Annotated in this window: 100 protein-coding genes and 1 riboswitch (2 of these 101 cut by a window edge); of the genes, 38 read left to right on the top strand and 62 right to left on the bottom strand. The window is 65.2% G+C overall.

Annotated elements, in window-relative coordinates; translation table 11 throughout:
• Positions 1-604 carry the 3' portion of a helix-turn-helix domain-containing protein gene (locus C8C98_RS08775; protein ID WP_121453954.1) on the top strand. It extends 293 nt beyond the left edge of the window, so only the last 604 of its 897 coding nucleotides appear in the window; the start codon falls outside the window, past its left edge; it ends in the stop codon at positions 602-604.
• On the opposite strand, the gene ccoG is transcribed toward C8C98_RS08775, so the two are convergent.
• From ccoG to C8C98_RS08760, 3 genes are all read right to left on the bottom strand, one after another.
• Positions 592-2,055, bottom strand: a complete 1,464-nt coding sequence (gene ccoG, locus C8C98_RS08770; RefSeq protein WP_121453953.1) for a cytochrome c oxidase accessory protein CcoG — start codon at positions 2,053-2,055, stop codon at positions 592-594. The two genes, C8C98_RS08775 and ccoG, sit on opposite strands and share 13 nt — an antisense overlap.
• Positions 2,056-2,211: 156 nt before the next feature.
• Entirely contained in the window at positions 2,212-3,636 is a 1,425-nt protein-coding gene (locus C8C98_RS08765; protein ID WP_121453952.1) for a PLP-dependent aminotransferase family protein, read from the bottom strand.
• A gap of 101 nt (positions 3,637-3,737) precedes the next feature.
• A complete protein-coding gene (locus C8C98_RS08760; protein ID WP_147436352.1) occupies positions 3,738-4,490 on the bottom strand; it encodes a hypothetical protein in 753 nt (250 codons plus the stop codon).
• A 217-nt stretch (positions 4,491-4,707) separates the two neighbouring features.
• On the opposite strand from C8C98_RS08760, the gene C8C98_RS08755 reads away from it, so the two are divergent.
• Together C8C98_RS08755 and C8C98_RS08750 are read left to right on the top strand one after the other, a co-directional pair.
• On the top strand, positions 4,708-5,085 hold the full coding sequence (locus C8C98_RS08755) for a VOC family protein (protein ID WP_121453950.1): 378 nt from the start codon (positions 4,708-4,710) through the stop codon (positions 5,083-5,085).
• Between the two features lie 19 nt (positions 5,086-5,104).
• Entirely contained in the window at positions 5,105-5,533 is a 429-nt protein-coding gene (locus C8C98_RS08750; protein WP_121453949.1) for a VOC family protein, read from the top strand.
• Positions 5,534-5,602: 69 nt separating this feature from the next.
• Here C8C98_RS08750 and C8C98_RS08745 read toward each other — a convergent pair whose 3' ends face one another.
• From C8C98_RS08745 to C8C98_RS08730, 4 genes are all read right to left on the bottom strand, one after another.
• Complete coding sequence (locus tag C8C98_RS08745) at positions 5,603-6,340, bottom strand: ABC transporter ATP-binding protein (protein ID WP_121453948.1); 738 nt, start codon at positions 6,338-6,340, stop codon at positions 5,603-5,605.
• A complete protein-coding gene (locus C8C98_RS08740) occupies positions 6,337-7,143 on the bottom strand; it encodes an ABC transporter ATP-binding protein (RefSeq protein ID WP_121453947.1) in 807 nt (268 codons plus the stop codon). Before C8C98_RS08740 ends, C8C98_RS08745 begins: the two co-directional genes overlap by 4 nt.
• Positions 7,106-9,085, bottom strand: coding sequence for an ABC transporter permease (locus tag C8C98_RS08735; RefSeq protein WP_121453946.1), 1,980 nt, complete (start codon positions 9,083-9,085; stop codon positions 7,106-7,108). Before C8C98_RS08735 ends, C8C98_RS08740 begins: the two co-directional genes overlap by 38 nt.
• A gap of 79 nt (positions 9,086-9,164) precedes the next feature.
• Positions 9,165-10,373 carry an ABC transporter substrate-binding protein gene (locus C8C98_RS08730; protein WP_121453945.1) on the bottom strand — a complete coding sequence of 403 codons (1,209 nt, stop codon included), beginning with the start codon at positions 10,371-10,373 and terminating at the stop codon, positions 9,165-9,167.
• A gap of 209 nt (positions 10,374-10,582) precedes the next feature.
• On the opposite strand from C8C98_RS08730, the gene C8C98_RS08725 reads away from it, so the two are divergent.
• Positions 10,583-11,356: a ferredoxin--NADP reductase gene (locus tag C8C98_RS08725; protein WP_121453944.1), complete on the top strand. Its 774-nt coding sequence runs from the start codon at positions 10,583-10,585 to the stop codon at positions 11,354-11,356.
• A gap of 351 nt (positions 11,357-11,707) precedes the next feature.
• Here the strand turns inward: C8C98_RS08725 and C8C98_RS08720 are convergent, their stop codons facing one another.
• Together C8C98_RS08720 and C8C98_RS08715 are read right to left on the bottom strand one after the other, a co-directional pair.
• Positions 11,708-12,553, bottom strand: coding sequence for a glycine zipper 2TM domain-containing protein (locus tag C8C98_RS08720; RefSeq protein ID WP_233574498.1), 846 nt, complete (start codon positions 12,551-12,553; stop codon positions 11,708-11,710).
• Positions 12,554-12,697: 144 nt separating this feature from the next.
• A complete protein-coding gene (locus tag C8C98_RS08715) occupies positions 12,698-13,570 on the bottom strand; it encodes a YihY/virulence factor BrkB family protein (protein ID WP_121453943.1) in 873 nt (290 codons plus the stop codon).
• Positions 13,571-13,778: 208 nt separating this feature from the next.
• Here C8C98_RS08715 and C8C98_RS08710 point away from each other — a divergent pair, with 208 nt between their 5' ends.
• Positions 13,779-14,375 (top strand): shikimate kinase, encoded by a 597-nt coding sequence (locus tag C8C98_RS08710; RefSeq protein WP_121453942.1) that lies wholly within the window; start codon positions 13,779-13,781, stop codon positions 14,373-14,375.
• A gap of 93 nt (positions 14,376-14,468) precedes the next feature.
• Here the strand turns inward: C8C98_RS08710 and C8C98_RS08705 are convergent, their stop codons facing one another.
• Together C8C98_RS08705 and C8C98_RS08700 are read right to left on the bottom strand one after the other, a co-directional pair.
• Entirely contained in the window at positions 14,469-14,918 is a 450-nt protein-coding gene (locus C8C98_RS08705; RefSeq protein WP_121453941.1) for a hypothetical protein, read from the bottom strand.
• Between the two features lie 28 nt (positions 14,919-14,946).
• A complete protein-coding gene (locus C8C98_RS08700) occupies positions 14,947-15,645 on the bottom strand; it encodes a DUF6683 family protein (RefSeq protein WP_121453940.1) in 699 nt (232 codons plus the stop codon).
• Between the two features lie 275 nt (positions 15,646-15,920).
• Here C8C98_RS08700 and C8C98_RS08695 point away from each other — a divergent pair, with 275 nt between their 5' ends.
• Entirely contained in the window at positions 15,921-17,063 is a 1,143-nt protein-coding gene (locus C8C98_RS08695; RefSeq protein ID WP_121453939.1) for a serine hydrolase, read from the top strand.
• Positions 17,064-17,285: 222 nt separating this feature from the next.
• Positions 17,286-17,639, top strand: a complete 354-nt coding sequence (locus C8C98_RS08690) for a cupin domain-containing protein (protein ID WP_121453938.1) — start codon at positions 17,286-17,288, stop codon at positions 17,637-17,639.
• A gap of 123 nt (positions 17,640-17,762) precedes the next feature.
• Here the strand turns inward: C8C98_RS08690 and C8C98_RS08685 are convergent, their stop codons facing one another.
• The 3 genes from C8C98_RS08685 to C8C98_RS08675 all read right to left on the bottom strand — a co-directional run bounded on the left by C8C98_RS08685 (position 17,763) and on the right by C8C98_RS08675 (position 19,737).
• The gene (locus C8C98_RS08685; protein WP_147436351.1) at positions 17,763-18,194 is read right to left on the bottom strand and encodes a hypothetical protein; all 432 of its coding nucleotides are present in this window, start codon (positions 18,192-18,194) and stop codon (positions 17,763-17,765) included.
• A complete protein-coding gene (locus tag C8C98_RS08680; protein WP_147436350.1) occupies positions 18,191-18,649 on the bottom strand; it encodes a hypothetical protein in 459 nt (152 codons plus the stop codon). Before C8C98_RS08680 ends, C8C98_RS08685 begins: the two co-directional genes overlap by 4 nt.
• A gap of 131 nt (positions 18,650-18,780) precedes the next feature.
• Positions 18,781-19,737: a LysR family transcriptional regulator gene (locus tag C8C98_RS08675; protein WP_121453935.1), complete on the bottom strand. Its 957-nt coding sequence runs from the start codon at positions 19,735-19,737 to the stop codon at positions 18,781-18,783.
• A gap of 153 nt (positions 19,738-19,890) precedes the next feature.
• Between C8C98_RS08675 and C8C98_RS08670 the strand changes: the two genes are divergently transcribed.
• On the top strand, positions 19,891-20,286 hold the full coding sequence (locus tag C8C98_RS08670; RefSeq protein ID WP_121453934.1) for a RidA family protein: 396 nt from the start codon (positions 19,891-19,893) through the stop codon (positions 20,284-20,286).
• A gap of 118 nt (positions 20,287-20,404) precedes the next feature.
• Here the strand turns inward: C8C98_RS08670 and metH are convergent, their stop codons facing one another.
• The 8 genes from metH to urtA form a co-directional block, all read right to left on the bottom strand.
• Positions 20,405-23,119, bottom strand: a complete 2,715-nt coding sequence (gene metH / locus C8C98_RS08665) for a methionine synthase (protein WP_233574497.1) — start codon at positions 23,117-23,119, stop codon at positions 20,405-20,407.
• Positions 23,120-23,171: 52 nt separating this feature from the next.
• Positions 23,172-23,286, bottom strand: a riboswitch (S-adenosyl-L-homocysteine riboswitch).
• 111 nt (positions 23,287-23,397) lie between these two features.
• Positions 23,398-23,742: a zinc ribbon domain-containing protein gene (locus C8C98_RS08660; RefSeq protein ID WP_121456152.1), complete on the bottom strand. Its 345-nt coding sequence runs from the start codon at positions 23,740-23,742 to the stop codon at positions 23,398-23,400.
• Positions 23,743-23,788: 46 nt separating this feature from the next.
• Positions 23,789-25,015 carry a formamidase gene (gene fmdA, locus C8C98_RS08655; protein ID WP_121453932.1) on the bottom strand — a complete coding sequence of 409 codons (1,227 nt, stop codon included), beginning with the start codon at positions 25,013-25,015 and terminating at the stop codon, positions 23,789-23,791.
• A gap of 213 nt (positions 25,016-25,228) precedes the next feature.
• Positions 25,229-25,918: an urea ABC transporter ATP-binding subunit UrtE gene (gene urtE, locus C8C98_RS08650; protein WP_121453931.1), complete on the bottom strand. Its 690-nt coding sequence runs from the start codon at positions 25,916-25,918 to the stop codon at positions 25,229-25,231.
• Between the two features lie 35 nt (positions 25,919-25,953).
• Positions 25,954-26,697 (bottom strand): urea ABC transporter ATP-binding protein UrtD, encoded by a 744-nt coding sequence (urtD, locus tag C8C98_RS08645; RefSeq protein WP_099742696.1) that lies wholly within the window; start codon positions 26,695-26,697, stop codon positions 25,954-25,956.
• A gap of 25 nt (positions 26,698-26,722) precedes the next feature.
• Positions 26,723-27,940 carry an urea ABC transporter permease subunit UrtC gene (gene urtC / locus C8C98_RS08640; protein ID WP_121453930.1) on the bottom strand — a complete coding sequence of 406 codons (1,218 nt, stop codon included), beginning with the start codon at positions 27,938-27,940 and terminating at the stop codon, positions 26,723-26,725.
• Between the two features lie 46 nt (positions 27,941-27,986).
• Positions 27,987-28,901 carry an urea ABC transporter permease subunit UrtB gene (gene urtB, locus C8C98_RS08635; RefSeq protein ID WP_121453929.1) on the bottom strand — a complete coding sequence of 305 codons (915 nt, stop codon included), beginning with the start codon at positions 28,899-28,901 and terminating at the stop codon, positions 27,987-27,989.
• A gap of 169 nt (positions 28,902-29,070) precedes the next feature.
• Positions 29,071-30,336 carry an urea ABC transporter substrate-binding protein gene (gene urtA, locus C8C98_RS08630; protein WP_121453928.1) on the bottom strand — a complete coding sequence of 422 codons (1,266 nt, stop codon included), beginning with the start codon at positions 30,334-30,336 and terminating at the stop codon, positions 29,071-29,073.
• A 240-nt stretch (positions 30,337-30,576) separates the two neighbouring features.
• Between urtA and C8C98_RS08625 the strand changes: the two genes are divergently transcribed.
• Together C8C98_RS08625 and C8C98_RS08620 are read left to right on the top strand one after the other, a co-directional pair.
• Positions 30,577-34,017, top strand: coding sequence for an ATP-binding protein (locus C8C98_RS08625; protein ID WP_121453927.1), 3,441 nt, complete (start codon positions 30,577-30,579; stop codon positions 34,015-34,017).
• Positions 34,018-34,026: 9 nt separating this feature from the next.
• On the top strand, positions 34,027-34,971 hold the full coding sequence (locus C8C98_RS08620; RefSeq protein ID WP_233574496.1) for a response regulator: 945 nt from the start codon (positions 34,027-34,029) through the stop codon (positions 34,969-34,971).
• A gap of 100 nt (positions 34,972-35,071) precedes the next feature.
• Here C8C98_RS08620 and C8C98_RS08615 read toward each other — a convergent pair whose 3' ends face one another.
• A complete protein-coding gene (locus C8C98_RS08615) occupies positions 35,072-35,545 on the bottom strand; it encodes a PACE efflux transporter (protein WP_233574495.1) in 474 nt (157 codons plus the stop codon).
• A gap of 73 nt (positions 35,546-35,618) precedes the next feature.
• On the opposite strand from C8C98_RS08615, the gene C8C98_RS08610 reads away from it, so the two are divergent.
• The 3 genes from C8C98_RS08610 (at position 35,619) to C8C98_RS08600 (ending at position 39,915) form a co-directional block, all read left to right on the top strand.
• Positions 35,619-36,557 (top strand): LysR family transcriptional regulator, encoded by a 939-nt coding sequence (locus C8C98_RS08610; RefSeq protein WP_121453926.1) that lies wholly within the window; start codon positions 35,619-35,621, stop codon positions 36,555-36,557.
• Positions 36,558-36,723: 166 nt separating this feature from the next.
• On the top strand, positions 36,724-38,886 hold the full coding sequence (locus tag C8C98_RS08605) for a TonB-dependent siderophore receptor (protein WP_121453925.1): 2,163 nt from the start codon (positions 36,724-36,726) through the stop codon (positions 38,884-38,886).
• Between the two features lie 162 nt (positions 38,887-39,048).
• Positions 39,049-39,915: a PPK2 family polyphosphate kinase gene (locus tag C8C98_RS08600; protein WP_121456149.1), complete on the top strand. Its 867-nt coding sequence runs from the start codon at positions 39,049-39,051 to the stop codon at positions 39,913-39,915.
• 78 nt (positions 39,916-39,993) lie between these two features.
• Here the strand turns inward: C8C98_RS08600 and C8C98_RS08595 are convergent, their stop codons facing one another.
• Positions 39,994-41,274, bottom strand: coding sequence for a zinc ribbon domain-containing protein (locus tag C8C98_RS08595; RefSeq protein WP_121453924.1), 1,281 nt, complete (start codon positions 41,272-41,274; stop codon positions 39,994-39,996).
• A gap of 106 nt (positions 41,275-41,380) precedes the next feature.
• Positions 41,381-42,871, bottom strand: coding sequence for a zinc ribbon domain-containing protein (locus C8C98_RS08590; protein ID WP_158600154.1), 1,491 nt, complete (start codon positions 42,869-42,871; stop codon positions 41,381-41,383).
• 394 nt (positions 42,872-43,265) lie between these two features.
• Between C8C98_RS08590 and C8C98_RS08585 the strand changes: the two genes are divergently transcribed.
• Positions 43,266-44,573 carry a Glu/Leu/Phe/Val dehydrogenase gene (locus C8C98_RS08585; RefSeq protein WP_121453922.1) on the top strand — a complete coding sequence of 436 codons (1,308 nt, stop codon included), beginning with the start codon at positions 43,266-43,268 and terminating at the stop codon, positions 44,571-44,573.
• Positions 44,574-44,714: 141 nt separating this feature from the next.
• On the opposite strand, the gene C8C98_RS08580 is transcribed toward C8C98_RS08585, so the two are convergent.
• Positions 44,715-45,815 carry a hypothetical protein gene (locus C8C98_RS08580; protein WP_121453921.1) on the bottom strand — a complete coding sequence of 367 codons (1,101 nt, stop codon included), beginning with the start codon at positions 45,813-45,815 and terminating at the stop codon, positions 44,715-44,717.
• Between the two features lie 204 nt (positions 45,816-46,019).
• Between C8C98_RS08580 and C8C98_RS08575 the strand changes: the two genes are divergently transcribed.
• The 3 genes from C8C98_RS08575 (at position 46,020) to C8C98_RS08565 (ending at position 48,018) form a co-directional block, all read left to right on the top strand.
• Positions 46,020-46,664, top strand: a complete 645-nt coding sequence (locus C8C98_RS08575; protein ID WP_121453920.1) for a hypothetical protein — start codon at positions 46,020-46,022, stop codon at positions 46,662-46,664.
• A gap of 51 nt (positions 46,665-46,715) precedes the next feature.
• Positions 46,716-47,372 carry an FG-GAP repeat protein gene (locus C8C98_RS08570; RefSeq protein ID WP_121453919.1) on the top strand — a complete coding sequence of 219 codons (657 nt, stop codon included), beginning with the start codon at positions 46,716-46,718 and terminating at the stop codon, positions 47,370-47,372.
• A gap of 217 nt (positions 47,373-47,589) precedes the next feature.
• Positions 47,590-48,018, top strand: a complete 429-nt coding sequence (locus C8C98_RS08565) for a DUF2262 domain-containing protein (protein ID WP_158600153.1) — start codon at positions 47,590-47,592, stop codon at positions 48,016-48,018.
• A gap of 123 nt (positions 48,019-48,141) precedes the next feature.
• Here C8C98_RS08565 and C8C98_RS08560 read toward each other — a convergent pair whose 3' ends face one another.
• From C8C98_RS08560 to C8C98_RS08480, 17 genes are all read right to left on the bottom strand, one after another.
• Positions 48,142-49,527 (bottom strand): SH3 domain-containing protein, encoded by a 1,386-nt coding sequence (locus C8C98_RS08560; RefSeq protein ID WP_233574494.1) that lies wholly within the window; start codon positions 49,525-49,527, stop codon positions 48,142-48,144.
• A gap of 28 nt (positions 49,528-49,555) precedes the next feature.
• Positions 49,556-51,004 carry a tRNA 5-hydroxyuridine modification protein YegQ gene (gene yegQ / locus C8C98_RS08555; protein WP_121453916.1) on the bottom strand — a complete coding sequence of 483 codons (1,449 nt, stop codon included), beginning with the start codon at positions 51,002-51,004 and terminating at the stop codon, positions 49,556-49,558.
• Positions 51,005-51,039: 35 nt separating this feature from the next.
• On the bottom strand, positions 51,040-52,005 hold the full coding sequence (gene ttcA, locus C8C98_RS08550) for a tRNA 2-thiocytidine(32) synthetase TtcA (RefSeq protein WP_121453915.1): 966 nt from the start codon (positions 52,003-52,005) through the stop codon (positions 51,040-51,042).
• Positions 52,006-52,333: 328 nt separating this feature from the next.
• Positions 52,334-53,398 (bottom strand): homocysteine S-methyltransferase family protein, encoded by a 1,065-nt coding sequence (locus C8C98_RS08545; RefSeq protein WP_121453914.1) that lies wholly within the window; start codon positions 53,396-53,398, stop codon positions 52,334-52,336.
• 174 nt (positions 53,399-53,572) lie between these two features.
• Positions 53,573-53,965, bottom strand: coding sequence for a RidA family protein (locus C8C98_RS08540; RefSeq protein WP_121453913.1), 393 nt, complete (start codon positions 53,963-53,965; stop codon positions 53,573-53,575).
• Positions 53,966-53,973: 8 nt separating this feature from the next.
• Positions 53,974-54,378: a thioesterase family protein gene (locus C8C98_RS08535; RefSeq protein ID WP_121456148.1), complete on the bottom strand. Its 405-nt coding sequence runs from the start codon at positions 54,376-54,378 to the stop codon at positions 53,974-53,976.
• Between the two features lie 13 nt (positions 54,379-54,391).
• The gene (locus C8C98_RS08530) at positions 54,392-55,102 is read right to left on the bottom strand and encodes an ABC transporter ATP-binding protein (protein ID WP_121453912.1); all 711 of its coding nucleotides are present in this window, start codon (positions 55,100-55,102) and stop codon (positions 54,392-54,394) included.
• Positions 55,099-55,857 (bottom strand): ABC transporter ATP-binding protein, encoded by a 759-nt coding sequence (locus tag C8C98_RS08525; protein WP_121453911.1) that lies wholly within the window; start codon positions 55,855-55,857, stop codon positions 55,099-55,101. Before C8C98_RS08525 ends, C8C98_RS08530 begins: the two co-directional genes overlap by 4 nt.
• Positions 55,854-56,831 carry a branched-chain amino acid ABC transporter permease gene (locus C8C98_RS08520; RefSeq protein WP_121453910.1) on the bottom strand — a complete coding sequence of 326 codons (978 nt, stop codon included), beginning with the start codon at positions 56,829-56,831 and terminating at the stop codon, positions 55,854-55,856. Before C8C98_RS08520 ends, C8C98_RS08525 begins: the two co-directional genes overlap by 4 nt.
• Entirely contained in the window at positions 56,824-57,744 is a 921-nt protein-coding gene (locus C8C98_RS08515; protein ID WP_121453909.1) for a branched-chain amino acid ABC transporter permease, read from the bottom strand. The genes C8C98_RS08520 and C8C98_RS08515 overlap by 8 nt, the downstream gene beginning before the upstream one ends.
• A gap of 69 nt (positions 57,745-57,813) precedes the next feature.
• Positions 57,814-58,986 (bottom strand): ABC transporter substrate-binding protein, encoded by a 1,173-nt coding sequence (locus C8C98_RS08510; RefSeq protein ID WP_121453908.1) that lies wholly within the window; start codon positions 58,984-58,986, stop codon positions 57,814-57,816.
• 53 nt (positions 58,987-59,039) lie between these two features.
• Positions 59,040-60,650, bottom strand: a complete 1,611-nt coding sequence (locus tag C8C98_RS08505; protein WP_121453907.1) for a benzoate-CoA ligase family protein — start codon at positions 60,648-60,650, stop codon at positions 59,040-59,042.
• Positions 60,651-60,666: 16 nt separating this feature from the next.
• On the bottom strand, positions 60,667-61,812 hold the full coding sequence (locus C8C98_RS08500) for an acyl-CoA dehydrogenase family protein (protein ID WP_121453906.1): 1,146 nt from the start codon (positions 61,810-61,812) through the stop codon (positions 60,667-60,669).
• 1 nt (position 61,813) lies between these two features.
• Positions 61,814-62,659, bottom strand: a complete 846-nt coding sequence (locus C8C98_RS08495) for an enoyl-CoA hydratase family protein (RefSeq protein WP_121453905.1) — start codon at positions 62,657-62,659, stop codon at positions 61,814-61,816.
• Positions 62,656-63,225 carry a MarR family winged helix-turn-helix transcriptional regulator gene (locus tag C8C98_RS08490; RefSeq protein WP_121453904.1) on the bottom strand — a complete coding sequence of 190 codons (570 nt, stop codon included), beginning with the start codon at positions 63,223-63,225 and terminating at the stop codon, positions 62,656-62,658. Before C8C98_RS08490 ends, C8C98_RS08495 begins: the two co-directional genes overlap by 4 nt.
• Entirely contained in the window at positions 63,225-63,959 is a 735-nt protein-coding gene (locus C8C98_RS08485; protein ID WP_121453903.1) for an SDR family NAD(P)-dependent oxidoreductase, read from the bottom strand. Before C8C98_RS08485 ends, C8C98_RS08490 begins: the two co-directional genes overlap by 1 nt.
• A complete protein-coding gene (locus C8C98_RS08480) occupies positions 63,956-66,277 on the bottom strand; it encodes a bifunctional salicylyl-CoA 5-hydroxylase/oxidoreductase (RefSeq protein WP_121453902.1) in 2,322 nt (773 codons plus the stop codon). The genes C8C98_RS08485 and C8C98_RS08480 overlap by 4 nt, the downstream gene beginning before the upstream one ends.
• A gap of 367 nt (positions 66,278-66,644) precedes the next feature.
• On the opposite strand from C8C98_RS08480, the gene recQ reads away from it, so the two are divergent.
• Both recQ and C8C98_RS08470 read left to right on the top strand, forming a co-directional pair.
• The gene (recQ, locus tag C8C98_RS08475) at positions 66,645-68,504 is read left to right on the top strand and encodes a DNA helicase RecQ (protein ID WP_121453901.1); all 1,860 of its coding nucleotides are present in this window, start codon (positions 66,645-66,647) and stop codon (positions 68,502-68,504) included.
• Between the two features lie 152 nt (positions 68,505-68,656).
• Positions 68,657-69,523 carry a hypothetical protein gene (locus C8C98_RS08470; RefSeq protein WP_121453900.1) on the top strand — a complete coding sequence of 289 codons (867 nt, stop codon included), beginning with the start codon at positions 68,657-68,659 and terminating at the stop codon, positions 69,521-69,523.
• A gap of 143 nt (positions 69,524-69,666) precedes the next feature.
• Here the strand turns inward: C8C98_RS08470 and C8C98_RS08465 are convergent, their stop codons facing one another.
• The 5 genes from C8C98_RS08465 to C8C98_RS08445 all read right to left on the bottom strand — a co-directional run bounded on the left by C8C98_RS08465 (position 69,667) and on the right by C8C98_RS08445 (position 75,901).
• Positions 69,667-71,904: an NADP-dependent isocitrate dehydrogenase gene (locus C8C98_RS08465; RefSeq protein ID WP_121453899.1), complete on the bottom strand. Its 2,238-nt coding sequence runs from the start codon at positions 71,902-71,904 to the stop codon at positions 69,667-69,669.
• 257 nt (positions 71,905-72,161) lie between these two features.
• On the bottom strand, positions 72,162-72,920 hold the full coding sequence (locus tag C8C98_RS08460) for an anaerobic ribonucleoside-triphosphate reductase activating protein (protein WP_121453898.1): 759 nt from the start codon (positions 72,918-72,920) through the stop codon (positions 72,162-72,164).
• Entirely contained in the window at positions 72,880-73,086 is a 207-nt protein-coding gene (nrdD, locus tag C8C98_RS08455; protein ID WP_121453897.1) for an anaerobic ribonucleoside-triphosphate reductase, read from the bottom strand. Before nrdD ends, C8C98_RS08460 begins: the two co-directional genes overlap by 41 nt.
• A 207-nt stretch (positions 73,087-73,293) precedes the next feature.
• Positions 73,294-75,312 carry a ribonucleoside triphosphate reductase gene (locus C8C98_RS08450; RefSeq protein ID WP_121453896.1) on the bottom strand — a complete coding sequence of 673 codons (2,019 nt, stop codon included), beginning with the start codon at positions 75,310-75,312 and terminating at the stop codon, positions 73,294-73,296.
• Positions 75,313-75,475: 163 nt separating this feature from the next.
• Positions 75,476-75,901, bottom strand: coding sequence for a hemerythrin domain-containing protein (locus tag C8C98_RS08445; RefSeq protein ID WP_121453895.1), 426 nt, complete (start codon positions 75,899-75,901; stop codon positions 75,476-75,478).
• Between the two features lie 203 nt (positions 75,902-76,104).
• On the opposite strand from C8C98_RS08445, the gene norR reads away from it, so the two are divergent.
• The 6 genes from norR to C8C98_RS08420 all read left to right on the top strand — a co-directional run bounded on the left by norR (position 76,105) and on the right by C8C98_RS08420 (position 83,210).
• Positions 76,105-77,685: a nitric oxide reductase transcriptional regulator NorR gene (norR, locus tag C8C98_RS08440; RefSeq protein WP_121453894.1), complete on the top strand. Its 1,581-nt coding sequence runs from the start codon at positions 76,105-76,107 to the stop codon at positions 77,683-77,685.
• Positions 77,686-77,747: 62 nt separating this feature from the next.
• Positions 77,748-78,422, top strand: coding sequence for a glycine zipper family protein (locus tag C8C98_RS08435; RefSeq protein WP_199726573.1), 675 nt, complete (start codon positions 77,748-77,750; stop codon positions 78,420-78,422).
• 268 nt (positions 78,423-78,690) lie between these two features.
• Positions 78,691-79,890, top strand: a complete 1,200-nt coding sequence (locus C8C98_RS08430) for a threonine ammonia-lyase (RefSeq protein WP_121456146.1) — start codon at positions 78,691-78,693, stop codon at positions 79,888-79,890.
• A gap of 103 nt (positions 79,891-79,993) precedes the next feature.
• Positions 79,994-80,140, top strand: a complete 147-nt coding sequence (locus C8C98_RS21890; RefSeq protein ID WP_199726572.1) for a hypothetical protein — start codon at positions 79,994-79,996, stop codon at positions 80,138-80,140.
• 122 nt (positions 80,141-80,262) lie between these two features.
• Positions 80,263-80,970, top strand: coding sequence for a 7-cyano-7-deazaguanine synthase QueC (queC, locus tag C8C98_RS08425; protein WP_121453893.1), 708 nt, complete (start codon positions 80,263-80,265; stop codon positions 80,968-80,970).
• Positions 80,971-81,341: 371 nt separating this feature from the next.
• A complete protein-coding gene (locus C8C98_RS08420) occupies positions 81,342-83,210 on the top strand; it encodes a phosphoenolpyruvate carboxykinase (GTP) (RefSeq protein ID WP_121453892.1) in 1,869 nt (622 codons plus the stop codon).
• 256 nt (positions 83,211-83,466) lie between these two features.
• Here C8C98_RS08420 and C8C98_RS08415 read toward each other — a convergent pair whose 3' ends face one another.
• Entirely contained in the window at positions 83,467-83,907 is a 441-nt protein-coding gene (locus C8C98_RS08415) for a hypothetical protein (RefSeq protein ID WP_121453891.1), read from the bottom strand.
• Positions 83,908-84,034: 127 nt separating this feature from the next.
• On the opposite strand from C8C98_RS08415, the gene C8C98_RS08410 reads away from it, so the two are divergent.
• From C8C98_RS08410 to C8C98_RS08390, 5 genes are all read left to right on the top strand, one after another.
• Complete coding sequence (locus tag C8C98_RS08410) at positions 84,035-85,018, top strand: LysR family transcriptional regulator (protein ID WP_099657401.1); 984 nt, start codon at positions 84,035-84,037, stop codon at positions 85,016-85,018.
• 43 nt (positions 85,019-85,061) lie between these two features.
• Positions 85,062-85,910 (top strand): metallophosphoesterase, encoded by an 849-nt coding sequence (locus C8C98_RS08405; RefSeq protein ID WP_121453890.1) that lies wholly within the window; start codon positions 85,062-85,064, stop codon positions 85,908-85,910.
• Between the two features lie 125 nt (positions 85,911-86,035).
• Complete coding sequence (locus C8C98_RS08400) at positions 86,036-86,458, top strand: universal stress protein (protein ID WP_099657400.1); 423 nt, start codon at positions 86,036-86,038, stop codon at positions 86,456-86,458.
• 188 nt (positions 86,459-86,646) lie between these two features.
• Positions 86,647-87,102 (top strand): fasciclin domain-containing protein, encoded by a 456-nt coding sequence (locus tag C8C98_RS08395; RefSeq protein WP_121453889.1) that lies wholly within the window; start codon positions 86,647-86,649, stop codon positions 87,100-87,102.
• Between the two features lie 48 nt (positions 87,103-87,150).
• Positions 87,151-88,089 (top strand): fasciclin domain-containing protein, encoded by a 939-nt coding sequence (locus C8C98_RS08390; protein ID WP_121453888.1) that lies wholly within the window; start codon positions 87,151-87,153, stop codon positions 88,087-88,089.
• 104 nt (positions 88,090-88,193) lie between these two features.
• Here C8C98_RS08390 and C8C98_RS08385 read toward each other — a convergent pair whose 3' ends face one another.
• Entirely contained in the window at positions 88,194-88,808 is a 615-nt protein-coding gene (locus tag C8C98_RS08385) for a TetR/AcrR family transcriptional regulator (protein ID WP_233574493.1), read from the bottom strand.
• A 104-nt stretch (positions 88,809-88,912) separates the two neighbouring features.
• Positions 88,913-89,824 carry a LysR family transcriptional regulator ArgP gene (locus C8C98_RS08380; RefSeq protein ID WP_121453886.1) on the bottom strand — a complete coding sequence of 304 codons (912 nt, stop codon included), beginning with the start codon at positions 89,822-89,824 and terminating at the stop codon, positions 88,913-88,915.
• A gap of 226 nt (positions 89,825-90,050) precedes the next feature.
• Here C8C98_RS08380 and C8C98_RS08375 point away from each other — a divergent pair, with 226 nt between their 5' ends.
• A complete protein-coding gene (locus C8C98_RS08375) occupies positions 90,051-91,388 on the top strand; it encodes a D-amino acid dehydrogenase (protein WP_121453885.1) in 1,338 nt (445 codons plus the stop codon).
• Positions 91,389-91,593: 205 nt separating this feature from the next.
• Complete coding sequence (locus tag C8C98_RS08370) at positions 91,594-92,166, top strand: NAD(P)H-dependent oxidoreductase (protein WP_121453884.1); 573 nt, start codon at positions 91,594-91,596, stop codon at positions 92,164-92,166.
• A 61-nt stretch (positions 92,167-92,227) separates the two neighbouring features.
• On the opposite strand, the gene C8C98_RS08365 is transcribed toward C8C98_RS08370, so the two are convergent.
• Together C8C98_RS08365 and C8C98_RS08360 are read right to left on the bottom strand one after the other, a co-directional pair.
• On the bottom strand, positions 92,228-93,202 hold the full coding sequence (locus tag C8C98_RS08365) for a M14 family zinc carboxypeptidase (protein ID WP_233574492.1): 975 nt from the start codon (positions 93,200-93,202) through the stop codon (positions 92,228-92,230).
• Positions 93,203-93,483: 281 nt separating this feature from the next.
• On the bottom strand, positions 93,484-94,275 hold the full coding sequence (locus C8C98_RS08360; RefSeq protein WP_121453883.1) for an alpha/beta fold hydrolase: 792 nt from the start codon (positions 94,273-94,275) through the stop codon (positions 93,484-93,486).
• Positions 94,276-94,462: 187 nt separating this feature from the next.
• On the opposite strand from C8C98_RS08360, the gene C8C98_RS08355 reads away from it, so the two are divergent.
• A complete protein-coding gene (locus C8C98_RS08355) occupies positions 94,463-94,984 on the top strand; it encodes a flavin reductase family protein (RefSeq protein ID WP_121453882.1) in 522 nt (173 codons plus the stop codon).
• A 69-nt stretch (positions 94,985-95,053) separates the two neighbouring features.
• Here C8C98_RS08355 and C8C98_RS21535 read toward each other — a convergent pair whose 3' ends face one another.
• The 6 genes from C8C98_RS21535 to minC all read right to left on the bottom strand — a co-directional run bounded on the left by C8C98_RS21535 (position 95,054) and on the right by minC (position 102,215).
• Positions 95,054-95,659: a hypothetical protein gene (locus C8C98_RS21535; RefSeq protein WP_147436349.1), complete on the bottom strand. Its 606-nt coding sequence runs from the start codon at positions 95,657-95,659 to the stop codon at positions 95,054-95,056.
• Positions 95,660-95,690: 31 nt separating this feature from the next.
• The gene (locus C8C98_RS08350) at positions 95,691-97,190 is read right to left on the bottom strand and encodes a DUF4832 domain-containing protein (RefSeq protein WP_121453881.1); all 1,500 of its coding nucleotides are present in this window, start codon (positions 97,188-97,190) and stop codon (positions 95,691-95,693) included.
• A gap of 781 nt (positions 97,191-97,971) precedes the next feature.
• Positions 97,972-100,179 carry a YccS family putative transporter gene (gene yccS, locus C8C98_RS08345; protein ID WP_121456144.1) on the bottom strand — a complete coding sequence of 736 codons (2,208 nt, stop codon included), beginning with the start codon at positions 100,177-100,179 and terminating at the stop codon, positions 97,972-97,974.
• 148 nt (positions 100,180-100,327) lie between these two features.
• Positions 100,328-100,594 carry a cell division topological specificity factor MinE gene (gene minE / locus C8C98_RS08340; protein WP_121453880.1) on the bottom strand — a complete coding sequence of 89 codons (267 nt, stop codon included), beginning with the start codon at positions 100,592-100,594 and terminating at the stop codon, positions 100,328-100,330.
• Positions 100,595-100,596: 2 nt separating this feature from the next.
• Positions 100,597-101,415, bottom strand: a complete 819-nt coding sequence (minD, locus tag C8C98_RS08335) for a septum site-determining protein MinD (RefSeq protein ID WP_121456143.1) — start codon at positions 101,413-101,415, stop codon at positions 100,597-100,599.
• 44 nt (positions 101,416-101,459) lie between these two features.
• Entirely contained in the window at positions 101,460-102,215 is a 756-nt protein-coding gene (gene minC, locus C8C98_RS08330) for a septum site-determining protein MinC (protein WP_121453879.1), read from the bottom strand.
• Between the two features lie 228 nt (positions 102,216-102,443).
• On the opposite strand from minC, the gene C8C98_RS08325 reads away from it, so the two are divergent.
• Positions 102,444-103,430 carry a DMT family transporter gene (locus C8C98_RS08325; RefSeq protein ID WP_121453878.1) on the top strand — a complete coding sequence of 329 codons (987 nt, stop codon included), beginning with the start codon at positions 102,444-102,446 and terminating at the stop codon, positions 103,428-103,430.
• Between the two features lie 93 nt (positions 103,431-103,523).
• On the opposite strand, the gene pssA is transcribed toward C8C98_RS08325, so the two are convergent.
• On the bottom strand, positions 103,524-104,150 hold the full coding sequence (gene pssA, locus C8C98_RS08320; RefSeq protein WP_121453877.1) for a CDP-diacylglycerol--serine O-phosphatidyltransferase: 627 nt from the start codon (positions 104,148-104,150) through the stop codon (positions 103,524-103,526).
• A 183-nt stretch (positions 104,151-104,333) separates the two neighbouring features.
• Here pssA and C8C98_RS08315 point away from each other — a divergent pair, with 183 nt between their 5' ends.
• Positions 104,334-106,358: an acyl-CoA synthetase gene (locus C8C98_RS08315; RefSeq protein WP_233574491.1), complete on the top strand. Its 2,025-nt coding sequence runs from the start codon at positions 104,334-104,336 to the stop codon at positions 106,356-106,358.
• Between the two features lie 74 nt (positions 106,359-106,432).
• Complete coding sequence (locus C8C98_RS08310) at positions 106,433-107,431, top strand: tripartite tricarboxylate transporter substrate binding protein (RefSeq protein ID WP_121453876.1); 999 nt, start codon at positions 106,433-106,435, stop codon at positions 107,429-107,431.
• A 260-nt stretch (positions 107,432-107,691) separates the two neighbouring features.
• Here the strand turns inward: C8C98_RS08310 and C8C98_RS08305 are convergent, their stop codons facing one another.
• Positions 107,692-109,923 (bottom strand): acetoacetate--CoA ligase, encoded by a 2,232-nt coding sequence (locus C8C98_RS08305; protein ID WP_121453875.1) that lies wholly within the window; start codon positions 109,921-109,923, stop codon positions 107,692-107,694.
• A gap of 260 nt (positions 109,924-110,183) precedes the next feature.
• On the opposite strand from C8C98_RS08305, the gene C8C98_RS21525 reads away from it, so the two are divergent.
• Positions 110,184-112,322 (top strand): right-handed parallel beta-helix repeat-containing protein, encoded by a 2,139-nt coding sequence (locus tag C8C98_RS21525; protein WP_158600152.1) that lies wholly within the window; start codon positions 110,184-110,186, stop codon positions 112,320-112,322.
• A gap of 121 nt (positions 112,323-112,443) precedes the next feature.
• Here the strand turns inward: C8C98_RS21525 and C8C98_RS08295 are convergent, their stop codons facing one another.
• On the bottom strand, positions 112,444-113,274 hold the full coding sequence (locus tag C8C98_RS08295) for a M48 family metallopeptidase (protein WP_121453874.1): 831 nt from the start codon (positions 113,272-113,274) through the stop codon (positions 112,444-112,446).
• 434 nt (positions 113,275-113,708) lie between these two features.
• On the opposite strand from C8C98_RS08295, the gene ubiM reads away from it, so the two are divergent.
• Positions 113,709-114,117, top strand: partial view of a 5-demethoxyubiquinol-8 5-hydroxylase UbiM gene (gene ubiM, locus C8C98_RS08290; RefSeq protein WP_147436347.1) — the start only. It continues 941 nt past the right edge of the window; only the first 409 of its 1,350 coding nucleotides appear in the window; the start codon lies at positions 113,709-113,711; the stop codon falls past the right edge of the window.

Raw genomic sequence — 114,117 nt, 5'->3', positions numbered from 1 at the left:
CACGCTGGCCGATGAGCTGATGGACGAGATTTTTGTGCGCGTGGGCGATGTGCGGCGCGACCTAGCGCAGCCCGCCGTGCTGCCCGCCAATGCCTATGTGAGCCAGACAGTGGCGCAGATATGGCAAGAGTTCTCAGGCCGCGCCAAGGCCCGCGCCCTGGTGCTGCGGGGGCTGAGCGCCACGCTGCTGGGCTGGGTGGCGCGGGCCATGGAAGAGCACCACCCGAGCGAACCGCACCCCGCCGAATCCAGCCTAGTGCAGCGGCTGGAGGCGCTGATTGAGGCGCACTTTTTGGAGCACTGGCAGGTGGCCGACTACGCCCGTGCGCTGGCGGTGTCGCCCACCCACCTGAGCCGCGTGGCACGTGCAGCCACGGGCGTATCAGCCCAGCGGCTGGTGGAGGCCCGCCTGATGCGCGAGGCGCGGCGCAACCTGGCCTACACGCACCTGGGCGTTGCCACCATTGCCTACACACTGGGCTATGCCGACCCGGCGTATTTCACCCGAGCCTTTACCCGCGATGCGGGGGTGTCGCCGCGCGCGTTTCGGGCGCAGGTGTCGGGGGCAGGGGTCAGGCGCTTCGCGCCTCGTCAGCGGGGCTGAATGAAGCTGCTGGAGCGGGTGCGCTGCTGCTGCGCGTCTACCAGCGACTGCACCTGCAAGGCCATGGGTGTGATGGTGGACACGCCCCGGCCAGGGTCTGCGCCGCCGGTGGAGCGGTACGGCTGCACCACCGCCACGGCCACCGTGCGCTCTTCGCCTGATGCGATGACCACGGGCTCTTGCGGCGGCATGCGCAGTGGCGTTTCGCCCGCCAGGGCAATGCGGTAGGCGTGGGCCTGTGTGTCGTAGTTTTGGATGTGCACGCGGTAGATGTTCTCTACATCGCCGTTGCGCAGCTGGCGCGCCATCACGCCCCGGTCGCGCACCACCTCGACCTGCAGGGGCACGCGCCAAGCCACCGTAGCCACCACGGCCAGAGCCGTCAGCCCCAGCAGCGCAAAGTACACCCGCACCCGGCGCTGGCGCAGGGTGTGGCGCCAGTCGGCCCACTGCTGCGAGGCAAAGCGGATGAGCCCTTGGGGCTGGCGCGCCTTGTTCATTACGCGGTCGCACGCATCAATGCACAGGCCGCAGCTGATGCATTCGTACTGCAGGCCATTGCGGATGTCGATGCCTGCGGGGCACACCTCAACGCACAGGTTGCAGTCCAGGCAATCGCCCCGGCGGAATGGTTGCGCGGCACTGGCTGCGGGCACCGCTGCACGCGCCGCTGTCGGTGCCGCAACGTTCGCTACCGTGTGGGCCGTGCTGCGGCGCGGCTCGCCACGGGGCACGTCATACACCACCGACTGCGTTTGCGGCGTGGCCATCACGCCCTGAAAGCGTGCATAGGGGCACATGTGCTGGCAGACCTTTTCGCGCAGAAAACCCGCCTGGGCAAAGGCAAATGCGGCGTAGCCCAGCATCAACGTGGACTCGGCCCCGCCCAGCTGGCCCTGCCAGGTGCGCTGCCACAGTGCTGGCGCGCTGGAGAAGTACGCCGTAAGCGTCCAGCCCAATGCCAGTGACACCGCCGCCCACAGCGCCCAGGTGAGCAACCGCCGCGCCCACACCGCACCCTGCGCGCCACTGGCCTGCCTGCGTTGGCGTTGGCCGGGGGTGCCCTGCACCCGCTGCTCGATCCAGATGAACAGCGCCGTGTACACCGATTGCGGGCACACAAAGCCGCAGAAGATGCGGCCACCCACGGCAGAGGTCACGCACAAACCCAGCGCCCCACCGATTAGCAGCAGCGTAAGCAGCAACAAATCCTGCGGACCGAACAACGCACCGAACAAATGCACCTGCTGGCGCACCAGGTCAAAGCTGACCAGCGGCCGCCCCTGCCACTGCGCCCAGCACAGGCCAAAGAACAGCATCTGCGTGATGCCGATGGACCACCATCGGGCGCGGTTGAAGCGCCCCGCAATGGCACGGATGCCAAACTGCAGCGTGGATTGGGGAGGGTAAAAATGGATGGGCTGGGCGCGTGGCGCGGCGGCGGATGACATGGCTGGCTCCTGCGGCCAGCGGGGTGCCAATGCACCCCCACACAGGCCGCCTTGTGTGCCAACTAGTAGGCCTGTGTTGGGCTACGAAAAACAGCGGCAGAGGCCGCGGTTGGGGGGCATAGCAGCAGCGAGATCAGCCGCTTGGGTGCTACCGCATCACCCCTGCCCAGCCCCCATTCCCCGCACCAACCCGCCCAGCACATGCGTGGCCCGCGTGATTTCGTGTGCCGGGGCTGCGGCAAAGTTCAGACGGATGCAATGCGCAAAGCGCTGATCCGCAGAAAACAGCTGGCCGGGCATGAGGCTCACGCCCGCTTGCAGCGCCTGGCGCATGAGGGCCAGGGCGTCGATGTGGGGGGCCAGCTCTAGCCACAGAAAGTAGCCGCCCTGCGGGCGCGTGACGCGGGTGCCTAAGGGGAAGGATTCGGCGATGGCGTCGATCATCACGTCGCGTTGCAGGGCCAGGGTTTGGCGCAGTCGGCGCAGGTGCAGGTCGTAGCCGCCTTGGGCCAAGTAATCGGACAGCGCGGCCTGCGGCGGCACGGATGCCGAGAGGCTGCTCATGACCTTGAGGCGCTCGATGGCGCGCGTCCAGCGCCCAGCGGCCACCCAACCCACGCGGTAGCCGGGGGCCAAGGTTTTGGAAAACGATGCGCAGTGAATGACCCAGCCTTCAGGGTCAAACGCCTTGATGGGGCGCGGCTTGTGGGTGCCTGCGTACAGGTCGCCGTACACATCGTCTTCGATGAGAGGTACTTGATAGCGCGCCAGCAGGGCAGCCAGGGCTTGCTTGCGGCCTTCGGGCATCAGCGCGCCCAGCGGGTTTTGAAAATTGGGCATGAACCAGCAGGCTTTGGCGTCGCCGCTGGCCAGGGCGGATTCGAGCGCGGCCAGGTCCACCCCTTCGCTGGCGCTGGTGGGCAGCTGCAGGGCGCGCAGCTTCAAGCGCTCAATGGCCTGCAACGGTGCGTAGAAAGTGGGGGCCTCCAGCAGCACGAGGTCGCCCGGTGAGGTGACAGCCTGCAGGCTGAGGTTGAGCGCGTCCATGGCGCCGTTGGTGATGACGATTTCGTCGACCTCGGCACGCACGCCGTCTACCGCGTAGCGCTGGGCAATTTGCTGGCGCAGGCGCAGGTGGCCAGTGGTGAGGTCTTCGATGAGTTTGTGCGGTGGCAGGCGGCGCAGGGCCGTGCCCATGCAGCGGGTCAAGCGATCGAGCGGGAACAGGGCCGGGTCGGGGAAGGCCGAGCCCAGCGGCACCACGTCTTTGCGGCGCGAGAGGTTCAGGATCTCCACCACCAGGTCGTTGATGGCCACGGTGTGGGAGGTGAGCGAGGGGCGCGAGGTGCCCGGGCCTTGCAGTGGCTCTTGCAGGCGCGGCAGCACGTAGTAGCCCGAGCGGGGGCGCGCCTGGATCACGCCGCGCGATTCGAGCAGGTAGTAGGCCTGGAAAACGGTGGACTGGCTGATCTTGCGCCGCTCGCTACACAGCCGCACGGAGGGCAGCTTGTCGCCCACGCGCAGCGAGCCCGAGCGGATCAGGGCGTGGATTTCGTCAGCGAGTTGCTCGTATTGCGTCATGGGGAAGAAGCGTACGCCCAGCGCCCACGGGGTGTGGCGCGGCCTGCTGGTGGCATTTTAGGAGCCCACTGCGCAGCGGCGCGCCCCAGCGCGGCGCACGCTCACAGCAGCGTTTCAGGCGCGGCAATGAGCGACTGGTACAGCACGCCCAGCGCCAGCCGCACAGGCTCGGTCTGTTGCAGCAGGGGGCTGTCACCCAGCCATTCATCAGCGCGAAAAAAGGCTTGATCGACCCGCACGCGGGCCGGGCAGGTGTTGTGCAGGTGGGGTAGCAAGGTGCCGGGCTCCAGGTGCACGCCGTCTTCCTCGCTTTGCAGCACCGCCCAGCCAGCGAAACCTGGCGTGGGTATGGGCGTGGGTATGGGCGTGGGTATGGGCGTGGGTATGGGCGTGGATGCGGGCATGTGCACGGGCACGATGAGCGAGACACCGTCGGCCTGCGCGTTGGCCACGGACTGCACCCAGCCACTGAGGCGCAGGCCGCGACCGCCCTCCTGCGCAGTGAGCGCGGGGGCGTCCAGTGACAGGGGCGCGGTGGCGGCGCGCTGAAAGCTCAGCAGGTCGGGCAGCAGGTGCTCGCACAGCGCCACATTGAACGTCTGCACCAAAAACTCGATGGCAGTGCGCTGGCACCAAAACAGCACCCCAGCCGAAAGCGACTGTGCGCACAGCGAGCGCATGAGCGGCACCAGGTCTTCAGGCCCACCCCCCAAGCCGCCCATGTGGGTGGGAACGGCGCAGCGCAGGTAGTCGACGGGGATGGCCGCACGCAGCGCCTGGGGACTGGAAGCATGGGAGGCAAGCGAGGCACCCCGCACAGGTGGCGGCAGGGAGTGGGATGGGCAAGAAGGCATGCATCCATGGTGCGTCCAACACACTGGGTCGGGCCATGGCAGTGGTGCACAAAACAGACCGTATCAGCGCGGGCTGGGTAGCCCGCTGCGGCATGCAAGCTTGCTGGGCTGTCCCAATGCAGAAGGTCCACTGCCATGCACAAAGCGTGCTGACATACCGCTGTCAGCAGCAGGTGCGCACCATGCGGACTTCCAATTTTTTCCCAAGGAGCCTTTCATGAACAACGCCATCACCTGGTTTGAAATTCCCACACCGCACATCGACCGCGCCCAGGCCTTTTACGAAGTCGTGCTGGGCCAGAGCATGCGGCGCGAGGTGATGGGGCCGCAGTGCGAGCTGGCGGTGTTTGCGTACGACAAAGCCACAGGCGTAGGCGGCGCGCTGATGACGGGCACGGCCGCTGCGCAGCCCAACGGGCAAGGCACGGTGGTGTACCTGGATGCATCACCCTCGCTGGACGCTGCACTGGAGCGTGTGATTGCGCAGGGTGGCAAGATCGCATTGCCGCGCCAGGCGCTACCCCCGGGCATGGGCTTTTTTGCGCACATCCATGACCTGGATGGCAACCGCGTGGGGCTGCACGCGTCAAACTGACCTTTGAAAGGACAACGCCATGGAAACCCAGGAACTGCATCGCGGCCGGCTGATCGATCACGTCCAGCTGGTGGTGCGCAATCTCGCGGCCAGCCAGGCCTTTTACGCGGCGGCCTTCAAGGCCCTGAACGTGCCCATGGGCGGTGCCACCGCAGAGTATTTCTGGGCAGACGAGCTGTTTGTCTCGACCGCCGACAGCGTGGCTGCGCAGGGCCACCTCACGGGCCGAGTGCATCTGGCCTTCCAGGCGCAGGACCGGAACATGGTGCATGCGTTTTACGAGGCCGCCTTGGCCCACGGCGGGCAGGACAACGGGGCACCGGGGGAGAGGCCGTACCACCCCGGCTACTACGCGGCGTTTGTGCTGGACCCGGACGGCAACAACATCGAGGCCGTGTTCCATGGCGAGGCCAAGCGCAGCGCGCCGTCTGTGGAAATCACCTTCTAAAACGATAAAAAGAGACTGGCCCAAGCTGCGGCCAATGCGGCCAATGCGACCAATGCGGCTGAAGCGCGCTCACACCCCCAGGGTGGTTTTTCGGATTTCGGCATTGCCCACCACATCGGCCATGCGGCCCTGGTGGGCGATCTGGCCTTGCTCGATGAGGTAGGCGCGGTCGGCAACGGCCTCAGCAAAAGGCAGGTTCTGCTCGCTCAGCAGCACGCTCACGCCCTGCGCCTTGAGGGATCGGATGGTGCGGGCCATTTGCTGCACGATGAGGGGGGCGACCCCCTCGGAGGGCTCGTCCAGCAGCACCAGCAATGGCTGGCCCATGAGCGTGCGGGCCACGGTGAGCATTTGCTGCTCGCCCCCGCTCATGCGCCCGCCGGGGCGCTGGGGCATTTCGCCCAGGTTGGGGAAGAGTGCAAACAGCTTCTCGGGCGTCCACTCGGGGGCGGGTGCGCCATCAGGCCAGCGGCGGGGGCGCTGGCGGCCCACTTCCAGGTTGTCCATCACAGACAGGTCGGTGAAGATGCGGCGCTCTTCCGGCACATAGCCCAGGCCCAGGCGGGCAATGTCGTGCGGCTCGCGCCGCGCAATGTCTTGCCCCAAAAACTGCACGCCACCGCGTCGCGCCACCATGCCCATGAGGGCCTTGAGCGTGGTGGACTTGCCCGCGCCGTTGCGGCCCATCAGGGCCACGACCTCGCCACGCCCCACCTGCAGCGACGCATCAAACAGGATTTGCGCAGCGCCGTACCAGGCGTTGAGGCCTTGCACCTGCAGCAGTGGCGCCATTGCGTTTTCTGTCATGCGGCCGTCCCCACATCAAAGCCCGCGCCCAGGTAGGCCTGCTGCACGCGCGCATCGGCCTGGATCTGCTCGGGCGTGCCCTCGGCCAGCAAGCGGCCCCGCACCAGCACCAGCACGCGGTCGGCCTGGCCAAACACCACATCCATACTGTGCTCGGTGAACAGAACGCCCATGCGGCGCTCGCGGGCGATTTGTCGGGTCAGGGCCATCAGGGCCTGGCGCTCGGCCGGGGCCATGCCTGCGGTGGGCTCGTCCATCAACAGCAGGCGCGGGCTGTGGGCCAGTGCCATGGCCAGCTCCACGCGCTTCACATCACCATAGGCCAACGCGCTGCAGGGGCGGTCGGCCTGGGCGTGCATGCCCACCTGCGCCAGCAGGGCCAGGGCATCGGCAGGGCGGTGCATGCCCGCGGGGCGCCAAAAGCGGTAAATGCGGCGGTCGGCTGAGAGCAAGGCCATCTGCACGTTCTCCAGCACGGTCAGCGATGCAAAGGTCTCGGCAATCTGAAAGGTGCGGCCCACGCCTTTGCGCCAGATGGTGCGGGGCGGCAGGCCGGTGATGTCGGCATCACCCAGTTGCACCCGCCCCGCATCAGGCCGCAGTTGGCCGCCCACCATGTTGAAAGTGGTGGACTTACCCGCGCCATTGGGACCGATGAGGGCGAGCATTTCGCCCGCAGCCAGGTCAAAGCTGACCTGATCGACCGCCTGCACGCCGCCAAAGGCGCGGCACAGGCCGGTGACCTGGAGCAGGGGCGGCGCTGTCTTATCCACGCGAGCCCCCTTGGCCACCAGAACCTGCATTGGCACCTGCATTGGCACCTGCATTGGCACCTGCATTGGCACCTGCATTGGCACCTGCATTGCGGGCCTGCCAGCGCTGCGCCAATTGCTGACCAAACCCTGCGATGCCCTGCGGGAACAGTAGCACCAGCGCCAGCATGGTGCCGCCCAGCACGGCGCGCCAGTAGTCAGTGTTGCGGGCCACGGTGTCGTGCAGCCAGGTGAACACGGCGGCACCCACCAGCGGGCCCGAAAGCGTTTGCACACCGCCCAGCAGCACCATCACCAGCCCATCGACCGATTTGCCCACCGACAGCCCTTCGGGCGAGATGCTGCCTTTGGAGAACACATACAGCGCCCCAGCGAGCCCCGCCATCACCCCGGCCACCACAAACGCCGCCCACTGCAGGCGGCGCACGTCTACCCCCAGCGCATCAGCGCGCAGGGCCGAGTCGCGCGCGGCGCGCAGCGCCAGGCCAAACGGGGCCAGCAGCATGCGGCGCAGCAGCAGCACGGCAGCGGTCACCACGACCAGCGTGAGGGCGTAGTACACCAGCGGATGCGCCAGCCACGCAGCGGGCCACACGCCCGTGAGGCCGTTGCTGCCACCTGTGACGGCGTCCCACTGGTAGCACAGCGCCCAGGTGATCTGCGCAAAGGCCAGCGTGAGCATGGTGAGGTACACGCCCGACAGACGCACGCACAGCCAGCCGTACAGCAGCGCACCCAAGCCTGCGGCCAGCGGGGCCAGCAGCAGCACCAGCTCCATCGGCACTCCAGCACTGCGCACCAGCAGGGCCGCAGCGTAGGCTCCCAGCCCAAAGTAGGCCGCATGGCCAAACGAGTGCAGGCCCGCAGGGCCCATGATGAAGTGCAGGCTGCTGGCAAACAGGGCGGCCACCAGCACATCGACCAGCAACACGGGCAGGTAGGGCCACACACCTGCTGCCAGGGGCACCAGTGCCAGCAGCGCGATCACGGCCCAGCCCAGGCGGCGCAGGCCCGCGCTGGCCGGGCGCAGAGGGGCCTCGGCATGGGCCAGCGCGCGCACGGTGGCTTGCGGGCGGCCCAGCAGGCCCCAGGGGCGCCACACCAGCACCACGGCCATCACCACAAATTCGACCACCAAGGTCATCTTGGACAGCGACAGGCTCACGCCCGCCACCTCGACCAGCCCGATCCAGATGCACAGGGCTTTGAGTTCGGTAATCACCACCGCCGCCACCATCGCACCGGTGATGGAGCCCATGCCGCCCACCACCACCACGACAAACGCCGCGCCAATGGTGAGCAGGTCCATCTCCAGGTGGGCAGGCTCGCGCGGCAACTGCAGGGCGCCGGCCAAGCCAGCCAGCAGTGCCCCCAGTGCAAACACCGAGGTGAACAGCCAGGCTTGGTTGACGCCCAGGGCGCTGACCATTTCGCGGTCTTGCGTGGCGGCGCGCACCAGCGTGCCCCAGCGGGTGCGGTGCAGCAGCAGCCACAACAGGCCCAGCACCACAGGGCCAACGGCCATTAGGAACAGGTCGTACACCGGGAACTGGCGACCCAGGATGGGCACGGCGCCTTCCAGCCCCGGCGCGCGGGGGCCAAACAGCTCTTCAGGCCCCCAGGCCCACAACACCGCATCCTTGATGACCAGCACCAGCGCAAACGTGGCCAGCAGCTGGAACAGCTCGGGCGCACGGTAAATGCGCCGCAGCAGCGCCACCTCGACCACCGCCCCCAGCAGGCCGGTGGCTACGGGCGCCAGCAGCAGCGCGGGCCAAAAGCCCAGCGTGGGGGCAAGCCTCTCGACCAGCGTGTAGGCCAAGTAGATGCCGAGCATGAAGAACGAGCCATGCGCAAAATTGACGATGCGCATGACCCCGAAGATGAGCGACAGCCCCGCCGCCACCAGAAACAGCGACGAGGCTGAGGCCAGCCCGTTGAGCAGTTGAACGACCAGGCCGGAGAAGCTCACAAAGATAGGGTCCGTGGCAAGGCGAGTCGATGGGAGGGATCAGGTCGGTGAGAAGTCGCTCAGACAGCGTCCAGTGGCATCAATCCGCCGGGCGCAGCTTCTTGACTTCATCGGCGCTGGGCTGAAAGCGTGCACCGTCGGCGTAGCGAAAGTCCACCATCACGCCCTTGCCACCGTCGTTGCGGGTTTTGCCCACATAGGCGCCCATGGTGGACTGGTTGTCCTCCGGACGGTAGCGGATGCGGCCAAAGGGTGAGGTCACTTCCAACCCCTTGAAGGCAGCGATGAGCTTTTCGGTATCGGCCCCGCCTGCCTTGCGCATGCCAGCGGCCAGCGACTGCACGGCCGAATAGCCCACCACCGAGCCCAGGCGCGGATGGTCTTTGAACTTGGCCTGGTAGGCCTTCAAAAAGGCCTGGTGCTCCGGCGTGGTGATGCCGTACCAGGGGTAGCCGGTCACGGTCCAGCCGTTGGGGGCTTCGTTCTTCAGCGGGTCCAGGTACTCGGGCTCGCCCGTGAGCAGGCTGACCACTTCGCGCCCCTGGAACAGACCACGCGTGTTGCCCTCCCGCACAAAGCGGGCCAAATCGGCACCGAAAAGCACGTTGAACACGGCGTCGGGCTTGGCGTCGCCCAGAGCCTGCACCACGCTGCCCGCATCCACCTTGCCCAGCGGCGGGGCCTGTTCAGCCACAAACTCCACGTCGGGCTGGGCCTGCTTGAGCAGCCGCTTGAACGTGGCAGCCGCAGACTGGCCGTATTCGTAGTTGGGGTAGACGATGGCCCAGCGTTTCTTTTTGAGCGCAGCCGCCTCCGGCACCAGCATGGCCACCTGCATGTAGGTGGAGGCACGCAGGCGGTAGGTGTAGCGGTTGCCGTTTTCCCACACGATCTTGTCGGTGAGCGGCTCAGCGGCCAGGAAGAACACCTTTTTCTGGCGCGCAAAGTCCGTCAGCGCCAGGCCGATGTGCGACAGAAAGCTGCCCATGAGCACGTCCACCTTCTCGCGGGTGAGCAGCTCGTCGGCAGCGCGCACTGCGTCGCCGGGGTTGGCGTTGTCATCGCGCACGATCAACTCGATCTTGCGGCCCTGGATGCCGCCTGCGGCGTTGACCTCTTCCACGGCCAGCTCCATGCCCTTCTTGTAGGGCTCCAGAAACGCAGGTTGGGCCTTGTAGCTGTTGATTTCGCCGATTTTGATGGGGCCCTGCGCCAGCGCAGAGCCTGCCAACAGGCCCAACCCGACCAGGGGTGCCCAGGTTCGGAGCAAAGCGGTGCATAAGGGCATGACTTTTCTTTCGTTTGAATCAAAGGCTTGAGGGCCGACAATGTACCCGCGCGCCCAATTGCCTGACAATAGGCGGGTTTGCCTGCTAGCCAAAGGCGCTTCGGCCCTCAGAACCTGTTCTTGTTGTGTACGCGCCAGCCAAGCTCTGTTGTTCCGCCAATGCTCGGTGTCTGGCGGCCGCTCCCTGATTCTCATCTCTGCAAGAAACCATGAGTGCTTTTCTCGAAGAACGCGTTCTGACGGTCCACCACTGGACCGACCGCCTGTTCAGCTTCACCACCACCCGCGACCCCGCCCTGCGGTTCTCTAACGGCCATTTCACCATGATTGGCCTGAAGGTGGATGGTAAAAACCTGCTGCGCGCCTACTCTATCGCTAGCCCCAACTGGGAAGAGCATCTGGAGTTTCTATCGATCAAGGTGCCAGACGGCCCGCTGACCTCCAAGCTGCAAAACATCCAGGTGGGCGACACCATCATTGTGGGCAAGAAGCCCACCGGCACGCTGCTGATCGACTACCTGCTGCCCGGCAAGAACCTGTACCTGATCGGCACCGGCACGGGCCTGGCTCCCTGGCTGTCCATCGTGCGCGACCCCGAGACCTACGAACGCTTCGAGAAAGTGATCGTGGTGCACGGCGTGCGTGAAGTGAACGAGCTGGCCTACCAAGACCTGTTCGAAAAAGAGTTGCCCAACCACGAACTGCTGGGCGACATCGTGCGGGACAAGCTGATCTACTACCCCACCGTGACGCGCGAGCCCTTCCGCAACCAGGGTCGTATCACGGACCTGATCGATAACGGCACCTTCCCCGCCAACATCGGCCTGCCGCCGCTGGACCCGATCAACGACCGCGTGATGCTGTGCGGCAGCCCCGCCATGCTGAACGACCTGAAGGCCATGCTGGAAAAGCGTGACTTTGAAGAAGGCAACACCAGCACCCCTGGCGACTTTGTGGTGGAACGGGCCTTCGTCGAGAAGTAAGAACCTGTTCAAGGTCTTCTCGGGGTCGCACAAGCGCCTTGCCGGGATGGGATGCAAGGCGCGGTGCGCCGCCAATAGCCCGGCTATTGGCAAGCGCCGCAACGCCGCAGACCGCCCGGCAAGCTACTTGCCCGCAAGGGTTGGAGTGAAATCGGGCGATTGGATGCCCCGCCTGCTTGCATGGGCACGAGCCCATGCGGCGCATCCGAGGCACCCACTCATCCCGATTGCACTCCAATGCGATCCCCGAAAAGACCTTGAACAGGTTCTAAGCCAAGCGCTGCAGCCGAAACAAAGGGAGCCCGAGGGCTCCCTTTTTTCATGCCAACCCACGCGGGTGACGCCACACGCTCACTGCTGCATGGCCACGTAGCCGGGCTGCGACACCGTCTGGTACTGCGGCTGGGGTTGCTGCGCTTGCGGCATGGCGCGTTCATCGGCCACCCGGAAGCCCTTGCCCTGCAGCACCACGGGGGTGCCCACCGCAGGGGGTTGTGCGCGGGTGAAAACGCGGCTGGAGCCGTCTTCCATGCGCACACGCACCTGGTAGGTGGTTTGGGTGCGGGTGCGCTTTTCAATCTGGTGCCCGGCGTAACCGCCGCCCACGGCACCCAGCACAGTGGCGGCGGTACGGCCGTTGCCCTTGCCGATCTGGTTGCCTACCACTGCGCCCAAAACGCCTCCAGCCACCGCACCCACGCCCGTGGCGGGGGCGGCCTGTTCAATGGCCTGTACCGATTCGACCTGGCCGCATGTCTTGCAGATGCTGGCCGAACGCTGGGCCACAGGAATGCCCGCATTGCCCTGAGGGACGTTCGCAGAAGGCTCGGGCCAAGCGCCACCCTGTGGCGCCGCCACCGGGCGTGGCTGGCCGCCCATCGGTGCAGCAGCGGCGGGAGCGGCAAACCCGGACGCCTGAAGGCCCTGCCCGCCCTGCCCAGCGGGCAGTGGCTGCAGCGATGAGCCCAGCGCTGGCGCAGTCAACCCCCCAGGTGCTGCGGCCAAGGCGGCAGGCTGTGCGCTGGAAGCGGCCGCCTCTGCACCGGGGGTGCCGGTGTGCTGCACCACCAGCACCGTTGCCAGCGCCACTACGCAAGCGCCCAGGCCGCCAATGGCCACCCACATCCACTTGAGAGCGCCAGGGGCCCTATTGGCACCTGCCACACCGGGCAGAGTCATGGGGGTAGCGGGTTGCACGGAGAGTGTGTTTGCTTTGTGCATCGTTTTCCTTTTCTTTTGATGGCCCGGGCCAGATGTGCCCTGCCGTACTTGCATGTGCCTAAGGTACACAGCCTGGGCGCTGAATGCAGGCACTGGCCGGTAAGCGTTGTAAGAAGCTGTTCAAAGCAGTGGATGCGACTCGCCGCCTTCCAACTCCTGCCAGGCCCGTGCGCAAGCCGCAGACAGCAGCAGCACCGCGGACGAGAAGTAAATCCACATCAACACCACCACCAACGAACCAGCGGCCCCGTAGGCTGACACGACGGCGGCCTGCGACAGGTACAGCGCCAGCCCGTGGCGCCCTACCGTGAACAGCACGGCCCCGCACAGCGCGCCGCGCACTAGGTAACGCAGCTGGGGTTTGGGCCCCGTGCTCATGCGCAGCAGCCCGGCAAACAGGGCCGCGCAAATGGCAAAACCTGCCGTTTCATTGAGCAGCTGCAAGGCAGGCGCCACCAAGCGCCACGTCTGCGCCCAAGCCGCCAGCACATTGAGCAGCGCCGACACAGCCAGCGACACCAGCAGCAAGAAGCCAAAGGCCATCACATAGGCCACGCCACGCAAGCGCAGCGACACCCCTTGCCACCAGGGCGCCTCAGCGCCCGACCCCGGCCGCTCCAAAGCCCACAGCCGGTGCAGCGCCGCCTGCAGCTCGCCAAACACCCCGGTGGCGCCAAACAACAGCACCCCCAGGGCCAGCGCCGACGCCATCACACCCTGCGCAGGTTGCTGCGCGCTGGCCAGCGCCTGCTGCACCACGGCCGCGCCCTGCGCACCCAGCACTGTGCCGATTTGCGCGACCAAGCTGTGCTCCAGCTGGTCACGGTCTAACCACCAGCCCAGCAGCGCTACCAAAAACACCAGCAAAGGGGCCAAGCTCAGCACGCCGTAGAACGACATTGCCGCACTCATGCGTGCGCCGTCGGCCCCCGACCACAATCCCACCACCCTGCGCGCCCAACCCAGCCAAGAGCGGACATGCGTGGAAGACATTGCCCCGGCGGTGTGGAGGCTGCCCTGACCGGGCTCATGAGGAGTCATCGGGCAAGGGTATGCCAGCGCACTCAGCGCAGCTATCAGCACAACGCGAGGCCACGCGTCAGCCAAAGCTGACAAGCACGTCGCGTCGCAGCGTCGCCCCCCGCCCTTGCCGGGGCCGTAAACTCACCCCCCAGTTCAGTTGGGGGAAGACAGGAGATTTATGCAAGTTCGCTGTGCACTGGTCGGCATGCCCGGCTCGGGCAAATCCACCGTAGGCAAGCAGCTCGCCCAGCGGCTCGGTGTTCCCTTCATTGACCTGGACCACCAACTCGAATTGGTGCTGAAAACCAGCATCCGCAATTTTTTTGAGACCGAGGGGGAGGACCGCTTTCGGGACCTGGAGGCCCAGGTGCTGGCCGACACCACCGCCCAGCCCGGCGGCATGGTGCTGTCTACCGGCGGCGGCGCCGTCCTGCGCCCCGAGAACCGCGAGGTGCTGCGCCAGTTTGGCAACGTGCTGTACCTGCGCGCCTCCCCAGAAGAAATCTTCAAACGCGTCAAGCACGACCGCACCCGCCCCCTGCTGCAGGTGGGCAACCCCCTGCACCGCCTGCGCGAGCTGTACGCCCAGCGCGACACCCTGTACCGCGACACCGCCACCTATGTCATCGAGACTGGCCGACCCACCGTGCACACCCTGGTCAACATGATCATGATGCAGCTGGAGATGGCCCAAGGGGCCCAGGAGCCACAAGTGCCGCATGGCACGCCAGATGCCCCAACCCTGCCGGGCATGCCGCACGCAGACGGGACCTGAATCGGTTACTACAAAAACAATAGCTGCCAGCGCTTTATTGGTAAGCGCTAGCAGCTATTTTCTTATGAAATATTCGCGGCAAATGGCCTGCCCCTACCGCGCTTGCAACTGCCCCTCAAACACACAGGCCGCGCCCCGGTAGGCGCCACAACCCGTCTCTGACACCCAAGCCTGTCGCCCATTGGCATCCACGCGCACACGCACCTCGCAGGCGGCAGCGTCGGGTTCAGGCCGGTAGGGCTTGAGCACCAAGGTGCCTTGCTGCCACTGCCCCAGACTGTCCAGGCCCCCGCTGCACTGCGGTGAGCCCACCGTGAGCGCAGCAGCCACGGTGCCGCGCTCCGCATCCAACACAATGAGCCGCAACCGCAGTTGCCCCACCAGGGCCGGGCCATCCCACTGTGCCGCCAGCCGGCTGGCTGGTAAGGCCGCGCTGGCGGCCGGAGCGGGCACCGGGGCCTGGGCCCAGCAGGCGGGTAAGGCGGACAGCACCGAGGCGAACAGCACGCAAACGCTGCGCAATGGCTTTTCAAGCCCTGCCATGGCATTGCCCTCGTAGGGACCGGACGCCTTAAACAATCCGCATCCCCGAAGACGTGATGCGCAGGCGGCTCGCATCCACCTTCAAAAACCCCTCAATCATCTGCTTGCCCAACTGGCGCATCTGGGCCTCCAGGGCCGGATCAGGCTGCTTTTGCAACTGCACCTGGGTGGTAGCCATCAGCATGCCCAACATCACCATCACGTCGTACATGCGTTGTTTGTCGGCATTGCTCACCCTGGCGAAGTCGCGCTGGCTCGCCAGCCCGTTCCTGAACTGGTGGGCCAGTGGCTTCACATAACCGTTGCTCAGAGTTTGGTTGTTGTAGGCCATGTAGGCACCCGCCAGAAACGATGCCATCCCTGAGGCCACATCGTTGGTGGGTACGCCCAACTGCCGCGCCACCTGGGGGTAACTGTTGTGCAGCGCCAGGAAACCCTGTCGCATCTGCGCACGCTGCCCGGGCGGGAAATAGCCCACCAGCATGTCCAGCCCCGCTACGCTGGTAGAGCGTGTGAAACGGGCATTCGCTTGCGCAGGCTTGGACACCTCGGTGCCTATACCACCACGGCCTGCCCGTGCGGCGCGCTGCACTTCCTCGTTGAGCAAGTAGTGACCCGCACCGATGGACAAATTCATCGCCCCATCAGCACTCATCCAAGCGTTGGCAGGGGACATGGAGGTCAACACCATCGCGGCAGCGATGCACAGGTGCTGGAGGACTTTCATGGGCGGAGCAGATTGAAGACAAGCGAATCGACCGAATGGTGAGCGGGGCCATTGCGTGAATACACGCCAGCACCGGTGCGCAGATTGGGGTGCATCGTATCGACCGCCGCGATGAAAAGCTGCCACAAGCACGGCCCGTTTCCTTTGTTGCAACTCGTGATGATTGCGCGCCGTAGAACGCTTGCGGGCAGTCCCTGGGTCAGGCGACCGGCTGCAACTGGATGCAGTCCCGTGCAGAATCAAGGCCCACCCCACACACCACCCCAGGGAGCCCCATGAACCCCACCGCACTGGCGCGCCTGCGCACCGTTCTGGAACGCGATGTCGCCCAAGGCCTGCTGCCCGGTGCGGTGGCGCTGGTGCAGCACCGGGGCCACACGGTGCTGCACGAAGCCGTGGGGCGGCAGCGCCCTGGCGCCGACAGCCCCGCCATGGCGCTGGACACCGTGTTCCGCATTTATTCCATGACCAAACCCATCGCCTCGCTGGCGGCGCTGATGCTGATGGAGGAAGGCCGCTTGCTGCTGGCGCACCCGGTATCGCACTACCTGCCCGCGTTCAAGGGGCAGCAGGTGTACCAGCCCGCGACCGGCGCCATGGCCCCGGCCACGCGCGAGGCCACGGTGCACGACCTGCTGCGCCACACCGCAGGCCTGGGCTATGCGTGGGATACGGGGCCGATTGCAGAGCAGTACCGCAATGCCCGCGTGGGCTCGCGCAGGCACAGCAACCAAGAGCTGGCAGCGGCCCTCGGCCCGCTGCCGCTGCTGCACCCACCGGGCAGTTGCTGGGAATACAGCCGCGCCACCGATGTGCTGGGCGCGGTGATCGAGCAGATCGAAAGCGCCCCGCTGGGCCAGGTGCTGATGCGGCGCATTCTGGAGCCCCTGGGCATGCACGACACCGGATTTTCGGTACCCGCCGCAAGCCGCCATCGCCTGGCCGAGCCCTTTGCCCACGACCCGCAGACCGGTGCAGGCGTCACCCTGATCGATGTGGACACACCACCCCGCTTTGAATCGGCCGGGGGCGGCCTGGTCTCCACCGCTGGCGACTACGCCCGCTTCTTGCAGTTGATGCTGGGCCGGGGCACGCAGCACACCAGCGCAGGCCCCGTGCGCCTGACCAGCCGCGCCACGGTGGACTTCATGACCGCCGACCACATCGGCGCCCTGCCCCGCGCAGGCGGCATCCTGCCCGAGGGCTACGGCTTTGGCCTGGGCGTGGCGGTGCGCACCGCCACCGGCAACGCCACCCGCCCCGGCAGCGCCGGGCACTACAGCTGGAGCGGCATGGGCGGCACTTTCTTCTTTGTGGACCCGGCCGAGGACCTGTTCGCCATCCTGCTCACGCAGGCACCGGGGCAACTGCAGTACCTGTGCGAGTTGTTCCCCACGCTGGTGTACGCCGCGCTGTAGCCCGCAAGGCACGGCCAACCCCCGCAGCACTTTGCGCTGCCAGGGCCCCTGCATCGCACATTTGCCACCACGGCGGGCCACCACTTTGGCACCCGCCCCAGGGCGGTCTGGCCTAGCATTCATACCATCCGGTGCCCCTGCGCACCCAGGGGGTTGCCACACGCAGGCCCGGGGGGCAGGGGTGTCAACCCACACCACACTGCACACCCTGCAAGGCCTGCCATGACCCGCAAACTCGTCACCTTCCACTTCGACCAACTGGGCGAGCCCCGCGAATCCAGCCCGCCTGCCGATCGCGTCATTGAGGGCGACATCGTCTGCCGCAACTGGGACATCGACAGCGCCAAGGACGGCAAGGTGCGCGCGGGTGTTTTTGAATCCACGCCCGGCACCAACCGCTCCATCAAAGGGGAGACCTGGGAGTTTTGCTACATCCTCAGCGGCGTGGCCGAGATCACCGAAGACGGCCACGCCCCCATCACCTACCGCGCGGGCGACTGCTTCATCATGAAGCCCGGCTACCTGGGCACCTGGCGCACGCTGGAGACGGTGCGCAAGGTGTGGGTGGCGGCTTGACGCCGTGCACGCATTGCGCCTGCGTGATCTTCAATTAAATTGGCCTCTAGCGCATATTTAATAAGCGCTGACAGCTCTTATTTTCATAGCAATTACACCCACATCACACAACGCGCCAAGGACTCAGGGCGCTTTGCAGGCAGAGGCCCCGGCCAACGTGGGCTCCATCGCCAGCCCGGTGCGCTTGGACGCATCTTCCTTGAAGATCATGAGGTAGCAACGCTCGGTGTGGGGTTCAAAGTCCACCAGGTACTTCTGGCCCGCCGCCGGCACAATGCTGACGCGTGCGTCGCAACGGAACACGACGTTGTTGCGCTGCTCGTTGTAATACACACTGATTTTCACCCGGCGCCCCGCAGGGATGGGGGCATATCCATCACCATCGTTCGCGGGCTTGTACAGCGCACCATCCACGCACAAAAGCTTGTCGCCAACGCCCTGCATGTTCAGGCGGGCAGCGGGCGCGCCGGGTGCGGGCCGGTACTCGGGCAGCGAGGCACAGCCCGCCAGCCACACCGCTGCCAACACCATCGCCACATGACAACTGCGCCTCATGGGGTCACCCCTTTCTTCACTTCAGGCCCCAGTCGGGCCAGCACCTCTTTGGTGTTTATCAGGCCTTGCGCGGGCGCGTTAAAGAACAAGATGTACGCATAGGCGCGGGCGGGCGAAGTGAACGTAACCGGCAGGTTGCTACTGGTGCGCTTGTCCAACGCTGCCGCCAGCAGCGTGGGGTACAGGGCGAAATAGGCCTTGTTTTCGCGCTGGGCGATTTCGGCGCACCGGTACACGAGGTAACGGCCCACAGCCTCGTTCTCGGTCAATAAATTGCCATGAAAACTGACCTTGATGAGCTCTCCCGGCCCTTTGACCTCCCGGTAGCCAAAGGTGCCCGTTCCAATCAACGCATTGGACGAACCCTGATAACCCGTGGCACAACCTGCCAGCAGCGTTACCGCCACTGCCGCCGCAGCCGTTCCAGCCAGTGGCCTGGCATATCGCTTGAACACAATAGTTCCCTCCGTAGATTGATGGCCCACTTCCGCATCTGACGTGCCTACACGGCGACTTTCCTGCAATCGCCGGTTCGGGGCCGCGCGTAGTGGACCACGGAGGACCGATGGAATCGGGGTTCTAACGGTTACGGTTGTTTGGGTTTGTAAATGGCCGGTGCCGCATCCACCGCCCGCTGCATCGGCGCATGCTGCGCCATCAGCCCAACGATCCAGTCAATGAAGACGCGCAGCTTGGCGCTGACATGGCGGTGCGGCGGATAGGCCACGGACATCGGCATCGCCTCCATTTGCCAATCGGTAAACAAAGGCTTCAAGGCGCCAGTCTCCGCATGCGCCCGTGCCATGTAGTCGGGCAGCCACAGCACCCCCAGGCCCGCCAGGCCTGCAGCCAGGTAGGCATTGCCGTCATCCACCGCACACACATAGCGCCCCTGGGCCTGCACTTGTTCCTGACCTCGGCGCATGGCAAACGGCAGGGGCTTGCCGGTGCGGGCCCACACAAAGCCCACCGTGAGGTGGTGCGGCCCCTGCAGCTCGGAAGGGTGCTGTGGCGCACCGCAGCGCTGCAGGTAGCTGGGGGCGGCATAGACGCTCAAGACCAGATCGCCCACATGGCGCGCGATGAGCGAGGGGTTGGTGATGGTGCCGCCACGCACCACGCAATCGACCTTGTCACTCACCAGATCCACCACACGGTCGCTGACGCCCAGGTCCAGCTGGATATCAGGGTATTGGGCATGGAAGGCGGGCAGTGCGGGGATGAGAACGAGGCTGGCCAGCGGGCTGGGCACATCCACCCGCAGCCGCCCCCGGGGTGCGGCCACGGCGCTGGAGAGGCTGGCGTCCGCCTCCTCCAGGTCGGCCAGCAGGCGCACCACCCGCTGGTAGTAAGCGGCGCCATCGGCGGTGAGCTGCACGCTGCGCGTGGTGCGGTGCAGCAGCTTCACGCGCAGGCGGGCTTCGAGTTGCTGCACCAGCTGGGTCACGGTGGTGCGGCCCATGCCCAAGGTGTGGGCGGCTTTGGTGAAGCTGCCCGATTCCACAACGCGGGCAAAGGCCTGCAGGGCGTCAAAACGGTCCATGGCGGCGGGGGCAAGACGCACACGGCGCCGCCCATTGTTGATTGTTTGGAAATGAAGAACAGTGCTGCGCAGATTAGCCTGTTTATCAGAACAGCGCTCGCTTCTACAGTGCCTGCATCACCACCCATCCCCGCATGAATGAAAGGACTCTCCATGCCCACCCGTGATGTCGTGTTTCCCGCAGGCCGCCAGGCGCTGTACGAGCGCAACCGCTATTCGCCCGCCGTGCGTGCCAATGGCTTTCTGTTTGTCTCTGGCCAGGTGGGCAGCCGCGGAGACGGCTCGCCCGAGCCCGATGTGGCCGCCCAGGTGCGCCTGGCGTTCAGCAACCTCAACGCCGTGCTGCAGGCGGCAGGCTGCACGTTTGACGACGTGGTCGACGTGACGATGTTCGTGGTGAACCCCGAGGCGAACTTCGACACCGTCTGGAGCATCGTGCCCGAGTTCTGGGGCGAGGCGCCCTACCCCACGCTCACCGGCATCGGGGTGACGTGGCTGTATGGGTTTCAGTTCGAGATCAAGGTGATTGCCAAGCTGCCGCAAGCCTGAACGCCGGATGGAGTGATCCCACACGGCAGAAAAAAGGCTCCTGCGCAGGAGCCTTTTAAGGTCATAACAACGTCTAGCGTTTACCCAATAAGCGCTGATAGCTATTTATTTCATAGCATCACATGTTCGGGGCCAACAACCGCTCCAGCACCTTCTCGTCCATGCCCCGGCGCTGCGCCATGTCGTGCAGCTGGTCTTCGCCGATCTTGCCGACGTTGAAGTACACCGCATCGGGGTGGCCGATGTAGAAGCCGCTCACGCTGGCGGCGGGCATCATGGCCAGGCTTTCGGTGAGCGACATGCCGATCTCGCCAGCCTGCAGCACGCGGAACAGGTCGGTCTTGGCGCTGTGGTCAGGACAGGCGGGGTAGCCGGGCGCGGGGCGGATGCCGTGGTACTTCTCGGCAATCATGTCGTCGTTGCTCAGCTGCTCGCCCGCTGCGTAGCCCCACAGGTCGGTGCGCACGCGGTGGTGCAGGGCTTCGGCGAACGCCTCTGCCAAGCGATCGGCCAGGCTCTTGAACATGATGGCGGAGTAGTCGTCCAGCTGGTCGATGAAGGCCTTTTCCTTCTTCTCGATCCCTAGGCCTGCCGTCACCGCGAACATGCCAGCGTAGTCAGCAATGCCGCTCTCCTTGGGCGCCACAAAGTCGGCCAGGCAGCGGCTGGGGCGCGTCACTCCGTCGATGGTGTGCTTTTCGGCCTGCTGGCGCAGGCCGTACCAAGTCATGGCCACCTCGGTGCGGGTGTCGTCGGTGTAGAACTCGATGTCGTCATCGTTCACGCTGTTGGCGGGCAGCAAGGCCATCACGCCGCTGGCCGTGAGCCACCGGCCTTCGATGATCTTCTTGAGCATGGCCTGCCCATCGGCAAACACACGCGTGGCTTCCACGCCCACGATCTCGTCCGTGAGGATGGCGGGGTACGGCCCGGCCAAGTCCCAAGTCTGGAAGAACGGGCCCCAGTCGATGTACTTGGCCAGCTCGGCCAGATCGAAGTTCTTGAACACGCGGCGGCCCAGCGCGCGTGGCACGGCGCTCTGGTAGGCAGACCAGTCCACCGGCGTCTTGTTGGCGCGGATCTTGGCCAGGGGCCACAGGGGCGTGGCCTTCTTGTTGGCGTGCTGGGTGCGGACTTTTTCGTAGTCGGCGTTCAGTTCCTGAACGTAGTTCTGCACGCCATCGCCCAGCAGGCTTTGCGCCACGCTCACGCTCCGCGAGGCGTCGGGCACATAGACCACGGGGCCTTCGTAGTGCGGCGCGATCTTGACGGCGGTGTGCACGCGGCTGGTGGTGGCGCCGCCGATGAGCAGCGGGATTTTCTTGATGCGGAAGTGGTCGTCCTTCTGCATTTCACCAGCCACGTACTGCATCTCTTCGAGGCTGGGGGTGATGAGGCCCGACAGGCCCACGATGTCTGCCCCCTCGACCTTGGCGCGCGCCAAAATTTCGTGGCAAGGCACCATCACGCCCATGTTCACCACTTCAAAGTTGTTGCACTGGAGCACGACGGTGACGATGTTCTTGCCGATGTCGTGCACGTCGCCCTTGACGGTGGCGATGATGATCTTGCCCTTGCTGCGCACATCGCGCCCGGCCAGTTCGTCCTGGCGCTTTTCTTCTTCGATGTAGGGGATCAGGTGGGCCACGGCGGACTTCATCACCCGCGCGCTTTTCACCACCTGGGGCAAGAACATCTTGCCCGCGCCAAACAGGTCGCCCACCACGTTCATACCGTCCATGAGCGGGCCTTCGATCACGTGCAGCGGGCGCCCACCCTTGGCCAGGATGGCACGGTAGGCCTCTTCCGTGTCTTCGGTGATGAAGTCGGTGATGCCGTGCACCAGCGCGTGCGACAGGCGCTCGCCCACGGTCTTGGGCTGCTCGGGCGTGCCGCGCCATTCGAGCTTTTTGCTTTCGTCCTTGGCGCCGCTTTTGGCGGTTTCGGCAATCTCGACCAAGCGCTCACCCGCGTCGGGGCGGCGGTTGAGCACCACGTCTTCCACGCGCTCGCGCAGCGTGGGCTCCAAGTCGTCGTACACACCCACCATGCCTGCATTGACGATGCCCATGTCCATGCCCGCCTGGATGGCGTGGTACAGGAAAACGGTGTGGATGGCCTCGCGCACCGGGTCGTTGCCGCGGAAGCTGAACGACACGTTCGACACGCCGCCCGACACCTTGGCGCCCGGCAGGTTCTGCTTGATCCAGCGCGTGGCTTCGATGAAATCGACGGCGTAGTTGTTGTGCTCTTCAATGCCGGTGGCTACGGCAAAGATGTTGGGGTCGAAGATGATGTCTTCGGGCGGGAAGCCGACTTCATCGACCAGGATGCGGTAGGCGCGCTCGCAGATTTCGATCTTGCGCTCGTAGGTGTCGGCCTGGCCCACTTCGTCAAACGCCATGACCACGGCGGCGGCACCATAGCGGCGCACCAAGCGCGCCTCGTGCTTGAACTTGTCCACGCCCTCCTTCATGGAGATGGAGTTGACGATGCCCTTGCCCTGCACGCAGCGCAGGCCGGCCTCGATCACCTCCCACTTGGAGCTGTCCACCATGATGGGCACGCGCGCGATGTCGGGCTCGGACGCGATGAGCTGCAGAAAGCGCACCATGGCGGCCTTGCTGTCGAGCATGGCCTCGTCCATGTTGATGTCGATGACCTGGGCGCCGTTTTCCACCTGCTGGCGCGCCACGGCCAGGGCCTCTTCGTACTGGCCATTCAGGATCATGCGCGCGAACGCCTTGGAGCCGGTGACGTTGGTGCGCTCACCCACGTTGACGAACAACGTGCCCTCGCCAATGGAGACGGGCTCCAGGCCAGAGAGTTTCATGGGGGGGACGGAAATAGCGGACATAGGGCTCACCTGTGCAGAAACACGGAAAAACAGGTGAGCGTCGTTACAGTGGGGCTGCGCCATAGCGCACAGGGCCCAAGCCTGACGGCAACCGGCCACCTGTGGGTGGGGCCTGGCCTGCCGCTGCAACGCTCCTTGGGCGAAGCGGAGATTTTAAGGGGAAGCGCACGTTGCTGCGCCACCTGATGGCGTTGTGCTGCCAGATAGTCTTGCTACTTGGAACATCGCCGTCCAACAAGGACGGCCCAGCCCTTTCAATGAGAAATCATCCAGGGCCGCTTGCTCGGAAACGCTTTGGCGCCATTGGGCGCCGTCACCGTGGCCTTGCGGCTGGCCGACGACGAGCAGCAGCCGCAACCCGCCGGGTGCTTGAGGCGCGCGTAGTCGCCCGAGCGCTGCGGCTCGTGCCGCGCACGTTCATTCGTGGCGATGGCGCTGCGGGCGGACGCACTCATCAGAGCCAGGCGCGGCGCCGTGGCAAACACGCGCGGCGATGCCGCCCCGCAGTCGGGGCAGGCTGCGGGCTCATTGCGGTCGGCCAGCGTGCGAAAGGCATCGAAGCCGCCGCACTGGGCACAGGCATAGTCGTAGGTGGGCATGGGCGGCTCCTTGCACAGCAGTGGCAATGGCAATGACGTTCAGCGGTCAGACCAGGTCGGGCGACAACGGCATGGCGATGGAGCCATCCAGGTGCTTGATCGGCCCCGCAGCACTCGGGTTGATGTCGAAGTCAAAAATCTGCGTGGGCAGCCACAGCGTGGCGCAGGCGTTGGGCACGTCCACCACGCCGCTGATGTGGCCCTGCACGGGCGCGGTGCCCAGGATGGAGTAAGCCTGTGCGCCGGAGTAGCCAAACTTCTTCAGATACTCGATGGCGTTCAGGCAGGCCTGGCGGTAGGCCACATTCACGTCCAGGTAGTACTGCTTGCCCGCCTCGTCCACGCTGATGCCTTCAAAGATCAGGTAGTCGTTGTAGGTGGGCGTGATGGGGCTGGGCTTGAAGATGGGGTTCTTGATGCCGTACTTGGCCATGCCGCCCTTGATGAGGGTGACCTTCATGTGCACCCAGCCTGCCATCTCGATGGCACCGCAGAAGGTGATTTCGCCATCTCCCTGGCTGAAGTGCAGGTCGCCCACGCTTAGGCCTGCGCCGTCCACATACACCGGGAAGAACACCTTGGAGCCCCGCGACAAGTCCTTGATGTCGCAGTTGCCGCCGTGCTCGCGCGGGGGCACGGTGCGTGCGCCCTCGGCTGCCGCCTTGGCCTTGGCCTCACCCGTCAGGCGACCCATGTGGGCGGTGCCAGCCGATGGCGGGTTGGCCAGCCCCGCCGTGGGCGCGGTGTCGATCAGCGCTTGCTCGCGGGCGTTCCACTGCTCCAGCATCTTGCGGTCGGGCAGGCAGCCAATCAGGCCTGGGTGGATGAGCCCGGCGTACTTCACACCGGGCACATGGCGCGAGCTGGTGAACATGCCGTGAAAGTCCCAGATCGACTTTTGCGCCTGCGGGAAATGCTCGGTCAAAAAACCGCCGCCATTGTTCTTGCTGAAAAAGCCGTTGAAGCCCCACAGGCTGTCTTGCTTGGCGCCAATGTCCAGCAGGTCCACCACCAGCAGGTCGCCCGGCTCAGCACCTTTCACGCCCACGGGGCCGCTGAGGTAGTGCACCGTGGTCAGGTCAATGTCGCGCACGTCGTCAGCGCTGTCGTTGTTTTTGATGAAGCCGCCCGTCCAGTCAAACGTCTCCAGCACAAACTCATCGCCCGGGTTGACCCAGCAGGCCATGGGAATGTCGGGGTGCCAGCGGTTGTGGATGTTTTCGTTCTCGGTGGGCGACTTGCTCAGATCGACCTTGATCAGGGTTTCAGCCATGGCGTGCTCCTTGGAAGGGGTGGGTGGAAAAATGAAAACTTGAGATAAAAGCTCCAGGGCCTGCAAGGCAAGCTGCCTGTGAAACGGTCACGGCCAACGCCAGTGCCCCCGCGCAAGGGCCGCCCCGCCGCGCTGGGGGCGTCCCCCTCCCGCAGCGCGCAGCGATGCGAGAGAGGGGGAAGGCGCCGAAGGCGACTCAGGGGGTGTTTCATGTCATACCGACAGATAGGCTTTGATGCGCTGCTGGTCGGTGTCGGCCCGGGCCGTCTCATGCACCAGGCGGCCGCCCTCGATGACAAACAACCGATCGGCCACATCCATGGCAAACGAGAGCACCTGCTCGCTCACCACGATGGTGATCTGGCGCAGCTTGCGGATCTCGTTGAGCGCCTTGGCGATGTCTTTGATGATGGAAGGCTGGATACCCTCCGTAGGCTCGTCGAGCAGCAGCACCTTGGGGTCAGTGACCAGGGCGCGGGCAATGGCCAGTTGCTGCTGCTGCCCGCCCGACAGGTTGCCGCCCTTGCGCCGGCGCATGTCCCACAGCACGGGGAACAGCGCATAGATGTCTTCTGGAATCTGCCGTGTCTTAGAGTTCTCCAGGCCCGTCTCAATGTTTTCCTCGACCGTGAGGGTCGGAAAAATCATCCGGCCCTGCGGCACGTAGGCGATGCCCTTGGCCACACGGCGAAAGCTCTCGTCCTTCGTCACGTCCTGGCCTGCCACGGTGATCTGGCCGCTCTTGGCGGGCATCACGCCCATGAGGCTTTTGAACAGCGTGGTTTTGCCCATGCCATTGCGGCCCATGATGGCCACGGTTTCGTTGGCCCGGCCTTCAAACGAGATGCCGTGCAGCGCCTCGCTCTGGCCGTAGGCCACAAACAGATCTTTGACTTCCAGCATGCGGTGCTCCTGTGGGGTTCAATGGGGTATGGAAGTCAATGGCCTAGGTACACGTCGATGACCTTGGGGTCGGCCTGCACCTTCTCCATAGGGCCTTCGGCCAGGATCTTTCCCTGGTGCATCACGGTGACCTTGTGGGCAATGCGCTTGACGAACTCCATGTCGTGCTCGATGACGATCACCGCGCGGTTCTTGCAGATGCGCTGCAGAAGTTCGGCTGTGAGTTCGCGCTCGCGGGCGCTCATGCCAGCGATGGGTTCGTCGAGCATCAGCAGCTCGGGCTCCTGCATCAGCAGCATGCCAATCTCCAGCCACTGCTTTTGCCCATGGCTGAGCAGGCCCGCCTCGGTGTCGAGCTTGTCGCCCAGGCCGATGTCTTCGGCCACCACCTGCACACGGGCCTTGACTTCGTCGGTGCACTTGAAAGCCAACGCCCCCAGCACCGAGCGGCCTGCGGGGTACGACACCTCCAGGTTCTGGAAGACCGAGAGGTTCTCGTAAATGGAGGGCGTCTGGAACTTGCGGCCAATGCCCAGCCGCACGCGCTGGTGCTCGGCCATGCGGGTCAGTTCTTCGTTCTTGAACTTGATGCTGCCGCCGGTGGCGCGCGTCTTGCCGCAGATCAGGTCGAGCAGCGTGGTCTTGCCCGCGCCGTTGGGGCCGATGATCACGCGCAGCTCGTTCTTGTCGATGTACAGCGTCAGGGCGTCGATGGCCTTGAAGCCGTCGAACGACACCGTGAGGTCTTCCACAGCGAGGGCGAAGTCGGTATTGCTCATGGGGCGTGCTCCGTGGGGTGGCGTGTCAGGCACCCTGGCGGCTCACGCCGTCGGGCAGGGCAGCAGGTGCGGGCGCTACGCTGGCAGCTGCTGCAGAAGTGGCGGTAGCGGCTGGCGTTGCGTCAGCCACCGGCCGGGGCTGCACCGAGGCCTGGCGCAGCGCCTCGCGGCGGCCCTTCCACCAGGGCACGACATGGCTCTCCCACAAGCCAGCCAACCCCATGGGGAAAGCCATAGTCACGCCGATGAACAGGCCCGCCATCAAGAACAACCAGGCCTCGGGAAAGCTCTCCGAGAAAAACGTCTTGCCCGCATTCACCAGCAGCGTGCCGTACACCGCACCCACCAGGCTCATGCGCCCACCCACGGCGGCGTAGATCACCATCTCGATGGAGGGCACGATGCCTACGAAGCTGGGTGACATGAACCCCACCTGCAGCGAGAACAGTGCCCCGCCAATGCCCGACAGCGCAGCGGCCAGGCAGAAGGTGAAGATCTTGAAATTGGCCACGTCGTAGCCCGAAAACCGCACGCGGTCTTCCTTGTCGCGCATGGCCAGCAGCAGCGTGCCCACCTTGCCGGTCTGGATCCAGCGGCACAGCACGATGGAGCCGATGAGCAGCACCACGCACACGTAGTACAGGATGTACTTGGCGCTGTCGGTGCGCGTGTCCCAGCCCCACAGGGTCTTCAGATCGGTCATGCCGTTGACGCCGCCGGTGTAGCCCTGCTGGCCAATGATGAGCACCGTGAGGATCAGCGCCACCGCCTGCGTGATGATGGCGAAGTACACACCGCCTACGCGGCGCTTGAACATGGCAAAGCTGACGACCCAAGCCAGCAACGTGGGCACCACAATGACGGCGGCCAGCGAGAACGGCAGGCTCTTGAACGGGACCCAGAAGCTGGGCAGCTCGGTGATTTGGTTCCAGTCCATGAAGTCCGGAATGCCGGGCGTGGACTGGATCTTGGTGCTGATGGGGTCAGACGCTTCCAGCTTCAAAAACATGGCCATGGCGTAACCGCCCAGGCCAAAGAAAACCCCCTGCCCCAGGCTGAGCACGCCGCCATAGCCCCACACCATCACCAGGCCAATGGCCACAAAGGCATAGGTGAGGTACTTGCCCACCAGGTTGAGGCGAAAGATGTCGAGCGCGAGTGGAAGCACCACGGCCAGCAGCACGGTGAGCAGCACCAGGCTGGCGAGCTGGTAGCGCAATATCCAGGCTTTGAGGGCATTCATGCAGAGACTCCGGTGGGCTCGAAAGGAATGGACAGTTGAGCGAATTTCATCGGCGAACTTTGGAGGCGAACAGGCCCTGTGGACGCACCATCAGGATCAGCACGATCAGCGACAGCGTGATCACCTTGGCCATGGAGCCCGCCAGGAAAAACTCGGTGATGGACTGCGTCTGCGCAATGCCAAAGGCTGAAACCACAGTGCCCAGCAAGCTCGCCGCGCCACCAAAGGTGACGACCAGGAACGCGTCGACGATGTAGAGCGAGCCACTGGTGGGCCCGGTGGAGCCAATAGTGGTGAAGGCAGCACCCGCCACGCCCGCAATGCCGCAGCCAATGGCGAAGGTGAGGCGGTCGGTCTTTTTGGTGTCGATGCCCGTCGCGTTGGCCATGACGCGGTTGCTCACCGTGGCCCGCACACGCAGGCCCCAGCGGCTTTTGTGCAGGGCCAGCAGCACGCCCCCGGTCACTACAGCGGTGAGGCCCAACACAAACAAGCCATTGATGGGAATGTCCAGCCCCGGCGCAGGCGCCCAAGAGCCCATCAGCCACTCGGGCAGCGTGGGGCTGACTTCCTTGGGGCCGATGAAGGTGCGAAAGCACTGCTGCAGCGCCAGACTGATGCCCCAGGTGGCCAGCAGCGTATCGAGCGGGCGTTTGTACAGGTGGCGGATCAGTCCCCACTCCACCAGCCAGCCCGCCGCAAAGGCAAAGCCAAAGGCCGCGATGATGGCCAGAGGAAAGTAGTACGGCGCCATCTGCGGCGCATGGTTGGCCGCCAGCGTAGAGCCCAGGTAGATGGTGTAGGCGCCAATCGTCATGAACTCGCCATGCGCCATGTTGATCACGCCCATCTGCCCAAAGATGATCGCCAGCCCCAGGCCCATGAGCAGCAGCACGGCAAACAGGCTCAGGCCCGCAAAGCCCTGCATCAGGCCAATGTTGAGCATTTCGGAAAAAGTCATGTTGCAGCTCCTGCGTGGGCAGCGTTGGAAAACGAACAGCGGTGCCATAGGGCGGCCTCTTGCGAGGGACACCGAGGAAGGGCCGCCCCGCACCGAGGGTGTCGTCCCCCTCCCGCGCAGCGAGAGAGGGGGAAGGCGCGAAGCGCCTCAGGGGGTGACTTCTCACTGCTTACTGGTATCCCTTGGGGAACGGATCCGGCTTGATGAGCTGCGGCGACTCGGACACCACCTTGAACGAAGCGTCCGGCATGCCCATGGCGATGCGCGACTTGCTCCACAGGTGGTGGTTGGCATCCACCTTCACGTAGCCTTCGGGCGCCGTGGTCAGCTCAATGCCGGGCGACGCAGCCACCACCTTGTCCACGTCAAAGCTTTTGGCCTTTTCCACGGCGGCCTTCCACAGCCAGGGGCCCAGGTAACCCGCCTGCGTTACGTCGCCAATCACGGCGTCCTTGCCATACTTGGCTTTGAAGGCGGCCACAAACTTCTTGTTGTTCTCGTTGTCGAGCGACTGGAAGTACTTCATCGACGAATAGAACCCCGCGAAGTTTTCACCACCCACGCCGGTCATTTCGTCCTCGGTGACGGACAGCGTGACCAGCAATTGCTTGTCGCCCGTGATGCCTGCGGCCTTGAGCGCCTTGTAAAACGCCACGTTTGAGCCACCCACCACCGCCACAAAAATGCAGTCGGGCTTTTGCACCTTGATCTTGTTCATCAGCGAGCCGAAGTTGGTGCTGCCCAGCGGGTAGTACTCCTCGCCCACCACTTTGCCCTTCTGGAAGTTCTCGATGTGCTTGCGCGCAATCTTCATCGAGGTGCGGGGCCAGATGTAGTCCGAGCCGATGAGGAAGAAGGTCTTGGCCTTCTTCTCGGTCTTGGCCCACTCCAGGCTGTACAAAATTTGCTGCGTGGCCTCCTGGCCGGTGTAGATCACGTTCTTGGACTGCTCCAGGCCTTCATAGAAGGTGGGGTAGTAGAGCAGGCCGTTTTCTTTCTCGAACACGGGCAGTACGGCCTTGCGTGAGGCGCTGGTCCAGCAGCCGAACACGGCGGCGCAGTGGTCGTTGATGAGCAGCTTCTTGGATTTTTCGGCAAACGTGGGCCAGTCAGAGGCTCCGTCTTCCTTGATCACCTTGATCTTGCGGCCCAGCACGCCGCCCATGGCGTTGATCTGGTCAATGGCCAGTTGCTCGGCCTGGATGGAGCCCGTTTCAGAAATGGCCATGGTGCCGGTGGCCGAGTGCAGTTGGCCCACGGTGACTTCGGTATCGGTCACCGCCAGCTTGGTCGTGTTGACCTGAGCAGTGGGCTGCGCAAACGACCAGGCCGGCAGGCCCGCCACAGATGCTGCGCCCAGCGCCTGCAACATGCGGCGGCGGCCAGTTTCGACAGCTACAGGGCCGCCGTAGCGGGGATCGGTGGGGTGGCTCATGGTGACGCTCCTTGCGGGATCAGGGTGAATGAAGGGACAGGAACCAGGCGCGGTGTTGCGCTGTGGAATGAAGGTTAGGGACAACCCGCAGTGCCGCCCATACGTCAATTAACGTAGCCCCGCCTACGCACTGCGCGGCTACGCTGCCCACGCCACCCAGCCGGCCACTCACGGCACCACATCCGCCCCCCCCACACCCCTCACCCTGCGCCTAGAACGCTTCTTGCTTGAAGCCCAGCCATGGCACCACAGCCCTCCGCCGCCACCCCCAGCGCTCCGCAAACCATCTTCCGGTTCCGGCGCGAATACAACGCATGGGTGGCCGACGAGACCATGGAGGACTACGCGCTGCGCTACACGCCCAAGGCGTTTCGGCGCTGGAGCGAGTTCCGCGTGGCCAACACGGCATTTGGCTCGCTGTCGTTCCTGGCGCTCGAAGCCATAGGCGGCGCCATTGCGCTGAACTACGGCTTCAGCAATGCGATGTGGGCCATCCTCACGGTGGGGCTGCTGATTTTTTTGACGGGGCTGCCCATTGCCTACTACGCCGCACGCTATGGGCTGGACATGGACCTGCTCACCCGCGGTGCGGGTTTTGGCTACCTGGGCTCCACCATCACGTCGCTGATCTATGCGGTGTTCACCTTCATCTTCTTTGCGCTGGAGGCGGCCATCATGGCGCTGGCGCTGCAGATGGTGGTGGACTGGCCGCTGGAGTGGTGCTACATCGCGTCTTCGCTGGTCATCCTGCCTTTGGCCATGCGCGGCATCACATTGATCTCGCGCCTGCAGGCCTGGACGCAGCCGCTGTGGCTGTTCTTGCTGCTGCTGCCCTTTGTGTGGATTGCCCTGGCCCAGCCGCAGCTGTACCGCGACTTTGCGGGGCTGTCGGGCCTCAAGAGCGGCAGCAGCCAGTTCGACCCGCTCATGTTTGGTGCAGCGGCGGCGGTGATTTTTTCGCTGGTGGTGCAGATTGGCGAGCAGGTGGACTTTTTGCGCTTTCTGCCCGAGCGCACTGCCGCCAACCGCCTGCGCTGGTGGGGTGCCGTGCTGGTGGCCGGCCCCGGGTGGATCGTCATGGGCATGCTCAAAATGGCGGGCGGGGCCTTTCTGGCGTTTGCCGCGCTGCAGTTCGAGGTGGGCACACAACGGGCTGCCGAGCCCACACAAATGTTTCTGGCGGGCTTTCAGCAGGTGATGCAGGCCCTGGGCTTGCCGGGGCTGGCAGTGGCGGTCACGGTGGTGTTTGTGGTGGTGTCGCAGATCAAGATCAACATCACCAATGCGTATGCGGGCTCGCTGGCCTGGTCCAATTTTTTTGCCCGCATCACCCGCAGCCACCCTGGCCGCGTGGTGTGGCTGGTGTTCAACGTGCTGATTGCCACGCTGCTCATGACGCTGGGCGTGTTTGGCGCACTCGAAAAAGTGCTGGCGGTGTACAGCAACGTGGCCATTGCCTGGGTGGGTGCGCTGGTGGCCGACTTGGTCATCAACAAGCCGCTGGGCCTCTCACCGAAGGGCATCGAGTTTCGGCGCGCGCACCTGTACGACTTCAACCCCGTGGGCCTGGGCGCCATGGTGCTGGCGGCCACGGTGGCTTGCTGCGCCTATGCGGGGCTGCTGGGCGAAGAGGCGGCCGCGTTTTCGCCCTTCATTGCGCTGGTGCTGTCGATTGCGCTGGCGCCCCTGTTGGCCTGGCTGACCCAGGGCCGCTACTACCTGGCGCGCACACCGGGCAACGAGTGGAAGCCCGGCGAGATCGTGCGCTGCGCGGTGTGCGAAAACCAATTTGAGTCGGAAGACATGGCGCGCTGCCCCGCCTACGCCGCGCCCATCTGCTCGCTGTGCTGCTCGCTTGAATCGCGCTGCCACGACCGTTGCAAGACGGGCTCGCGCGCGGCAGACCAGTTGCGCAGCGTGGTGGAAGCCTTGCTGCCCCGGCGCTGGGCCATCAAGGTGAACTTTCGCGTGGGGCAGTACGCCATGGTGCTGGTGTCGCTGTGCGCGGCCATGGCGTTTTTGGTGGGCGTGGTGTATGTGCAAGAGGGCCTGCAAAGCCCCGCGCATGCCACCCTGCTGCAGATGCCCTTCCTCAAGGTATTTGCCCTGCTGGCCTTGCTGGCGGCCGTGTGCGCGTGGTGGGTGGTGCTGAGCACTGACAGCCGCCGCATGGCGCAAGATGAGTCCGAGCGGCAGACTCAGCTGCTGCTGCAAGAAATCGAAGCTCACAAGCGCACCGACGCCGAGCTGCAGGCAGCCAAGGACCAAGCCGAATCAGCCAGCCAGGCCAAGACACGCTATGTGGCGGGCATGACGCACGAGCTGCGCTCACCGCTCAACAGCATCCTGGGTTACACGCAAATCTTGCTCAAACACCCGCAGGCCGAAGGCTGGCTGCGCGAAACGCTATCGACCATGCAGCACAGTGGCCTGCACATGCATGCGCTGATCGATGGATCGCTGGAGCTGGCCCGCATCGAGGCGGGGCGCCTGCGGCTGGACCTGGCGCCCCTGCCCCTGCCCGACCTGATCGAAAACATCGAGGCCATGCTGCGCCCGCAGGCGCAAGCCAAGGGCCTGCGCTTTGTGGTGGAAACGCTGGGCACCATGCCGGCCTGGATTCGCGCCGACGCCAAGCGGCTGCGGCAGATTTTGATCAACCTGCTGTCCAATGCGGTGCGCTTTACCGAACGCGGCGAGGTGCGCCTGCGCATGGACTTTCGCCAGCATGTCTCGCGCATCGAAATTGTCGACACCGGCATTGGCATTGAGCCGCAGGACCTGGAGCGCATCTTTGTGCCGTTTGAGCGCGGCAGCGCCGGTCGCCGCGCCAGCGAGGCGGGTACCGGCCTGGGCTTGACCATCACGCATTTGCTGACCGAGCTGATGGGCGGGCAGCTCACACTCACCAGCACGCCGGGGCGGGGCAGCACCTTCACCGTGCGGCTGTACCTGCCCGGCATGGCCGCCGACCCGCACTGGACCACGCCCAGCCGCGCGGCGCTGCGCTCGGTGATTGGCTACCTGGCGCCGCAACGCACGCTGCTAGTGGTGGACGACCAGCCCCTGCAGCGCCAGTTGCTCGCCGGGCTGCTGGTGCCGCTGGGCTTTGTGGTGCGCGAGGCGGCCAGCGGCCGCGAGTGCCTGGAGATCGTGCGCCAAACGCCGCCCGACCTGGTGCTGCTGGACATCACCATGGACGACCTCGATGGCTGGCAAACCGCTGCCCTGCTGCGCGAGCTGAGGCCGGCCCATGACCTGCCCATCGTGTTCGTTTCAGCCAACCTGTTCGAGCACGAAGCCTCACGCTTGGCGGCCCAGCAGTGCCAGGGCTTTGTGGGCAAGCCCGTGATCGAATCCGAACTGCTGCAGGCACTGGAGCAGGCGCTGCAGCTGGAATGGGTGCGCGACAACACGCCCCTGGCCCACGCCCCACGCAATGCCGCCGAGCCGGTGGACCCGCACGACACCCTGGCCACGCTGCCGGGCGACCTGCGCGAAAACCTCGCGCGCCTGGCGCGGTCAGGCCAGGCGGCTGCGCTGCGTGAGCAATTGCGGCGCGCACGGGCCGAGCTGCCAGGCCACCCCGCCACCCTGGCGCTGCTGCAAGCCTGCGCCGACCGTTTCGACTTTGAAGCCCTGGCCGAACACCTGCGTGCGGTGCAAGCGGTCGATGCATGAAAGAACACCATGTCCGACGCCGAGACTGAAACCCAAGCCCTGGCCGAGGCTGGCCCCCAGCCCGCCCCCCCGGCGCCGCAGCGCGTGATCCTGGTGGTGGACGACGCGCTGGACACCCTGCGCATGCTGTGCGACGCCCTGGCCGCCGATGGCTACGCCGTGCTGGCCGCGCGCGATGCAGAGGAGGCCCTGCAGCGCTTTGACATCACCGTGCCCGACGGTGTGCTGCTCGATGCCGTCATGCCCGGCATGGACGGCTTTGCACTGTGCCGACAGCTCAAGGCCACACCGCCGTGGTCGCATGTGCCCGTGGTGTTCATGACGGGGCTGTCAGACACCGAACAAATCCTGCAAGGCTTTGCCAGCGGTGGCGTGGACTATGTGGTCAAGCCGCTGCGCATTCCCGAGGTGCTGGCACGGCTGGCCACCCATGTGCGCAACGCGCAGGCCACGCGGCTGGCGCGTGAGGCGGTGGATGTGGCCGGGCTGGGCGTGGTGGTGCTCGATGGCCAGGGCCGCGTGGCCTGGCGATCCCCCCAGGCCCTGCGCTGGCTCGAAGCCGCCTTTGCCGCAGAGCCTGCACCGCACGATGCGGCGGCGGCCTGGCTCAACCGCGCACAGCGCACGGGCGGGCAGACCCTGGCACTGGCTGATGGCCGCCAGTTGCTGGCGCGCCACCTGGGGGCCAGCGGCCTGGCCGAGTCGATGCTGCTGCTCAGCCATGCCGCCCCCGAGGCCGCTGCGCCGCGCCACCTGCAGCAGGTGGCATTGACCCCGCGCGAGACCGAGGTGCTGTCCTGGCTCAGCAAGGGCAAGACCAACCGCGACATTGCCGACATCCTGGGCATGAGCCCGCGCACGGTGAACAAGCACCTGGAGCACATCTTCGAAAAGCTGGGGGTCGAAACACGCACCGCTGCGGCGGCGATCGCAGGGCAGCTCTTGCAGGCTTGATCTCGAAGGCTTGGGCCAGAAATTTAGATCAAATAGGCCTCTAGCGCTACCCCTAAAGCGCTAGCAGCTATCTAAAACATAGCAAATACACCCTTCCTCGTCAGGCCGCCGCATGCCCCATGGCCGATGCGGGCAGGCCAAACACCCGGTCAAACACCCAATTGAAGACAAAGGTGTAGCAAAGGAAGAAGACGATGAGCGCCAGGTCCATCACAAAGGCCTGCCACAGGCTCACGTTGAACCACCAGGCAAACAGCGGCACCAGCGTGAAGACAAGCCCCCCTTCAAACCCGATGGCATGGGCTATGCGGCGGCCGATGCCACGCCCAAGCACCGCCTGGCGGGCCTCCCAGCGCTCAAAGGCCCAGTTGAAGACCACGTTCCACACCACGGCCACTGCCGACGCAGCCACCGCCACCACGCCCGAGTGCCCGGCGCCCTGCCCCGTCAGCACCGCCAGCCCCAGCGTCGCGGCGGCAATGGCGATGAGTTCGTACAGGGTGACGTACAGCACGCGGCGCTTGGGGCCTTGCAGGCTGCGCCACAGGGGTTGAATCAGGGAGTTGGAAGTCATGGCTGTGTACTTTATGTGCACCTTGCTGATATATAAAGTCAGCTTCTTTCAGATTAATTGACAGATCAACCCCATGGCCTTTTCTTCCGACAGCGTGCAGGTGTTCTTGGCAGCGCTGGACCACGGCTCGTTCTCGGCCGCGGCGCGGGCGCTGTCGCGGGTGCCTTCAGCGGTGAGCATGACCATCGCCCACCTGGAGGCCGAGCTGGCCGTGCAGCTGTTTGACCGCAGCGGGCGTGAGCCCCGGCCCACCGCTGCCGCAAGGGCGCTGGAGCCCCAGGCGCGGCTGCTGGCCGGGCAGCTGCAGCAGCTCAACGCCCAGGCGCTGGCACTGACGCAGGGGCTGGAGGAGCGCCTGACCCTGGCGATTGCGCCCGAGCTGCTGGCCTCGCGCTGGACGGCGCCGCTGGCCGCGCTGGCGCACGAGTACCCGCTGCTGCAGGTGGAAGTGCTGACGGCCCCGCAGGTGGATGCGCTGGCGCTGCTGCACAGTGGCCGCGCGCAGCTGGCGCTGGTGTTTGAGCGGCCCAGCATCGACGGGCGCGAGGGGTTTCAGGAAGTGGGCACCGAAACCCTGGTGGCCGTGATGGCGCCAGACCACCCGGTATTGCAGGGCGCACGCGCGTCGGCACTGGCCCGGGGCGAGCCGCCCGAGCGCGCCATGCTGCGCGAGGAGCACCTGACCACCACGCGCCAGATCGTGGTGGCCAGCCGCGACCTGGCGCAGACCGACCCGCGCTTTGTGTTTGCCCGCCACCACTGGCGCACCGACAACCACCTGGCCGCGCTGGGCCTGATCGAGGCCGGGCTGGGCTGGGGCTGGCAACCCCGCGCACTGGTGCAGCCGCGCATCGAATCAGGCCGGCTGGTGGAGATGCCGTTTGAGAACCTGAGCAACGGCGCCGCCCTGTGGGTGGACGTGGTGTGGTCCAAAGAGCGGCCCCTGGGCCTGGGGGCGCGGCGCTTTGTGGCGCTGATGGAAGGGGCCACCGCCCCTGGGGCGCAGGCCTGACGCCAAGGGCCAGCCCAGGCCAGTGCCATTCCTGTAAGCGTCAAAAGACAACAAAAGCAAATACGAATTAGTTGCATTTGCATGGATAATGGCGACCCCTTGCCTTTTTGGGCCCGCCTCGGTGCGCAGTTTGCTGCCCGGCGGGCCTGTTCACCGCCCCTTCACCATGCACTCCCTGATCCATCGGCCTGCGCGCCATCCCCGCCTTTCGGCCATTGCCCACGCCAGCCTGGTGCTGTGCGCCTTCACCGCCACAGCGGCCCTGGCCCAGCAGGCAGCGACCCCTGCGGCCTCTGCCGAGGCCAGCCCCGCCTTGACTGAAGTGCAGGTGCGCGAAACCTCGGGCAGCAGCGGCTACCAGGGCGCGCAGCGCAACACCGCCGCCACGCGCACCGACACGCCGCTCATCGAAACGCCGCAGTCCGTGCGCGTGGTGCCCCAGCAGCTCATGCAAGACCTGGGCGCCCGCCGCCTGGCCGACACGGTGGACTTTGTCAGCGGCATCACCCGCCTCAACGACTTTGGTGGCACGTGGGACAACTACGCCATTCGTGGCTTCAGCAACACCGATGGCGGGCAACTGCTCAACGGCTTTGCCTCTAACCGGGGCTATGGCCCGCAGCGCGACGTGGCCAGCGTAGAGCGCGTGGAGTTCCTCAAGGGCCCCGCCGCCGCCTTGTACGGCAGCAGCGAGCCCGGTGGCACGCTCAATGTGGTCACCAAAAAGCCCCAGTTCACCGCCGCCAACAAGGCGGGCGTGCAGGTGGGCACCCTGGGCTATCGGCGTACCACGCTCGACAGCACCGGCCCGCTGGGCACGGACGTGGCCTACCGCCTGAACGTGGCGGCTGAAGACGGCGCCAGCCGCTCGAACCTGGTGGACAACCGCAAGATGGTGGTGGCCCCGGCCATCACCTGGAACCTGAGCTCCAACACGGTGCTGAACTACGAGGCCGAATTCATCCGCATCCGCACCCCGCTGGACCGGGGCCTGGTGCAGGTCAACGGCAATGTGGGGGCCCTGCCACGCGACCGCTTCCTGAGCGAGCCCGACCGGGGCAACCTGCATGTCAATGGCGACACGCACCAGATCACGCTGGACCATGACCTGGGCAGCGGCTGGCGCACTCGCTTGGGCGCGTCGTACCGCGAAACCGAGCTGTACGGCAACGCCGTGGACTTTGGCACGGGCCAGCTGGGCGTGCTGGGCAGCGATGGCCGCACCCTGGCGCGCAGCGACAGCTGGCGCACCCTGCCCTCGCGGGACACTTCGGTGCAAGCCGAGGTGGAAGGCAAGGTCACCACCGGTGCGCTGCGCCACACGGTGCTGGCAGGCGTAGATTCGTGGCGACTGACCTCGGGCCAGGACATCCGTTATTCCACGCAAAAGTACCCCATCGACATCTACAATCCCACGTATGGCACCGTCACCGGCAGCACCTTGGCGCAGGGCTACCTGCTCAATGACCGCCTGCGCGCCACCGGCCTGTTTGCGCAAGACCAGATCGACCTGAGCGCCCAGTGGAAGCTGTTGGCGGGCGTGCGTTTTGACAGCTACCACCAGGACAACCAAGACCTGATGGCGGGCACGCGCCAGGTGAACTCGTACTCGGCCACCACGCCACGCATCGGCCTGACTTACCTAATCGACGCCAACACCTCGGTCTACGCGTCTGTGGGCCGCTCGTTCCGCCCCAATGCGGGCACCGACGAAAAAGGCAATGCGTTTGATCCGCAAAAGGGCAAGGCCTTCGAGCTGGGCGCCAAGTGGCAGTCACCCGACCAGCGCCTGAACGCCAACGTGGCGGTGTTCGACATTCGCAAGACCAACGTGCTCACCCGCAGCCCCACCAATGCCAACTTCAGCATTGCCGCTGGCGAAGTGCGCAGCCGGGGGCTGGAGCTGGATGTGGCCGGGCAAATCGACACGCACTGGCGCATGACGGCCAACCTGGCCTACACCGACACCGAAGTCACCCGCGACAACAACGCCGCGCTGCTGGGAAAGCGCCTGCTGAACGTGCCCCGCGTCAGCGCCGGGCTGTTCGCCATCCGCGAAGACCAAGCCCCCTGGGGCGGTCGCTACGGCATTGGCGGTGGGCTGGTGCATGTGGGCGAGCGCACAGGCACTGCCACCGACGCCTACCGCCTGCCCGCCTACACCACGGCGCGCATCACCAGCTACTGGCAAATCGACAAGCGCACGCGCCTGACGCTGGACGTGCAAAACCTGTTCGACAAGACCTACTACACCGCCTCGTGGGGCAACCTGACGGTGATTCCAGGTCTGGGCCGCCAAGTGGTGGCGGGCGTGCAAGTGGCATTCTGACCGGCGCAGGCTAGGTTATAGGTAAAAAATGCTGCTAGCGCTTATTGAACAAGCGCTAGCAGCTATGTTTTTAATAGCATTTAAGAGCATGGCTGCCCGGTGAAAGGCCCGGCTGGTATCGTGGCGCCATCGCCCCTGCCAACCCCCACACCGGAGAGCCCCATGCCCTCACCCCATGCCCATGACGCCCTTTGGGGCACCGTACGCCACAGCCTGGCCCCGCGCTGGGCGCCCTGGCAGCCCGAGCCGGGCAAGCCGTTTGCGCTGGACGCCATCGACCCCGGCGCCAAGCCCTTTTCTACCGGCAGCAAGGCCGAAGACAAAGCCGCCGTAGAAGCCCTGGCCGTAGAGCTGGATGCCTTGCAAAACCTGTTTTATGCCGACAAGCGCTACAAGCTGCTGGTGGTGCTGCAGGGCACCGACACCTCGGGCAAGGACGGCACCATTCGCGGCGTGTTTGGCCGCATGAGCGCCCTGGGTGTGCATGCCGTGGGCTGGAAGGCGCCCACCGAGCACGAGCTGGCGCACGACTACCTCTGGCGCATCCACCAGCAGGTGCCGCAGGCGGGCGATATCACCGTGTTCAACCGCAGCCACTGCGAAGACGTGCTGGTGCCCGTGGTCAACGGCTGGATCACGCCCGAGCAGCACCAGCAGCGTCTGGCGCACATCAACGACTTTGAGCGCATGCTCAGCGAGACGGGCACCATCGTGCTCAAATTTTTGCTGCACATTGGTTTTGACGAGCAGCGCGAGCGGCTGCAAGAACGCCTGGACGACCCGGCCAAGCACTGGAAGTTCAGCATGGGCGACATTGAGGCGCGCAAGCAGTGGGGCGACTACCGCCGCGCCTACGACACGCTGCTGGCCGCCACGCACACGCCCTGGGCACCGTGGACCATCGTTCCCGCCAATTCCAAAACCCACCGTAACCTGATGATTGCCACCGTGCTGCGTGCGGTGCTGCAGGGGCTGGCGCTGCGCTACCCCACGGGCGACGCGGCGCTGGAGCATTTCACGGTGGAGTGATTCACCGGGCGGAGATGCCGCAACGCCCAGACCGTTCCCTGCGCATGGCGCCCCCCCTGCGCCCGCTATTTCAGCCTGTCACACCAGCTTGTGGCCGCAGTGCTCGCAAAAGCGGTCGTCGGCCTGTACCTCGCCGTGGCACTGGGGGCAAGCTGGAGCTGCGGGTGCCGCAGGCGCAGCCGTGGCGGATACCACCGGAGCCACCGAGGGCGTAGCAGCGGCAGGCGCCACGGGCTCTGCCGCAGGGGCCTGGGCTGGCGCAGGGCTGGCCGGGTTTGCCGTATTCGCTGTGCTGTGGGCCGCAGTGTGGTGTGCGGTAGTGGCCGCCGTGGCAGCCGCTGCAGCAGCCGCCGCTTGGGCCTGGGCTCGTTCCTTGAGGTCCGCCACCTTGCTGTTCACTTCTTTGAGGGCTTCGTCTGCAGAGTCACGGATGCTGCCCAGGTCCACCTTCTCAGAAAACTCGCACCAGGTGAGCACGCCCACCATCAGCGGCAGCAAGAAGACAAACGCCGAAGCCAAAGCAAACACCAGGCTGAAGCCCACGCCCGCACCCATCACGTGCCCGGAAGCACCGCCCATCATGATGGCCAGGGGGTTGAAGCCACCACCCATACCGTAGCCCATGCCCCCTCCATAGCCACCGCCCATGCCCACCACGGCTGCGAACATGCCGCCCACGGTGAACGAGGCCGAGGTGAGCAAACCAAACAGCATCGAGGCGAAGATGGCCGACAGCAGCATGCCGCCCACGATCTTGCCGATGGCCGCAAACGGGTACTTGCGCGTGATGTGCCAAGCGATCGACAGCGAGTGCATGACGCGCTCACCGTCCCACAGCGCAGGCCCGACGATGGACGAGGCCACATACAAAGCCAGCATCAGCGCCGCCATCAGCAGCACCGCTACGGGCACCACCACCACCAGCAGCAATGGCCCCAGCACCGGGATCTTGCAGACAAAGAACACCACGGCCAGGGCCAGGAACACGGCCAGCACGCCCAGCCCCATCACCAGGCCCGCGCCCAACAGCTTGGGCAGGCACAGCAGCCCGGCCATGAAGTACCCCACCAGCCCCCGGTAGGGGCGGCGCCGGGCCAGGTCAGACAGACATGCGCCTGCCCCGCTGACACCCGCCATGCCCACCACCACCGCCGCCAGCGCAAACAGCGGCATGAAGCCCAGCCACATGCGGGCCATGAAGCCACCCAGCGCAAACACCAGGGCCGCCACCAGGAAGGCTGCAGCCATGACAGTCATGGCCGGCCAGCAGGTGAGCGCCTCGGGCAGGCGGTAGATGGAATAAGGGTTGTCGGTGCGCAATGGCGATGGACTCAGTGGTGAGTTTGGTGGTTGGTTCATGGTGCGTTCTCCCTCGGTTGATCGTCAGTTGTTGGTATCGGCTTGGGCCTGGCACAGCACCCATACCCCTCTCGCATGGGCTTCTCTTTTCAGATGCCTCCCGGCATCAGTTGGCGTAGGGGTCGTTGTTGCGGCTGCTCATGGGGCAATCCGGCACGCGGCCCCAGTTGTTGCCACAGTGCTGGTGGCGCGCTTTCACCACGCACACGCCTTTGCTGAACATGTTGTCTTCGCGGTCGCACTGGCGCAGCGCCGCGCGCAGGGGGCCCAGGCCATCGGCAGGTGGCGCGGTGATGACGGTGACCGCTGGCGGCTGCGGGGCAGGTGCAGGGGCGTTGGACAAGGTGGGAGGCGCCGGGGCCCGCGAGCCCGCGTGGGGCCAAGGCGGCTCGTTGGCAGGCTGCGCACCGGGGCGTGGCTTGGGCGGCTTGGGAGCGGCTTCACTGGCCTTAGGCGCGGGCTTAATGGCGGCGGTTGGCGCTGGCGCAGCGGCAGCCACGGGAGCGGGTGCTACCACCTGCGGTTGCAGGGGTTCGGTCACCACGGCGGGCGATGCCACCGGTGCCGCAGGTGCGGGCTCTGGCAGGGCAGCGGGCGCAGCCACCACAGGGGCGGCGGGGGCCGATTCGATCACGATCTTGGGGCCAGACGATGGCGCAGCGTCTGCCATCTGCGTACCCACCTGCTGTGCCACGGCGGGCTGGCTTTGCGGCTTGGCCACCAGCAGCCACCAGGCCAGGCCGGCCACCACGGCTACACCGGCAAAGCCCATGGCGGCGTACTTCAGGGCACCGCCCGGTGCGGAAGAGGCCACGGGCTCCTCAGGCAACGGCCAGGCCGAGGCGGGTGCCACCGGGCGTGGAGCGGGCGCTGCGGCTGCCGGGGCAGGGGCAGGGCTTGCCGCCGCCGGAGTAGTGGCCGAGGTGGCAGGGGCCAGCACGGTGGGCACGGGCACAGCGGGCGTTGCAGGCGCCGCGCCATACGCTGACGCAGAGGAAGCCACGGCAGGGACTGCGGCAGCCGCCGCTGGCGCTTCGGGCACCGGGGCGGGCGCTGCGGCGGCCACGGCAGGCGCGGCAGCGGTGGGGGCGGGGGCGGGTACTGCAGGTGCGGGCGCCGCGTGGGCGTGCGTGGCGGCGGGGGCCTCGGCGGCCATAGGCACGTCCAGCAGCAAGTCCATGTCTTCTTCTTGCGCCGACGCTACAAACTCCAGTGGCGCAGGCCGGGTGTCGGCATCGGGGTCCGAGGGGCCATCGTCCAGGTCAAAGTCCATGTCCAGCTCCAGCACGGGCTCATCTGCCGGGGTGGCGCTAGGCGATGGCGCAGCGAAAACTGGGGGCACAGTGGAGGCGGCGACGGCGACAACGGCGGCCGCAGCGGTGGCCCCTGCAACGGCCACTGCGGGCTGTGGGGCCACCAGGTTTTCGCCGCACTGGCCGCAAAAACGCGCACCGGATTTGCACGGGGCCGCACAGGCGGGGCACACCGTGCTGGCGGCGGCTTCAGAAGGTTGGGGGATCAGGGCTGTGCCGCAACCCTTGCAGCACTTGGCGCCATCGCGGTTCACGGTGGCGCAGGCATGGCAGTTGACACTCATTGGCGGACCTTGTTGGAGATTGGACAGACTGCACGCCGACCCCCAGGGCCGCAGCCAAGGCGCTGGCCCGGTCTGCCGCCGCGCCGGGCTGCGGGGCATGAAAAACACCCACCCCTCTCAGGCCGTGTTCTTCGCGGGGGTGCGGGTGCTTTGGCGCCCGAGTCTATCGGCCAAATGTTAATCACCGGTAACAAGCGCAAGCCACGCGCCTTGCAACGCGCGCAGGGCACAAAAATTGCACACAAATCGGGGTTTCGTGCGCTGCCCAGGCCGCTCTTTTTGACCTTTGTCACTTTATGCATCAAACGCATAACCCGCAAACAGACTGGCCTTGGACACCGCCACACCGCAGGCATAAGCTTCGCGCCGTGAACTGATCCCAAAAGGAAACACCATGTCAAACCCCTCTGGCGCACCCACCGCACCCGCACACCCCCTGCCCTCTTACCTGCAAGCCGACCACCTCGGCCCCTGGGGCAACTACCTGCAGCAGGTCGACCGCGTCACCCCCTACCTGGGCAACCTGGCGCGCTGGGTGGAAACACTCAAGCGCCCCAAGCGCATCCTGATCGTGGACGTGCCGATCGAGCTGGACAACGGCACCATCGCCCACTACGAGGGCTACCGCGTGCAGCACAACCTGAGCCGCGGCCCTGGCAAGGGTGGCGTGCGGTTCCACCAGGATGTAACGCTGTCGGAAGTTATGGCCTTGTCGGCCTGGATGTCAGTCAAGAACGCAGCGGTGAACGTGCCCTACGGCGGAGCCAAGGGCGGCATTCGCGTGGACCCCAAGAAGCTGTCGCTGGGTGAGCTGGAGCGCCTGACGCGCCGCTACACCAGCGAGATCGGCCTGCTGATCGGCCCCTCCAAGGACATCCCCGCACCCGACGTGAACACCAACGGCCAGATCATGGCCTGGATGATGGACACGTATTCGATGAACACCGGCGCCACCGCAACCGGCGTGGTCACCGGCAAGCCCGTGGACCTGGGCGGCTCGCTGGGCCGTGTCGAGGCCACCGGCCGTGGCGTGTACACCGTGGGCGTGGAAGCCGCCAAGCTGACCGGCCTGGCGCTGGACGGCGCCCGCGTGGCGGTGCAGGGCTTTGGCAACGTGGGCGGTATTGCGGCCAAGCTGTTTGCTGAAGCAGGCGCCAAGGTGGTGGCCGTGCAAGACCACACCGGCACCATCTTCAACAGCAACGGCGTGGATGTGCCCGCCCTGCTGACGCACGTGAAGACCCGTGGCGGCGTGGGCGGCTTTGCCGGTGCCGATGTGATGAAGGCTGAGGAGTTCTGGGGCGTGGATTGCGAGATCCTGATCCCTGCCGCGCTGGAAGGCCAGATCACCAAAGACAACGCAGGCCAGATCAAGGCCAAGCTCGTGATCGAAGGCGCCAACGGCCCCACGACCACCGAGGCCGACGACATCCTGCACGACAAGGGTGTGCTGGTGCTGCCCGACGTGATCGCCAACGCCGGCGGCGTGACGGTGAGCTACTTTGAATGGGTGCAGGACTTCTCCAGCTTCTTCTGGAGCGAGGACGAGATCAACGCCCGCCTGGTGCGCATCATGCAAGAGGCCTTTGCGGGCATCTGGCAAGTGGCGCAAGAGCACAAGGTGAGCCTGCGCACCGCCACCTTCATCGTGGCCTGCCAGCGCATCCTGCACGCCCGCGAAATGCGCGGCCTGTATCCATGATGCCTGCCGTGGTCTGAATTTTTTCGCAGCGCTGGCCCACCGCCAGCGCCCCGAATCCAGGTGTGCCACAAGCGCCCGGCAAAGCCGCCCTCACCACAGGGCGGCTTTTTTTATGCCCGCCGTGCCGCAGGCCTTCGACCATCAGGCCGGCGCTATCGGCGGCACCGCAGGCACCGCCTCCACCCGCAACGCATGGCAAAACGGCTGCTCGCAGGGCGCGCGGCCTGCGTAGGGGCAGCCGGGGGTATCGCAATGGCCGCGCTGGCGGCGGCGCTGCTCGGCCTCTTCCTCATCGCGCCCGTAGCCGCTGGCCTGCAGCGCCAGCATCAGCAGCCACGGGTCGTTGCGCGAGTGCAGCGGGTCGCGTCCATACACCAGGCTGGCCGATGCGCCCGCCCAGGGCGCCAACTCCAGCGCCAGCAAGGCACTGGTGTGCCCGCCGCCAGGCGCTTCAGCCTGCAACATTCCCGGTAACGTGCCCGGCTGCAACACCAGGGCAAACAACCCACCCACCAGCGCCTGGGGCCGCCCGGCAAAGGCCGCCTGCAGCGCGCTGGCCGTGCCCTGTGGTGTGGCAGTGGGCGCTGTGGGCAACGCCTGCAGCCAGGCCGCAGGCACCCGCAGGGTGGCCGTGAAGGCACGCGCGCCCTGCTCGGTGTGCACGCTGCCCTGCCCCACCAGCCAGGTTTGCAGCGGCGGCAAATCTGCCTCAGCGGGCAACCCGGCACCTGCCGTGGCAGGCCCCCAGGGCTGCACCGCCACCACGCGCTGCGGTGCCGCCGGGGTGAGCTGCTGCACCAGCGCATCCAGCAAGCCCCGCAGGGCGGGCGATACCCCACTGGTGGGCCACGCCGTGACCCCGCCTGCGCCCGCAGCTGCCAACGTAGCCAAGGCAGGCGCTGCCGCCGGGGGCACCGTCACAGCCCGGGGCTGCGTCGGTGTGGTGGATGGCGGCGCTACCCCTCCCTGGCCCTGCGACTGCAGCGCCTGGCTGGCGCGGGGCGACAAGCTCACCCGGTCGGCCTGCACCGGGTCACTGGCCCCCTCGGGCAAGGGTGGCGGCGCCAAAGGAGTGGCCGGAATGGGCGCGGGGGATGGCGGAACACCGGGGGTGGGCGCCACCGCACCGGTGCCGCCCTTATCAGCGCCCAGCAGCATGTTTTGCCGCTGCAAAGCGGCTTCGGCCAACACCTGGGCCACGGCGGGCACAGGGCTGCGAAGGGGATCCATTGGGATGGACATGGCGGCAAGGCGGGGTGGCTGAACGGTGGGGTGCAAGGCCAAGCCTGGCCCAGTGCAGCGGAGATGCCAGATTCTGTTCCCATTCAGCCCGCATGAAAAGCCGCTGCCCAATCACTATCAAAACAATAGCTGCCAGCGCTTTCATATCAAGCGCTAGAGGCACTTTTCAATCACACCCTTGTGGGTTTGGCAGACAATCGGCCCATGTCCCAAGCCACGCCGCACACGCCCCTGCCCGGCCATCCTCCCGCCCCCCACCGTGGCGTGGCCCCCGCGCTGCTCGCCACCGTGCTGGGCTACCTGCTGCTCAGCGCCTGGGTCTACGCCCCCGCGTGGGAGCGCGCATTTCGCTCGGACGCCTCGCCCGTGGCCTGGCTGTCGAGCGCGCTGCTGCTCACGCTCAGCATCACCGCCCTGCGGCTGGTGGGCGACCGCGCCCTGCCCCGCCTGCTGGGCGCGTGGCTGGCGGTGGCGTTTGGGGTGCTGGCGCTGGACGAGCAGTTCATGCTGCACGAGCTGTGGAAGTTTCGCTGCCACGAATGGACCGCCGCCTGCCAGTACAGCGCCGTGCGCGAGGCCCCCATGCTGGCCGTGGCCGCCATCGGCCTGCTCACGCTGGCCTGGCTGCACCGCGCGCTGCTGCACCCCGGCACGCGCGCCCTGCTGTGGGCGGGCTTGGCCATGGGCTGGCTGGCCATTGGCGTGGACCAGTGGCCTGAAGTACAAGCGCACTGGCCCTGGCTGCCCGAGCTGCCACCCCTGCTGGCCACGCTGGAAGAAGGGCTGGAGGTGCTGGCCGAGGCGTTGGTGTTGGGGGCGCTGTTGCGGCAGCCTGGCCGCCGAGATTGACGGTTTCACGCCACGGCACCACCCCAGTTATGCACAGGCACGAGGTATCCCATGCAACGCCTTCCCCACCTTTCACGCACCCTGACCTTCATCGCCTGCTTGGCCACTGCGGCGACCACGGCATACGCGCAGCCCCCGACATATGCCCGCACCGAGGCAGCCGTTGCCGCACTGTTCCCGCAACGGACCTTTGTGGAGTGGACCTCTGCCACCGGCGACTGGAACGGCGACGGCGTGCCAGACCTCGCACTGATCCTCAACGAAGTCAACGGCCCTACAGACCGGCCCATGGAGATCCGCCTCGTGGTTCTGGCGGGTGCGCCGGGCGGCCCTGACGGGCACTACGCGCCCCTGTCTGCCTCTGCCAGCTATTGCAGGGCACAGAAGTTCTTCAACCTGGAGGCCAAAGGCACATCGCTGTTTGTCACAGCGGTGGACAAGGCGGAAGACCAGAACTCGGGCAACACCACCCTGCAATTCCGCTTTAACCCTCGGCTCGGCGACTTTGAGCTGATCGGCAAGGAGACAGTCTGGACCTCAGGCAAGGAAGGCGGCCGCAGCAGCGTCAACTACCTGACCGGCAAGTTCATCACCTCTGAACGGGTCAAGGGGCGCCTCAAGGTCAGCAAAGAAAAGCACTTTGCAGTGCCTTCTTTGGCGGTGCTGAAGGGGTTTGACTGTGATGTCTACGATGACGGGACGCCTTGAGGGAGAAGGCTTCGCGGATTGAGCGGGCAGGCATTCCGCAGCGATGCGGCATTTTGGAGACGGCTTTGGGCCCAAAGCCGCTTGTGGACCAAATTACTTCAAAGCTGCCGTTGAATCACTAGCCGCAGGCCTGCAGTACAAACCGTGCTGTCTTAGTGCCCAGTGCCTGCTCGCTGGCAAGGCCGAAATTACATTGGGCTTTCAAGGATTACCTCAAATGATCGTTGCATCTGACACCGTACTGGGTGACGTAGAGCGAGACGAAAACGGACTTCACTCTGTAAAGGTGAGGTGGGGAAACAAAGATATATCCACCCATCTGATGGTGGAAAGACACGGGGACCCGTCTACCTGTATCTCCGTAGCGCGGGAGCTTGTTCAACACCTTGATCTACACGTTCCTTCGGCGCGATCCGTTGCCGCGCACGATCTCGTCGAGTTGGCGAATGACTGGCGCGAAAGCGACGATTCTCCAGAGTTGGACGCCTCTGATTTGCATGAGCTCTTTGAGTTTGATGCCCTGCTAGTTTTTGAAGATGGAACGATTGAATTTTGCTTCACTGATGGCGATGTGTTTGCTGGCCATGCAGTCATCGTTGATCGCGCACCTGATGGAACGTTTAGCAATGCTCGTTTCGAGGGCTGAGCCTAGCAGTTCGTGAACTTGGACCTCGAGGGTTCCAAACGGTACGACCACTCCAACGTTAAACGTCCGCTTCCATTTGCAGTGAACGGCCGCTCCTGGCCGAAAGCCGCCCCACCCACGCACTCACGTGCACTCCTGATCCACCCAATACCCCGCCCGAAACCACTGCCCGTTGATATTCACGTACCAGCGCCAGTCAAAAATCGGCTCAAAGCTCATGCCCCCAGGCGCGGGGGTGTCGATGCGCAGGATGTCGGCCACGCCATCGCGGTCCACATCAATTTCGTGCACCAGCACGGCAGAGGCCTTGCGCTGAGGCTTGATACGGATGGGGGGATCGGCAGGCTGCAGCCAGCTGGTGGCGTAACGCTGGGTTTTGACCTTGACGGCGTCGGGCGGCAGCTTGCCGGGTACCACCAGGCGCACCAGCACTTCGGCGGTATCTGGCAGTTTGGCGTAGCCGCGCACGGGCTGGGCCTCTTCGCCAGGGTCGTTGAACCCACGGTCTGGGTAGTGGCCGCCGCAGTAGTGGGCTTCGTTGCTGATGTCCCAATACCGTTGGCGCATGGCGCGTGCGCCCACCAGGCCCTGGTGGGTGATGGCATAGACGGTCAGCGCGGGGGCAAAGGCCTGGTCGGCAGTGCCTACGTCCCAGAAGCCGGTGATGTAGTCGATCTCTGGGCCTTGGTGGCGGGTGAACCGGCCCACGGGTGCCCCCGTGGGGATGACGCTGATGCGGGTGCCCGCCACGGCGGCCAAGCCGTCGGCGTCGGTCTCGTGCAGCAGGGCCACGCCGGCGTGGCTGCGAAAGTACGACGGCGCAATCGCAGGCAAGGTGGGCTTGGCGGCCAAAGGGGCCACGGCGGGAATGTTGTCGTACTCGGGGCGGGTGGCCAGCTTCAGGTCGTCCAGCGGGTTGATGGGGCGACCTCGGTCGATTTCTTGTTCAGGCCGCAGTGGCACGCCAGCGCGCAGCAGCTTTTTGGCAGCTTCAAACTCAGGGCGCGTGGGGTACTGCACTGGCATTTCATGCGCGTGGCTTTTGGCCAGCGCGGGCCACTGCAGCGCGGGCGGGCGATGCAGGGCATTGCCGTAGGCGCGCAGGCGGTTGGGCGATGGGGCCACCCAGAAGGCGCGGGCAGCATCCTTGCCTGCCTGCGCCAGAGTGAGGGGCTGGTCGGCCAGCAGGTTGCAGGCGATGTGGGCTTGCAAGGGCTCTGGCAACGGCGGCCCCAGGCGCGCATCGCCCGCGTAGAGCACGGCACACCAGCCGTCACGCTCGGTGAGCTGTTGCAGCATGGTGTTGGCTGGCACCTGGGCGACGATGCGGGCTTGGGACTGGGCCGACTCGCGCAGGTTGACCCACGAGCCTTGCACGTAGCGCTGCTTAGCGGGGGCAACGGTGGGGGCGACGGTGGGGGCCTGGGCGCTGGCACCGCCAGAGAAAGCCACACCGAGCACAGCAGCCGCAAACAACCAGCGGGGGCTGCATTCAAAAAGAGTTGTCATGCGGGAGCCCCTGGGGTTTCTCAAAAAATCAGGCGACCAGTGCAGGCTCTGGCTGGGCTGCGGGCGGTTGCGCTTCCACCACGCGGGCCAGCAGGGCACCGGCGTACTTTGCAGGCAGCGGAATCCACACCCGCACCGGGTTGCCCTGGGCCACCTGCACGGGCTGGCCTTGCGCGTTGCGCATTTCTTGCAAGCGCACGGTGATGTTGCCGCTGGGGTGCACCACCTCCAGCAGGTTGCCCACGGCAAAGTGGTTTTTGGTTTCTACCTGCACCCATTCTTGGTCCAGACCCTGCAGCCCGGCATCGGCCTGGCCTTCGGCGCCCAAAATCTCGCCCACGTACTGGCTGCGTTGGGTTTCAGAATGGCCGTTGATGTAGTTTTGGTAGTCGTTGCTGGGGCGGCGCTCCAGCAGGCCGCCGGTGTAGCCACGGTTGGACAATCCCTCCAACTCCAGCAGCAGCTCGGGGTTGAAGGGGCGGCCAGCCACGGCATCGTCGATGGCGCGGCGGTACACCTGGGCGGTGCGGGCCACGTAGTACAGGCTCTTGGTGCGGCCTTCGATCTTGAGCGAATCGACGCCGATCTGCGCCAGGCGGGCCACGTGCTCCACCGCGCGCAGGTCCTTGCTGTTCATGATGTAGGTGCCGTGCTCGTCTTCCATGATGGGCATCATCTGCCCGGGGCGGCCAGCCTCTTCGATCAGGTAGACCTTGTCGGCCTTCGGGTGGCGCTCGCCGTTGCCGGTGGTGGAGGCAAACGATTGTTCCGCCTTTTGCTGCGCGGCCTCGAAGTTGAAGTCGCCTTCCATCTTTTGCGCAATGGCTTCGCCCGTGGTGGGGTCGATGTCGGCGTCGTGCGTGGCGTAGTTCCAGCGGCAGGCGTTGGTGCAGGTGCCCTGGTTGGGGTCGCGGTGGTTGAAGTAGCCGCTGAGCAGGCAACGGCCCGAGTACGCAATGCACAGCGCGCCGTGCACGAACACTTCCAGCTCCATGTCGGGGCATTCCTGGCGGATTTTTTCGATCTCGTCCAGGCTGAGTTCACGCGAGAGGATGACGCGCTCCACGCCCATCTTTTGCCAGAACTTCACGGCCGCCCAGTTGGTGGTGTTGGCCTGCACCGACAGGTGCACCACCTGCTCGGGCCACTTCTCCTTGACCATCATGATCAGGCCTGCGTCGGCCATGATGAGGGCGTCTGGCTTGCAGTCGATCACGGGCTCGATGTCGCGCAGGTAGGTGCGGATCTTGTCGTTGTGCGCAATCAGGTTGCTGGTCACAAAAAACTTCTTGCCGCGTGCGTGCGCTTCCGTTATGCCTTGCTTGATCTGCTCTAGGCGGAACTCGTTGTTGCGCGCGCGCAGGCTGTAGCGCGGCTGCCCGGCGTACACCGCGTCGGCGCCAAAGTCGTAGGCGGCGCGCATCTTGTCGAGCGAGCCAGCGGGCAGGAGGAGTTCGGGGGCTTTGAGGATGGTCATGGGGTGGCCCAATCTAAAAATCGTCGGGGTCAGGTTCAGCGGGGTATCAGGGGCAGACCCCCCAGCATGCCCACGGCCTGCGCAGGAAACTCTTCGGCGTCAAACGCCTTGTCGCCATCGGCATCCGCCACGCCGTTGGGCACCATGCCCTTGAAGTCGAACTGGCGCGTGTCCATGAAGTGCGAAGGCACCAGGTTGCGCAGGGCCACGGCCATGTTCTCGATGCGGCCAGGGTAGAGCTGTTGCCAGTCGCGCAGCATCTGGCCGATCTGCTTGCGCTGCAGGTTCTCTTGGCTGCCGCACAGCGTGCAGGGGATGATGGGGAAGTTGCGGATCTCGGCCCAGCGGGTGAGGTCGCTCTCGGCCACATAGGCCAAGGGGCGGATGATGAGGTGGTCGCCCCGGTCGCTTTGCACCTTGGGCGGCATGCCCTTGAGCTTGCCGCCAAAGAACATGTTCAAGAAGAAGGTCTGCAACATGTCGTCGCGGTGGTGGCCGAGTGCAATTTTTGTGCAGCCCAGCTCGTCGGCCACGCGGTACAAAATGCCCCGGCGCAGGCGGCTGCACAGGCTGCACATGGTCTTGCCCTCGGGGATGTGCTCCTTGACGACGCTGTAGGTGTCCTGCGTTTCGATGTGAAAGGGCACGCCCACCTGCGTCAAATACTCGGGCAGCACGTGGGCGGGAAAGCCAGGCTGCTTCTGGTCGAGGTTGACCGCGATCAGCTCAAAGCGGTTGCCGTTGCGCTGCTGCAGCATGCGCAGCACGTCGAGCATGGCGTAGCTGTCTTTGCCGCCCGACACGCACACCATCACCTTGTCGCCGTCTTCGATGAGGCCAAAGTCACCAATGGCCTGGGCCACCTGGCGCACCAGGCGCTTTTCGAGCTTGATGGCTTCGCGCTCAGCCGCAGGGTCTGCCAAGGGCTCAGCAGCGGGCGAAGCATGGCTCGCATCGATGGGCAAAGCGGCGACAAAAGGGGTTTCAGCGGTGGAGAGCATGGATCAAGGCAGTGGGGACCCGCAGGGCGGTAGCAAGGCACAAGCAGGGCAAAAAAGCCGCCAACGCGGCACAGGGACCGCCGCCCCAACACCGCGCCTGTGGGCATCGCGCAATCAGGGTGGCAGCGGCAAGGCCCTTTGCCCGTGGGTTGTTAGCTATGTTTTTAATAGCTACCAGCGCTTACCAATCAAGCGCTGGAGCCGTATTTTCTTACAAACGCGGTTTTTCTCAAACATGGCGGGCGCAAAACCGGGTTGAGGCCAGTGGCTCACTCCACGGCAAGGCCAGCGTGGCATCTGAAGGGGAGCCCCAGTCCTGTCGGCCCTGTCAGGCCTCGGCAGGGTAGAACATCTTGCGCGCAGGCACCGTTTCCACCGCGCGGGCGATGGCGCCAATGTGGTCGGGCGTGGTGCCGCAGCAGCCGCCCACGATGTTGACCAGCCCTTCGGCGGCAAACTCATGCACCAAGCGGCTGGTCACCTCGGGCGTTTCGTCAAAGCCCGTGTCGCTCATGGGGTTGGGCAGGCCAGCGTTGGGGTAGCAGCTGATGAAGGTGTCCCCGGCCACGCGGTTGAGCTCTTGGATGTAGGGGCGCATCAGCGTGGCGCCCAGCGCGCAGTTCAGGCCAATGGCCAGCGGGCGGGCGTGGCGCACGCTGTGCCAGAAGGCCGTCACGGTCTGCCCGCTCAGGATGCGGCCCGACGCGTCAGTGACCGTGCCGCTGATGATGAGCGGCAGGCGCTCGCCGCTTTTTTCAAAGAATTCGTCAATGGCAAACAGCGCGGCTTTGGCGTTGAGTGTGTCGAAGATGGTTTCGACCAACAGCACATCCGAGCCGCCTTCCACCAAGGCCTCGGTCTGCTCGTAATACGCAGCGCGCAGCTGCTCGAAGTCCACATTGCGCGCGCCGGGGTCGTTCACGTCGGGGCTGATGCTGGCCGTCTTGGGCGTGGGGCCGAGGGCGCCCGCGACGAAGCGGGGCTTATCGGGCGTGCTGTACTTGTCGCAGGCAGCACGGGCCAATTGGGCGGACTTGAGGTTCATCTCGCGCGCCAAGTCGGCCATCTTGTAGTCCTCCTGCGCGATCGTGGTGGCGCCGAAGGTGTTGGTCTCGATCAGGTCAGCGCCTGCGGCCAGATAGGCTTCATGGATGTCGCGGATCACATCGGGCCGGGTGAGCGAAAGCAACTCGTTGTTGCCCTTTACATCGCGCGCAAAGTCCTTGAACCGGTCGCCTGCGCCATCCGGGCCACTGTAGCCCTCGCCCCGGTACTGGGCCTCACCCAGCTTGAAGCGCTGGATCATGGTGCCCATGGCACCGTCGAGGATGGCAATGCGTTGGGCAAGGATGCCGGGAAGCTGCTGGGCGCGGGTGTAGTGAAGGGCTTGCATAGAGGCCCTATTGTAGGAAGTGAGGTGCCTGCCTGGCCTGCAGGGGGCTTTGGCAACGCCCTTGCACAAGCTCTGCACCAGCTCTGCACCAGCTCTGCACGAGTTCTGCACGAGTTCTGAAGTCACGCCGGCTGCCCCGGGGGCCCTGGTCAGCCAGGCTTGGTCATGCCGCGCTCAGTCGGGAACGACCGCCGTGACTTCGATCTCGACCTTGGCGCGGTCTTCCACCAGCGCCTGCACTTGCACCGCCGTCATGGCTGCGTTGAAGCTGCCGATCAACTCGCGGAAGGCTTTGCCAATCTCGGGGTAGGCGGCCACGTATTCTTGCTTGTTGGTGACGTACCAGGTCATGCGCACGATGTGCTCTGGCAGCGCGCCGCCCTCACGCAGCACTTCGACGATGTTTTGCAGCGCCTGGCGCGCCTGGCCTGCCAGGTCGTCGGTGTGGAACTGGCCCTGCGCATCCCAGCCAATCATGCCTGCCACAAACACCATGCGCCCGCGCGCACTGACACCGTTGGCATACCCCTTGGGGCGGGGCCAACCGGGGGGAAGAAGGACTTGCATGGAATCTCCTAAGGGGCAATGGAAAGGGCTGCCCGCACATCGGCGGGCATGGAAATGGCTTGGTGGGTGTCAAGGCTGGTGAACACCAGCACCTGGCGCGAGGACACGCGCAGGGCGTCGCCGCTGTAAGCCTGCAGGGTCAAATCGAGCGACCGGCCGCCGACACGTTCGGCCCTCAGGCCAAAGCGGACGATGTCGCCCATGCGGCTGATGGCGCGAAAATCGCACTCCAGCCGAACGATGGGCAGGCCAATGCGGCGCGGGCCCAGCAGGTCAGCATACGAGATGCCCAGGCCGTCGGTGAACCAGTCCTCTACCAGCTGGTTGAACAGCACCAGATACTGCGGAAAAAAGACGATGCCCGCCGGGTCGCAGTGCGAAAAGCGAATGCGGTAGTCGCGTGTGAATTGCATATGGCCGTCCATGTCACACCCCGATGTAGCGGTGCCACAGGGATGGGTCTGCCGCCAGTGCGGGCGAGTCGCCCTGCCAGACCACCTTGCCGCGCTCGATGATAGTGTGGCGGTCCGCCAGCTGCAAAAGCCGCCGCACATATTTGTCGATGACCAGGATGGTTTGGCCCTGCGCCCGCAACTGGTCCAGGCAGCGCCAGATTTCTTCGCGAATCAGCGGCGCAAGCCCCTCGGTGGCTTCGTCCAGGATGAGCAGGTGCGGGTTGGTCATCAAGGCCCGGCCAATGGCCAGCATCTGCTGCTCGCCGCCCGAGAGCTGGTTGCCCATATTCGAAAAGCGCTCTTGCAAACGCGGAAACAGCGCCACCACGCGGTCCAGCGTCCAGGGGGTTTCGGTGGCATTGCGGCGCGCAGCAAAGGCCAGCAGGTTTTCCTTGACCGACAAGTTGGGAAAGATCTGCCGCCCCTCGGGCACCACCGCCAGGCCCATGCGCGCAATGCGATCGGGGGCCAGAGCGTCGATACGCTCGCCCCGGAAGCGGACGCTGCCCGCCCGCGCAGGCGTGAGGCCCAGCAGCGAGCGCACCGTGGTGGTCTTGCCCATGCCGTTGCGGCCCAGCAGCGTGGCCACTTCTCCTTGGTGGATGCTGAAGGCCACGCCAAACAGCACCTGGCTGGGGCCATAGGCGGTCTCCAGGGCTTGCACTTCCAGCAGCGCGCTCATGGCAGGGCCTCCAGTTCGTCGCCCAGGTAGGCTTTTTTCACCTCAGGGTGCTCGCGGATCTCCTGCGGAGAGCCGGTGGCAATGATGCGGCCAAAGACCAGCGTGGAAATGCGGTCGGCCAGGCGGAACACAGCGTCCATATCGTGCTCCACCAGCAGCATGGTGACCTGGCCACGCAGGCTGCTGAGCAGCTCGACCATGCGTTCGGATTCATCGGGCCCCATGCCTGCCATGGGCTCGTCCAGCAGCAGCAACTGGGGCTCCAGCGCCAGCGCCAGCCCGATCTCCAGTTGCCGCTGCTCGCCATGCGAAAGCATGCCCGCAACGCGGTGCAGCTGGCCCGCCAGCCCCACCCGTTCGGCCACGGCAGTGGCGGCTGCATAGCGCGCATGCTCGGCCCGCGCCGCGCGCCAGAACCGCAGGCTGCTGCCGGTGCGCGACTGCACTGCCAGCGCCAGGTTGTCCAGCACCGACAGGCGCTTGAACACGCTGGTGATCTGGTACGAGCGCACCAAGCCGCGATGCACCCGCTGGTGGATGGGCACATCCGTCACGGTCTGCCCCTGGAAAAACACCTGCCCGCTGGTGGGTGCCAGCGCACCCGAGAGCTGGTGGATGAGCGTGGTTTTGCCCGCCCCGTTGGGGCCGATCAACGCATGCAGCTCTCCGCGCTGCACCGACAGGTTGGCATGGTCTGTGGCCACCAGACCGCCAAAGCGCTTGACCAGTTGCTCAGTGCGCAGGATTTCGGTCATGCGGGCTTCCTCCTGAACTTGCCGAGCAGGCTGAGCAGCCCGTTGGGTGACAGCAAGACCACGGCCAGCAGCACCGCACCCAGGCCAAACTGCCAATGGATGGTGTAGGCCACCAGCACCTCTTCGATGAGCAAAAAGGCTGCGGCGCCCACCAGGCCGCCCCACAGGTAGCCCACGCCGCCCAGGATGACCATGATCATCAGCATGCCCGACTGGCTCCACTGCAGCAGCGCCGGGCTCACAAAGCTGGCCTGGTTGGCCAGCAATGCGCCGGCCAGGCCCGCGATGGCGCCCGCCAGGGTAAAGGCCACCAGCTTGGTGCGGTAGACCGCAAAGCCCAACGCAGCCATGCGCGTCTCGTTCTCGCGAATGCCTTGCAGCGCATGCCCAAACCGAGCGTTCAGCAGCTTGGCCACGCCAAAGAACAACACCGCCACCAGCGCCAGCACCACGTAGTAAAACTGTGCGTCGTCGGCCAGGTTCAGCCCCAGGCCCAGGTGCGAACGAGAGGCCAGGGACAGCCCGTCCTCCCCGCCGTAGGGCTTGAGCGACACCATCAGGTAAAACAGCATTTGCGCAAATGCCAGCGTGATCATGATGAAGTACACGCCCTGCGTGCGCAGGCTGATCAGCCCGATCAGCAAGGCAAACACCCCGCCCACCACAAAGGCGGCTGGCCACGACACCCAGGCCGAGACCACGCCCGACTGCATGAGGATGCCCACGGTGTAGGCCCCCATGCCCACAAAGGCCGCGTGCCCAAAACTGACCATGCCGCCAAAGCCCAGGATCAGGTTCAGGCTGGTAGCGGCCAGCGCAAAAATCAGGATGCGGCTGGCGACGCTGATGTAGAAGCCCTCGCCCGCCAGGTTGAACAGGGTGGGCACCAAGGCCAGCGCAAGCAGCAGGGGCAACGCGGTGCGTGCGCGCAGCGCATGGTCCAGGATGCTGGGGGGATGGGTGTTATCAGCCATGGGCAGGAAAAAGTCCACGCGGCTTCCAGAACAGGACGGCCGCCATCAGCACATAAATCAGGATCGAGGCCACCGCCGGGGCTGCGCTGGCCGCCGCAGCGGGCCCGAGCAGCTGGCCAAACAGCAAGGGCACCAGGGTGCGGCCCGCCGTATCAACCATGCCCACCAGCAGCGCCCCCAGCAACGCCCCCCGGATGGAGCCGATGCCCCCAATCACGATCACCACAAACGCCAGGATCAAAATGCTCTCGCCCATGCCTACCTGCACCGCCAGCAACGGCCCCAGCATGCCCCCGGCCACTGCGCACAGCGCAGCGCCCAGGGCAAACAGCGCAGTGAACAGCCAGCGCACGTTGGTGCCCATGGCCTGGGCCATTTCGCGGTTAGATGCGCCAGCGCGCACCTGCATGCCCACACGGGTGCGCGTGATCAACAGGTACAGCAGCAGCGCCACCACCAGCCCCACGCCGATGATGAAGAGCCGGTAAGCGGGGTAGCTGAAGCCAGGCAACAACTGCACCGGGCCCGATAGCGAAGCAGGCGTGGCCATGGGCATGGGCTGCGAGCCCCAGATCATGCGCACGCCTTCGTTGGCCATCAGCAAGATGGCGAAGGTGCCCAGCACCTGCGACAGATGGTCGCGCTGGTACAGGCGGCGCAGCACCGCAAGCTCCAGCAGCACGCCCACAGCGGCCGTCGCCAGCACCCCGCCCACCAGCCCCAGCCAGAACGAGCCCGATGCGCCCGCAATGCTGGCGATCAGGTAGGCGCCCACCATGTAGAGCGAGCCATGGGCCAGGTTGATCATGTCCATGATGCCGAAGACCAGCGTGAGGCCGGCGGCCAGCAAGAACAGCATCAGGCCGAACTGCAGCCCATTGAGCAATTGCTCCAGAACCAAGATGGCGTTCACGTCATGGCCTCCGGGCCGCTGGTGGGCACATGCATTGGCAGCGCGGCAAGCACAGAGCCTTCACGCGCATCACATCTTGCATTCGCTGGCATACGCATCCGCATGGGCGTCAAAGACCTTGCCTACGGTCTTGTTGGTGATGCGGCCCTGCGCATCCTTGACCACTTCGCGCAGGTAGTAGCTCTGCACGGGGTACTGGTTGGTGTTGAACTTGAAAGCGCCACGCACCGACTCAAAACGGGCCGCCTGCAGTGCCTTGCGCACGGCATCCTTGTCCTCGGTCTTGCCCTGCACGTCGCGCACTGCGGCATCGATCAGGCGTGCAGTGTCGTAGCCCTGGGCTGCATACAGTGTGGGCAAGCGACCATATTCCTTCTGAAAATCGGCCACAAACCTCTTGTTGGCAGCGTTGTCGAGGTCGTGCGCCCACTGCGAACTGTTCAACACTCCCAGCATGGGCTCGCCGACCGCACGAATCACGTCCTCATCGGCAGAAAAGCCTGGGGCGAAGAGCTTCATCTCCTTGTTCAACCCCGCACCGGTGAACTGCTTGACGAAGTTCACCCCCAGCCCGCCGGGCAGGAAGATGTAGACCGCGTCGGCCCCCGATGCGCGCAGCTGCGACAGCTCTGCGCCATAGTCCAACTGGTTCAGCGGGGTGTAGGTCTCCAGCGCAATCGCGCCTTTGTAAAAACGCTTGAAGCCTGCCAGTGCATCTTTGCCTGCGGGGTAGTTGGGCGCCAGCAGCGCAACCTTCTTGATGCCACGGTCCTGCACCGTCTTGCCCACGGCCTCGTGCAGGTTGTCATTCTGGTACGAGGCGCTGAAGAAGTACGGATTGCACTGCGCGCCTGCGTACTGCGACGGGCCCGCGTTGGCGCTGATGTAGAAGGTCTTGTTCTGGAACACCGGCTGCCCTACGGCCAGCATGATGTTGGAGAACACGATGCCGGTCATGAAGTCGACCCGCTCGCGCTTGAGCAGGCGGTCGGCGGTCTGCTTGGCGGCGTCGGGGCTTTGCTGGTCATCGGCCACGATGACCTCGGCAGGCAGTCCGCCCAGCTTGCCCCCAGACTGCTTGATGGCCAGCTGAAAGCCGTCGCGGATATCGACCCCCAGCGCCGAACCAGGGCCCGACAGGGTGCTGAGAAAACCCACCTTGACTTTGTCAGCGGCCACGGCGGGCAGTGCCAGCAGGGTGGCGGCAGCCAGGGTACTCAGGCGAAGGGTGAACGGGCTCATCGGTAGGCCTCCAGAGAATGGACAGGGTGGACGAACAAAAGCGCAGGATTCAATCAATTCCCACGCAGGCGAAAGCGCTGCAGCTTGCCGGTGGACGTGCGCGGCAGCTGGGTGGCGAACTCCACGGCACGCGGGTATTTGTAGGGGGCCACGGTCTGCTTGACGAACTCTTGCAGGGTCGTGACCATGCCAGCATCGGCCGCATGACCGGGCTTGAGCACCACGTAGGCCTTGACGATCTGGCCGCGCTGCTCATCAGGCACGCCAATCACAGCCGCTTCGGCCACCGCAGGGTGGGCCAGCAGGGCGTCCTCCACCTCGGGGGCCGCGATGTTGTAGCCGGCCGAGATGATCATGTCGTCGGTGCGGGACTGGTAATGGAAGTAGCCATCCGCGTCCACCAGATAGGCGTCGCCGGTCAGGTTCCAGCCGTCTTTGACGTACTGGCGCTGGCGCTCATCGCGCAGATAGCGGCAGCCGGTAGGCCCTTGCACCGCAAGCTTGCCCACAGAGCCAGCGGGCACCTCGCGCCCCTCGTCATCGACCACCTTGGCCCGGTAGCCGGGCACAGGCTTGCCCGTAGCGCCAGGCCGGGCGGTGTTTTCGTCGTGCGAGATGAAGATGTGCAACAGCTCGGTCGCGCCAATGCCGTCGATCAGCTCCATGCCCGTGGCCTGCTTCCACAGTGCGCGGGTGGAGGCGGGCAACACTTCGCCCGCCGACACGCATTTGCGCAATCGCGTGGCGCGCAGCACGTCGCCATGGGCGGCGAGCTGTCGGTACGAGGTAGGCGCCGTGAACACCACGGTGGCGCCAAAATCTTGGATGCCCTGCAGCAACTGGGGCGGGCCCGCTTTTTCCAGCAGCACGGCGGTGGCGCCGATGGACAGCGGGAACAGCAGCAAGCCCCCCAGGCCAAAGGTGAAGGCCAGGGGCGGGCTGCCGATGAACACATCGTCCGGCTGCGGGCGCAGCACCTGCGGGGGCCAGCAGGTACAGATGGCCATCACATCACGGTGGTAGTGCATGGTGGCCTTGGGCACACCGGTGGTGCCCGAGGTAAAGCCAAACAGGCAGCAGTCGTCTGATGCAGTGGCCACGTTGTCGAACTGGGGTGACGCCTGCGCCATGGCGGCTTCCAGCCCCGTCTCGCTGGCATCGTGAAAGTAGCGCACTTCGCGCAACAGGGCGGTCTGCGCCGCAGTGAGCTGCATTTCATCGGCCAGCGCGCTGTCGCACAGCGCATGCGTCACCTGGCCGATCTCCACAATGGTCTTGAGCTCCTTGGCCCGCAGCAGCGGCATGGTGGCCACGGCGATGCCACCCGCTTTCATCACCGCGAACCAGCATGCCGCCAGCATCGGGTTGTTGGGCGCACGCAGCAGCACGCGGTTGCCGGGCACCAGCCCCATGTCATGCACCAGCACGTTGGCAATGCGGTTGGCTTTGTCTTGCAGCTCGGCATAGGTCCAGGACACGCCGGGCGCGCAAATGGCAATGCGGTCGCCGCGCCCCTCGTGCACGTGGCGGTCTAGCAGCTCGCTGGCGCAGTTCAGCTGTGGCCCAAACTGTAGTTCGGGCAACTCAAACAGGTACTCGGGCTGCAGCTCGGGCGGCGGCAGGTGCTCGCGTGCGAAGGTGTCCACATGGGCAGAGGGGTGCATCGGCGTGATCCTCGTGTCAAAGGGCCTTGAGCAGGTCGCGGCCGATGATGAGCTGCTGCACCTCGGTTGCGCCCTCGTAAATGCGCAGCGCGCGGATTTCGCGGTACAGCCGCTCCACCGGCTCGCCGCTGACCACGCCTTGTCCTCCGAAAATCTGCACGGCGGCATCAATGACCTGCTGTGCGTTTTCGGTGGCCGTCATCTTGGCCATGGCGGCTTCGCGCGTCACATTTCGCCCCTGGTCGCGCAACCAGGCTGCGCGGTAGGTCAGCAAGGCGGCGCTGTCGATGGCCGTGGCCATGTGGGCCAGCTTGGCCTGCGTGAGCTGGAAGTCGGCCAGCACGCCACCAAACATCTTGCGCGTGGTCGCACGCTGCAGGGCCTCGTCAAACGCTCTGCGCGCAAAGCCCAGCGCGGCGGCGGCCACCGACGTGCGGAACACGTCCAGCGTGCGCATGGCGACCTTGAAGCCCTCGCCCGCCGCACCCACACGCTGGCTGGCCGGAATGCGGCACCCGTCAAACCGCAGCCGCGCCAGCGGATGCGGGGCGATCACTTCAATGCGCTCGGCAATCGTGAGGCCCGGTGTATCGGCATCGACAATGAACGCGCTGATGCCGCGCGAGCCGGGCGCTTCGCCCGTGCGGGCGAAGACCACGTAGAAGTCGGCAATGCCACCGTTGGAGATCCAGGTCTTTTCACCGCTGAGCACATAGTGGTCGCCATCGGCCTGGGCAGCGCACGCCATGGCCGCAACGTCTGAGCCCGCATCGGGCTCAGACAGCGCAAACGCGCTGATGGCCTGGCCGGCCGCCACGGGCACCAGGTAGCGCGCGCGCTGCTCGGGTGTGCCGTGCAAGCTGATCGCACCACTGCCCAGGCCTTGCATGGCAAAGGCAAAGTCCGCCAAGCCTGAGTGGCGTGCCAATGTCTCGCGGATCAGGCAGAGCGACCGGGTGTCAATGGCCTGAGCAGAATCACCCACTGCATGGCGCAGCCAGCCGCCCGCGCCCAGTTGCTGCACCAGCGCACGGCATTCGGCATCCACATCAGGCCCATGGTCGTGAGGCACATGCTGCGTAGCCCAGGCATCCAGCGCCTGGGCCAGCTCGGCATGGCGGGGCTCGAAAAAGGGCCAGTCCAGATAGGCGGTGTCGCTCACGTCAGTTCCCCTCGAACTTGGGTTTTTGCTTGGCCACAAAGGCGTGGTACGCCCGGGCAAAGTCTTGCGTCAGCATGCACAGCGCCTGGGCCTGGGCCTCGGCTTCAATGGCTTGGTCGATGGTCATGGCCCATTCCTGGTGCAACATGGTCTTGGTGATGCCGTTGGCAAACGTGGGGCCCTCTACCAGCTGTGCGGCCAGCGCCTGGGCTTCGGCCAGCAGGGCCTCGGGGGCGGCGAGGCGGTTGAAGAAGCCCCAGCGCTCGCCCTCCTCGCCCCCCAGGCTGCGGCCTGTGAACAGCAGCTCGCTGGCCCGGCCCTGCCCCACGATGCGGGGCAAGATGGCGCAGGCACCCATGTCGCAGCCGGCCAGGCCCACGCGGTTGAACAAAAAGGCCGTCTTGCTGCGGGCAGTGCCCAGGCGCAAGTCAGAGGCCATGGCCATGATGGCGCCCGCGCCAGCGCACACCCCGTCGATGGCCGCCACGATGGGCTGGGGGCAGGCGCGCATGGTCTTGACGAGTTCACCGGTCATGCGGGTGAACATCAGCAGCTCGGGAGCCTTGAGTGCTACCAAGGGGCCGATGATCTCGTGCACATCGCCCCCCGAGCAAAAGTTGCCGCCACTGCCCGTGAGCACCACCGCATGCACATCGTCAGCCCCTTTGAGGCTGTGAAACAGGTCACGCATCTCGGCATAGCTGTCGAAAGTCAGCGGGTTCTTGCGCTCGGGCCGGTTCAGCGTGAGGGTGGCCACGCCGGATTGCACCTCCCACACAAAGTGGCGGGCCTGGTAGCCGGCCATGGGGCGCCGGTTGCCGGCCAGTAGCTGGGGGTCGATGGTCATGCGGCGGGTTTCGTTTTGGGTTTGGATGAGGGGGTGTCCAGCTCGGTCTGCCGCTGCGCCAGGTGCACACGCAGCAGGCCCAGGTGTTCATACAAGGCATCCCTGCTGACGGCGGGCAGATCACCCAGCAGCTCGCTGAGCCACAGCTCGTGCTCGCAGGCCATGGTGGCAAAGTCGGCCCGCCCCTTAGCCGTCAGGCGCACACGCCACGAGCGGCGGTCTTCGGGGTCTTCGATGCGCTCGACCAGCCCTTCCTTGACCAGCTGATCGGTCAGCCCCGTGACGTTGCCGCCGGTCACCATCAGGTAGCGCGACAGCACATTCATGCGCAGCCCATCAGGGTGACGGTCTAGCTGCGCCAGCGTGTCAAAACGCGGCAGCGTGGTGTCAAAGCGGGCACGCAGACGCTGGCGGATCTGCTGCTCGATCTGTGTACTGCAGGCCAGCAGGCGCAGCCAGATCTTGGTGTCCAGGTGGTCGTCCACCTGGGCGCGGGCCTCCAGGCCAATGTGCTGATCACCCAGCGATTCGACCAGGCGGAAATTCTTGGGCGCACGCGCTGCCATCACATCACCTCCCCGCCACTGACAGAGACCGATTGCCCGGTCACCGCACCCGCACCACGGCCACACAGCCATGCCACGGCATCGGCCACTTCAGCGGGGTCCACCAGTCTTCCCTGGGGGTTGCTCTTCACAAATTCGGCGCGTGCCTCGTCCTGCGTGCGGCCTGTCTTGGCCACCACGCGGGCAATGCTGTCGCGCACGATGTCGGTTTCGGTATAGCCCGGGCAGACGGCATTCACGGTGATGCCCTTGGCCGCCAGCTCCAGCGCCAGCGAACGGGTCAGGCCAATCACGCCATGCTTGGCCGCGCAGTACGCCGCCACGTAGGCATAGCCCACCTGGCCTGCAGTGCTGGCCACGTTGACAATGCGGCCCCAGCCCGCCTGCAGCATGCCCGGCAGCACGGCCTGGGTGCACAGCATGGTGCCCGTCAGGTTCACGTCCAGCATGCGCCGCCACAGCGCTTCATCCATCTTGGCAAAGGGCGCGCTTTCGGCCTGGCCCGCGTTGTTGACCAAGATCTGGATCGGTCCGTGGCGCTCCTGGGCATGGTGCATGGCCTCCTGCACTTGCTGCGCATCGGCCACGTCGGCGGCCACGGCGTGCAAACCGTGCGCGGCAGCCCCGCTGCGGCTGAGCACAGTGACGCGCAGGCCGTCGGCCGCAAGCCGGTGTGCAATGGCCGCGCCAATGCCACGCGCTCCCCCGGTGACCAGGGCATGCAGTTCGGTCATGCTTTTTGCGCCTTCTCGCGGACGAAATTCGCTTCCATCTGGGACTTGGCAGACCGGTACTGCTTGGGCCATGCAATGGGCGTGTAGCCAATCTTGGCGGCTTCGGTCAGGGTCCAGGCCGGGTTGGCCAAGTGCGGGCGGGCCACAGCGCAGAGATCCGCCCGGCCGGCCGCCAAGATGCTGTTGGCGTGGTCGGCCTCGCTGATCGCGCCCACCGCGATGGTGGAAATGCCCACCTCCTGGCGGATGCGGTCTGCAAACGGGGTCTGGAACATGCGCCCGTACACCGGCTTTTCCTGCTTGCTCACCTGTCCGGACGAGCAGTCGATCATGTCGGCCCCTGCCTGCTGGAAGGCGCGGGCAATCTCTACCGCATCGGCCGGTGTAATGCCGCCCTCGACCCAGTCGTGCGCGGATATCCGCACCGAAATCGGCTTGTCTGCAGGCCAGGCGGCGCGCACCGCAGCAAACACCTCCAGCGGGTAGCGCAGCCGGTTTTCAAGCGAGCCGCCGTACTCATCGCTACGCTGGTTGGTCAGCGGCGAGATAAAGCCCGACAGCAGGTAGCCGTGGGCGCAGTGCAGCTCCAGCCAATCAGCGCCCGCAGCATCGGCCGCCTTTGTCGATGCAACAAACTCGTCGGTGATCTGCCGCATTTCGGCCACCGTGAGCGCCTTGGACATTTGACTGACCCCGGGCAGGTATTGCTGCGGTGATGCCGAAACGATGGGCCAGTTACCGCTGGCCAAAGGCTGGTCGATGCCGTCCCAGGCCAGCCGGGTCGAGGCCTTGGCGCCGGCATGCCCGATCTGGATGCCGAACTTGGCATCGGTGTGGGTGTGGATCCAGTCGGCAATGCGTTTGAAAGCCTGTGTGTGCTCTGGCTTGTAGAGGCCCGGGCAACCGGGGGTAATGCGGCCCTCGGCGCTGACGCAGGTCATCTCGGCAAACACCAGGCCAGCGCCACCCATGGCCCGCGCGCCCAGGTGCATCAGGTGGTAGTCGCCCGCCACCCCATCCACGGCAGAGTACTGCGCCATGGGGGAGACAACGATGCGGTTCTTCAGGGTGACGCCGCGCACGGTGTACGGTGTGAACATGGGTGGGGGTGGCTTGTGGCCCGCGCCCACAGGCACGCCAGCGCGCTCGGCAAACCAGCGCTCGTAGCCCTCCAGCCACGCGGCGTCGCGCAAGCGCAGGTTCTCGTGGCTGATGCGCTGGCTGCGGGTGAGCATGGAGTACATGAACTGCTCGGGCTGGAGCTGGTCACAGTAGCGCTGGCCACAGACCTCAAACCACTCCATCGCATTCCAGGCGGCGTTCTGAATGCGCAGCGTCTCGACACTGCGTGCGGCCTGATAGGCGGCCAGCACGTCGGGGATGTGCGCCCGCGTGTCGCCCAGGCGCTGGAACTGGCGGGTTAGCTCGATGGCATCTTCAATGGCCAGCTTGGTGCCTGATCCGATGGCGAAATGGGCGGTATGCACCGCATCGCCCATCAGCACCACATGGCTGCCCTTTGCGTTTTGCAGCCACCACTGCTGGCACACCACGCGCTGAAAATTGAGCCATGCCGAGCCGCGCAGATGCCGTGCATTGGTCATCAGCTTGGCACCCTGCAGGTTTTTGGCAAAGACCTGCTCGCAAAACGCGATGGACTGGTCCTGGTCCGCCTGGTCGAGGCCATGGGCTTTCCACACTTCTTCGGGGCACTCAACGATGAAGGTGGTCGTCTTGTCGTCGAACTTGTAGATGTGGGCCTGGAACCACCCATGCTCGGTGCGGCGAAAGTCGAACGTGAAGGCGTCGTAGAGCTTGTGGGTGCCCAGCCAGATGTAGCGGTTGGGCCGGGTGACGATGTCGGGCCGGAACACCTCGGCGTACTTGCTGCGGATGCGCGAGTTGATGCCATCGCTGGTGATGATCAGATCGGCGTCGGCATAGTCTTCGTCAGACTGCGCTTCGGTATCGAACATCAGCCGCACGCCCAGCTGCTCGCAACGCGCCTGCAGAATGTTCAGCAGCTTTTTGCGGCCAATGCCCACAAAGCCGTGGCCGCCCGAGCGGATGCGCTGCCCCTTGAACAGCAACTCAATGTCGTCCCAGTGGTTGAACGCCTGCTCGATTTCGTCGGCCGTGGGGCGGTCCCACTGGCGCATGTTGTCCATGGTGGCGTCTGAGAACACCACCCCCCAGCCGAACGTGTCGTAGGGCTTGTTGCGCTCGACCACTGTGATGTCGTGCGCCGGGTTGAGCTGCTTCATCAGCAAGCCAAAGTACAGGCCCGCAGGGCCGCCACCAATACAGACAATCTTCATGCGTGGTCTCCAGACCGCTTGGAATGGGATTCACTTTAGGAATTAATAGTTTAGGTGTCAAGTAACTTGGCGGACTGATCTTTAAGTAATAACCCGACTGCTTGTGCGTCGCTGGCATTCAGCGGGCCCAAGCCGCCGGGTGCGTGCAGCGCCCATCCCCGCGCTGGGTGATGCCGAAGTACCTTCACTGATCGGACATTCAAAGGGCTCAGTGCCCGGCGCACAATACGCACCTTTGCCACCCGGTGCGCCCCAGCGGCATGCCCCTGTCAAAATATTGATCAAATTGGCCTCTAGCGCTTTATTACCATGCGCGGGCAGCTATCAAATTCAGAGCAATCGTTTGTCTTCTCGCCTGTCCCCCGCTTTGTCCCCCGCACACACCGTCCTGCAAGATGTCTTTGGCTACGAGCAGTTTCGTGGCCCGCAGCAGGCCATCGTCGAGCATGTGATTGGCGGCAGCGATGCGCTGGTGCTGATGCCCACCGGGGGCGGAAAAAGCCTGTGCTACCAGGTGCCCGCCATCGTGCGCCAGCAGCAGGGGCGGGGGGTGGCGATAGTGGTGTCGCCCTTGATCGCGCTGATGCACGACCAAGTGGGGGCGCTGCACGAGGCGGGGGTGAGCGCAGCGTTTCTCAATTCCACGCTGAGCTATGACGAAACGCAGGACGTGGAGCTGCGCCTGCAAACCGGCGACATCACGCTGCTGTATGCCGCGCCGGAGCGGCTCAATACGCCGCGCTTTCTGGGCCTACTCGACAGCCTGTACCAGGGCGGGCACCTGTCGCTGTTTGCGATTGACGAAGCGCATTGCGTAAGCCAGTGGGGGCACGACTTCCGCCCCGAATACCGGGCGCTGTCGCTGCTGCACGAGCGCTATCCGCAGGTGCCGCGCATTGCGCTGACGGCCACGGCCGATGCCCTGACCCGCGAAGACATCATCGAACGGCTGCAGCTGCAGGACGCGCGCCTGTTCATCAGCAGCTTTGACCGGCCCAACATCCGCTACACGATTGTGGAGAAGAAGGATGCCACCACGCAGCTGCTGCGCTTTATCGAACGCGAGCATGCCGGGGACGCCGGCGTGGTGTATTGCCAGTCACGCAAGCGGGTGGAAGAGCTGGCAGCCACGCTGAGCGACGCGGGAATCAACGCACTGCCCTACCACGCGGGCCTGGACACCAAAGTGCGCCAGCGCCACCAAGACCGTTTTTTGCGCGAAGAAGGCGTGGTGATGGTGGCGACCATTGCGTTTGGCATGGGCATCGACAAGCCCGATGTGCGCTTTGTGGGGCATGTGGACATGCCCAAGAACATCGAGGGCTACTACCAGGAAACGGGCCGCGCAGGCCGCGATGGGCTCAACGCCGACGCGTGGATGGCCTATGGCCTACAGGACGTGGTGAACCAGCGCCGCATGATTGACGAGAGCCCAGCGGGTGAGGAATTCAAGCAAGCCCTGCGCGGCAAGCTCGACGCCCTGCTGGCCCTGGCCGAGGCCACCGACTGCCGCCGCGTGCGGCTGCTGGCCTACTTTGGCGAAGAATCCACCCCCTGCGGCAACTGCGACAACTGCCTGAACCCACCCGCCGTGTGGGATGCCACGGACGCTGCCCGCAAGCTGCTGTCCACCATCTACCGCGTGCACCAGGCCAGCGGCATCGGCTTTGGCACCGGCCATATCATGGACATCCTGCGCGGCAAGAAGACCGAGAAGGTCGCGCAGTTTGGGCACGAGAAGATTTCCACCTTTGGCATCGGCGCCGACCTGACCGAGCCGCAGCTGCGCGGCGTGCTGCGCCAGCTCATCGCCACCGGCGCCGTCGGTCTGCAAAAGGTGATGCTGGACAGCGGCATGAGTTTTGACACGCTGTGCCTGACCGAGGGCTCGCGCGCCGTGCTCAAGGGCGAGGTGCCGGTGCAACTGCGCGAATCGGTGTCTGCAACTCCGGCCAAGCGCACCCGCAAAAGCAGCGCCCCCCCAGCCGCCGCCGCCAACCTGGGGCCCGATGCGCAGGTACGTTTCATCAACCTCAAGGCCTGGCGCGCCGAGGTGGCCCGCGAGCACAACCTGCCCGCCTACGTCATCTTCCACGACGCCACCCTGGCAGCCATTGCAGAGCGCAGCCCCACCACGCTGGAGGACCTGCAGGGCATCAGCGGCATGGGGGCCAAAAAGCTGGGGGCGTATGGGGCGGAGGTGCTGCGGGTGTGCGCTGGCAAATAGGGCTTTGCATGGGGCCACCGTGGGCAGTTGGCCGATGGGCACAGGACCTTGCATCAACTGTTAACAATTTCTCACCCATGTGTGCAAAAACGGGTATGGTGTGAAGTTTTGTAAACATCCATTCCAGCCATTTTTGAGGGAGAACTTTGCACATGTGGAAGAAGAAATTGATGCTCGCGGCACTGCTGTGCAGCGCGGGTTTGGCCAATGCGTTCATGCCCCAAGCAGGGACTTGGGTGGTGACCTCTGAAGTAGATGGCAAGCCTGGACGTGGTTTGGCCATCGATGTTCAAAACAATACGCTGCTGATGCAGATGTATGCCTATGAGGCCAGCGGCCAGCCCACTTTCTATCTGGCGGTGGGCCAAGTGTCTGACAGCAAAGCGACTGCACCTTTGAACCGGTACACCGGTGGCCGTTACTTTGGCAGCGGCGCTCTATCGGGTGCTGAGGCAGGCAACCCAGGCAATGTGTCCCTGCGATTCACCTCTGGCACAACTGGGTTCATCACCTTTCCCAATGAGCCTGAAAAAGCGATTTCGCGTTTCAACTTTGGCTACCCAGCCCAACCGGCCAGCCTCAAGGGATTCTGGGTGTTCAACTCCATTGGCAATGAAGGCGTTTTCACTGATGTGGTGGAGTTGACTAATGCGCTGGGGGCAACAGCCAATGGCAACGGCCTGCTGGCTACCACCAACAACCTGTTCGGCTGCGAACACCAGACCAAAGGCACACTGGCGGGCAATCTGCTGTGTGTCAAGATAACCAGCAGCGGCGTGCTGCAGCGGACTTATGTCCTGCAATACAGCGTGAACGAGGGCGAAGGTTATTCGGTGACGGCCAACTCCAGCAACCAACAGATGTTGCTAGTGCGGCGCGTCACCGACCCACGGGGCGCGGGCACTGGCCTGGCATGGAAGAGTCTGGAAAGCGACAAGAGCGCGGAAAGCCCGGCTGTGTCGCCTTCCGCCCTATTTCAGGCACTCGAGCACCTTGCCAGCCAAGGGCTGGAACCCTGAGTTGGCGCCAAGGCCTGTTTAAGAACCTGTGCAAAGGCTGCACCAGCAGAGCAGGATCTGTTTTTCCCCAATGAAAAAGAGACTGCCACAGGCAGTCTCTTTTTTTACCCTGGCACGAGGCCAGAGCGGGTCACGTGCAGGAACTACGCCAGCACGGTCTTCAGCGCGTTGTTGAACGTCTGGCTGGGACGCATGATGGCGTCCAGCTTGGCCGTATCGGGCAGGTAGTAACCACCGATGTCCACAGGCTTGCCTTGCACGGCGTTGAGCTCGTCCACGATCTTTTGCTCGTTGTCAGTCAGTTGCTTGGCAAGGGGCGCAAACAGCTTGGCCAGGTCGGCGTCTTCGGTCTGCGCGGCCAAGGCCTGGGCCCAGTACAGGGCCAGGTAGAACTGGCTGCCACGGTTGTCGAGCTGGCCGGTCTTGGGGCTGGGGTTTTTGTTGTTGTCCAGCAGCTTGCCTGTGGCGGTGTCCAGCGTCTTGGCCAGCACTTTGGCCTTGGCGTTGCCGGTCTTCAGGCCCAGGTCTTCCAGCGACACGGCCAGGGCCAGGAACTCGCCCAGCGAATCCCAACGCAGGTGGTTTTCTTCGACCAGTTGCTGCACATGCTTGGGGGCCGAGCCGCCCGCGCCGGTTTCGTACATGCCACCGCCGGCCATCAAAGGCACGATGGACAGCATCTTGGCCGAGGTGCCCAGCTCCATGATGGGGAACAGGTCGGTCAGGTAGTCGCGCAGGATGTTGCCGGTGGCGCTGATGGTGTCCAGGCCACGGATCACGCGCTCGAGCGTGTAGCGCATCGCACGCACCTGGCTCATGATCTGGATGTCCAGGCCGGTGGTGTCGTGCTCGTGCAGGTACATCTTGACCTTGGTGATGAGCTGCGCTTCGTGCGGACGGTACGAGTCAAGCCAGAACACCACGGGCATGCCGGAATTGCGGGCGCGGTTCACGGCCAGCTTGACCCAGTCGCGGATGGCGGCGTCCTTGACCTGGCACATGCGCCAGATATCGCCGGCTTCCACGTTTTGGCTCAGCAGCACTTCGCCAGTGGCCAGATCGGTGATGTTGGCCACGCCGTCTTCAGAGATCTCAAAGGTCTTGTCGTGCGAGCCGTATTCTTCGGCTTGCTGCGCCATCAGGCCCACGTTGGGCACCGTGCCCATGGTCTTGGGGTCGAAAGCGCCGTGCCATTTGCAGAAATTGATGATTTCTTGGTAGATGCGGGCAAAGGTGGATTCGGGCATCACAGCCTTCACGTCCTTCAAGCGGCCATTGGCGTCCCACATCTTGCCGCCGTTGCGGATCATGGCGGGCATGGAGGCGTCCACGATGATGTCGTTGGGCGAGTGGAAGTTGGTGATGCCCTTGGCGGAATCGACCATGGCCAGCTCGGGGCGGTGCTCGTGGCAGGCGTGCAGGTCGCGCTTGATTTCGTCTTGCTTGGACTGGGGCAGCGTGGCGATCTTGCCGTACAGATCGGCCATGCCGTTGTTCACGTTCACGCCCAGTTCCTTGAACAGGGCGCCGTGTTTTTCAAAGGCTTCCTTGTAGAAGATCTTGACGCAGTGGCCGAACACGATGGGGTGCGAGACCTTCATCATGGTGGCCTTGACGTGCAGCGAGAACATCACGCCGGTCTTGCGTGCGTCTTCGATTTCTTTTTCGTAGAACTCGAGCAAGGCCTTCTTGCTCATGAACATGCTGTCGATGATTTCGCGGTCGAGCAGCGAGACCTTGGGCTTGAGCAGGATGGTTTTGCCGCTCTTGGTGATCAGCTCCATCTTCACGTCACGGGCGCGGTCCAGGGTCAGGGACTTTTCGCCGTGATAGAAGTCGCCATGGTGCATGTGCGAGACGTGCGACTGCGATGCCTGGCTCCACTCGGCCATGCTGTGCGGGTTCTTGCGGGCGTATTCCTTGACGGCCTTGGGGGCGCGGCGGTCGGAGTTGCCTTCGCGCAGCACAGGGTTCACGGCGCTGCCGATGCACTTGGCGTAGCGGGCGCGGATGGACTTTTCTTCGTCGGTGCTGGGGGCTTCAGGGTAGTCGGGCAGGGCGTAGCCCTTGCCTTGCAGTTCCTTGATGGCGGCTTGCAGCTGGCCCACCGAGGCGCTGATGTTGGGCAGCTTGATGATGTTGGCATCGGCCTGCAGTGTCTTCTTGCCCAGCTCGGCCAGCGTGTTGGGCGCGCGCTGTTCTTCTTTCAGGAACTCAGGAAACTCACCCAGCACCCGAGCCGCCACAGAGATGTCGCTCTCTGTCACGTTGATGCCCGCCGGAGCCGCGAAGCTGCGGATGATGGGCAGGAACGACGCTGTCGCCAAGCGTGGCGCTTCGTCTGTCAAGGTGTAGATGATGGAGGGTTGCTGGGTACTCATGACTTGTCTCAAGGAACAGGAGTGGAAAAGCCACCGGCTGGGATTGCGCCCGGCGACCACGGTCAAATTCAGATAAGACTCACACAAATCGGGATGCGACACCGAACTCGCCAAGGGCGAACCGTATGCCTGGCCCCTGTTTTGCGCAAGCCATCTCAGATGGTCGCCGATTCTGCTTGCGTCGGCCTGTCGAAATTGCCATTTTTTGCAATGCATTTTCATGATGCAAAAAATTAGGCCTTTTGGCGCGATTTTTTTTACCGACCAAGGGTTTTCTCGGCCCCCCGGACCTCGAAGCGCGGGATTCTGGCACCCACCGGCGCCCCGATGTCGGCACACCCAGCCAGGGGCACGCCAGGCCCTTTTCGGCAGACCTGCACGGCCCAGTGGCGCACACCGACATCGGCCAGGGTATCGCCCAGCGTCTGCAGCTCTTGTGGGCTGAAGAGGCCCTCGTGCCAGGTTGTGCGGCATTCAAAAGCCACCGCATGGCCCTGCAGCAGCGCCAGCGACTGCCAGGCACGCGCGCCGCTGCCAGGCACGCCGGTGATGGTCTCGTAGCAGTGCTCGGGCCCTTTGATGTCGAGCCCTATCCAGTCAAGCAGGGGCAGCACTGCGGCCAGGCGTTCGGGGTACATGCCGCCGGTGTGCAGGGCCGTGGCAAAGCCCATGGCGCGCACCTCGGCCAGGGCGGCGGGCAGGCCCGCTTGCAGCGTGGGCTCGCCGCCTGAAAACACCACCCCGTCGATCAGCCCCCGGCGCTTGGCCAAAAAGGCCAGCACCTCGGGCCATGGGGTGACTGCGGGCACCGTGGCGTCCAGCAGCTCAGGGTTATGGCAATAGCCGCAGCGCCAGGGGCAGCCCTGGCAGTACACCACCGTCGCCAGGCGGCCTGGAAAGTCGATGGTGGTGAGCGGCGTGATGCCGCCCACGCGCAGCCCGCCTGGCAAAACCAGTGGGGCTGCGCCTGCCGCATCAGCCACAGCAGTGCGACTCGTTGAAGAACTGGCGCTCATGGTGTTCGCCTTGCTTGCCCACGTTGAAGCTGGCCACCGGGCGGTGGTAGCCCATCACGCGGGTCCACACCTCGCAAGGCTGGCGCTCGGCATCGGTCAGTTGCACGGCAGCGCTGGCCACGGCGCTGGCAACCGCAGTGTGTTCGGTGGATGAGAAATGGGTCATGGGATGGATCTCCGAAACAGGGGAGGGAAGGACAAAAGGGGCCACCGTTGTAGCCTGTGGCCCCGGGGGTATCGGCCCAGGGCCGATGGGGATGCTGCAGCTATCGATAGCGGTAACGCACTTCAAATTGCTATCTATTTGATAGCTGCTAGCGCTTTTAAAATGGACGCTGGATGCACTTTTTATTCAAAACTGCCCCACACCGCTTCAGGCCGCCAGGGCTGCACGCTTGGCGGCCAGCCGTTCTTCATCGCAGCGCGGGCAAAACGGGTGTTCGCCCGCGAGGTAGCCGTGGGTGGGGCAGATGGAGAACGTGGGCGTGATGGTGATGTAGGGCAGGCGAAAGTTCGTCAGCGCCCGTTTCACCAGCTCGCGGCAGGCCGAGCCGCTGGAGACGCGCTCGCCCATGTACAGGTGCAGCACGGTGCCGCCGGTGTACTTGGACTGCAGCGCCTCTTGCCGCATCAGGGCCTCGAACGGGTCGTCCGTGAAGCCCACGGGCAGCTGGGACGAGTTGGTGTAGTACGGCTGCTCGGCCGTACCGGCCTGCAGGATGCCGGGCCAGCGCTTTTTGTCTTCTTTGGCAAAGCGGTAGGTGGTGCCTTCGGCAGGAGTGGCCTCCAGGTTATAGAGGTGGCCGGTTTCTTCCTGGAACTGCGTCATGCGCTCGCGCACGTGGTCGAGCAAGCGCAGGGCCAGGCGATGGCCCCCTTCGCTGGTGATGTCTTCGCGGCCGTGTGTGAAGTTGCGCACCATCTCGTTGATGCCGTTCACGCCCAACGTGGAAAAGTGGTTGCGCAAGGTGCCCAGGTAGCGCTTGGTGTAGGGGAACAGGCCCTGGTCCATCAGGCGCTGAATCAGCTTGCGCTTGGTCTCCAGGCTTTGTTTGCCCAGCTCCATCAGGCGGTCAAGCGCGGCGAGCAGGCCCGCTTCATCGCCCGCGTGCTGGTAACCCAGGCGCGCGCAGTTGATCGTCACCACCCCTAGGCTGCCCGTCTGCTCGGCGCTGCCGAACAGGCCGTTGCCGCGCTTGAGCAATTCACGCAAATCGAGCTGGAGGCGGCAGCACATGGAGCGCACCATGTTGGGCTCCAGCTCGGAGTTGATGAAGTTCTGGAAGTACGGCAGGCCGTACTTGGCCGTCATGTCGAACAGCAGCTGTGCGTTCTCGCTCTCCCACGGGAAATCCTTGGTGATGTTGTACGTGGGGATGGGGAAGGTGAACACCCGGCCCTTGGCGTCGCCCGTGGTCATCACGTCGATGTAAGCGCGGTTGATGAGGTCCATCTCCGCCTGCAGGTCGCCGTAGCAAAACGGCATCTCCTGCCCTGCAATCACGGGCACCTGCTCGCGCAGGTCCTCGGGGCAAGTCCAGTCGAAGGTGAGGTTGGTGAACGGTGTTTGCGTGCCCCAACGCGAGGGCACGTTGAGGTTGTAAACCAGCTCCTGGATGCACTGGCGCACGGCGGCGTAGTCCATGGCATCGATGCGCACGAAGGGCGCCATGTAGGTGTCGAACGACGAGAACGCCTGCGCGCCCGCCCACTCGTTTTGCAGCGTGCCCAGGAAGTTCACGATCTGCCCCACCGCCGAACTCATGTGTTTGGGCGGCCCCGCCTCCACCTTGCCGGGCACGCCGTTGAGCCCCTCGTGCAGCAGCGTGCGCAGCGACCAGCCCGCGCAGTAGCCGCTGAGCATGTCGAGGTCGTGGATGTGGATATCGCCATTGCGGTGCGCCTCGCCGATCTCGGGCGTATAGACGTGCGATAGCCAGTAGTTGGCCGTGACCTTGCCCGCCACGTTGAGGATCAGCCCGCCCAGCGAATAGCCCTGGTTGGCGTTGGCGTTCACGCGCCAGTCGGCACGCGTGAGGTATTCGTTGATGGAGCTTTCCACATCCACCAGCGTCTGCTTGTCCGCGCGCAGCGTGGCGTGCCGCTCGCGGTAGACGATGTAGGCGCGTGCCGTGGCCAGGTGGTTGGCAGCGATGAGCGTTTGCTCGGCCACGTCCTGGATCTGCTCCACCGTGGGCGCCTCGCCATGGAAGCGGTGGATCAGCACCTTGGTGACCTGCGCGGTGAGCAACGCGGCTTCTTCGGCGCCATATTCACCCGAGGCCTGGCCCGCGCTGGCGAGTGCGGCGCGGATGCGTTCTGCGTCAAAAGGAACGCGCTGACCGCTGCGCAAAACGACCTCGCGGGGCAAGGTAACAAGGGTGGATGCCATGGGTTCGACCAATCTACAGAACGGGGTAAAAACACTACCTATGGTGTCCACGATACCCATCAAACACTATAGGTAGTTTGACCCAACACAAACGCACGGGTAAGCCGGGATAAAAAAACCGGCCCACAGGCCGGCGAAAGCAAGGCGCGCGGGTGCGGCGCTGTCAGGAGTGAACGGCCTCTTGCTCCTCGATGCGGGGATAGAAATCGCGGTCTTCGCGCTGCATGCGTTCGTACACCTTGCGCAACACCACGTTGGCTTGCGCGCGGAACGCTTTCTCGTCGGCGCGCAGGCTCTCGGCCGTGTTCCAGCGGCGCGCAAAGGCGTCGTAGGCGCTGGCGATCGGGCCCATGTCGGACTGGTACTGGCGACCCATACGCGCCAGGCTGGCGTTGCCGCTGCGCTGCAGTGCGGGGTACAGCGCCTGGTCTTCCACCGCCAGATGCAGCTTGATGGTGCTGCTCATGGCGATGATGCGCTGCGCGATCTCGGCCGCATTGCGCTCCACCCCCGCGTGGGTCAGCTGCCGCAGCAGATCGATGCTGCGCAGGATGTCGAGGTGCTGGTGCTTGAATTTGTCGATGTTCACGGCGGGACTCCTTGGGTAATGAAGAAAAGGGCACGGCGGATGGGACCACCGGTGTGCGGGTGGTGCGCCAAAGCGCACGCGCCGCATCGAAGCCACCTTTCCAACGCAAGCTTCAGGCCACAGCACCTAGCCTTATGAATCAATGACTTGCACTAGTTGCGGTAATTTTTACCCTCACCGCCAATGGTTCAAAATACCCATCTATGGTGATTAATACCCTAGCCGTTGAAGCCATCTTTGACGACCTCGTGACCGAACAGCCGCAAGCCGTGCGCCTGCAGCGCCTGATGGGCTGGCTGCGCGCCCAGTTTCGCTGCGGCGCCGTCGCGTTGCTGCGTCTGGAAGAAGACCACCTGCGCCCCGTGGCCGTGGACGGACTGGTGGGCGAGGCGCTGGGGCGGCGGTTTGCGGTAGGCCAGCACCCGCGCCTGGCGGCGATCCTGGCACGCGGCGAGGTCACCTGCTTTGACCACGACAGCCAGCTGCCCGACCCCTACGACGGCCTGCTCGACGCACTGGTGGGCGAGCCGCTGCCGGTGCACGACTGCATGGGCGTGGGCCTGCGCATCGACGGTCAGCCCTGGGGCGTGCTCACGCTCGATGCGCTGCAGACCGGCACCTTCGACGCGCAGGCCCGCGCCACGCTGCAGCAATGCAGGGCGCTGGTGGAAACAGTCCTGCGCATCTCGCGCCTGGAACAGGAAAACCGCGCCCTGGCCGCGCGCCACGAGGGCGGCCCCCAGGGTGGGCGCGCCGTGCCCGCCGCTCCGGGCCATCTGGAGATCGTCGGCCAGAGCGACGTGCTCACGCGCCTGCTGCACGAGATGCAGGTGGTGGCCGGCTCAGACCTGCCGGTGCTGCTGCTGGGCGAAACCGGCGTGGGCAAGGAGCTGTTCGCGCGCCTGTTGCACCGCCACTCGCCGCGCCGCCACAAGCCGCTGGTGCACGTGAACTGCGCGGCGCTGCCCGAATCGCTGGCCGAGAGCGAGCTGTTCGGCCACCGCCGTGGCGCGTTTTCGGGCGCCGTGAGCGACCGGCCCGGTCGCTTCGAGGCGGCCGATGGCGGAACCTTGTTCCTTGACGAAGTGGGCGAGCTGCCGCTGACCGTGCAGGCCAAGCTGCTGCGCACCTTGCAGAACGGCGAAATCCAGCGCCTGGGCGCCGACGAGCCCCGGCGCGTGAACGTGCGCGTCATAGCCGCCACCAACCGCAGCCTGCGCGACCTGGTGGCAAATGGCTCGTTCCGCGCCGACCTGTACCACCGCCTGTCGGTCTACCCCGTGCCGATACCGCCGCTGCGCGAGCGCGGCGACGACGTGCTGCTGCTGGCGGGGCGCTTTCTCGAACTCAACCGCACGCGGCTGGGCATTCGCAGCCTGCGCCTGTCGGGCAGCGCACAGGACGCCCTGCGCCGCTACCACTGGCCGGGCAACATCCGCGAGTTGGAGCATGTCATCAGCCGTGCCGCGCTCAAGGCACTGAGCCACGGCGCCGACCGCAACGCCATCGTCACGCTTGAAGCGCCCCTGCTGGATCTGGACGCGCAGGGCCCAACTGCACTCGCGCCACTGGCGCCCTCCACTCCCACAGCGTCGCAGCCGCCCCCCGCACAGCCCACCACCCCACCCAGCACCTTGCGCGCCGCCGTGGACGAATGCCAGCGCCAAAGCATCCTGGCCGCACTCGCCGCCCACCAGGGCAACTGGGCCCAGGCTGCACGCCAACTGGACGTGGACGCGAGTAACCTGCACAAACTGGCACGGCGCCTGGGGGTGAAACCATGAATTGCAAAACAATAGCAGCCTGCGCTTATCCAGCAAGGTCTAGAGCCCGTTTTCATCACGAAATGAGCCCCGCGCACGGCCCCCGCACCACGGGCCGCAACCCCCGGCGAAGTGACGGCAGGCACGCCTTGCACACGCTGCCGCAACGGCTGTGCGCCGGCTTGGTCACCCTGGTGCTGGCGGGCTGCGCCGCCCACGGGCCGGACCTGCCTGCCCAACGGGCGCCCGAAGACAGTGCCAGCGCCCGCTACAGCGCCGACCTGGCCTACTGCCGCCAGCACGCCGCCCAGGTGGGCGTGGTGACCGAAACGCTGGACGGCCTGGTGCAAGGCGCGCTCGTAACGGCTGCGCTGGTGTGGGGCCTGGGCTACGGGCACGACACGGTGCGCGGTGGGGCCGCCGTGGGCGGCGTGCTGGGAGCCACGCAGGGGCTGCGGGCGCTGGAAAGGCGCCAGCGCACCGAGGCCAACTGCATGGCCGCCCAGGGGCACGACCTGGTAGCCGCCACGCCCCCGCCGATTCCGTGGCGCCCCGCGCCCGCGCTGGCTCCGGCACGCCCCATCGGCACCGATACCTTCAACGCCGAGCGCCTGGCACGCAGCCAGTCGTGCAGCGAACAACCCGTGGCCTCGCTGGTGGCCAAGGGGCCGGGATTTGAGACCTTCAGCGTGGCCCGCACCAGCGGCGATGCGCTGGCGATTCGCTGCGAATTTGGCACCTGCAGGGTGTTGCGCTGAGGTCTGTGGTGCTGGGGGTCTTCGACGCGCGGGGGCATCCCAGTGGCTGCGGCAGCGACGGCGTTGCGGGCACGCACTCTTCAGGCCTGGTGCCCCGTACACCGCAGGCGCTTGCAGCGATGCCAGCGCCAGTGCTTTGCGGAAATTTTGAAGAAATCGGCCGCCAACGCACTGCACATAAGCGCAAGCAGCTATGAATAATGTAGCGCCACAACCCCGCATGCCACCCCCTTTCCAGGCACGCGCTGCTGCCCTCACAATGGCGGCCATGCTTTCCATTCAAGACATTCGCGACGCGGCCGTCCGGCTGCAAGGCCAGGTGCTCGACACGCCGTGCGTTGAATCGCGCACGCTGTCGGACATCGTCGGCGCCCAGGTTTTCCTGAAGTTCGAGAACCTGCAGTTCACGGCCTCCTTCAAGGAGCGCGGCGCCTGCAACAAGCTCACGCTACTCACGCCAGCCGAGCGTGCGCGTGGTGTGGTGGCCATGAGCGCGGGCAATCATGCACAGGGGGTGGCCTACCACGCGCAGCGCCTGGGCCTGCGCGCCGTGATCGTCATGCCACGCTTCACACCCGGCGTGAAGGTGGAGCGCACGCGCGGCTTTGGCGCCCAGGTGGTGCTGCATGGCGACACGCTGGAAGAAGCGCGCGCCCATGCCTACCACCTCGCCGACACCGAGGGTCTGGTGTTCGTCCACCCCTACGATGACGAAACCGTGGCCGCCGGCCAGGGCACGCTGGGGCTGGAAATGCTGCAGGCCGTGCCCGACCTGGACACCCTCGTCATCGCCGTGGGCGGCGGCGGGCTGATTGCTGGCGTGGCCACCGCCGCCAAGGCGCTGCGCCCGGACATCGAGATCATTGGTGTGCAGGCCTCGCGTTTTCCGGCCATGGTCAATGCCGTCAAAGGCACTCAGCACCCACAGGGCACCTCCACCATTGCCGAAGGCATTGCCGTGGGCACGCCCGGCAAGATCACGCAGGCCGTGATCAAAACGCTGGTGGACGATCTGGTGCTGGTGGACGAGGGCGACATCGAGCAGGCCGTGCTGATGCTTCTCGAAATTGAGAAAACCCTGGTGGAAGGGGCGGGCGCCGCAGGCCTGGCAGCGCTGCTGCGCCATCCAGAGCGTTTCAAGGGCAAGCGCGTCGGCCTGATCCTGTGCGGCGGCAACATCGACCCCCTTTTGCTGGCCGCCATCATTGAGCGGGGCATGGTGCGCTCTGGCCGCCTGGCACGCATCAAGGTCAGCGCGCGGGATGTGCCCGGCGTGCTCGCCCGCATCACCGCCACAGTGGCGGACGCGGGCGCCAACATCGAAGAGGTGCACCACCAGCGCGCCTTCACCATGCTGGCCGCCCAAAATGTGGAGATTGAGCTGGTGCTGCAAACACGGGGGAAATCCCATGTCGAGCAAGTGCTGCAGCAACTGCGGGCAGCGGGCATGGAAGCGGCCCTGATGTGAGAGCCTGACCCGTAGAGACCCGTAGAGACCCGTAGAGACCCGCAGACGAAAACGCACGGGAACCGCTAGAATTGCGCCAACATTCAGCACTGGAGCCATCACCATGTCGGACCACAGCCCCTCGCACACCACTCCCGAGCCATCGTCTGACCCCGTGGAAAACGTGGTCTCCGTCATGCCCGTGGTGCTGCCCGTCATGGGCGGTGTCATCATGTTCCTGTTGGCCTTCATTGCCGTCAAAATGGCCTGAGGCGCCCTTTGCGCCCCAGAGCAAAAGCCCCGCACTGCGGGGCTTTTTTTCGTTTGGCGCCACGCGCTGAGCCAGCGTGACCACGGCCCCAACTTCCCACATTTTTTGCAAGGAATCCACCCATGCGCAGCGGCAACGCACTCGTTCTGTTTTCTGGTGGCCAAGACTCCACCACCTGCCTGGCCTGGGCGCTGAGCCACTTTGCCCATGTCGAGACCATCGGCTTTGACTATGGCCAGCGCCACCACATCGAGCTGCAGGCACGCCACGCCGTGCTGGAGGCCGTGCGTGCACAGTTCCCACAGTGGCGCGACAAGCTGGGAGACGACCACATGCTGGACCTGGGCGTGCTGGGCCGCATCAGCGACACAGCGCTGACCAGCGAGACCGAAATCCAGATGACCGCCGCGGGCCTACCCAACACCTTCGTGCCGGGGCGCAATCTGCTGTTCTTCCAACTGGCCGCCGCCGTGGGCTACCGGCGCGGGCTGCACACGCTGGTGGGCGGCATGTGCGAGACGGATTTTTCGGGCTACCCCGACTGTCGCGATGACACGCTCAAAGCCTTGCAGGTGGCCACATCGCTGGGCATGGGGCAGCGCTTCACCTTTGAAACACCACTGATGTGGATCGACAAGGCCGACACCTGGGAGATGGCCCACGCACTGGGCGGTGACGCGCTGGTGGACATCGTGCTGGAGCAATCGCACACCTGTTACCACGGCGTGCGCGGTGAGCGGCACGCCTGGGGTTACGGTTGCGGCACCTGCCCCGCCTGTGCACTGCGCAAGGCCGGTTTTGAGCGCTGGACAGCCAGCAAAGCCCCCTGAATAGCCCAGGCTGAGGCCCCAAAGCCCTCAAAATCACCACATAACCCCATGCAACTTTTGCATGGATTTGACCCGAGTCTGACAGACAAAACGGCGACAGATTCATAAAATCGTCATCCCAGCCGACCCGCGGAATGCGTGGAGACGCCTCCACACCGTGGGGGTAGCCACACCTGTTTCGCCCGCCGACTGAGCACAGGCAACGCGCTGTGCAAGGGGTGGTCTGCTCAGCGGGCCCTTTGCCAACGCTTGCCGCAAGCCGTTTTTTCAAAGGCAGCGCTCAGCATCGCAATTGCGCCAGGTCTTTGTCGTCGTGAGCCGCACGGTTCGCTTCCTTTGAAAAAACTGTTTTTCAACTTAGGAAGCTCCCGATGAACGCACCCACCATGCAGGGCCTGAACCTCAACGCCCCCGCTTACGTCAAGAACCCACGCCTGCTGGCCTGGGTGGCCGATATGGCCGCTCTGTGCAAGCCCGACAACATCTTCTGGTGCGATGGCTCCAAGGAAGAGTACGACCGCCTGTGCGAGCAACTGGTCAAGGCGGGCACCTTTAAGAAGCTCAACCCTGCCAAGCGCCCCGACAGCTTTCTGGCCTGCTCTGACCCCTCAGACGTGGCCCGCGTGGAAGACCGCACCTACATCTGCTCGACCCAAAAGGAAGACGCTGGCCCCACCAACAACTGGATGGAGCCTGCCCAAATGCGCGCCACCCTGCAGCCCCTGTTTGACGGCTGCATGAAGGGCCGCACCATGTACGTGGTGCCCTTCAGCATGGGCCCGCTGGGCAGCCCCATTGCCCACATCGGCGTGGAACTGACCGACAGCGCCTACGTGGCCGTGAACCAGCGCCTGATGACCCGCATGGGCAAGGCCGTGTACGACGTGCTGGGCGTGGACGGCGAGTTTGTGCCCTGCATGCACACCGTGGGAGCCCCCTTGGCGGCAGGCGAAACCGACAAGACCAGCTGGCCTTGCAACCCCACCGTCAAGTACATCGTTCACTACCCTGAAACACGCGAAATCTGGTCGTATGGCTCGGGCTACGGCGGCAACGCGCTGCTGGGCAAGAAGTGCCTGGCCCTGCGCATTGCGTCCACCATGGGCAAGAGCCAAGGCTGGCTGGCCGAGCACATGCTCATCCTGGGCGTGACCAACCCCCAGGGCAAGAAGTACCACGTGGCAGCCGCCTTCCCCAGCGCGTGCGGCAAGACCAACTTTTCGATGCTGGTACCACCCGCAGCGTTCGAAGGCTGGAAGGTCACCACCATTGGCGACGACATCGCCTGGATCAAGCCCCAGGCCGACGGCAGCCTGCGCGCCATCAACCCCGAAGCGGGTTACTTTGGCGTGGCCCCTGGCACCAACACGCTCACCAACCCCAACTGCATGGCCAGCCTGGACAAGGACGTGATCTTCACGAACGTGGCCCTGACCGACGACGGAGACGTGTGGTGGGAAGGCATGGACAAGGACTCCGGCAAGCTGCCCGATCACCTGATCGACTGGCAAGGCAAGGACTGGACGCCCGCCATCGCCAAGGAAACTGGTGCCAAGGCCGCCCACCCCAACGCCCGTTTCACCGTGGCCGCCACCAACAACCCAGCCCTTGACTCGGCCTGGGATGACCCAGCGGGTGTAACCATCGACGCGTTCATCTTCGGCGGCCGCCGCTCCACCACCGTGCCGCTGGTGACCGAAGCCCGCAGCTGGACCGAAGGCGTCTACATGGCCGCCACCATGGGATCGGAAACGACCGCTGCTGCCTTTGGCCAGCAAGGCGTGGTGCGCCGCGACCCGTTCGCCATGCTGCCCTTCTGCGGCTACAACATGAGCGACTACTTCCAGCACTGGCTGAACATGGGCGACAAGATCACCGCTGCCGGTGGCAAGCAGCCCAAGATCTACACCACCAACTGGTTCCGCAAGGACGCGGCTGGCAAGTTCGTGTGGCCTGGCTACGGCGAGAACATGCGCGTGCTCAAGTGGATGATCGACCGCATTGAAGGCAAGGCCCAGGGCGAGGAAACCATGTTTGGCGTGGCACCTCAGTACGCCGAAATCAACTGGAATGGCTTGGACTTCTCGGCCGACCAGTTCACCACCGTCACCAGCATCGACAAGGCGGCATGGACCGAAGAACTCAAGCTGCACACCACGCACTTTGAGCAACTGGCTTACCACCTGCCCCAAGCCCTGCTGGACACCAAGGCCGCTATTGAAAAGCGCCTGTCGGCCTGACCGGGCACGCGGCTGAGCCCATTTGCTGCGCACTTGCGCGCAGGGCCCAGGCCTCAATCAGCCGCCCCGCCTTTGTGCCGGGCGGCTTTTTTGTGGGCATCTGCAGACACTACCGCATATGCGACCAAACAGCCCAGCCCCGCAGTGCGAGCAGGCATGAAAAAAGCCGTGGACGTTGTACCGTCCACGGCTTGAATCTTTGGCTCAACCCCGGTGCTTATCCAGGGCCCGCCGCAGTTGGGAGTCACCGAAGTGCTCAGTAGTAGGGGCTAATATCGCGCAAGGTGCGCACACCCAGAGCCTGGTTCAGTTCGGCCATGATGCGGGGATCCTTCAGGGCGACTTGCCAGGTGCGCTCGTCTTCAGCAGCGCGGGCGCGGTTTTCAGCCCAGGCCTTGGCCGAGGCGCGCAGGGCCACAGCCATGCGGCGGGCGGGCATGGTCAAGAGGGCCAGGGCGGCAAAGGCAACGAGCCACAGCACCATCCAGGCGGCCAACAGATGGCCTTCGCTCCAAGTGTCGATCACTTGGTTGGCTACGACCAGCAGGGCGGAAACCACTGCGGCCAGCAGCAAAGAGGCAGCACCGCGGGTGCCGTCAAAGCGCGACGCCATGTCCTTGATGGAGGCGGCTGCGTTTTCGGCGCGGGTCACGCCAAGGTGTTCGGTGGGGTAATCGACGTGTGCGAAATTGGTCATTTTGAAGTCCCTTTTCAAACGCTTTTGGCGAGATTGCCGGGCGAATGCATGAATCTTAGGGTTTACCCTTTATCTATTCAAATTTATATTTTGAATTCATTACATTCACATTGATGATGATCGAGCCATGACCTCACCGAAGACATCGCCCAAAGCATCGCTGGTGAACTTCCGTTCACTGGATTTGAATCTGCTGCGTGTCTTCGATGAAGTGATGGCCGAGCGCAGCCTGACCAAGGCTGCGCACAAGCTTTCCATCACCCAACCGGCCGTCAGCAACGCCATGCGGCGCTTGCGCGAGGTGGTGGGTGACGAGTTGATGGTGCGCAGCGGGCAGGGCGTGGAGCCCACGCCCCGCGCCCTGGCGCTGTGGCCCAGCGTGCGCGATGCACTGGCCCTGCTGCAAGAGTCCCTGGCCCCAGGCGCATTCGAGCCGTCCACCGCCACATCTACCTTTGTGCTGGCCATGGCCGATGCCACCGCCGCCACGCTGATCCCCGCGCTGGTGCAAATCATCGAGCGCGAGGCCCCGGGCATCTCGGTGCGCGTGCTGCCCCTCACCACGCGCGACCCGCGCCGCCTGCTGGACGAAGAATCGGCCGACATGGCCGTGGGCTACTTTCCAGCCGCCCTGGCGGACCTGACGGCCCGTGCCCAATCGGGCGGCGCCGTGGCCTATGACAGCCGGCGCCTATACGACGGTGAATACATGTGCGTGATGCGCCAAGGGCATCCGCTGGCCAGCGGGGAGTTGACGCTCGATGCCTATTGCGCGGCGCGGCACATGCTGGTGAGCTTTTCCGGGCGGCCCTACGGCTTTATCGACGAGGCCCTGGCCTCGCTGGGGCGCAAGCGGCATGTGCTCATCACCGTCAACCAGTTCTTCACGGCGGGCCGGGTGGTGGTGGGCTCGGACTTGCTCACCGTGCTGCCCCGGCACTTTGTGCCGGTGACCGGCATTGCCGACCGGCTGGTGCAACGCCCCCTGCCCCTGAACGTGCCCGCCGTGCACGTCGATGCGCTGTGGCGGCGGCGCGGCCCCCAAGAGAAGGCCATGGAATGGCTGCTCAACGCCCTGGCGCGCTCGGCCCGCAGCATGTTCCCGGACTAGGCGCACCCAGCCCGGGCGCATCTTGGGCATCTACACTGCCTGCATGAAGATTCAGCTCCTGTCCGATCTGCACCTGGAGGCGCACCCTCATTTTGTTCCCGAGCCCGCACCCGGTGCTGACCTGCTGGTGCTCGCTGGCGACATCGGCTCCTACCAGCAAGGGGGATTGCTCAGCGACAAAGACTTCGGCCTGGCCCGGTTTGCCCCCCAGGCGGCAGGCGGCACCTGGCCCACCCCCGTGCTGTTTGTGCCAGGCAACCACGAATACGACGCTCAGGATTTTGACGAAGCCCACGAGCGCCTGCGCAGCACCTGCGAGCGGTTGGGCATTGCCTGGCTGGAGCGCGAAACCCTGGTGCTCGGCGGCGTGCGCTTTGTGGGCACCACCCTCTGGAGCGACTTTGACGCGCTGGCCGAACACGAAGGTACCGAGGACCTCGCCCGCCAACTGCGCCTGCGCGACAAAGCCTACCGCGCCGCCAATTTCTACCTGCGCAAGACCGGTGGCACCCGGCATGGCGAGCCCTTTCTGGCCGAGCCCATGCGCGAGCAGGCCCTGGCTTGCCAGCAATGGCTGCGCTCTGCCCTGGCCACGCCGTTTGACGGCCCCACCGTGGCCGTTACCCACTTTGCCCCCAGCCTGCGCAGTGCGGACCCGCGCTATGGGCTGGTGCCCGGCACTGCAGGTTTTTGCAACGCCCTGGACGGGCTGCTGCCCCACGCCCAGCTGTGGCTGCACGGCCACCTGCACGCGCCCAGCGACTACACCGTGCGCGGCACGCACGCCGCCACCGGGCAGCCCTGGCAATGCCGCGTGGTGGCCAACCCGCTAGGCTATGCCCGCAAGGGGGAACAGGCCACCTTCCAGCCCCAGATGTGCGTCACCGTATGATCGGCGCAGGCCCCTGAACACCCCTGTTCAACCGCCTTTCACAGCGCACGACGAAAAACATGACCCAGGTCAAGACAACAACCGCCCGCGCGCATTAGTCTGAGCACACCAACCTGGAGCACACCATGAACATTTTGCTGGCTGTCGACGGCAGCGCCTACACCAAGAAGATGCTGGCCTACCTGGCCACCCACGAAGACCTGCTGGGCGCAAGCCACAGCTACACCGTACTGACGGTGCAGGCCCCGCTGCCCACCCGCGCACGCGCGGCCTTGGGCAAAGAAGTGGTGGACAACTACCACACGGAAGAAGCCGAGAAAGTCACCGCCCCCGTGGCCAAGTTCCTCGCCCGCCATGGCGTGCAAGCCAAGTGCATGTTCAAGGTGGGTGCAGTGGGCGAGACCATTGCCAAAGTGGCAGAGAGCGGCAAATTCGACTTGCTGGTGATGGGCTCCCACGGTCACGGCGCCCTGGCCACCCTGGTCGTGGGCTCGGTCACCACACAGGTGCTGGCCCACTGCAAGGTACCGCTGTTGATCGTTCGCTGAACGGTTTCGGCACCAGCCCAAACCCCGCCCTGGCGGGGTTTTTTTTCGCCCATTCAATCGTGCAACCCCAAAAAATTACCAATCAGTTTTTTTACAACCAAATGGTTTACTTCAAGACCATTTGGTTATAAATTCCAGCTGCGCCCATCCTGGCGTGTCATTTCCCACTGATCCAAAGAGGAACGACCATGAAGAAGACTTTGATTGCACTCGCCCTGACCGCAGGTGCCACCTTCAGCGCATTGGCCCAAGACATCGTGGACACAGCGGTCAAGGCCGGCAACTTCAAGACGCTCGTGGCTGCAGTGCAAGCTGCAGGCTTGGTAGACACCCTCAAGGGCCCCGGCCCGTTCACCGTGTTTGCGCCAACCGATGAAGCTTTCGCCAAAATTCCCAAGGCCACACTGGACAGCCTTCTGGCAGACAAGGCTGCACTGACCAAAGTGCTGACGTACCACGTCGTGCCCGGCAAGGTGATGGCCAAAGACGTTGCGGCAGGGAAGGTCAAGACCGTGCAGGGTCAGGAACTGACCGTCGCCACGTCTGGTGGAGTGATGGTGGACAAGTCCAAGGTGGTGGCGACCGACGTGGCCGCCAGCAACGGTGTGATCCATGTGATCGACACCGTGTTGATGCCCAAGTAAACCGGCATCAAAGCACCACTTGTGCTCTACAGATCCAGGAGACGCTCCATGAACACCTTGTTGAACCGCCGTACTGTCTTGATGACCGCTGCGCTGGGTGCTGGCACCACGCTGCTGCAAGCCTGTGGCGGCGGCGATGACGAGCCCCAGCGCACGATTGTCGAAGTCGCGCAAAACAACCCAGACCTCAGCATTTTGGTGGAGGCCGTGGTGGCAGCCGGGCTGACACAAACGCTGAGCACGGGCTCATTGACCGTGTTTGCGCCTACCAATGCGGCTTTTGCAGCACTGCTCAGCGAGCTGGGTGTTACCAAAGAAGCCCTGCTGGCCAACAAAACCCTGCTGACCGCCGTACTGAGCTACCACGTACTGGGAAGCAAGGTAGCGCGCGCCGACGTGCCCGTGGGCAAGGCGATCACCCCGCTGGCCGGCGGGTTCTTCAAGATCGAGGCCAGCGGCGGCCTCAAGGTAACCGACGGGCGCAACCGCGTCAGCAACATCACCGCCACAGACATCCAGGCCAGCAATGGCGTGGTGCACCTGCTCGACCGGGTACTGCTGCCTGCCGACAAGGACATCGTGGCCACCGCTTCGGCGCTGCCAGATTTCAGCATCCTGGTAGAAGCCGTGGCAGCGGCAGGCTTGGTGAGCACGCTGCAAGGCAAGGGGCCTTTCACGGTTTTCGCGCCGACCAACGCTGCGTTTGCCGCGCTGTTGGCTGAGTTGGGGGTGACCAAAGAGGCGTTACTCGCCAACAAGACGCTGTTGACCTCGGTATTGACCTACCACGTCGTCCCGGCGCGGGTACTGAAAGCCGAGGTGCCTGTGGGCAGCGCCATCACCTCGGTGCAAGGGCAAAGCTTTACGGTCAGCGCCAGTCTGGTCATTACCGATCAGCGCATGCGCACGAGCAATATCGTGGCGACCGATGTGTTCACCAGCAACGGCGTGATCCACGTGGTGGACAAGGTGATTTTGCCCAAGTAAGCCTGCCTTGCGCAAACGGCAGACACGAGAAAGCCCGGCTTGCCGGGCTTTCTTTTTGGGGAGAGCATCTTGCAGCGACAACGCGCTGCCAAGCCATCAGCGCATCAGCGCGCGGCCAAGCCATCAAAGCAAGTGCGCACCACCAGCTCAACGATCTCTGCGTCGGAATACTGCCCGCCGTCCTTCAAGAAGGTCACGACCGGGTCACAAGCCCGCGCATACAGGGTGTACAGCACCACCAGGGGCGGCAGGGTGGGGTCAATCACGCCCTGCGCCTGGGCCTCGGTGATCCATTCACCGATCTGGTCGCTCACGTTGACCAGGCCATTGAGGTATTGCTTGTCAGCCATGAGCACCGCGCGCAGGCTGGAGTTGCGGCTGGGCAGCAGCGGCATTTCGTTGGTGATGAGCCGCTCCAGCGACCAGCGCACCAGCGCCCGCAGCTTTTCAATGGACGCAAGCTCACTCGGCAAGCCAGCAAGGTAAGCGCGCACTCTCTCCAAAATCTGCACCATGGCAGCACAGCACAGCTCTTCCTTGCTGCTGAAGTGCTTGTACAGGCTGGCCTTGGCAATGCCGACGGCGTTGGCCACATCGTCCATGGTCATGGCGTCGTAGGCCTTCTCGCCCAGCAGGCGGCAAGTCGATTGCAGGATGGCTTCCTCGCGGGCGAGGTGCATCTGCTCTTTGAACGAAACTTTGGTGGGCAGCGAAGACATGGTTCGCATCTTATCCACTACGGTAAAAAAACTACTATAGAAGTTGCTTTGCAACTACGGCGTTCACGCCACAAACCACGGTGCCATCGCCCGCAGGCTCTCCGCTAGGCCACCAAGGTGCGTGCGGCCGTGGCCTTGAGGGCATCGGTCAGCGCGTCCAGCAGCTCGGACTCCAGGTTCCAGCAGTGCCAATACAGCTGAATCGGCAGCGAGCGCCCAGGCACCAGGTCGATCAGGCTGCCATCAGCGATGGGGCCACGGGCCAGCAGCTCGGGCATCACGCCCACACCCCAGCCGGCGGCCACGGCGCGCATCTGGCCTTCGGTGCTGGGCACAAACAGGTGGTTCAGCGCCACGCGCTTGAGACCGAACGCACGGGCCACAAACTCGGCCGCCATGTCGTCCTTGCGGTTGAAGGACAAAAAGGACACCTCGCGGAAGTTGTGCGGCGTGAGCCCCTGCGGCAGGTGCTTGCGGGCGAATTCGGCCGATGCCACCGCCACATAGTGCATGGCGCCCAGCGGCACCATCTTGCAGCCGCGCAGCGCCTGCTTGAGCGTGGTGACGCAGCCCAGCACCTGGCCCGAGCGCAGCCATTCTTGTGTGAAGTCCTGATCGTCGGCAATGATTTCGAGCGGCAGGCGCTGGCGCACCAGGTCGTGCAGCGCACCCATGGCCCAGGTGGCAATGCTGTCGGCATTGATGGCGATGGAGATGCGCTCGTCTTCACGGGTGCTGCCGGGGGCGCTGGGGGCCAGCTCCTGCAGGTCGCGCTCCAGGTCGGCGCGCAGCAGGCGCAGCTGCTTGGTGTGCTTGAGCAGCAACTGCCCGGCAGACGTCGGCTTGAGCGGGCGGCTGCGCACGATGAGCACCGAGCCCACCTGCGCTTCCAGCGCCCGCAAGCGCTGCGAGACGGCCGATTGCGTCACATTCAGCCGCTGTGCGGCGCGTTCAAAACCGCCCTCTTCCACAATGGCGGCAAGACATTCAAGGGCGGCGGGATCGTAAGTGCTCATGGTCTCGCAAGGGCCTGCGCAGAACATTCCATCAACCGTTCACGCTGAGCTTGTCGAAGCGCCACGCAAGGCTTCGACAGGTTCAGCCTGAACGGGTATTTCAAGTTCAAAGAGGCCCAATTAACAATACAAAAAAGGCACCGCAAAACATTAGCGATGCTGATGATTTTGGAGTAAGTTTAATTTTGCTTTTACTCAAATGCAATGTCGCGCACACTGCGCCCTCATGAAAACCATTGTTTTGGGCGCCGGCATCATCGGCATCAGCACAGCGTGGCACCTGCTGGAACGCGGTCATGAAGTGACCGTGATCGATCGCCAGCCCGACGCTGCCCTGGAAACCAGCTTCGCCAACGCGGCGCAGATTTCGGTGAGCTACTGCGAGCCGTGGGCCAACCGCGAAGCGCCGCTCAAGGCGCTCAAATGGATGTTCGACAAAGAGGCGCCGCTGCTGTTTCGCCCGCAGCTCGACTGGGACCAGTGGCGCTGGGGCCTGAAGTTTTTGGCGCAGTGCAACGACGTGGCGTTTGAACGCAACGTGCAACAGATCGTGGCCCTGGGCGCCTACAGCCATGCGGCCCTCAAGGACCTGGTGGCCAGCACCGGCATTGAATACAACCGGCTCGAACGCGGCATCGCCCACTTCTACACTGACCAAAAATCCTTCGACGCCGCAGGCCACGCCGTGGACTTGATGCGCAAGTTTGGCGTGCAGCGCCGCCTGGTCAGCCGAGGCGAGCTTCTCCAGATCGAGCCCGCCTTCAAGGCCTATGGCGACAAAATCACCGGCGGCACCTACACCAGCACCGACGAAAGCGGCGACGCCCGTGTGTTCACGCAAGAGCTGGCCCGCCGCTGTGCGGCGCGGGGCGCGCAGTTCCTGTACGGCCACGATGTGCTGCGGCTGAACAAGATTGGCAATGCTATTGATTCTGTAGCTGTTATCGCTCGCAAAACGGGCGCTGGCGGCCAAAAAGACTTCATCCTCAAGGCCGATGCCTTTGTGGTGGCCTGCGGCTCGTACAGTGCGCCACTGCTGCGCACCGTGGGAGTGGATTTGCCCATCTACCCTGGCAAGGGCTACAGCGCCACCTTCCCGCTGCTCAAACCCGAGGGCGCGCCCATGGTCTCCACCATCGACGACGGCAAGAAGATCGCCATGAGCCGCCTGGGCAATACCCTGCGCGTGGCCGGCACCATCGAGCTGGGCGGGTTTGATTTGAGCCTGGACAGCCCCGTGGCCCGCGCCCGCTGCCACATGCTGTCGCGCCGCATTGCCGAAATTTTGCCCGGCGTGTGCGACACCCGCACGCCCGAAGAAGGCGGCAACCCCGAGTACTGGACCGGCCTGCGCCCCGCCACGCCCACCAACATTCCCTTCATCGGCCAGACACGCGTGGGCAAGCTGTGGGTGAATGCAGGCCACGGCACCCTGGGCTGGACACACGGCGCGGGCTCGGGCAAGGCCATGGCCGAGCTGCTCAGCGGCGAAGTGCCTGCGATGAACTTTGGCTTTCTGGGCGCCCAGGCCCCGCGCGCGGTGCGCGGCACCGTAGCGGCGTAATGATTGATTCAGCCTCTTTGAATTTGAAATACCCGTTCGGGCTCAGCCTGCCCGTCTTGGGCTTTACCCAAGGGTCGAAGCCGGGGCACACCTCGCGCGGCGCTTCGACAGGCTCAGCGTGAACGGTTAGAGGGGTTCATACGAGTGAATATGCACACCTTCGGGGTAGTTTGAGGGGTAGCCTGCCGCCGCTACCATCGGCGGCATGCCGAACACCACACCGCACTCCCCACACTATCTCTTTCTGACCACCTCCACCCGCGAAAGCGGCCACCTGGGCAACACCGAGTGGCTGGCCCAGCAAGCCGCCGCCGCACTGCCCGCAGGCACGGTGCAAACCTGGCACCACCTGGCGCGCATGCACCTGCCGCCGTTTGTGGACCTGCGCCACACCGTGGGCACCTACCCCGCGCCCGAGGGTGACCTCAAAACCCTGCTCGACGCCACGCTAGCGGCCACGCACATCGTGTTCGTGTCGCCCGTGTACTGGTTCAGCATCCCGTCGCCGCTCAAGACCTACCTGGACCACTGGAGCGGCTGGATGCGCGTGCCGGGCCTACCCTTCAAGGAGCAGATGGCCACCAAGTCGCTGCAGCTCATCACCACCAGCGGCGACCGCGCCAAGGCCCAGCCGATGATTGACTCGGTGGAACTGTGCGCCAAGTTCTTGTCGATGCCCTGGGGCGGCGCCCTGTGGGGCAAGGGCGGCCCACCCGGTGCAGTGCAGGCCGATGCAGAGGCCGTGGCGCAGGCAGGGCGCTTTTTGCTACCAAAATAAGAGCTGCTTGCGCTTGATAGATAAGCGCTAGCGCCTGTTTTTACTCAAACCCTGCTCACCCTCAACGCGCCACGCCGGGGGGCTCCGCACCGGCCACGCCCGCCATGGCATCGCCACCGTCCAGCAGCCGGGTGTTCATCCACTGCCGCAGGTCGCGCCACATGGCGCGCACCTCGGCGTCGGGCGGCATGCGCAGGGCGTGATCCAGTTCGATGGTGACCACCGGCACGCCCCGGTGCAGCCCGCCGTAGTGCCCCAGCGAGCCGGGGAACACGCCCAGCTTGTCCATGCGCAAGCGGCCCAGCCGTGCGGGCGGGTCGTGGGGGCCGTCAAAGTCCAGAACGCCATAAGGCGCATGGATGCTGACCACCAACTGGGGCTGGAACTGCTCCATCTGCTGGTGCAAAAAACGCGACTCGGGCTCGGACAACGGCGTGTGGCCCGGCCAGCGACGCGGGTCTTTGCGGGTGCGCTTTTCCCAGTACACCGGCGCGTCTTGCGCCCAGCCCGGGGTGGGAAAGTTGCGGTTCAAGTCCACCCCGCTGGCGTTGACCCGCGTGGGCTTGGGGGCCAGCAGGCCATCGGGGTTGAGCACGGGAATAAAGCGCCAATGCACGGGTGGCTGCGGCGCAGCACGGTCCCCGCCCTCGGCCCCGGCCAGCCCAATCCACCGCAAAGCCAGCGAGGCAGCGGTGAGTTCATCACCATGCATCGCGCCCACCACCAGCACGCGCAGCGGTGGGGCATCGCCAGCCGGGGCGGGAGCCCCCGCGCGCTGCGCCACATCGCGCCAGTACAAGGGCACGCCTTGGCTTGATGTCGCACCGCTGGGCTGCAGTTGCGTGGCCAGGCATTGTGCGCGCGACACACCGGGCAGGCGCGCCAGCAGCTTGTCGCAGGCCTCCTGTGTGGCTTGTCCGGCCAACCCAGAAGCAATCGCCGCAGTCGAAGCAGGCATCTCGGCGCGAGAGGACACCGCCGATGCAGCCGATGCATCCGCCGTGGCAGCGGGGCTGGGTGGCGTCTCTGCGTTCATGGGTTCCCTGGCGTCGCTTGACCGGGTGGCGTCAAGCACAGCCCCTGCGCCCTGCCCCAGGGCACGCCCTTCCAGCGCTTTCAACCCGGTCTGCCCTTGGTGCACTCTGCCATACACGGCAACTGGGGAAGCAACACCAGGCCACAGCTGCGTTGGCACCCACAGCATGGCGGCCAGCGCACTGACCACCGCACTCGCCGTCGCCACGGTCCACACCGGGGAATGTGTTCGGGAATGCACCCGGTGCCTCGCCTTCTGGCCTGCAGGCTGCGCAGCGCCGCTCAATGCAGCACCCGCTGCGTGGCCAGAAAATCGAGCAGTGCGGCATCAAACGCCTCGGGGTGCTCCAGCTGCGGCCAGTGGCCGATGTGCGGCAGGCTCAGGTGCTGGGCGTCAGGCATCAACTCGGCCAGCGCCTGCAGCGCAGCAGGCGGGGTGCAGTGGTCGGCATTGCCCCCCAACAGCAACGTGGGGGTGTGCACATTGACCCAGGCCTGGGCCCAGCGGTCAAAGCCCTGCATGGCCTGCAAGGCACGGCGGTAGGTAGCGGGGTGCACCTGTGCAAGGGCATGCTCGGCCAGGCGCACGCCCTCGGGCAAGGCGGCGGTGCCAATGCACTGGGGCACCAGCGTTTGCGCCAGCTGCTGCATGCTGCCGCCGGGCTGCTGCACCGCGTCCAGCGCGCGCTCGCGCGGGGCCAGCCAGGCTTGCACAGCCTGCGCATCCAGCGCCGGGCCGCCCGCGCACAGCACCAAGCGGCGCACCACCTCGGCACGGCGCACCGCCACCTCCAGCGCCAGCATCGCCCCCATGCCGTGGCCCACCAGCGTGACGGGGCCACACTGCAGCGCATCGATCAGCGCCAGGCAGCTTTGCGCCAGGCCCTTGAAGGTGTAAGGCTCAATGGGTGCGCTGCGGCCGTAGCCAGGCATGTCCCACGCCACGGCGCGGTAGCCCGCGCTGGCCAGCATCTCCAGCTGGGGGGCAAAAGTGAGGTGGTCGCCATCAGCGTCGTGCAGCATGAGCACGGTGGGGCCAGAGCCCAGGGTGGAGAAGGTGGGGAGCAAAGCCATACAGAAAATGACGGACGCCAAACAGAGCTGAGACAAGCGGCTTGCCCCCAGGGTGGGCCGCCTGTTGCATCCCGATGTGCGTAAGTCCTAAAGAAATGAGTGCCGAGTAACCCGCGCCGCACAGGCGCGCGGGCGGCACTCCATAATAGTTCCATCCCCCTTGATGCAGGCCCCGCGCCTAACCTTTGTGAACAGCCCCTTGCCCCGCCCTGCCCTGGCACTGCCCCCCAGCTTCTCCTCCCGCGAGTTTCGCAACGCGCTGGGCATGTTTGCCACCGGCGTGACCATCGTCACCGCACGCAATGCGGCGGGCGAGCTGGTCGGGCTCACGGCCAGCTCGTTCAACTCGGTGTCGCTGGAGCCACCGCTGGTGCTGTGGAGCCTGTCACACGCCGCCAGCAGCATGCCCGCCTTTGCCAACGGCTCACACTACGCCATCCACGTGCTGGCCGCCGACCAAAAAGCCCTGGCCGAGCGCTTTGCCACCCGTGGCATTGACCGCTGGGCAGGCGTGGAACACCGCCCCGGCATCCAGGGCGCGCCCCTGCTTGCGGGTGCCGCAGCCACGTTTGAATGCTTTAACCGCAGCCAGTACAAGGAGGGCGACCACACCATCTTTGTAGGCGAAGTCGAGCGCTGCGAACACCGCGAAGGTGCCTCGCCCCTGCTGTACCACGGGGGCAAGTTTTATACGGAGCACCCGCTGTAGGGTGCGTCTTAGTAGCGTCAAATGCTGCAAATTTGATAGCTACCAGCGCTTATAGAATAAGCGCTAGTGTCATTTTTTACTACAAACATTCAACATACATCCGTTGATGTTGTGAGTGTCTTCATCACGCGCAGCCACTGCAGCGTCTCGCACCACATAGCCTGAAGATCCGCTGCGCAGCAAATGCCGCACGCGCCCGGCGTGGCTGGTCAAACGCCAGCCGTCGGGCGACTCGTCACAGAGTCCAGGCTCGCCCAGCGAAATGGGGCGAGGTCCAGCAGAGGCATGCAAAGGCACCCGTTGAATCCAGTGTTTCGTGAGCAAATAATGCCCACCTCGGTGTAGCGAAATATCAACCCTGGCTTCTGAATGCTCGCCTGACAAATGCAGCACACGGGTGAAACGGCTGGTTTGCCATACATCCTTCACCAAACGGGGTAAAGCGGCGAGAAAAAACAGGGTTCCCACATCGGCCAGCCAAGGGACTACCAATAACCACCCGGGCTCATCCCGCGCTAGCAACCACAGGTCCAGCAACAAGGGACCGACAAAGGGGACATACACGCCAGAGGACGAACGCCCATGCCATTTGTAGTGAAGGTATCCCGCGATCAGCGTCAGCCAGCTGATTGCCAGAAACAACGCCCCTATCGCCAGAAATAATGTGGAATCCATGCAGGGGATTCTGTGGGCAATCTACAGTCGCTCACGGCACCTGCACCGTAGTCCCCAATGCAAGCCGCCCGGTGCCCGCCTGCCACTGCACCCCCGTCACGGCGCTGTCGGCATTGGCAAAACGCGCGGCATAGGCCGGGGTGGCAGCCAAAGCGCTGGCGGCGTCAGGGGCGCCGATGTGCACGCTGTAGCTGCCAGGCGCCAGGGTAGCGGGCAGCGTGACCTCGCCCGACCATTGCAGCGGCTCGCCGGGGCTGGCCTGGCGCAGATCGGTGCCCGCCAAGGGCAGCACGGTGGCCACATTGGTGGCGCTGACGAGGTACAGCGCCAGACCGCGCGCGTTCAGCGGCCGGGCCCAGCCCTGGTTGCTGAGGGCCACCTGCCAGGCCAGCGTGCCGCCCGGCGCGGCGATGGCGCTGTGCGCCACGGTGCTCAATTGCAGCCGGTAACCCAGCTTGCGCGACACCTCGGCCATGCAGCCGCCCGCCTGCCACTGGGCGAAGAAGCCCTCGTAGTAGTCGCGGTTCAGATAGGTCATGTGGTAGGCCGCCCCTTCGCGCAGGATGTCTTCGCAGGCCATGCGGGCCTGGGCCACCTCGGGTGGGGCGCAGGTCTCGCCACCCGCACCCGTCACCGCGCTGGTCTGCTGGGCATGGGTGCGCAGAGCGGCAGATTGCGCAGGCGTATCGGCCCAGTAGGTGCCCACGTCGTCGGGGCTGGCCAAAAAGCAGTCGTTGTGCTGGCCAATGCGCGCTGCGGCCGTGGGGCTTGGGGCCAGCAGCTGCGCCAGGGTGGGCGGAGTGGGGTACCACGCGGCCACATCGGCCGGGGTGCGCACATGCACCTGGCGACTGGTGGGCACGGCCGCCAGCAAAGCGTCACGCACTGCGGCTTTGTTGGCGGGGGTGGTGAGGTTGTTGGACGAGGTATGCCACTCGCCCCACGCCCCAATAAAGCCGCCCTGCACGGCCGCTATCACATCGGCATTGGCCTGCAGCACCGGTTGCAACTGGGTGAGGTGGCGCTTGACGCGCGAGAGCGTGGCGTCTTGCGCGTTGAGGTAATCAGCCTCGGTTTCAGGGTAGTTGTAGGCAAAGCGCACCACGGCCTTGAGGCCCTGCTTGCGCAGGTTGGCAAAGCCGGTGCCCAGCTTGGTGAGGTAGCTGCTGGGCAAATCTTTGTTGCGGTAAGCGCTCAGGTCTGCGGGCGTGTAGACCAGGCGCTGCCCGTCTGCCACCACGTAGTCCAGCGAGGTGGCGGTGATTTTGGAGGGGTCGGTGGCAAAGCGGTAAAAGCCGCGCTCGGGGTTGGGGAAGTCCTGGTCTGAAGGAGCCAGGCTGACTTCGGCCAGTGGGGCGGTGGAGGCCAGCGCCATGGCCTTGGGCTGAGGCACCTCGGCCACAGCGGGCGGCGCCCCAGGTCCGCCGAACGAGATGCTGACGCCGTCGTTTTCGGCAGAGCCGCCGCAGCCCGCCAGGGCTGCACAGCCCAGGGACAGCACAGCCCACTTGATGGTGATTGGTTTGTTCATACGCCCCTCCGCAATAGTTGCCGCATTGTTACGTCAACCGGGGCGCGTTACCAGAGGGCGTAGCGGACGCAATGGTGACGAATGGCAACCGAAAGAAGGTGCAGTCCTCTAGTGAGCCGTTGAGTTGCAACGGCTATTCGCCGTTGGCGGCATGCGGCAGATCTCAGGTGTTTTCCGGTAGGGCCAGGGTTCATCCACGCTTTCTTGCTTCACGAAACAGCCAGCCAGAAATAAACGCCAAACCCATACATGCCCCAGACGACACCAATGTGGCGAGGATCAACCACACCAACACGGAAGATGCAGCGAACATGCGAAGCTGGATTCCCGTGTAGTTGCGGTCCCTGGTCAAGACCACTGCAATAAGCAAAGCATATGCAGCGGCAGGCCAAGCAACCCACAAATTCGAGGAATAGTGTCGGAGCCCTGGCAATGGATTTCCGCTAGTTCCGGGGACGGAACCCCAAGCTGCTGCAAATATGAGCATTGAAGCGGTGAGCCAAGCAAGGAGGACTTCCCAGCGGGAAAAGTATGAGTTCATTGGCTAACTCGGTTGGGTCGGCGAAAGCCTATGGATTCATCTGGTCCTTCACGATACGTCACCTTAAAAGCACCCGCAAACCCACTGATGCACGGCATTAATCACCGCCAGCGACGCAAAGCACAGACATCAAGCTTCGCAACCACCCGGCACGATTCGACTCCGCCACCTGAGAGCTGTGGAGGATCCAGGGGCGAATGAAATCCTTTTGCACATCGCCAGATGCTGCGCACCAACCCCTCACCCCCGCTCCACCATCTGCCGCGCCTGCTCACGCAGTTGCGGAAACACCTTGCCCACCAGCAGCAGCTGATTAGCCATCCAGCTTTGGGCGGGCACGGCGGGCGGGGTTTGGCCAAACTGGCGCAGCACTTCGGCTACGGCGGGGGCTTGGGCGAGGGCGCGGCGCTTGCGGCGGCCGCCCATTTCGCGCTGGGCGCGCTCTAGCTCGTCCGACAAATCCTGCAACGACTGCAGCAGCGCCTGGGCCGAGGCCTGGGTGGCTTCGTCCATGGGCTGGGCGGCTGCGCCCCCACGCTGTGCGCCAAGGGCAGACAGGTAGTTGAGCTGGGTGTGCGACAGGCGCAAGAAGTTGCCCACCACCTCGGCACCGCCACGCACCCGCAAGGGTTCTTTGAGCATGGCGCTGTAGGAGTTGGACAGGGCGGCGTCGGCGTTGTGGGCGTTGCGGCGGGCCAGGCGGTAGGCCAGGTGGTCGCGCTTGCCGCTTTGGTACTGGGCCAAAATTTCGCGCAGGTAGATGGCCTGGGTTTGCAGGGCCTGGGCGGCCAGCTGGGGCCACTGGCGCGACTGCCAGTGCGGCAGCACCAGCCAGGCCGCGGCGGCGGCAATGCAGCAGCCCACGGCGGTGTCGAGCAGGCGGGTCAGGATCACGCCTTGCGACATGCCCATTTGGTGAAAGCTCAGCAGCAGCAAGGTGGTGACGGCGGCCGTGGCCAGCACATAGCGGGTGTGGCGCGCACCAAAGAACACGGCGCCGCCCAGCACCAGCAGAGCGGCCTGGATGAAGTTGCCAGGGAACAGCTGGATGACGGCCCAGCCCAGCGCCAGCCCGATGGCCGTGCCCTTGGCGCGCTGCATGAGGCGCGTTTGGGTGGCGGCGTATTGCGGCTGGCTGACGAAGACGATGGTCAGCAGAATCCAGTAGCCGTGCGGGTCGGCGGTGGCCTGCATGACGGCAAAGCCCAGCACCAGCGACAGGCTCAGGCGCACGCTGTGGCGCAGCCAGGGCGACTGCGCGCGGCACTGGGCGCGGATGCGGCCCCAGGCGTCGCGCAGGGTGCGGGGCTCGCGGTCAAACAGGCTGTAGTCCACCGCCCCAGAGGCGCCGGGCTCGTCCCCCGGCAGCGCCAGGGCCCCGGCAAACACGCGGGCCAGGGCCGTGAGGTTGTGGCCCAGGGCGCGCAAAGAGCGCAGGGGCCGGGCCTGCGTGGCGCTGGGACGCTCGCGCTCGATCTCTTCCTGGTGGGCCAGGGCGGCCTCCATGTCTTCGATGGCGCGGGTGGTCACGCCCGAGTGCACCGGCTCGGTCTGCTGCTGGATGGCCACCGAGAACTTCAGCGCCTGCTCGCCCAGCAGCGTGAGCACGCGCTGGCAGCGGTAGAGCACATCGCTGTGGAAGAACGACTGGGCCAGCAGGTCGTAATGCTCGTGCGAGGAGCTGGCGCGCTCGTGCACGTCTTGCGCGGCCAGGTACTGGTGCATGGCGGTTTGCAGCCACAGGGGCGGGGTGCCCCGGCCCATGCGGCTGATGAGGCTTTCTTTGGTGGCGTTGAGCGCATCGACCACCCGGCCGTTGTGCAGGGCCAGCGCCATGCGGCGGCGCTCCAGGTCTTCGTCGCGCACGGGCTCCAGCAGCAAGGCCTTGAGGCGCAGGTATTCGCCCAGCATGGCGTACAGCTTGGCCAGCCGAAAGCGCACAGGGGCACGGGGCATCACCACGTTCCACAGCACCGACACCACGCCGTACCAGGCGGCCCCGCCCAGCATCAAAGGGGTGGCGGCCATGGCGGCTTCGCGGCTGGTGTGGGCGGCCAGGGCTTCGTAGATGAACAGCACCAGCGAGCCAAAGGCAATGGCGCGGTAGCGCTCGCTGAGCGCCCCCAGCAGGGTAAAGGTAAAGGCCGACAGCGCCATCACGCCCATCAGCACCCAGGGCCACGTGACCGTGGCGCACACGGCCAGCGCCACCAGGGTGAAGCAGCCCATGGCCAGCAGCTGCGCACGCAGGCGGCCACGCCAGCTGTCGTCGGTTTCGGTCAGGGCGCTGGCGATCACGCCCAGCAGCACGGGCATCAGCTCCGTCTGCCAGTCGGCCCACCAGCCATAGGCCAGCACCACGGCCAGCGCCAAAAAGGCCCGCGCCCCGCGCGTGAAGCCTTCATGGTTGCTGGCACGCTGCCAGCTGAGTTTCCAGGTTGTGTCCACCACAGTGCTTTCTCACCCACGAAAATCTAGGGTTTACCCTAATAAATTAAGCAATTGTCACGCCAGCCACCGCGACACCGGCACAAAAAAGCCCGCGCCGCAGGGCTGCGGGGCGGGCTTGGGGTGCTTGCCAGGCGGTGCCCGGGGTTCAGCGCACGGTGTCAGGCAGCTCGATCTTGACTTCGAGCACTTCCAGGTTGTCCTGGCGCTCCAGGTGCACCTTGAGGTCCTCGGGGCTGATCTTGACGTACTTGGAGATCACGGCCAACAGCTCGCGCTGCAGCGCGGGCAGGTAGTCAGGCTCGGCCGCGTTGCGGCCATTGCGTTCGTGCGCCAAGATGATTTGCAAGCGCTCTTTGGCAACGCTGGCGGTTTTTTTCTTTTCCCCCACCAGGAAGGACAGCAACGAAGCCATGGCTACTTGCTCCCGAACAGGCGTTTGAAGAAACCGGGCTTTTCCGCCTCGATGAAGCGCAAGGGCTTGTCGGTTGCGCCCAGAAAGCGGTCGATCACATCCTTGTACGCCTCGGACACATCGGTGCCCTGCGCGTGGATGGCGGGCGTGCCCTGGTTGGACGATTGCAGCACCACTTCCGACTCAGGAATCACGCCGATGAGCTTGATGCGCAGGATGTCCTGGATGTCTTCCAGGCTCAGCATCTGGCCGTCTTCCACGCGGGCGGGGTTGTAGCGGGTGATGAGCAAGTGCTCTTTGATGGGCTCACTGCCGTCGATGGCACGCTTGGTCTTGCTGCCCAGCATGCCCAGGATGCGGTCAGAGTCGCGCACGCTGGAGACTTCGGGGTTGGTCACCAGCAGGGCCTCGTCGGCAAAGTGCATGGCCATGAGGGCACCGCTTTCGATGCCGGCGGGGGAGTCGCAGACGATGTACTCGAAGTCCATCGCGGCGAGGTCTTTGAGCACCTTCTCTACGCCGTCTTGCGTGAGGGCGTCTTTGTCGCGCGTCTGGCTGGCGGCCAGCACGAACAGGTTGTCGCACTGCTTGTCTTTGATGAGGGCCTGGTTCAGGTTGGCCTCGCCGTGGATGACGTTGATGAGGTCATACACCACGCGGCGTTCGCAGCCCATGATGAGGTCCAGGTTGCGCAGACCGACGTCGAAGTCGATCACGGCAGTCTTGTGGCCGCGCAGGGCGAGGCCGGTGGCAAAGCTGGCGCTGGTGGTGGTCTTGCCCACGCCACCTTTGCCGGAGGTCACGACGACGATTTTGGCCATGTGTTGCAGATTCTCTGTGGGTTGATACGAAGGAATGAAGGCCATCAAGCCAGGGGCTCGATGATGAGTTTTTCGCCCTCCAGGCGGACCTGGGCGGGCTTGCCGGCCACGTTGTCGGGCAAGGCGGTTTCGGTGGTGCGGTAGATGCCGGCGATGGAGACGAGCTGCGGCTCCAGGCAGGTGCTGAAAATGCGGGCCTCGGTGTTACCCCGGGCGCCGGCAATGGCGCGGCCGCGCAGCGGGGCATACACATGGATGTTGCCGTCGGCAATCACCTCGGCGCCAAAGCTGACCACGGCCATCACCACCAGGTCAGCGCCGCGCGCATACACCTGCTGGCCCGAGCGCAAGGGTTTGTCGACCACCACGGTGCCGGGGCCGAGTGTGGGCACTTCACGCACCACCTCGACCTCGCGCACCACTTCGCGCACGACCTCGACCGGGGCCGGCGCTTCGGCGCGGGCGGGTGGGGCGTCCGGGGCGGCGGCCAAGCCGGCGGCGAGGGCCGCTTCCATCTGGGCGGGGCTGCCACCGCGCACCGCCACGGGCAGGGTGCGGTGCTCGCGCAATTGCTCAGTGATGGCGGCAAAGTCGATGGGCTCCTCGGCCTCGCGCACGGGCGTCAGGTCAATCAGCACCGGGTCTTGGTCAAAGAAGCCGGGGGCGTCAGCCACACGCTCGGCCAAGTCCACGGCAAACTGGGTCGCGTCCGTGGTCTTGAGCACCACGGCCACCACCGGCAGCGAAGCGCTTTTGAGGTCAAAACTGGTGCGGGTGTGCGCCGCCGTTTCAGTGGCCATGGAGGGGTGTGTTGAGCGACCACGCCACCGGGCGCAGCCAAAAGTCCTGAGTGTAGCGGCAGCCTGTGGCCAAGCCACCACGGGCGGGGCAACCACTCACATTCGGGTTCAAGGGACGGAAGACTGCCGCCAGGGGCATCTCGATAGCAGGGATAGCGGTAGCAACTTGGGGCATGGCCCCTATTGAACCCGGAAGCGCCGCACCTGTCACCTGACCATAATCAAGCGATGAACGCCCCACGCGCACGCAAGACCCATCTCGACACCCTCTCCATCACCCTGCTGCTGGCCTGCTGCATGTTCTGGGGGTTCCAGCAGGTGCTGGTCAAGGCCACGGTGGCCGAGGTGGCGCCGGTGTTCCAGGCCTTTGTGCGTTTCGCCCTGGCCACGGTGGCCGTGGCCGCGTGGTGCCTGTGGAGCGGCCTGCGCCCCCCCGTGCCCAGCGCAGCAGGCGCTGTGCCCAGCCCCACCCCTGCCGGTGCCGCAGACCAAACCCCAGCCCCTCGGCTTGGCGGCTGGGGCCCGGGGCTGCTGGCCGGGGCGCTGTTTGCAGGCGAGTTTGCGTGCATCTACGTGGGCATGCAGTACACCACCGCCTCGCGGCTCACGGTGTTTTTGTACGGCTCGCCGTTTTGGGTGGCGCTGCTGCTGCCGCGCTTTATCCCGGGTGAGCGGCTGCACGGCTGGCAGTGGCTGGGCCTGGCAGCGGCTTTTGTCGGTGTGGGGCTGGCCCTGGGCGATGGCATGGCTGGGCGAGCCCCAGACGCGCACCCGCTGGCCTGGCTGGGCGATGTGCTGGGGCTGGTGGCGGGCCTGATGTGGGCGTTGACCACCGTGGTCATCCGCAGCACGGCACTGGCGCGGGTGGCACCAGCCCAGCAGCTGCTGTACCAGGTGGCGGTGAGTGCGGCACTGCTGCCGCTGCTGTCCTTGGCGCTGGGGGAGGCGTGGTCGTGGCACTTCAGCGCATTTGCCTGGGCATCGCTGCTAGTGCAGGCCGTGGTGGGTGCGTTTGTGAGCTACCTGGCCTGGATGTGGATGCTGGCGCACTACCCGGCCACCAAGATGTCTTCGTTTGTGTTCTTGACCCCAGTGTTTGCACTGCTGTTTGGCGCCAGCTGGCTGGGTGAGCCGGTCACGCCCTCGTTGGTGGCCGCGCTGGCACTGGTGACCGTGGGTATCGTGCTGGTCAACCGTAAACCGGCAGCGGCCTGAGCACCTGTTCAAAGGGCCAACCCACCCATTGGCATAAAAATAGCTGCTAGCGCTTGCCCAATAAGCGCGAGCAGCTATTTTATTGATAGCAAATTAAAGCTTCGGGATTTTGATGCGGCTGATCATCAGCGAGCCCGACAGCGCAAACAACAGCACCAGCGGGTGCAGCGTGAAGCCCCAAAGCACCATGCGCCCGCCCCACAGGTTGGCGCCCACTGCGCCCTGGGCGGCGGCCACGGCCAGCAGGCCCACCAGCACGATGGAGGTGGGAATGGGCGTGCCCTCAAAGTACTTGACCTTGCCCGTGCCTTCCGAGAGCGTCTCGGCGGTGACGTTGTAGCGCGCCAGGCGCGACACGCCGCAGGCCACAAAGTAGGCCAGCACCACCCGGTCGTACAGGCCCTGCATGCCGCAGCCATAGGCAATGATGGCGGGCGCCACGCCAAACGAGATCACATCGGCCAGCGAATCCAGCTCCCGGCCCATGGCCGAGCTTTTTTGGCGCCAGCGGGCAATGCGGCCATCGAGCACGTCAAAGATCAGCGCCGCCAGCACCAGGGCGGCAGCAAAGTAGATGTGCACCACATCGTGTGTGGCGAGGTAAGACATGGACGAAAACAGAGCCCCTACGCCACAGACCGCGTTGCCGAGGGTGAACCAGTCGGCCAGATGGAATTCGCGGATCATGGAAAAGCGTTTGGGGTGCTGGGGAGTGTTCATGAAAAAGAGCGCCCGAAGCGCGCAGTGACAACACTGCCCATTATGGGCGCGGTGCCACCCTGCCCCTGAACAACCCCCAGCGGCTTTGCTGACATTTGCGCGACTGCTTTTGCGCCCGCGCCCAGCGAGACTGTGGCCACACGCCACGGCACAGTGGCGCCAGGACCAACGAGACAAACAACCATGCACACCACCGGGAACCGTCCGCAAGCACACGCGCAGCAGCAGCCGCCACAGCCCCTCCCCTTGGCCACGGCTACCCCCATCCCTACAACCGCGCCGTTCTCCCCCAGCGTCCCCATTCGCAGCCTGCAGGATGTACAGCGGCTTGAAGCCCGCCCGCTGGCCGAGGCGCTGCCGGTGCAAAGCACCTACGAGATCTTTGTGAACTCGGCCCGCGCCTTTGGCGACAAGACGGCGCTGACCTTTTTGCCCACTGCCGATCCGGCGCAAGAGCCGGTCCGCTGGTCCTACGCACAGTTGCTCCATGGCATCCACCAGACGGCCAACCTGCTGCACCACCTGGGCGTGGGGCCAGAAGACGCCGTGGCCGTGCTGCTGCCCGGCTGCCTCGAATACCACTTGGCCCTGTGGGGCGGCGAGGCGGCGGGCATCGTGCAGCCGCTCAACCCCATGCTGACCGACGAGAAGATCGCGGCCATGATGACGCTGGCCCGCGCCAAGGTGCTGATTGCCTACGGAGCAGAGGGAGACCTGGGCTACTGGAGCAAGGCCCTGCGCCTGCGTGCCCTGGTGCCCACGCTGCAAACCCTGCTGCGCGTGGCTCCACACGACGAACCACCGGGCGCCGCCACCGCCCTGCCAGCTGGCGTGGTGGCCCTGGCCGCACGCCACCAGCACCCCGGCGACCACCTGGTCAGCCGCCGCCGTATCGCCGCCAGCGACATCGCCGCGTACTTTCACACCGGCGGCACCACGGGTGCGCCCAAGCTGGCGCGCCACAGCCACGGCGCGCAGGTGTTCACGGCCTGGGGCAGCGTGCAGATGCAGGGCATCGCGGCCGAGGATGTCGGTATCAACGGCTACCCGCTGTTCCATGTGGCAGGCGTGCTGCCTGGGTCACTCGCCGCCCTGTCGGCGGGGGTGGAAACCATCATCCCCACCCCCGGGCTGTTCCGCAACCGCGAGGTGGTGGCCAACTATTGGCGGCTGGTGGAGCGCTACCGCTGCACCTACCTGTCGGCCGTGCCCACGGTGCTGGCAGCGCTGGCCAATGTGCCGACCGAAGGGGCCGACATCTCCACACTGCGCTACTGCCGCACCGGCGCGGCCATCCTGGCGCCCGAGCTGGCCGCGCGGTTCGAGCGGCTGTTTGGCCTGCACATCCACGAAAGCCTGGGCATGACCGAGATGGCCGGCATCTCCACCATCACCCCGCCCGGCGTGCACGCACCCGCAGGCTGCGTGGGCTGGCGGCTGCCCTACACCCAGCTGCGCGTGGTGGCGCTCGATGCGCAGGGCAATGCGTCTGACCAAGACATGCCCCCCGGCCAACCAGGCATGGTGCTTTTCAAATCGCCCAACCTGTTCTCGGGTTTTCTCGATGCAGCCGATACCGCCAAAGCCTTCACGCAGGATGGCTGGCTGGCCACGGGCGACCTCGGCTTTGTGGACGAGCAAGGCCGCCTGCACCTGAGCGGCCGCTCCAAAGACCTCATCATCCGCAGCGGCCACAACATCGACCCCAAGGTGATCGAAGACGCGCTGGGCGCCCACCCCGCTGTGCAGCTGTGCGCCGCCGTGGGCGCGCCCGATGCCTATGCGGGCGAACTGCCCGTGGTCTATGCCACCCTGCGGCCCGGCGTGCAGGTGACAGAAGCCGAGCTGATGGCCTTCACCGCCGAGCGCGTGGACGAGGCCGTGGCCCGCCCGCGCTGGGTGCAGGTGATAGAGACCATGCCCGTGACCAATGTGGGCAAGATCTACAAGCCTGAACTGCGCCAGCGCGCAGCCTGCCGCACGGTGCAGGCCCTGGTGGACGGCGTGTGCGCCGAGGCCCCACACAAGCCACGCCCTGCGGTAGGCCCCGTGGGCGACAAGGCCGTGCACGTGACGGTGCCCGAAAGCCCGGGCGCCGCCACGCTGCAGGCCCTGCTGCGCACCGTGCTGGAGCCGCTGCCCATCACGCTCCACATCGCCACGGCCCCAGCGCCGAAGAGCCCCCAGGCGCCATCAGCATCTGCGTGACAGCCAGCCCCTGGCCCGCCAAACTCCGGGGCGCCGCCCGTTCGATTTCTCACAACCATGACAGGAGACAACGCATGCCCTTCCAGCCCCCCGTGAACCGCCGCACCTGGCTCAGCGCCGTCGCCCTGGCCGCCGTGGCCTGCACCGGCACCGCCGCCTTGGCGCAGGCTTACCCCAACAAACCCATCAAAGTGGTGGTGCCCTTTGCCCCCGGCGGCGCCACCGACGTGCTGGCGCGCGTGCTGGCCGAGAAGATGGCCGTGGGCCTGGGCCAGCCCCTGGTCATCGACAACAAGCCCGGCGCCGCCGGCATCATCGGCACCGACGCGGTGGCCAAGGCCGCGCCCGATGGCTACACCCTGCTGCTGGGCTTGAGCAACTCCATGCTCACCAACCAGTTCCTCTACACCAAGCTGCCCTACAGCCCCGAGCGCGACATCGCCCCCGTCTACCAGATTGCCATCGCGCCGCTGGTGCTGGTGGCCCACCCCAGCGTGCCCGTGGCCACGGGCCCCGAGCTGCTGAAGTACATCGTCGCCAACAAAGGCAAGGTGGCCTATGGCTCGTATGGCACGGGCGCCTACCCGCACCTGGCCGGGGCCTACATGAGCCAGTCGCAAAACGCCGACATGAGCCACGTGGCCTACCGGGGCGAGGCACCCATGGTGCAGGACCTGCTGGGCGGGCAGATCCAGATCGGCTTTGCCAGCGCGCTGCAGGTCAAGGCCCACATCGATGCAGGCAAGCTCAAGGCCCTTGGCGTGAGCGGGGAGCGCCGCATGGGCACGCTGCCCAATGTGCCCACGCTGGCCGAACAGGGCCTGAAAGACGAGGCCTACCGCGTGGCTGGGTGGCTGGCGTTTGGTGCGCCGGCCGGCACGCCGCCCGCCGTGTTGGAGCGCCTTGCCACCGAGGTGCGCAAGGCCACCGAACAGCCCGATGTGGCCCAGCGCATTGCCGCCATGGGCTTTGATGTGCAAAACAGCTCGCCCGCGTTGTTTGCGTCAGCGATGGCCAAGGAACGGCCGGTGTGGGAGCGGCTGATCAAGGCATCGGGGGCGAAGCTGGATTGAGGTGGCGGGGGGCGGAGCGCCCCCCGCCGGTGGCAAAGCCGCAGAACCCCCTCTCCCCTTGCGGGAGAGGGCGGGGGGGAGGGGTTGATGAGGCACAGCCCCTTGCACAAGCCCCTCTCCCCAACCCTCTCCCACCAGGGGAGAGGGGGCTAAGACCGCAGCGCCGCTGGTGCGTGCAAACCCAGGGCCGACTGGGCCATGTGGCCACGCTACATTTCAACAAAAAAGGCTGCCATCGCTTATGAAATAAGCGCTGGCAGCTATGAATTTTGCAGCATCACAGCCCGATTCGCGGCAAACGCCACATACCAATCCAGGCAGCCCGGATTGGCCATCGCGTCCCTGTTCACCACCTTCTCGATGGGCTGGCCCAGCAGCAGTTTCTTGATGGGCAGCTCCTGCTTTTTGCCGCTCAGGGTGCGCGGCACCTCGGCCACGGCAAAGATGTCGTCCGGAATGAAGCGCGGGCTCAGGGCGGTGCGCACTGCGGTGTGGATGCGGGCCCGCACTGCGTCGTCCAGCGCCACCCCGGCGCGCAGCACCACAAACAGCGGCATGTAGCTCTCGCGGCCCAGGTATTCCAGGTCCACCACCAGGCTGTCGAGCACCTCGGGCAGGGACTCGACCGCGCTGTAAATCTCGCTGGTGCCCATGCGCAGGCCGTGGCGGTTGATGGTGGCGTCGCTGCGGCCGTAGATGGTGCAGCCGCCACTGGCCCCGTCGATCTTCAGCCAGTCGCCATGCCGCCACACCGCGCCCATGGGGGCAGGCCCGTCACCACCGCCGGGCTGGCGGCCATGGCCTGCGGGGTACATGTCGAAATAGCTCGACAGGTAGCGGCTTCCATCCTTGTCGCCCCACAGGTACAGCGGCATCGACGGAATCGGCTGTGCGCACACCAACTCGCCCACCTCATCGGTCACCGGCTGGCCCTCTGCGTTCCAGGCCTCCACCGCTGCGCCCAGCATGCGGCATTGCATCTCGCCGGGCACCTGGGGCATCTCACGGTTGCCGCCGATGAAGGCGCCGCAAAAGTCGGTGCCGCCAGAGATGTTGTTCCACCATATCGGTTCGCCCCCACGCTCCCCCACTGCGTGTGGGTCGCTGCCCCCGGCTGGGGAAGGGGCCCCGGCTTGGCCGGTGCGGGGGGCCGCGCCTTGCTTGGGGCGGCCCGGCGCTGCGGCGTTGCCGTGCGTACCCAGCGCCTCAAACTGCGCCGTCCCCCACTGCTGCACCTCGGGCGACAGCGGCGAGCCCGTGGTGCCCAGCGCGCGGATGCGCGTGAGGTCGCCATAGTCGGCCAGCGTGATGCCCGCCTTCATGCAGTTGGCAAAGAACGCCGCGCCCGCGCCGAAGAAGGTCACGCCCGTTTCGGCCGCAAAGCGCCACAGCACGCCCCAGTCGGGATGCTCCTTGCTGCCGCCGGGGTTGCCGTCAAAGATGACGCAGGTGGTGCCTGAGAGCAGGCCGCTCATCTGCGCGTTCCACATCACCCAGCCGGTGGAGCTGTACCAGTGGTAGCGCTCGCCAAAGCTGTTGGCCGCGTAGCTGCAGCCAATGTCGTTGTGCAGCACCTTGAGCTGCAACGCCACCAGCATGCTGCCGCCGTGGCCGTGCACGATGGGCTTGGGCAGGCCGGTGGTGCCGCTGGAGTAGACGATCCACAGCGGGTGATCAAACGGGAGCCACATCGGCTCAAAGGCCGCAGTTTCAGCATCATTTTGGGCGGTAGCGCTTGTCCAATCAGCGCAGCCAGCTATCGAAATAGAAGCATCCAGGTTGCCCAGCAACACCACGTGCTGCAGGCTGGGCAGCGCGGCTCGCAGCTCGGCCAGCACGCCGGTGCGGTCGTGGTCGCGGCCGCCATAGGTCACGCCGTCCACGCTGATGAGCACCTTGGGCTCGATCTGGCGAAAGCGGTCGAGCACCGCGTGCGTGCCCATGTCGGGGGCGCAGATGCTCCAAACGCCGCCGATGCTCGCCGTGGCCAGGAAGGCGACCATGGCCTCGGGCACGTTGGGCAAGTAGGCGGCCACGCGGTCGCCGGGCTGCACGCCCTGGGCCTTGAGGTGCAGCGCGAGCGACGCCACCTGGCGGCGCAGTTCGGACCAGGAGAGTTCGCGGTGCTGGCCCTTTTCATTGCGGCTGATGATGGCGGGCAGACCTGCAGCGTGGGCCGCATCGACATGCCGCAGCACCTGCCGCACATAGTTCACCTGCGCGCCAGGAAACCACTGCGCCCCCGGCATGGTGTTGCACGCCAGCGCGGCCGTGTGCGGCGTGGGCGACTGCAGGTCAAAGTAGTCCCACACGCTTTGCCAGAAGGCGTCCAGCTCAGTGGTGGACCAGCGCCACAGGGCGCCATAGCTGTCGAACTGCAGGCCGCGCGCATCGCGCAGCCAGTGCTGGTACAGGCGGATTTGCGGGATGTAGGGCGGCGTGGGGCCCTGGGCCGATGTGCCCCGGCCGTGAGGAATGTGTGGTGTCTCCATGCCCGGCAACTTAGCAGTGCACCAGGGCAGAAGCCACCCGGGTCAGTCACCTGTTTGACACTCACAACGCCTGTGGCGGTGGCGCAGCACCTGGACCTCAAAAATTACAAACCTTAACAAGGTGGGGATGGCTACGTCACACGTACGACATCCGATGACACAGAATCCGTGCTCAGAGAGAGAGGCCGCCAGCGAGCGGCAGCCAGCCCAAAAGAGCCCGGCGCCCGCCGGATTGAAACCAGACCCAGGATCTGAGCCCCATGCTGCCCCACGCCCCCCTGTTGCCGGCCCACACCGCAGGCCCCCGCCACCATGCCACCGCACGGGCCCTGCTGGCCTGGACGCTGACCGCCAGCCTGGTCGCCTGCGGCGGCGGCACGCAAGACACCGTGACCACGGCGAACCCTGAACCCGCCCCCTCTCCCGTGCAACCGACAACGCCCACACCGACGCCGGTTCCCGCGCCTACGCCTACGCCTACGCCTACGCCTACGCCTACGCCTACGCCTACGCCTACGCCTACGCCTACGCCTACGCCTGCACCGACCCCAGCCCCAGCCCCAGCCCCAGCCCCAGCCCCAGCCCCAGCTCCAGCTCCAGCTCCAGCTCCAGCTCCTGCTCCTGCTCCTGCTCCTGCTCCTGCTCCTGCCAGCCCGGTCGCCCTAAATGTTCGGGTGCAAGGCCTCGGCCTGGGTGGCACGCTCAAGCTGGGGCACGGCTCGGCCACGCTGGATGCAACGCTGAACCAGCCTTACACCTTCACCCCACAGGTGGCTGCAGGGGCACCGCTGGATTTACGTGTGGTGGCACAGCCTGCGGGCCAGGCGTGCGCGGTATCCAACGCAGCGCCAGCCACCGTGCCCGCCGATGGCGCGCCGGTGTTTGTGCGCTGCCTGTACACCAGTGCAGCGCACCTGACCCTGCCCGAGACATTGCCCAACGCCGCGCTGGCCGTGTCCTTTGGACTGCGCGACATTGCCTACCCAGGCATTGCGTACGAAAGCCGTCCAGGCGTGGTGGGCGGCATCTTCCCGTATGAGTACCGCATCAAGAGCTTCACCCTGGGCGGCGTGGCGCAAAGCACCTCAGGGGTATCGCTGGACTGGCGCCGGGGCACCGTGCGTTTCACCCCGGCAAGCGAAGGCACCTACGTGCTCACCCTGGAGATCAAGGACAGTGGCGCTGCACAAAAGGCGCTGGAGCAGAGCTTCACGATCCAGTCGACGGCCTCGCGCTTTCTCTTTGTGGACCCGAATGGCACCGACGCTTCAGGGCGCGGCACGCGGGCAGCGCCCTACAAGACCCTGGCCTATGCGCTGGCCAACTCCACCCCCGACCAAGCCATCGTTTTGCGCAAGGGAACCTATCTGCCCGGCAACATCAAGGTCTATGACAACAAGGCCAAACAGTTTCTCGCGTATCCAGACGAGGTCGTGACGCTGAACTTCAACAAGGCCAACAACATCAGTGTGGGCAGCGACATTGCCCCTGCGGTGCGCATCGAGGGTTTCGACATCACCGGGGTCACCCAGTGGGGCATCGTCAGCGACCCGAGCAAGGCCGGGCTGGTGATCCGGCATGTGCGTTTTCTCGATGGCCAAGCCACCAACAACGGCGAGAACCCTGCGTTCATCCATGGCTGGGGCGACTCCGGCCCGGCCTGGCGGCACAAGTTCCTGATCCAGGACAACGACTTTGGCCCCTATGTGGGCAACGGCTACGCCACCACCTTGTTCGACGCGGGCCAATCGCTCATTGAAAACAACCAGCTGAACCTGGGCAAGGTGTACGGGGGCTTTCACGACAAGGACAACTCGCAGTACAACACCTACCGCGAGAACTACATCGCCTTCTCGGACGCCAACCGTACCACCATGGGCATACAGGTTTCCGCGCAGGACAACTCGGCCAACGTGCACATCCACCACAACCTGATCGTGAATGCAGGCATCCATCTGGGCATGCAGTGCTGGCAAACCACCTGCATCATGCTCAACCACGACGTACACCACAACACCGTCGTCAAGCACGGCATCAACCTGGGTTTGGGGCCCATCCAACCCAACAGCGCAGGGACACGCATCAGCCACAACATCATCAGCAACGGCAACGTGAGCCCCTATAGCGGCTTTTCCTGCCAAGGCCGCCCAGCGGGGCTGGCCACCCAGCTGGCGGTAACAGCCAACCTGATCGAAAGCAGCCACACGCTGGCATTCAAGGACAGCGAGTGCACCGGCAACGATATGACCTGGGCCGTGTGGCAGGGCACCTACGGCTTTGACACGACGACCTCCGGCAGCACCGTCACGGGCACCAGCACGCTCACCGGCAGCGGGCCTGGCACCGGTTTGCCCGCAGGGGACACCAGGCGCACGCGCCGGGGGCACCAGTACCCCTGAGGCGGGGAGCCCCAGCACACGCCACCGCACACAAAAAAGCCCCGCATTGCGGGGCTTTTTTAAGATTTTTTGGCCTCCAGCGCTTAATCAATAAGCGCTGGAAGCTATCTTATTGATAGCATTATTTGCTGCCAGAGGCCTTGTCACGCATGCGGTCTGCACGGGCGCCTGGATCGGGGTGGGACGACAGCATCTGGTCCATGCCGCCTTGCTTGCCGCCCAGCGAGGCCAGCTTGCGGAAGGCTGATTCCATGGCCTTGACGTTGTACTTGTGCTTTTGCATGAAGGCCAGGCCGTAGTCGTCCGACTCGGTTTCCTGGCTCTGCGAGAACTGGCTGTTAAGCAGCTTTTCGCCCAGCTCACCCAGGTCCGAATCCGCCAGCTTGGCGGCTGTGCCGCTGGACGCCGCCACGGCCTTGCGGCCTGCCGATGCCATGTAGGCCGTGCGCATGGCACTCATGGTGTGGGCGTGCTTGACGTGGCCGATCTCATGGCCAATGACGCCCAGCAGCTCCTGGTCGTTCATCATGTCCATCAGGCCTGCATAGATACGAATCGAGCCATCGGCCGTGGCATTGGCGTTGACGTTCTTGCTCAGGTAGACCTTGAAGTTGAGCTTCAAGCCGTCTTCATTGACGTGCTTGGCCGTCAGGCGCGCCAGGCGCTGGGAGTACTTGTTGTTGGCGGGGGCCAGCTTTTCTGTGCGGTCGCCATAGGCGCGGTACTGCAGGGCCACGGACTTGAGTTCTTCATCCGACACGGTGGCGGCCTTGAACACATCCAGCGCTGCGCCCACCTTGTTCTCGGACTTGGTGGCACCCGAGCCGCCGGCGCTGGTCGAGCCCAGTGCGGACGAGACGGCCGACAGGCCACTGGCAGAGCCCCCGTCGGTGGTGGCGCAGCCAGTCAATACCAGCGCGCAGGCCATGGCGATGTAAGACAGTTGTTTCATGGTGTGATTTCCCTCTTTGGATGGATGTGAATTCAGTGCAGCGCGCCCCTGCCACACCGCTGGTGCCGCGTGGCCCCCTGCAGCATTGGCAATCCGGGCAGGGGCTTGTTTCAAATGCGGCGTAATTGTTTCACGCACGCCCGCCAAACGCCCTGCCCAGCCCCTTCAATTGCAACCGTTCGTATCTTTGCGGAAGTGATTGAAACGCGCCGTACTTTGTAACACTGGCGCCGCTCTGGCGGCCATCGGGCAGTGCAACGGCCCATCACTTTGCGTTACATATTTCACGCTAGGCGCGTCCATTGCACTGACCTTCGGCCCCAAAGCCACCAGCGCCGGGCATCAGGACACCCTTTGATGCAATGCAAGCCCCCGTGCCGGGGCCGAGGCCACAATGCCAGCGTCATTTTTCAGGGCCACGCCCCACCCATTCCATGCACATGCACAGCGACGTACTCATCGTGGGCGCAGGCCCTTCCGGCCTGTCTCTGGCGATTTCGCTGGCGCAAGCCGGCTTTACCGCGACGGTGCTGGACCAAAACACCACCGCAGCGCTGGAGCAACCTGCCCCGGACGGGCGGGAAATCGCACTCACCCACCCCAGCGCGACCACGCTGCAGCGCCTGGGCACCTGGGACGCGCTGGCGCTCCATGAAATTGGGCACATCCGCACCGCAGAGGTCCACGATGGCCCCGTGGGCGCGTACAGCGCCATGCAACTGCAGGCGCCCGATGGCTTTGGCTCCGCCGAGACCCCAGAGGGCACCACAGCCTCAGGCCCCCGCCCCCCGCTGGGCTTCATCGTGCCCAACCATGCCCTGCGCCGCACGGCCTACCAGGTGG

Origin of the sequence: Acidovorax sp. 106, assembly GCF_003663825.1 — a bacterium.
GTDB lineage: Bacteria > Pseudomonadota > Gammaproteobacteria > Burkholderiales > Burkholderiaceae_C > Acidovorax.
This window is presented reverse-complemented; position numbering and strand designations above follow the sequence as displayed.

Bases quoted from the DNA above. Each gene is read 5' to 3' on its own strand.
- ccoG (WP_121453953.1), bottom strand. From the start codon at position 2,055: ATGTCATCCGCCGCCGCGCCACGCGCCCAGCCCATCCATTTTTACCCT.
- C8C98_RS08765 (WP_121453952.1), bottom strand. From the start codon at position 3,636: ATGACGCAATACGAGCAACTCGCTGACGAAATCCACGCCCTGATCCGC.
- C8C98_RS08760 (WP_147436352.1), bottom strand. From the start codon at position 4,490: ATGCCTTCTTGCCCATCCCACTCCCTGCCGCCACCTGTGCGGGGTGCC.
- C8C98_RS08755 (WP_121453950.1), top strand. From the start codon at position 4,708: ATGAACAACGCCATCACCTGGTTTGAAATTCCCACACCGCACATCGAC.
- C8C98_RS08750 (WP_121453949.1), top strand. From the start codon at position 5,105: ATGGAAACCCAGGAACTGCATCGCGGCCGGCTGATCGATCACGTCCAG.
- C8C98_RS08745 (WP_121453948.1), bottom strand. From the start codon at position 6,340: ATGACAGAAAACGCAATGGCGCCACTGCTGCAGGTGCAAGGCCTCAAC.
- C8C98_RS08740 (WP_121453947.1), bottom strand. From the start codon at position 7,143: ATGCAGGTTCTGGTGGCCAAGGGGGCTCGCGTGGATAAGACAGCGCCG.
- C8C98_RS08730 (WP_121453945.1), bottom strand. From the start codon at position 10,373: ATGCCCTTATGCACCGCTTTGCTCCGAACCTGGGCACCCCTGGTCGGG.
- C8C98_RS08725 (WP_121453944.1), top strand. From the start codon at position 10,583: ATGAGTGCTTTTCTCGAAGAACGCGTTCTGACGGTCCACCACTGGACC.
- C8C98_RS08715 (WP_121453943.1), bottom strand. From the start codon at position 13,570: ATGTCTTCCACGCATGTCCGCTCTTGGCTGGGTTGGGCGCGCAGGGTG.
- C8C98_RS08710 (WP_121453942.1), top strand. From the start codon at position 13,779: ATGCAAGTTCGCTGTGCACTGGTCGGCATGCCCGGCTCGGGCAAATCC.
- C8C98_RS08705 (WP_121453941.1), bottom strand. From the start codon at position 14,918: ATGGCAGGGCTTGAAAAGCCATTGCGCAGCGTTTGCGTGCTGTTCGCC.
- C8C98_RS08700 (WP_121453940.1), bottom strand. From the start codon at position 15,645: ATGAAAGTCCTCCAGCACCTGTGCATCGCTGCCGCGATGGTGTTGACC.
- C8C98_RS08695 (WP_121453939.1), top strand. From the start codon at position 15,921: ATGAACCCCACCGCACTGGCGCGCCTGCGCACCGTTCTGGAACGCGAT.
- C8C98_RS08690 (WP_121453938.1), top strand. From the start codon at position 17,286: ATGACCCGCAAACTCGTCACCTTCCACTTCGACCAACTGGGCGAGCCC.
- C8C98_RS08685 (WP_147436351.1), bottom strand. From the start codon at position 18,194: ATGAGGCGCAGTTGTCATGTGGCGATGGTGTTGGCAGCGGTGTGGCTG.
- C8C98_RS08675 (WP_121453935.1), bottom strand. From the start codon at position 19,737: ATGGACCGTTTTGACGCCCTGCAGGCCTTTGCCCGCGTTGTGGAATCG.
- C8C98_RS08670 (WP_121453934.1), top strand. From the start codon at position 19,891: ATGCCCACCCGTGATGTCGTGTTTCCCGCAGGCCGCCAGGCGCTGTAC.
- metH (WP_233574497.1), bottom strand. From the start codon at position 23,119: ATGAAACTCTCTGGCCTGGAGCCCGTCTCCATTGGCGAGGGCACGTTG.
- C8C98_RS08660 (WP_121456152.1), bottom strand. From the start codon at position 23,742: ATGCCCACCTACGACTATGCCTGTGCCCAGTGCGGCGGCTTCGATGCC.
- fmdA (WP_121453932.1), bottom strand. From the start codon at position 25,015: ATGGCTGAAACCCTGATCAAGGTCGATCTGAGCAAGTCGCCCACCGAG.
- urtE (WP_121453931.1), bottom strand. From the start codon at position 25,918: ATGCTGGAAGTCAAAGATCTGTTTGTGGCCTACGGCCAGAGCGAGGCG.
- urtD (WP_099742696.1), bottom strand. From the start codon at position 26,697: ATGAGCAATACCGACTTCGCCCTCGCTGTGGAAGACCTCACGGTGTCG.
- urtC (WP_121453930.1), bottom strand. From the start codon at position 27,940: ATGAATGCCCTCAAAGCCTGGATATTGCGCTACCAGCTCGCCAGCCTG.
- urtB (WP_121453929.1), bottom strand. From the start codon at position 28,901: ATGACTTTTTCCGAAATGCTCAACATTGGCCTGATGCAGGGCTTTGCG.
- urtA (WP_121453928.1), bottom strand. From the start codon at position 30,336: ATGAGCCACCCCACCGATCCCCGCTACGGCGGCCCTGTAGCTGTCGAA.
- C8C98_RS08625 (WP_121453927.1), top strand. From the start codon at position 30,577: ATGGCACCACAGCCCTCCGCCGCCACCCCCAGCGCTCCGCAAACCATC.
- C8C98_RS08620 (WP_233574496.1), top strand. From the start codon at position 34,027: ATGTCCGACGCCGAGACTGAAACCCAAGCCCTGGCCGAGGCTGGCCCC.
- C8C98_RS08615 (WP_233574495.1), bottom strand. From the start codon at position 35,545: ATGACTTCCAACTCCCTGATTCAACCCCTGTGGCGCAGCCTGCAAGGC.
- C8C98_RS08610 (WP_121453926.1), top strand. From the start codon at position 35,619: ATGGCCTTTTCTTCCGACAGCGTGCAGGTGTTCTTGGCAGCGCTGGAC.
- C8C98_RS08605 (WP_121453925.1), top strand. From the start codon at position 36,724: ATGCACTCCCTGATCCATCGGCCTGCGCGCCATCCCCGCCTTTCGGCC.
- C8C98_RS08600 (WP_121456149.1), top strand. From the start codon at position 39,049: ATGCCCTCACCCCATGCCCATGACGCCCTTTGGGGCACCGTACGCCAC.
- C8C98_RS08595 (WP_121453924.1), bottom strand. From the start codon at position 41,274: ATGAACCAACCACCAAACTCACCACTGAGTCCATCGCCATTGCGCACC.
- C8C98_RS08590 (WP_158600154.1), bottom strand. From the start codon at position 42,871: ATGAGTGTCAACTGCCATGCCTGCGCCACCGTGAACCGCGATGGCGCC.
- C8C98_RS08585 (WP_121453922.1), top strand. From the start codon at position 43,266: ATGTCAAACCCCTCTGGCGCACCCACCGCACCCGCACACCCCCTGCCC.
- C8C98_RS08580 (WP_121453921.1), bottom strand. From the start codon at position 45,815: ATGTCCATCCCAATGGATCCCCTTCGCAGCCCTGTGCCCGCCGTGGCC.
- C8C98_RS08575 (WP_121453920.1), top strand. From the start codon at position 46,020: ATGTCCCAAGCCACGCCGCACACGCCCCTGCCCGGCCATCCTCCCGCC.
- C8C98_RS08570 (WP_121453919.1), top strand. From the start codon at position 46,716: ATGCAACGCCTTCCCCACCTTTCACGCACCCTGACCTTCATCGCCTGC.
- C8C98_RS08565 (WP_158600153.1), top strand. From the start codon at position 47,590: ATGATCGTTGCATCTGACACCGTACTGGGTGACGTAGAGCGAGACGAA.
- C8C98_RS08560 (WP_233574494.1), bottom strand. From the start codon at position 49,527: ATGACAACTCTTTTTGAATGCAGCCCCCGCTGGTTGTTTGCGGCTGCT.
- yegQ (WP_121453916.1), bottom strand. From the start codon at position 51,004: ATGACCATCCTCAAAGCCCCCGAACTCCTCCTGCCCGCTGGCTCGCTC.
- ttcA (WP_121453915.1), bottom strand. From the start codon at position 52,005: ATGCTCTCCACCGCTGAAACCCCTTTTGTCGCCGCTTTGCCCATCGAT.
- C8C98_RS08545 (WP_121453914.1), bottom strand. From the start codon at position 53,398: ATGCAAGCCCTTCACTACACCCGCGCCCAGCAGCTTCCCGGCATCCTT.
- C8C98_RS08540 (WP_121453913.1), bottom strand. From the start codon at position 53,965: ATGCAAGTCCTTCTTCCCCCCGGTTGGCCCCGCCCCAAGGGGTATGCC.
- C8C98_RS08535 (WP_121456148.1), bottom strand. From the start codon at position 54,378: ATGCAATTCACACGCGACTACCGCATTCGCTTTTCGCACTGCGACCCG.
- C8C98_RS08530 (WP_121453912.1), bottom strand. From the start codon at position 55,102: ATGAGCGCGCTGCTGGAAGTGCAAGCCCTGGAGACCGCCTATGGCCCC.
- C8C98_RS08525 (WP_121453911.1), bottom strand. From the start codon at position 55,857: ATGACCGAAATCCTGCGCACTGAGCAACTGGTCAAGCGCTTTGGCGGT.
- C8C98_RS08520 (WP_121453910.1), bottom strand. From the start codon at position 56,831: ATGGCTGATAACACCCATCCCCCCAGCATCCTGGACCATGCGCTGCGC.
- C8C98_RS08510 (WP_121453908.1), bottom strand. From the start codon at position 58,986: ATGAGCCCGTTCACCCTTCGCCTGAGTACCCTGGCTGCCGCCACCCTG.
- C8C98_RS08505 (WP_121453907.1), bottom strand. From the start codon at position 60,650: ATGCACCCCTCTGCCCATGTGGACACCTTCGCACGCGAGCACCTGCCG.
- C8C98_RS08495 (WP_121453905.1), bottom strand. From the start codon at position 62,659: ATGACCATCGACCCCCAGCTACTGGCCGGCAACCGGCGCCCCATGGCC.
- C8C98_RS08490 (WP_121453904.1), bottom strand. From the start codon at position 63,225: ATGGCAGCGCGTGCGCCCAAGAATTTCCGCCTGGTCGAATCGCTGGGT.
- C8C98_RS08485 (WP_121453903.1), bottom strand. From the start codon at position 63,959: ATGACCGAACTGCATGCCCTGGTCACCGGGGGAGCGCGTGGCATTGGC.
- C8C98_RS08480 (WP_121453902.1), bottom strand. From the start codon at position 66,277: ATGAAGATTGTCTGTATTGGTGGCGGCCCTGCGGGCCTGTACTTTGGC.
- C8C98_RS08470 (WP_121453900.1), top strand. From the start codon at position 68,657: ATGTGGAAGAAGAAATTGATGCTCGCGGCACTGCTGTGCAGCGCGGGT.
- C8C98_RS08465 (WP_121453899.1), bottom strand. From the start codon at position 71,904: ATGAGTACCCAGCAACCCTCCATCATCTACACCTTGACAGACGAAGCG.
- C8C98_RS08460 (WP_121453898.1), bottom strand. From the start codon at position 72,920: ATGAGCGCCAGTTCTTCAACGAGTCGCACTGCTGTGGCTGATGCGGCA.
- nrdD (WP_121453897.1), bottom strand. From the start codon at position 73,086: ATGACCCATTTCTCATCCACCGAACACACTGCGGTTGCCAGCGCCGTG.
- C8C98_RS08450 (WP_121453896.1), bottom strand. From the start codon at position 75,312: ATGGCATCCACCCTTGTTACCTTGCCCCGCGAGGTCGTTTTGCGCAGC.
- norR (WP_121453894.1), top strand. From the start codon at position 76,105: ATGGTGATTAATACCCTAGCCGTTGAAGCCATCTTTGACGACCTCGTG.
- C8C98_RS08435 (WP_199726573.1), top strand. From the start codon at position 77,748: ATGAGCCCCGCGCACGGCCCCCGCACCACGGGCCGCAACCCCCGGCGA.
- C8C98_RS08430 (WP_121456146.1), top strand. From the start codon at position 78,691: ATGCTTTCCATTCAAGACATTCGCGACGCGGCCGTCCGGCTGCAAGGC.
- C8C98_RS21890 (WP_199726572.1), top strand. From the start codon at position 79,994: ATGTCGGACCACAGCCCCTCGCACACCACTCCCGAGCCATCGTCTGAC.
- queC (WP_121453893.1), top strand. From the start codon at position 80,263: ATGCGCAGCGGCAACGCACTCGTTCTGTTTTCTGGTGGCCAAGACTCC.
- C8C98_RS08420 (WP_121453892.1), top strand. From the start codon at position 81,342: ATGAACGCACCCACCATGCAGGGCCTGAACCTCAACGCCCCCGCTTAC.
- C8C98_RS08415 (WP_121453891.1), bottom strand. From the start codon at position 83,907: ATGACCAATTTCGCACACGTCGATTACCCCACCGAACACCTTGGCGTG.
- C8C98_RS08410 (WP_099657401.1), top strand. From the start codon at position 84,035: ATGACCTCACCGAAGACATCGCCCAAAGCATCGCTGGTGAACTTCCGT.
- C8C98_RS08405 (WP_121453890.1), top strand. From the start codon at position 85,062: ATGAAGATTCAGCTCCTGTCCGATCTGCACCTGGAGGCGCACCCTCAT.
- C8C98_RS08400 (WP_099657400.1), top strand. From the start codon at position 86,036: ATGAACATTTTGCTGGCTGTCGACGGCAGCGCCTACACCAAGAAGATG.
- C8C98_RS08395 (WP_121453889.1), top strand. From the start codon at position 86,647: ATGAAGAAGACTTTGATTGCACTCGCCCTGACCGCAGGTGCCACCTTC.
- C8C98_RS08390 (WP_121453888.1), top strand. From the start codon at position 87,151: ATGAACACCTTGTTGAACCGCCGTACTGTCTTGATGACCGCTGCGCTG.
- C8C98_RS08385 (WP_233574493.1), bottom strand. From the start codon at position 88,808: ATGTCTTCGCTGCCCACCAAAGTTTCGTTCAAAGAGCAGATGCACCTC.
- C8C98_RS08380 (WP_121453886.1), bottom strand. From the start codon at position 89,824: ATGAGCACTTACGATCCCGCCGCCCTTGAATGTCTTGCCGCCATTGTG.
- C8C98_RS08375 (WP_121453885.1), top strand. From the start codon at position 90,051: ATGAAAACCATTGTTTTGGGCGCCGGCATCATCGGCATCAGCACAGCG.
- C8C98_RS08370 (WP_121453884.1), top strand. From the start codon at position 91,594: ATGCCGAACACCACACCGCACTCCCCACACTATCTCTTTCTGACCACC.
- C8C98_RS08365 (WP_233574492.1), bottom strand. From the start codon at position 93,202: ATGAACGCAGAGACGCCACCCAGCCCCGCTGCCACGGCGGATGCATCG.
- C8C98_RS08360 (WP_121453883.1), bottom strand. From the start codon at position 94,275: ATGGCTTTGCTCCCCACCTTCTCCACCCTGGGCTCTGGCCCCACCGTG.
- C8C98_RS21535 (WP_147436349.1), bottom strand. From the start codon at position 95,659: ATGGATTCCACATTATTTCTGGCGATAGGGGCGTTGTTTCTGGCAATC.
- C8C98_RS08350 (WP_121453881.1), bottom strand. From the start codon at position 97,190: ATGAACAAACCAATCACCATCAAGTGGGCTGTGCTGTCCCTGGGCTGT.
- minE (WP_121453880.1), bottom strand. From the start codon at position 100,594: ATGGCTTCGTTGCTGTCCTTCCTGGTGGGGGAAAAGAAAAAAACCGCC.
- minD (WP_121456143.1), bottom strand. From the start codon at position 101,415: ATGGCCAAAATCGTCGTCGTGACCTCCGGCAAAGGTGGCGTGGGCAAG.
- minC (WP_121453879.1), bottom strand. From the start codon at position 102,215: ATGGCCACTGAAACGGCGGCGCACACCCGCACCAGTTTTGACCTCAAA.
- C8C98_RS08325 (WP_121453878.1), top strand. From the start codon at position 102,444: ATGAACGCCCCACGCGCACGCAAGACCCATCTCGACACCCTCTCCATC.
- pssA (WP_121453877.1), bottom strand. From the start codon at position 104,150: ATGAACACTCCCCAGCACCCCAAACGCTTTTCCATGATCCGCGAATTC.
- C8C98_RS08315 (WP_233574491.1), top strand. From the start codon at position 104,334: ATGCACACCACCGGGAACCGTCCGCAAGCACACGCGCAGCAGCAGCCG.
- C8C98_RS08310 (WP_121453876.1), top strand. From the start codon at position 106,433: ATGCCCTTCCAGCCCCCCGTGAACCGCCGCACCTGGCTCAGCGCCGTC.
- C8C98_RS08305 (WP_121453875.1), bottom strand. From the start codon at position 109,923: ATGGAGACACCACACATTCCTCACGGCCGGGGCACATCGGCCCAGGGC.
- C8C98_RS21525 (WP_158600152.1), top strand. From the start codon at position 110,184: ATGCTGCCCCACGCCCCCCTGTTGCCGGCCCACACCGCAGGCCCCCGC.
- C8C98_RS08295 (WP_121453874.1), bottom strand. From the start codon at position 113,274: ATGAAACAACTGTCTTACATCGCCATGGCCTGCGCGCTGGTATTGACT.